Source organism: Rhodocytophaga aerolata (genome assembly GCF_030503435.1).
In the GTDB taxonomy this organism is placed as follows: Bacteria; Bacteroidota; Bacteroidia; order Cytophagales; family 172606-1; genus Rhodocytophaga; species Rhodocytophaga aerolata.
This window is the reverse complement of record NZ_JAUKPO010000004.1, coordinates 1-115343: the sequence shown is the minus strand read 5'-3', so window position 1 is coordinate 115343 and position 115343 is coordinate 1. Positions and strand designations below refer to the sequence as shown.

Below are 115343 nucleotides of genomic sequence, written 5' to 3'. Positions count from 1 at the left end.
TTTCATTCCACATGAATGTTGGCCAGACTATTGCCTTCGTAGGGCCATCCGGAGCCGGAAAAACAACTCTTGTAAAATTGCTTGTAGGCTTATATATGCCTCACACCGGGCAAATCTTATATAACAAAGTTCCCGGCAGCAGTATTGATCTGAACGGTTTACGGGAGCAAATTGGCTTTGTGACCCAGGATACACAGCTCTTTGCCGGCACCATCCGCGAAAACCTTAAATTTGCCGCCCCTAATGCTACCGATGAGCAATGTCTGGAGGTGCTTACCCGAGCGGCTGCCCATAACCTGCTGGCCCGCGCCGACAAAGGCTTGGATACGGTATTGGGAGAAGGGGGAGTAAAAGTATCAGGTGGGGAGAAGCAGCGCCTTTCCATTGCACGGGCCTTACTTCGCAAACCAACCTTGCTCGTGTTCGATGAAGCTACTTCCGCCCTGGATTCCCTCACAGAAGAAGAAATCAGTAAAACGGTACGTGATGTCTCGGAAAGCCACCACCACATGACTATTCTCATTGCTCACCGTCTCTCAACTGTACTTCATGCGGACTGTATTTTTGTGCTGGAAAAGGGCAAGATCGTAGAGGCCGGAAAGCATCAGGAATTGCTGGAGCAAAAAGGGTTATACTACGCCATGTGGCGTCAACAAGTCGGTGAGCGGACCCTTTCAGACACCGCAGCCTCCGTCTCTGTTCTATCGTAATACTCCTGGCAATACTGGCTTAACATGATTGTTGTTCAGTCAGTATTGCTAGTATCTAGCTTTATTGAATAAAGAAATTCTTTATAGGATAGTCGGGCATAGGAAATAAATGCTACATTGAGTAGTGAATATTATGATACGCAAAGCAGTTAATGTACCAATAACAATGGCCAATCTGTTATTAAGAGGTAGGCATAGACGTATGGCAGCCATACCAGTGAAACAGTTATTAGCTTAAGGAGCTAACAAATCTCTTATTGACCTAAGCAAAAAGCTATGAAAAAAGTAAGACAAGTGCTTATTGTGGATGATGATAAGGTTAGTAGAATAATCATGGAGGAGGCGGCTAAAGAACTCTTTGCCGATGCAACAATCATTTGCTGTTCTTCTGCTTTTGAAGCGTTAGGTTATATCAAAGAATACTGCATGCCTACGCTGGAGCATCCCCATAGGTATTGTCCTGAACTAATTCTCGTGGATATTACCATGCCTGTATTAGATGGGTATGAGTTTTTAACAGAGCTCTACCATATAGAAGGGCTGCGCCATAATTATACATCCGTTTTGCTGGTGAGCAGTCATAGCTATGATAAAGAGAAGGCCAAAGCCCAGTTATTCCCGATATTAGGATATGTAGAAAAACCTCTAACGGTTGAAAATTTACGCTATGCGTTAAAAAATATACTACCTATCAGATAATATAGCGTATATCGGTATTCAAAGAGTGCTTTGCATTTGCAGTTTATAAAACTACCGCTTTACTCTGTCTTCAACCTTACATTTTGGTACATGCTATGGATCAACAAATTATCTGCTTTGGTGAAATGCTTTGGGATAGGCTTCCTAGTGGCGATATGCCTGGCGGGGCACCAATGAATGTAGCCATCCATCTGACATACAATGGCATTTCACCCCTGTTTATTAGCCGGATAGGCAATGATGTTTTGGGAAAAAAGTTAGTGGAGGTATTGAAAGAAAAAGGGATTGCTACTAGTCATATTCAAGTGGATAATGCACACCCGACAAGTATAGTAAAAGCTAATATTGATAACAAAAGAGAGGTAAGCTACGAAATTCCACCGGCTGTATCCTGGGACTATATTGCTTACGATGAACAGGTAGCCAAGCAGATTGCGCAAAGTAAGTTGTTTATTTATGGCAGTCTTGCCTCCAGAAGCAAAGCTACCTATGATACCTTAACAAAATATATAGCCCTGGCTGAACTAAAAGTATACGATATTAATCTGCGTCCACCGCATTATTCACCCAAACTTATCGAGCAGCTGCTCAGCTATGCCGATATCGTGAAAATGAACCATTACGAATTGATTGAAATTATGAGCTGGTTTGGTAAAGTCATTTCCCAAACCGAGGCCATGGAATATATCAAGATGCGTTATAAGCTGGATAAAGTGCTGATCACCAGAGGAGAGAAGGGAGCTATTCTGTTAGATGAAAAAGGATTTGTAGAACACAGAGGCTATCGTGTGGAAGTAGCTGATACCATTGGTAGTGGAGATGCCTTCCTGGCCGCTTTTCTAAGTAAGATGCTCAAAGGGGAGGGTGTATCGCAGGCTTTAGCCTTTGCCGGTGCCACAGGTGCACTTGTCGCTACAAAAAGTGGTGCTATTCCACAATTTTCCGATAGTTACATCCTTAACTTTATTAAAAATTATTCCGGCTCTGAAAATATTTAATATCCGGTACGCTGCCTTTCGCAGAGGTAATGCTAGTTAAAGAGGTATTGCCTGCTTAAGGTATTAAATTGCTGATGCTGAATGTTTTACTACTTCTATATTTAACTTCATTCCATCTCAGAAAATAACCTGTCTAGCTAACAAATTAGTGTATATAATATTAAGTGAGGGTACAGAAAACCACATGTCATATATATTTTAGACCAGGGGAAGTAAAAAATCTAGTGTAGGTAATACCTACTATCAGGGTATATCTTCTGAGATTAATCAGCTAAATAGGCTCCTATTTCAATAATTGACTTGTTGAAAATACCTGATTTATGCCATAACAGCTAACATATAGTAGTATTCTTTGACGGGAGATCTATATCTATGAGTGGCTCTCAAATCTGAAATATGGTATGCCAACATAAATTTTATCATCTTTGAGATTCTATTACTGAGCTGTTTACTTTAACTGATGTACTGCATGAAAATCAACCATTCTTCTCCCATCCCGCTGCATAAACAAATCGAAGATCTGATCAGGGAACTGGTGGAACGTGGACAATACGACGGAGGAAAGTTGCTGCCAAAAGAAGAAGAACTGGCCAAACGTTTTGGTGTATCCAGGAATACAGTCAGGCAGGGGATTTATAAACTCGTTCTGGAAGGCTTACTTGTCCGGAAAAAAGGGGTAGGTACGCAGGTAGCTCCTAAAACCATCACTACCCATCTGGACGAATGGCATAGCTTTACGCAGGAAATGACCAGGCAAGGGGTATCGTTAAAAAACTATATGGTGAAAGTAACCACCGAACCAGCTGATACAATTCTGGCTGACACGTTTCAGATTGAAAAAGGTACTAAGCTGGTAAAGTTAGAAAGGCTCCGTGGCGATGATCAGGAACCTTTTGTGTATTTTATTTCGTGGTTTCATCCCAGGGTTGGACTTACCGGGCAAGAAAATTTTAAGCAACCTTTGTATCAACTTTTAGAACAACAATTATCCGTATTTCCCAGCCGTTCCAGCGAAGAACTAAAAGCTATTACAGCCGATGATGTCGTGGCAAAATACCTGAATATTCAGGCTGGTTCCCCTGTCTTATACCGCAAAAGACTGGTCTACGATGCCGGAAACCGGAGTATCGAATACAATATCGGATTCTACAGAGGGGATAAATTCACCTACTCGATTGATATAAAAAGAAATAGTTAATTTTTCATTTGCTATAGAATCAATTGCAATATTTCGTTACCTTTGTTCATATGTTTAAACATATGAACAAGTATTATGCTGGTTTGGATATTGGCGGTTCTCATATTTCAGCTGGGCTAATTGAGGTAAGTGATAAGCAGGTTGTATCTCAACTTTCTGTTCATACGCAGCTAATCAATAGTGGCGATAAAGCAGAGCTTATTTTGGAGGGCTGGCTAAAGAGTATAGAGGTGATCTGCCGGAACAACGATATACAATCGCTTGATGGAATAGGATTTGCCATGCCAGGACCTTTCCAGTATGAGAAGGGAATAGCTACTATTGAAAGCCTGCATAAGTACGATCATTTGTTTGGGATCAATTGCAGAGCCACCATAGCTGCGTATTTAAATAGCCAACTAGCTGTGCAAGCAAATCAAATAAACTTTGTAAATGATGCACATGGATTTTTGTTAGGCAGTGTTCAGGCAAATGGCTGGGAAAAAGAGAAAGTGCTAGCCATAACGATCGGTACCGGATTAGGGGGCGGTTTTTTTGCAGAAGGTCAGGTAGTAACGGAAGGCCAAGGAGTTCCAAAAGGTGGGTTTCTATATTATCTCCCGTTCAAAGAGGGCATTGCCGAAGACTATATTTCTACCCGCTGGCTACTCAACAGGTTCAATTCGCTTAAAGGGTCTACGCTGCAAAATGTGAAACAACTCGTAGACTACTATCCGTCCGATGCATTGACCTATCAGGTTTTTTATGAATTCGGCACTAACCTGGCCGAGTTTCTTATTCCCATTATAGATTCATTTGAGCCTACTCATATAATTTTTGGAGGAAATATAGTAAAAGCTTATGAGTATTTTAAGGAGCCTTTCCAGCAAACGTTAAAACAAACCACCTATACCTGCCAGATTCATATGACAGAACATACCAGTCAACTTGCCATCCTGGGAGCCGTGCAACCACTGATTCAGAAAGAGAGCAAACAGCTCAGGAACCCTCACTTCCGGGAAACCCTTCAGCCACTATTGCCCCTTGAAAAATCACCTGGTTCTCCTCAAGGCTATGACATCTATCCGACGTTTAAACTGGAACCAGGCTCTATTCACACAGGCTTCGAGAGTCTGGCTAATTGGATAATTACACAAGAGAAAGTGATTATAGATGGATATGGAGGAGTACTTTGGGAACAGTTTATAAACAACCTGAATAAGCAATTCTTCCACAAAGGAATCCGCGTGAACTGGCTATGTGTAGATGCTGCCTGGAAGGATGAAAAGGAGATCAGCCAATTCGTTGAACCGTATCTTGGTGCAGATGATCCTATTTTTGGAAAACTCTATCCAGGTGAATTAAGCATTTTTTTTGATCCAGAAAGGCTGAAAAAGCTCAAGCCGGAAATGGCTGGCATTAATATTTTATATGGTTGCGGTGCGGCTTTAGCCCGTTGGAAAGCCCCATTAATATATCTGGATGTACCTAAAAATGAGATTCAGTTCCGTTCCCGTGCGGGCAATGTCTGCAATATTGGGGCGCTGCAACCCATCAAACCAGGTGCCCAATACAAACGCTTTTACTTTGTTGACTGGGTTGTGTTAAATAAACATAAGCAGCAGATTCTTCCTTCCATAGATGTAGTAGTAGATGAGCAGCGGATAGAAGAGATTACCTGGATGAGGGGAGATGACTTCAGAAATGCCATGCAATCCATGACACACCATATGTTCCGGGTGCGGCCCTGGTTTGAGCCTGGCGTATGGGGAGGCAAGTGGATCAAAGACAGAATTGAAGGTCTTAGCAAAGACGTAGTGAATTATGCCTGGTCGTTTGAGCTGATTGTTCCGGAAAATGGAATTATTCTGGAAAGTGACCGCCGCTTGCTGGAAGTATCCTTCGACTTTCTGATGTATGCCGGGCATGATTCTGTGCTAGGAAAAGCAGCTAAGCGGTTTAACTATGAATTCCCCATCCGGTTCGATTTTCTGGATACCATAGATGGAGGAAATCTCTCCCTGCAATGCCATCCGACAACAAAGTTTATCAAAGAGCATTTTGGAGAGAACTTCACGCAGGATGAAACCTATTACATTCTCGATGCCGGGGAAGAGGCAAAGGTATACTTAGGTTTCCAGGAGAATATCGATCAAGTTGAGTTTAAAGCAAAGTTAGAAGATAGTTTCCAGAATAACACACCAGTGGAAGTGGAAAACTATGTACAGACGTTTCCAGCCCATAAACATGATCTGTTTCTTATTCCAAGCGGTACCGTGCACTGCTCCGGAAAGAATACAATGGTACTGGAAATTAGTGCCACGCCGTATATCTATACCTTTAAAATGTATGACTGGCTGCGTCTGGATCTGAAAGGGTTACCCCGTCCGCTGAACATTGATCGAGCTTTTCAAAACCTGAATTTTGAGCGGAAAGGAGAGAAGGTGCAGGAGGAATTACTTTCCAGACAAGAAGTAATCAAACAAGGAACAGACTGGCAACTACTATCCCTTTCGACACACCCGGAACATTTCTATGCCATACACCGCATCGAGTTTGATTCAACAGTTGAAATAGCCACAGAGGGGCACTGCCATATTTTAAGTCTGGTAGAAGGAAGCACTATTACCGTCCGGACCGGCACCTTGGAGCAGACCATTCATTATGCAGAAACCTTTGTGGTGCCAGCAGCAGCCGGAACGTATTTTCTCATCAATCAGGGAAATAGTCGGGCAAAAGTAGTGAAAGCATTTGTTAAGGATGATCATTGTTAAGATTCCCTATGCATACTATACGGATTTATTGATCATAATGGGGACGAAATCATCTACGTCAATTGCTTTTGGCGACAGGAGGAGCACAGCAATTGGACGAAAAATGAAATAGCTGTCTTAGATGGGGGAAGCTACTATTGGCAGATAAAGTTGAATTCAAAAACCATGAAGCTATTCGATTTAATGGTAAATGGGGTAGCTTAAATAGGAAATGAATAATTGAAACAATAATGTTCTATACTAATTCTACATGTTCTATTGTTAATAGGTGGCTATTAGCCATTCAGCAAGCTGTTGCATGGTTGACAATGATAGTGTTCTTGCTATTTTTCTTTCAAAACTCTGCAACTGCACAAACAGCTAAAACTGATTTTACTTCATTCGTTGATCCGTTAATTGGAACGGCACATTGCCGCTGGTTTCATTTTACGCCAGGATCTGTTCCTTTTGGTATGGCCAAAGCAGCCCCTTCTACCAACGGCCATTATGGAAATAAGTCGGGATGGGAAGCCATAGGATATGACTTCCGGCACGAATCCATTGAAGGCTTTGCAAATTTCCATGAATTTCAAATTGGAGGAGTAGTGTTTGCACCTATAACAGGCAAATTGCAAACGATTCCCGGCAAATTAGAAAATACACAAGAAGGTTACCGTTCACTATTCGACCGCAAAGACGAACAGGCAACATCCGGGTATTATTCTGTACTATTGAAAGAGTATGGAATAAAAGCAGAATTAACTGCTACTGAACGGGTGGCTTTTCACCGCTACACCTTTCCGGCAGGCAACGAATCACATATTCTGTTTGATATTGGCAATAGGCAGGGCGAAAGTGGCCGGGTAAAAGATGCGAAAGTATATATGACACCCGATGGCCGTATTGAAGGGTTTGTTACCACACTTCCGGAATATGTGCAGAAATATCAGGCAGGAGCAGAAGTGAGCATGTATTTTTCAGCTGTCCTGGATAAGAAACCAACCGCTTTTGGGGTATTTAAAGGAAACGAGCAGCAGGCAGGTAAAAAAGAACTATCCGGTGAAGGCGCAGGCATGTATCTGACGTTTGCTACCAAAGCCAACGAAGCCATTACCATCAAAGCCGGACTTTCTTATACGTCTATTGAAAATGCCCGCTTAAATCTTCAAGCGGAAGCAGCCAATCTAACTTTTGATCAGGCAAAAAATCAGGCATTATCTACCTGGAATACCTATCTGGGCCGCATTCAAGTGGAAACTCCCAACCGGTCAGACAAAGTAAAATTTTATACTGGCTTATATCATGCCTTACTAGGCCGTGGACTAGCCAGTGATGTAAACGGGGCCTATCCGAAAAATGATGGAACTGTTGGGCAAATACCCTTAGACAAAAATAAACGTCCGCAGCACCATCATTACAATTCCGATGCCATCTGGGGTGCTTTCTGGAACTTGACACAGCTCTGGGCATTAGCCTATCCGGAGTATTATTCTGAGTTTGTAAAAAGCCAGTTGCTGGTATACAAAGATGCCGGATGGCTGGGTGATGGCATTGCCAACAGCAAATATGTATCTGGCGTGGGTACCAACTTTGTCAGCCTAGTAATGGCCAGCGCCTACATGTGCGGCATCCGTGATTTTGATGTGAATCTGGCCTATGAGGCATCCTTAAAGAATGAAATAGACGGAAATAACCGTCCGAGAGGGGCAGGAAAGCTGGATGTAGACCGTTTTGTAAAATATGGCTTTGTCAATCATATAGATAAGTCGGATGCTTCGGATGAAATCTGGCGTTTTTCTGGCTCTCACACCCTCGAATATGCGTTTAGTTCTTTTGCGGTAGGTCAGTGGGCCAAATTATTAGGCAAGGAGAAAGATTATACAGAACTGATGCGTTTATCTAAAGCCTGGGAGCAGATCTACGACCCCAAGACACAGTTCCTGCGGCCAAAATATGCCAATGGAAAGTTCATAGACAACTTCAAGCCTACAGAAGTATGGCGAGGATTTCAGGAAGGCAATGCCTGGCAATATACCTTTTATGTGCCCCACGAACCAGAAAGTCTAGTAGCGAAAGTTGGCAAAGACCAATTCAATGCCCGGCTGGATAGTATTTTCACGGTTTCCCAAAAAGCGGTATTTGGGGGTGGAAAGAATATTGATGCCTTTGCCGGATTAGAAGGCTTGTATAATCATGGCAACCAACCCAATTTGCATATTTCCTGGCTGTTCAACCATTCCGGCAAGCCTTCTCTAACACAGAAATGGGCAAGAGCGATTTGTAATGAATTCTATGGCACAGAAGGCGTACACGGCTACGGTTATGGCCAGGATGAGGATCAGGGACAATTAGGAGCCTGGTATGTAATGGCCAGTATGGGTTTGTTTGATGTAAAAGCCCTTACGGAAACGCAGCCCAGTTTCGGCATAGGAAGTCCACTTTTCACCAAGATTACGATTGAGCTCAACCAGAAATACTATAAGGGAAAGCAGTTTGTGATAGAAGCCCGGAACAATAGTAAAGAAAACAGCTATGTGCAATCCTTTACACTGAATGGAAAAAAACTCAATCAACCTTTTGTTTCTTTTAAGACAGTAACTGATGGAGGTACCTTGATTCTGGAAATGGGCAACAAGCCGAAAGATGAGTATTAGTTAAAGAGAAAAATTGCATAATGAAACGATAACAGCCTTCACAAAAGCCGCCTTATACAATCTTTGGGTCAGCAGTGGCCCGGATTATATACAGCGAGGTTGAGAAGGCGAGGCCCGCCCGACCACGAGGGCAAAGCTGTCGGCGAAGTGCTCTCAAATTCTGCTAGCAAATTTTAATTTTATAAGCGTATACTATTATTTCTTTATCTTTTGGATGGTTCCTTCGTATGGAAAATAAACGTTCATCATACCTGGTATTTATCACCTTTGTAGCCACTTTAGGCGGCTTATTGTTTGGCTTTGATATGGCGGTAATTTCCGGCGTATTGCCCTTTGTGCAAAAGCAGTTTACACTTACTGCGGCAGAAGAAGGCTGGTTTGTATCATGTGCTATTGTAGGGTGTATAATTGGGGTATTGTTTTCCGGAGAGTTAAGCGACCGCTGGGGACGGAAAAAACTACTCATCATTGCAGCAATCCTGTTTTTGCTCTCTGCTTTAGGAACCGCTCTGGCCTCTTCTCTCACATTTCTGATTATTGCCCGGATGATTGGTGGAATGGGCGTAGGAGTTGCTTCTAATCTGGCACCTCTATACATTTCTGAGATCGCTCCGGCAGCTATCCGTGGACGGCTGGTCACGTTTTATCAACTAGCGGTAACTTTAGGAATTCTGGTTGCCTACCTGACTAATGCCGCTGTGCTTGCGTATTCACAGGAACATCAGGGACAATCGTTGGGAGGTCTATTGGATTATATTGTGTTGCAGGAAGTATGGAGAAGTATGTTTGCTATAGGAGTGATTCCATCTTTGTTATTTTTACTTGGATTGTTTTTCGTGCCTGATAGTCCTCGATGGTTGATACAGAAGGGTAGGGAAGAGGAAGGATTGACTATTTTAACCAAAATCAACGGACAAGCCGTAGCCCAACAGGACGTTGTCAACATCCGCCGCACCCTCCACCACGAAACAGGCTCGTATAAAGAACTATTTGCTCCAGGCATGCGCAAAGCCTTATGGATTGGGTTGCTATTGCCTTTATTTTCTCAATTCAGTGGAATCAATGCGGTTATTTATTATGGACCCCGTATCCTAAATGATGCAGGGATTAGTATCGATAATGCTTTATTAAGCCAGATTATCTTAGGTGCGGCAAACTTACTATTTACACTAATTGCTGTCTGGAAAGTAGACCAGATGGGCCGCCGGCCATTATATCTAGTGGGTGCTTTGGGAGCTACTATCAGTTTGTTTTTAACCGGGCTTTGTTTTTATACAGACAACACAGATAATTTATTTCTGCTCCTGAGTGTAATCGCCTTTCTTGCCTGTTTCGCCTTTTCTATTGGCCCACTAAAATTTGTGATTGCAGCCGAAATCTTTCCGAATAAAATACGGGGCCGAGCCTTAGCCATAAGCATCATGACAATGTGGATAGCCGATACAGTAGTTGGACAATTAACGCCAATTCTATTAGAATCAGTAGGTACAGCCATTACTTTCTGGGTATTTGCAGGCTGCTGCCTATTATCTTTCTGGGTAGTATACAAATTAGTACCTGAAACCAAAGGCAAAACGTTGGAAGAAATTGAAGATATGTACTTGGCTCCACATTAATGTAAATAAAGTATACAGACCTGATTTCCTCTGTTAGTACCTAATTAAGTAAACAAGGATAAATTCCTGGTATTTGATTGAATAAGCGCAGTTGAAATGCAAGACACAAATTTCCAGGATTTTAGGCGTAAGGTGTTCTGCGACTTCAACGCAGTATTCTAGCTCTCAACTAAACAAAAAGCCAGTCTGCACAGACTGGCTTTTTGTTTAGCGGCATGAGATAAGCTCCTAGTCTACTCCCTGTAGCCACTCAACAGCTTGGTCCATCTCGTGAAATATTTTCAAAATGATTCCTTGCTGGGCAAAATCTTTGATGAATCTGTTCATCGACATCTGGCCATAAAAATCTTTTGGCTCTAACACAGCCCAGTATTTCCACCCGGCTTTTTTTGTCTGTGGAAACCATACGTTGTTAATCCAATCTGAGTCTTCCTGCTTGTATACTTTTACATAACGGTTATCTGAAAGCCATTTTCGGCCTTTGTTTTTCTGCAGGCAAGCAAGACCTGCATTAAATGCAGCTTTCATTTCCTCGCCTATGATAAATCCGGTAAAGGTTTTGCGTACAATTTTTCCTTCTTCTATCCATTCAATTTTTGCTTTATCGGATTGATGGATAATTTTTGTTTGATAAGTAGTAATCATTTGAATGAATATTTTAATCTCTTTTTGCACTATATCTTGTGGGTATGTATAAAGTAAATCAGGTAAATGGAACACTACTAGTAAGATTTTAAGAGATTTAGCAGGCTTTGTTAGGTACACTCACTTGCTTGAAAACAATAACAGGAGTGGTTATGAGCAGCAATTGAAGTATAGTATAAAAAGTGAAGAGAAGCTATCATCTTTGCTACTAGTTACGAATCAGTGGTTTACTAATATAAGGATTTAAATTGAATAAACCGGCCTGAAACTCTACCCTGGAATATAGAGCATTGAGTAATAGGATGAATACCTGGTAAAGTTTTATAGGCAGTAATTGTATATTTTTAATAGTATTTTAATTTATCTGATTTGTATCTGTAAAAGACTTGGTCTAGTTTTGCCACAGATGATAAAGACCATAGTCATATATCTTCTTTCGCTATGTATTCTCCTGTTGAGCGGCTACAGTCAACTGCGCCCACATCGACACCAGGAGAGTGCTTTTCATTCTACAAAAAAACAACTTCGCAGCTCAGCACAAAATCTTTTTCGCAAGGCACCAACCAGCCAGGCTTTCATCAGTTCTACTTCTTCTTCGGGTACTGAAAAAAAACCTGTAATGAATTTTACAAGTATTGAGAAGGAAGAGAACGAACAGCTTTCCTCAAAAAAGTATATACGAAGTAATTGCTCATTTTCTTCTAGTTTCTATAGCCAGGTACTAGGCTTTTTGTTTGCCTTCGTTCCCAAAGGATATCCATTCAGTAAGCATTATTCGGCGATCTCAACCAACCGCAGGCATCTCATTATTCAGGTGTTCAGGATCTGATATAGAATATGCTCAGGCAACCTAGCTATGTCTGTCTGGCTTCCACTCTACTATTATTATTGTCTATTTTCTCTCTAGTAGGATTCGCCTGGAGGGGATATTAACTATGTTTTACGATTCATACTTCCTAAAAAATCAAACAATAGTTTATTAAGAATAAAATTTATGCTAAAGAAAATTCTCGTGCTGGTGGGCTTGTGTACCTTACTGTGCCAGACTAGTTGCCAGTTTGAACATGCAGAAGCGGAAGAAAAGGAGGAGGAAACTAAATTTCTGGTGACCAGTCCTTTGAAAAAAGACACCTTGATTACCAAGGAATATGTATGTCAAATCCGGTCGCAGCAACATATAGAACTACGGGCCCTGGAAAGAGGCTATTTAGAAAAAATTTTTGTAGATGAAGGGCAGCTGGTTAAAAAAGGGCAACTGATGTTTCAGATTATGCCTATGCTATATCAAGCAGAACTACAGAAAGCGCAGGCAGAAGTTGAATTTGCGGAAATCGAATACCGCAACACCAAATCCCTGGCCGATAGCAATGTAGTGGCCCCCAATGAACTGGCTATGTCAAAGGCTAAACTGGCCAAGGCGAAAGCGGAATTGGCCTTGGCTCAGGTTCACTTAGGCTTTACCCAAATAAAAGCTCCTTTCGATGGCATCATGGATCACTTCCAGGTGCGGCTGGGAAGCCTGGTGGATGAGGGGGATTTACTCACTACGTTGTCAGATAATAGCAAAATGTGGGTGTATTATAATGTTCCGGAAGCAGAATACCTGGAGTATAAAAGCAAAGTAAAAAAAGACAGTACCATGAAAGTAGACCTGTTGATGGCTAACAATAAGTTGTTTGAGCATTCTGGTATAGTGCAGACTATTGAAGCAGACTTTAACAATGAAACAGGAAATATAGCTTTCAGGGCCACCTTTCCAAATCCGGACGGGCTGTTACGGCATGGCGAAACTGGGAACATCATTATGACAGTGCCGCTTAAAAATGCTCTGATTATTCCACAGAAGGCTACTTTCGAAGTGCTGGAGAAGAAGTATGTTTTTGTGGTAGATAAAGACAACACAATCCGGTCCAGAGAGATAACAGTAGCCGCGGAAATGCCTCACATTTATGTAGTTCAAAACGGATTAGATACACAGGATAAGATTCTTCTGGAAGGCTTACGGCTGGTCCGGGAAAATGAGAAAATCCACTACAGCTTTGTGCAGCCCGTTTCTGCCCTGTCTCAGTTAGAGTTGTATGCTGAATAATCCACTATCCTAACAAGCAGAAAACATGTTTAATAAGTTTATACACCGGCCAGTATTTGCTATCGTCATATCGGTCATGATCGTTTTTATAGGTATACTGGCTATCAAGAAATTACCTATTTCGCAGTTTCCGGATATTGCCCCCACTACGGTTAATATATTTATTGCCTATCCGGGGTCCAGTGCCGATGTATTAGTTAAATCTACACTGATTACCCTGGAGCAGGCCATCAATGGCGTGCAGGATATGCGCTATATCGCTACCGATGCCACCAGTGCCGGGGAAGCTACCCTCCGGATTATTTTTGAGCCTGGCACCGATCCCAATGATGCCGTTATCCGGGTAAAAACCAGGGTGGACCAGGTAATGCCGCTTTTGCCTGAACTGGTACAGCGGGAAGGCGTGATTATTACCCCCATTCAACAGAGCATGTTGATGTATGTCAACCTCTATTCCAAGGAAAAGAGCATGGACGAAAAATTCCTGTTCAACTACGCCACCGTGAAGATGATTCCAGAAATACAACGGACCAGAGGGGTGGCCAGGGCACAAATACTAGGGAGCCGCAGGTACGCCATGCGGGTTTGGCTAAATCCTGACCGCATGCGGGCTTATAATATCTCGGTAGAGGAAGTAATGCAGGCGCTAGGCGAGCAAAGTATTATAGGCCGTCCGGGCAGGTTAGGTCAAAGTTCCGGTATTGCGGCCCAGTCGCTGGAATATGTGCTCACCTACAAAGGCAGGTATAACAAACCGGAAGAGTATGAAAGCATTATTATCCGGGCCAATGCAGAAGGCGAAAGCATTCACCTGAAAGATATAGCCACTGTTGAACTGGGAAGCGAGTTTTTTGATATTTATTCTAACCTGGATGGCCGTCCCTCGGCCGCCATTGTGTTGAAGCAAAATTATGGCAGTAATGCCAGCGAAGTGATTGAAGAAGTTAAAGCCAAGCTCGAAGAAATGAGGGGCTCCTTTCCTCCGGGAATGGATTACAAAATCAGCTACGATGTATCTCAATTCCTGGATGCTTCCATTGAGCAAGTTATACATACCTTACGGGATGCATTTATCCTGGTTGCCTTAGTAGTATTTATCTTCTTGGGCGACTGGCGGTCAACCCTAATTCCTATACTGGCTGTTCCGGTATCCTTAATAGGGGCATTTTTTGTCATTCAATTTTTTGGATTGTCCATTAATCTTGTTACCCTCTTTGCCCTGGTGCTGGCCATTGGTATAGTGGTGGATGATGCCATTGTGGTAGTGGAAGCCGTACACGCCAAAATGGAAGAAGAGCCGCATCTATCGCCTTACAATGCGGTCAAAAAAGTGTTGGGGGAGATCAGTGGCGCTATCATCGCTATAACGGCTGTAATGGTATCGGTATTCTTGCCTATTTCCTTTATGTCTGGTCCGGTAGGTACCTTTTACCGCCAGTTTTCCATTACCATGGCCAGTTCCATTGTTATTTCAGCACTCATAGCTCTTACACTAACACCGGTATTATGTGCCATGTTGTTAAAAAATCATCATGGGCATGCAAAGAAGAAAAACCTGTTAACCAGATCGCTCGACCGGTTTAATCGCGGATTTGACAAACTCACCGGAAAATATGTAAGCTTGTTGAAGGTGATAGTTAGCCGCAGAACGGTTACTTTCGGCGTATTACTCGCATTTGGCGCAGCCATATTCTTTGAGAGCAAAATTCTGCCGGCAGGCTTTATCCCCAACGAAGACCAGGGAACGATTTATGCTATTATCCAAACCCCTCCAGGTTCTACCCTGGAAAAAACCAACCAGGTTTCTCAACGGCTTCAGAAGATTTGCGAAGAAATTGATGGAGTAGAATCGGTATCTTCTCTGGCAGGTTATGAAATTATGACGGAAGGACGGGGTTCCAATGCCGGTACTTGTCTGATCAACCTGAAGCCCTGGTCGCAGCGCCACCACAATGTGAAGGAAATCATGGAAGAACTGGAAGAAAAATCGAAGGGCCTGGGAGCAATTGTTGAATTCTTTGAACCACCAGCCATTCCGGGCTTTGGTACTTCCGGCGGTTTTTCTATGCGCTTGCTGGATAAAACCACTGATACCGACTACCACGAGTTTGATAAAATCAATAATCAGTTCATGGATAATCTGCGCAAGCGGAAAGAACTCACTGGCCTGTTTACCTTTTTTGCAGCCAATTATCCGCAATACGAACTGGAAATAGACAATAATCTGGCCATGCAAAAAGGCGTGTCTATCGGAAAAGCGATGGATAACCTCAATATTATGATTGGCAGTACCTATGAACAAGGGTTTATTAAATATAATCAGTTTTTTAAAGTGTATGTTCAGTCCGATCCCAGTTTCCGCAGGTTACCCTCCGATCTGTTAAAGCTTTTTGTAAAAAATGAAGCCGGAGAAATGGTACCTTATTCATCCTTCATGAAACTTAAAAAAGGCCAGGGCCCTAATGAAATTACCAGGTTCAATTTATACAACTCAGCCGCCATTCAAGGCCTTCCGGCAAAAGGGTACACCACCGCAGATGCTATACAAGCTATCCGGGAAGTAGCCGCAACCACACTGCCCAGAGGATACGACATTGCTTTTGAAGGACTGTCCTATGACGAGTCGATCCGGGGCAATGAGGCGCTGTATGTGTTTTTGATTGTATTGATGTTTGTCTACTTTGTGTTGGCGGCACAATACGAAAGCTTTATTATCCCTCTGGCGGTAGTGTTTTCTCTGCCTGTCGGAGTATTCGGGTCGTTTATGGTGCTAAAGCTCATGGGGCTGGAAAACAACATCTATGCCCAGATCGGGCTTATCATGCTGGTAGGTCTGCTGGGAAAAAATGCCGTACTGATTGTAGAATTTGCTGTGCAGAAGCGGCAGCAGGGAGAAACTATATTGAATGCTGCTATCGAAGGAGCGAAAGTCCGGTTCCGGCCTATTTTAATGACATCCTTTGCCTTTATTGCAGGCCTGATCCCCTTGATTATTGCCACTGGTGCAGGAGCCATTGGTAATCGTACCATTGGCGCGTCTGCCCTGGGCGGTATGTTATTCGGTACCATTTTCGGGGTTATCATCATCCCTGGTTTGTACTATATATTTGCCCATCTGGCGGATGGCCGCCACCTGATTAAAGGGGAAGAGGATGATTCCTTAACCGAGAACCTGGTTCATTCCATAGACGCTTTTTCCATCATAGAAGAAAAAGACAATCATGTTTAAACGAATTATATCTAAATGCCTGGGCGTAGCCTGCTTATCCCTTGCTTTTGCGGCTTGTACAACGCCTAATATAGTTACACGGCAAGTGAATAAGTCAGTGCCTGTGAGCTATAACAATTCACAAGACACTACCAATATGGCCAAGGTAAGATGGAATCAATTCTTTACTGATCGCTACCTGAATGCCCTCATCGATACGGCGCTGAAAAACAATCAGGAATTAAATATTACGTTACAGGAAATTCAGATTGCCAGAAATGAAGTAAGAGCCAGAAAAGGAGAATATTTGCCATTTATTGGCATCAGAGGGGGCGCTGGCGTTGATAAAGTTGGCAGGTACACACAAATTGGTGCGAGTGAAGCAAACATCGACATAGCCCCGGAAAAAGAAACCCCTGAGCCTTTACAAGATTATATGGTAGGCGCTTTTGCTTCTTGGGAAGTGGATATCTGGCATAAACTGCGGAATGCAAAAAAAGCCGCAGCAAGCAGGTATCTGTCCAGTGTGGAAGGGCGAAACTTTACAGTTACCAACCTGGTTGCCGAAGTTGCCATTTCATATTACGAACTACTCGCCCTGGATAATCAATTAGAAATTGTAAAACAGAATATTGATATTCAAACCAATGCCCTGGAAATAGTACGGTTGCAGAAAGAAGCGACCCGGGTTACCGAGCTGGCAGTCCGTAGATTTGAAGCACAAGTGCTCAACACCAAAAGCATTCAATACAACATTGGGCAACGCATTGTAGAAACAGAGAACCGGATTAACTTTTTGGTAGGCCGCTATCCACAACCTATTCAACGGAACTCAGAGAATTTTACCAATTTAGTGCCTGCTACCCTATATGCTGGCATACCCGCTCAATTGTTAGAAAACCGTCCGGATGTACGGCAGGCAGAACTGGAGCTGGCAGCAGCCAAGTTGGATGTAAAGGTAGCGAAAGCCAATTTTTATCCATCTGTGGGCATTAGAGCAGGTATCGGTTTACAGGCCTTTGATCCAAGCTATCTGTTAAAAACACCCCAGTCGATGCTGTTTTCTCTGGCTGGCGATTTAGCGGCTCCCTTACTTAACAGGAATGCGATCAAGGCTATGTATTATAGTGCCAATGCCAGGCAATTACAGGCTGTTTATTCGTATGAACGTACGCTTTTAAATGCCTACATGGAGGTTGCCAATCAGCTATCGAATAGCAACAACCTGGCTGCCAGGTACGATCTGAAAGTACAAGAGGTAGAGGCGCTAACCCAGTCCATTACTATTTCCAATAAACTGTTCCGTTCAGCCAGAGCCGACTATATGGAAGTTTTGCTGACCCAACGGGATGCATTGGAATCCAGATTTGACCTGATTGAAACCAAAATGCAGCAAATGAATGCCATGGTCAATATTTACCGGGCATTAGGTGGCGGATGGTAGTCGTATATAAGAGGCAAACTAATTAAAAATTGCCGCAAGCCGCTATGTGGCCAGGGATTAGGTAAAGTAGTTTCTGAATAACTCTCAATTCTAAAACTGATTCAATCAACTTAAAGAATAGCTTTTTGAGACTTCTATGTTAATATGTTAGTGAAGGGACTTTTTTGGTATGCGGTTCTTATCTGAGTTTTCTTGTAAATGATAGTTTTTGCCTTTGTAATCCTACTATTTATTGCAGTATGTATTTCTACGTCTCATAGGCTTGTTTCTTTTCTTTATGTAAAGGGATTTGTTTTTGATATTATCAACCGCAATGAAGGGCATTATACACTAGGAGATGTCCGTTCATCAAAATAAAGTATTCTTTCGTAGGGTGAACAAGTATATTCACTGCATGCTCTAGTAACGAGCGTAAATAAACTATAAACCTATGAAAGCTATTACAAAAACAACGTACGGTGGACCGGAAATACTGAAATTGGAAGAGGTAGAAAAACCACAGTTGAAGGATGATCATCTTTTGGTGAGAGTGATGGCCAATTCTGCTAACCCGGCTGACTGGCATATTCTGCGGGGAAAACCTTTTTTTGCCCGCTTCACATTCGGATTATTTAGGCCAAAAGATAAAATTCTGGGAGCTGATTTTGCCGGTGTAGTGGAAAAAGTAGGAAGCCAAGTAGCGCAGTTTCAGGTGGGCGACCGCGTATTTGGAGAGTCCCTGCAAGGAGGCGCTTTTGCCGAATACATTTGTGCACCAGCAAGCGTTTGCGCCAAAATGCCGGAAGGCGTCGCTTTTCCTATCATGGCAAGTGTGCCCATAGCCGGGCTAACGGCCTTGCAAGCAGTAACCACCCATGGACAAGTAAAAGAGGGAGAATCGGTTTTAATAAACGGTTCTTCGGGAGGTGTGGGTCATTTTGCTGTTCAACTTGCCAAAGTATATGGCACAAAAGTAACGGCTGTCTGTTCGAGTAAAAACAGGGAGTTTGTAAAGGCATTAGGTGCCGATCATGTAATTGCCTACGATCAGGAAGATATTCATCAACATACCGGGAACTATGATCTCGTAATTGATACACATGGAAATCTATCGTTTGGTGACTATCAACGAATGGGGAAACGAGGGGTTATGGTAGGCTTCACAACAATGGGGCACATGAGTTCGGTACTCTTACAAAAAGCAGTTAGCCGATTTCCTTTGATTCAATTTACCGCCCAGGCCAACACAAAAGATCTGGAGACACTGGCTATCTACATTCAACAGGGAAAAATTAAGGTTCACCTTGAAAAGACCTATTCCTATAAAGAAATTCCACAAGCCATCCGTCACATTGAAGCCATGCATACCAGAGGAAAAGTGGCTATGGTGTGGAAAGATGTTGACGATAAACAAGACAGCAATAACGAAGAAGCGGTACAAAAGCTACCATCCAGAGCAACAATCTAGCAAACCAAAGCCACTAACTACTTTTGTATGCACCATACAGCAAGGCTTTTATAAGCCTTGCCTAACCGTGTTTTTGTGTGCATCTAGTGAATGGAGAAATACTTAGCAGTAATTCGGTTCATTAGCTTATTTGACATATTGGAGAACCCATGGCTTATAGAAACTGCTGACAGGAACAGATTTGGGGCATCTTCCCATATGATCTGATCTATTACAATAAGCTTCAAAATAAATGCTGTCAATCTATTGGTAGAAAACATACTAGTTGGTATGTTTACAAACATACCAACTAGTATGTTTATGTCTAAGGCTGCCATTACCCGCTTATCTATTCTTCAGAAAGCATTTGATCTCATTTATATGAAAGGGTATCAGGCTTGCAGTATTGATGATATTCTGGCTACTACTGAGCTAACGAAAGGCGCTTTTTTTTATCATTTTAAAACCAAAGATCAAATGGGACTGGCCATGGTTAATGAGGTAATGTATCCGGGTATGAAGAAAGCCTTAATTAACCCTTTGATAGCAGCACAAGATCCGGTAGAGGCACTTTATCATATGATGGAACATGTATTGCTGCATGCTCCATTCTTTCAGGTACAATATGGTTGCCCTGCTGTAAACCTGATAGAAGAAATGGCTCCATTACATGCGTCTTTTCACCAGGCTCTCTTACAACTTATTCTTCAATGGCAAGAAGCCATACGAACCTGTGTAAAGCAGGGAGTAGCGAGTGGTAAAATCAATCAGGATGTGAACCCTGATGGGGTGGCTGCATTTATTATAGCTGGCTACAGTGGTATCCGGAATATGGGAAAGCTGGTAGGCGTGAGCTGTTATCATACTTTCCTAAAGGAATTGAAAATGTATCTAAAAACCCTTAGCTAAATTTTTTTACCTAAAAACATACCAATTAGTATGTTTTGAATACTATTCTGATAGTATACAGATCAAGTTAACCCAGTATTTTCTTTTAATTCATCTCTATATATGTATTCAACCCTACTCTTCCTGCATTCTCTCCTGAGGTGGCTTGTCTTGATAAGCCTGACCTATGCTATCTTTAGAGCATATAAAGGCTATCGTTTTACGTTACCTTTTACTAAAAAGGATGATACTATCCGTCACTGGACTGCTACTATTAGTCACCTTCAACTTATGGTTGGTGTGGTGTTGTACTCGCAAAGTCCGGTAGTAAGCTATTTTTTTGGATCTTCCGATTATCCCAAGGAAAGTACAGAGCCTCTTTTTTTCGCCATCATCCATCTTGCCATGATGATCGTAGCCATTCTGGTTATTACTATTGGTTCAGCATTGGCGAAACGGAAAGAGACTGATAAAGAGAAATTCAGCACCATGTTCTACTTTTTTGCAACTGCCCTTGCACTCATACTTATAGCTATTCCCTGGCCTTTTTCGCCTTTTGCTCACAGACCTTATCTACGTTTTTGAGAATGACAAACTTCCTTACAACCCCGGTCGGACGGCTTCGCCTGTATGCTTTTCTGGAAGGTATTTCCCTGCTAGTACTTCTTTTGCTAGCCGTTCCCTATAAGTATTTTCTCCACGACCCATCTCTGGTAAAAATCATTGGTCCCATTCATGGAGCCTTGTTCCTGCTTTTTATTGTCAATGCATTGCGGATGGGTATAGAACAGCGATGGGCATTTAAAGACACCACTTGGAAAGTTATCGTTGCTTGCCTTATTCCATTAGGCACTTTTTATATAGATTATAAAATACTGCGTCACATACCTACCCATGAAAAATAACGAAAATGATTTATGTATATAAAACATCAGTGAAAACTAAAAAATCTATCAGACAGGTTGGTGTTTTTTTAGAGCAATATCTACCAGGCGTTACGTGGAATTTTGACCTTAAAGACTGTGACAGAATACTTCGTATAGAAAGCAAAACAGCTGTAACAGATGTGGTAGTAAAAGGCCTGAATGGATTGGGAATCGAGTGCCAGGAGTTACTGTAAAGAGACTCTTAAAATACAAACCATTTTATAGGAGAGAGATGATACTTTTCATCTCCATAAAGGCAGAGTCGGGTAGAAATTAAGCAAGGTTCTGAGCGGTTCAATGAAAATATGCAGGCGCTGCAACATGATTTTCTGCTGCGGCGGTACTTCCGGAAAAAGGCAAAGAAATAAGAATATTCATCTTCTGGGAAGCACAGCTGGAAAAAGGGAATCTTTATGACTATCTATGGTAAGAAGCATGGCCTATCCTGGCTGTATTCAGGAAATATCATTTTCATCTACTCAAGCTCTATCAGAAATTTATGTGGTTTTCCAATGATGGACAGTATAGTTTGTGGGTTAATGCCTTTGCCTTCTTAGGGATAAGTGGTAAAACTTCGTCCATTGGTTTAAATCCCTATTGTATACCCTTCCACATTTTCTTGCGAGATTTTCTCATTGTTTTTTGCAGCCTCATATTCCAGTTGCCGGGCATTGGTTACGGGATTTTTATAATGTGGCAGCACCTTCGTGAATTAATTCAAACAGCTAACCGCAAAGTGCCAGATAAAAAGTTACTAGAAGGCTGACTATGATTAGGTTACCGGATGATATTACTCATAGCAGCACGACTATATTTTAAACAAATTGGTTCAACTTAATACTTTTAAAATTTCCCATATGATATTAGCTGTATACATCAATCAAGCAGTGGCTCATGTTGGTATGGTTACCACAGAAGGTAAGATAAGCCATGAGAAAAAGTTCGATAGTAGGGACTGGGTGGCTTCTTTGGGTATTCCCCGGCATTTGCTCGCAGAACTGAAAAGATATTTACATCAGTTCCCGGAAATCAAACAGGTTGGCATCGGATTGCCGGGCATACTGTCTGCTGACAGGAAAACCCTGCTACATGTTCCTCATATAATAAGTTTGGATAACGTATCTATTGCAGACTTGTTATCTGATGAATTTCCAACTAAAAATTTTAAGTTGGCACGTGCCGGAGATTGCTTGGCTCTGGGAGAATGGGTATATGGCGCGTATGCATTCAACGATTTTTTGCTCATCAACCTGGATACCTATGTGGAAAGTGCGGCTATAGGAGAGGGGAAGCTATATAATGGATTTGATGGCAATGGCATACAGATAGCCAGTATGCTTTTGAACGGTGAGCAAACACTTGAAAAAGCACTCTGCTGGAACTCGTTAGAAGCATATATTTATGAACAGATAGATAATGAAGTCAATGAGCGAAGTGTACTGGCAGGCAAGGGGCTTTCTCCGGAAAGCGTATGCGAGGCTGCCCGAAAAGGCGATCGTGTAGCCAGGTCAGTAGTTGCGCATATGGGCAATATTTTGGGAAATGCCCTTGCATCAGTTATTCCTCTGCTGGATGTTTCCCATATTCTGTTAACAGGCCGCCTGGCTATAGCAACCGATCTTCTGCTGCCTTCGGTAACCCATCAACTAAAAATTCATCTGGCTTCTTATTACTCTCAGAAAGTATTTATTCAAAGAGGGGTAATAGGCGAAAAAGCAGGTTTGCTGGGAGCTGCTGCTTTGTTCAGGTAAAATATGCATTTGCTGGTATACCTTGTTTAGTATCAACGTTTGACGGAAGCCTTAACCCATGTTCAGGGCCTTTTTAACTTCTTATAGCCGCATGTTTAACAGTCTGAAAAGCTACGCGTGAAAAACCAGCAGAGGAATATGGGTATGATAAGCCATTTTTTTGGTAAAACTGTGACTCACCACCTGCTGATATAAATTTCTGTGCCGGGTAGTTGTAGCAACCAGGTCAATATTCATCGCTTGCATAACATTTTCTAACGTGTTAAGAATGTCCTTGCCTTCTAGTAGCTGGAAAGACAGATGAGGATAGGTAATCTCTTTTTTTACCTCTTCTGTCAGCGATTGCATATTCGCTGCCTCTTGTAGGCGGTTACTGTTTTCTTCAGCAATATGAACAATCGTAACAGAAGCATCAAACAGACTGGCAAGTTGGATTAATTTTCTAAGTGAGTTCATATCTGCCGCCTGATAATTGGTGGCATACAAGATATTTTGAATCTGATTACTCCTGGCAGATTCGGGAATTGCCATTACCGGACAAGGCACATGCTCAATAACGGAAGCAGTATTGCTACCTATAAACACCTGCGAAAGACCGCTAGCTCCTTTGGTGCCCATTACTACTAAGTCTACGTGTTCGTTGCGAATCAACGTTGCCAGTTGTTCTAGCAAGTGTCCTTTCCTAACTACTGATTCCAGAGAAAACAAATCATCTAATAAGTGACTCTTTACTTGTTTGATCAGCCTTGCCATGTCCCTTTCGGCATCCTGTTTAAGCATTGGTGAGATGTCCCGCATAAGTGTGGTATTACTTGAGGGCAGATGGTAGGCATGAAATACTATTATTTTGGCAGGCATTTTTCTGGCGATGGCTAAAGCATATTCCAGTGCATGATAGGCATTGGCAGAAAAGTCGGTAGGTACTACAAGTGTTTTCATGGGCAGAAGGGTAGAAGGTTAACTTGTTATGATCTTACGAACATACGAATGGAATTTTCCGCAAGGGCAAATGATGGCTCTATGGCCAATACTCAAAGTACTCGTTCGGAAAAGTTGAATAAGTCAGTTTTGTAGAACTTCATGGCATGGGCAAAGCTTTGTACCTGGCCTGCTAACTTTTGATGTGTTTCCCGGTAGGATTGATCATTTACCGTATCGTCTTTCTCCAGAAGACTTTTCAAATATACTTCATGCGCATGTACGCCGTGTTTCAGTTGGTCTAGTACCTCACCCTGATAATAGATAATCAGGTTTTGGAAATGACTAACCCTTTGTTTGTCTTCTATTGAGGTGGTTTTGATAGCTATTTTTTCTACCAATTTTTGAAAAAAAGACAATTCAACTCTCCAGAAATGAATATCAGACAGCCATGTAGCAACATCTTTATGTAAGTCTTCCATGCTTACTTCAAGCAGAAAATGATGATTGACAGGTGGTAAGGTTTTCATAGGGATAGAAATGATTACAGTTGGATTGAATCTAGCAATGACTTTAGCCTTAAGTTAGATTTGAAGTTGCTAAAAAAACATGAGCCAGGTTAGTGCGCATCCTGATGTATATCATGGAAAGTCAGATAGATATTTATAAATTATCTTCAGATAGAAATTACCTATTCATATAGGCACATCCGGACCAAGAGGCAAACGGTTATATGAGTAAGATAACACTATTACTTTGAATAGCAAGGTTTATATCCTGATATAAGGGTTTGCGTTGATTCCTTCAAGATGGTAGGCTTGAAAGCAATACTATCTGCCTGCTTACCTTGGACAAGAAAGTGTAATAAGAATCCACATGGCTTTTTTGCACAGCTTAGGATAAACATAAAGGCAATACCGTTTTGTATGCCCCTGCACTTCTGAAATGGGCTTTATATGAAATCCGGTTAGGCATTGGGGCCGTTCAGATAGGTAAGGCTTGAAACATGCGAGTGGTGGAAAAAAAAACCCTCAAATCGTAAAATTTGAGGGTTTTAAGCGGTCTGGACGGGACTCGAACCCGCGACCTCCGCCGTGACAGGGCGGCATTCTAACCAACTGAACTACCAGACCGTCTTTTATTAAGGTGATGCAAAGGTAAAAGAATATTTTTATACTACGCAATGCTTGCTGAATATTTTTTGTAATTTTTTTTATATTCCTTCTCTACTTTTCATGTAATATCTGATTTTTACGAATACTTTTGCAGCAAGCGTAACTTGTCAATTTTATGATTCAGATAATTCCGGCCATTGATATCATTGAGGGTAAATGTGTTAGGTTGACCCAGGGAGATTTTGCACAGAAAAAAGAATACAATGCACATCCTCTGGACATAGCCAAATCTTTTGAGGATGCAGGGCTAACCAGATTACATCTGGTAGACCTGGATGGCGCCCGGCAGAAAAAAGTTGTCAATTATAAAGTATTAGATGCCATTGCTTCTCACACCAAGTTACAGATCGATTTTGGCGGAGGTATACAGTCTGATGCAGATGTACAGGTGGCCTTTGATTATGGGGCGGCTCAAATAACCGGAGGAAGTGTGGCTGTAAATAATCCGGAATTGTTTGAAAGCTGGCTTAACCAGTATGGCGGAGATAAAATTATTCTGGGAGCAGATGCTAAAAAAGAGAAAATTGCCATTCATGGCTGGAAAGAAGTAACCGAAGTTTGGGTATACGATTTTATTGCAGACTACCTTCAGAAAGGTGTGAAGTATGTAATTAGTACAGATGTTGCCAAAGATGGCTTGTTGCAGGGTCCTTCTTTTGTATTGTATGGCAATATAGACTATAAATTCCCTGAAATAAAGCTGATTGCCAGTGGGGGTATTAGTTCGATGGCTGATATTGAACAGCTGCACGAAATGGGGATATACGGTGTTATCGTCGGTAAAGCAATTTATGAGGGCAGAATCAAATTACCAGAACTGACTAAATTTATGTTGTCGGTCCGCTGAACGGTATAAAAGTTTACTCATCTGTTGACTTCTCCATTACAGCCATAAAAAAGGGTATTTAACCTCTAGTTTTAATTAAATGTTAACAAAGCGAATCATTCCCTGTTTGGACATTAAAAACGGAAAAACAGTAAAAGGTGTCAATTTTGAAAACCTGCGCGATGCCGGAGACCCGGTGGAACTCGCCCAGCTGTATGCAGACCAGGGTGCTGATGAATTGGTTTTCCTGGACATTACAGCTACGGTAGAGGACCGCAAAACGTTAATTGAACTGGTGAGAAAGGTTGCCAGAGCATTGAATATCCCCTTTACGGTTGGTGGCGGAATTTCGTCTATCCAAGATGTCTCAGCTTTGTTGCATGCCGGGGCAGATAAAATTTCTGTTAATTCCTCAGCTGTCCGTAATCCTGAATTAGTGAATACCCTGGCTAATGAATTTGGTAGCCAATGTGTGGTGGTAGCCATTGATACCCGTTTTGTAAACAATGAGCATATAGTACATACACATGGCGGCCGTAAACCCACAGAGATCAAAACTATTGCCTGGGCAAAAGAAGTAGAAGAACGGGGCGCAGGCGAAATTCTGTTGACCTCTATGGATACTGACGGAACCAAAAATGGCTTCGCCCTGGACCTTACAGCGAAAATTTCTGATTTGCTTTCTATACCCGTAATTGCATCCGGAGGTGCCGGCAACCAGGAGCATTTTACTGAAGTTTTTACTACTGGAAAAGCTGATGCGGCTTTGGCTGCCAGTATTTTCCATTTTAAAGAGGTGATGATACCTGATTTGAAACTGTATCTGCAGAATCGGGGAATAGCCGTAAGAATGTAAAATTTGAAGTCGGTGGTAGTGAGTAAAGTTGGATAAGCAAGCTAAAACGTAAACACAAGTATGAACATTGATTTTGCAAAGAATGGAGGATTGGTACCTGCCGTAATACAAGACGCCGTAACGGAAAAGGTGTTGATGTTGGGATACATGAATGAGGAATCTTTATTGAAAACACAAGCGGAAGGAATCGTTACTTTTTACAGCCGATCAAAACAACGTTTATGGACAAAAGGTGAAACTTCTGGTAATTTTCTGAAAGTACAGCAAGTACTCCTGGATTGTGACGAAGATACATTATTAATTAAAGTAAATCCTGTAGGGCCTGTGTGTCATACTGGCGCTGACACGTGTTTTGATGAGAAGAATTCTGGCAAAGCGGCTTTTCTCAACTACCTCAAGCACGTAATCCGCAGCCGGCGCGAACAACCGGCTGAGAGCTCTTACACTGCCTCACTTTTCAAAAAAGGAATAAATAAAGTTGCCCAGAAAGTAGGAGAGGAGGCTGTAGAATTAGTGATTGAAGCCAAAGATAATAACTCAGAACTCTTTAAGGGAGAAGCCGCTGATCTGCTATTTCATTTTTTAGTCCTTCTGGAACAAAAGCAAATTGATCTGGACGAAGTAATTGATGTACTACAACAAAGGCATAGAAAATAAAAGAATAAAGATTTTACGAATCTAAAGCAGTAGTCTTCTTTGAATCACTCACGTTTGTAAATAATTGTACTTAGTATATCAATATACATGGCTATGCCTTTGTGTATTTCATCCAGATAAATAAACTCATTGGCAGTATGGGAACGGGCAGAATCTCCCGGGCCCATTTTTAACGAAGGCACACTCAGTAGAGCCTGATCTGAAGTGGTAGGCGACCCGTAGGTTGTGAGGCCAAAAGTTTTACCTGCCTGTACAATGGGATGCTCCGGAGATATACTGGAAGGTTTTAACCGTACAGATCTTGGGTTTACTTCAGATTGTAAATTCTGTTTTAACACATCAAGCACCTGCTCATTGGAATATTTTTCAGTGGTGCGGACATCAATAGTGAAAGTACATTGGTCTGGTACTACGTTGTGTTGCGTGCCTGCATGAATAATGGTTACCGACATTTTAATGGGCCCGAGGAATGGCGAAACTTCGGGAAAACGGTAACTGCTAATCCATTGTATATCCTGCATGGCTTTTAGTATGGCATTTTCGCCTTCTTCTCTGGCGGCATGCCCCGACTTTCCGTGTGCCGTACAATCAACTACCATCAAGCCTTTTTCAGCAATGGCCATATTCATTTGTGTGGGTTCGCCTACTATAGCAAAATTAATAGGCGGCAGCAGGGGTAATATCAGTTCAAGGCCGTCCCTGCCGGATATTTCTTCTTCAGCCGTTGCAGCCATTAACAAGTTATATGTTAGGTTTTCTTTGTCATAATAGTGACGGAAAGTAGCTATCAGAGAAACCAGACATCCACCTGCATCGTTGCTGCCTAAGCCAAATAGTTTGCCTTCAGCTACTAGGGGTTCAAAAGGGTTGAGTGTCCAGGAAGGGTTGGGCTTTACGGTGTCATGGTGCGAATTTAACAGGATGGTGGGCAGAGCAGGGTTAAAATGTTTATTTACTGCCCATATATTATTTTTTACCCGCTGGGTTGGTATTTCTATATGTTGAAAAAAGGCCTCCAGAATAGCAGCCGTCTGTTGTTCTTCTTTACTGAAGGAAGGAGTGGCAATGAGCTGTTTGAGCAGGTCTATGGCATCCGTTATAAGTATGGTATTCATTTGTAAATCAGAGGGATAAGGTAGTGCCAGATACAGTGGAGGTAGAAACGACTGTTTGCAGTTCGTCAGCATGGCAGATAATTATTCGCTGAACCCCTTTTCTGAGGGCAGTATAGGCATTGTCCAGTTTGGGAATCATGCCTTTAGAAATAATGCCCTGCTGTTTTAACTGTTCGTACATAGGCAAAGTAAGGGCAGGAATAACAGAATTATCGTTATCCGGATCGGAAAGTACCCCTTTTTTTTCAAAGCAATAGATCAGATGAACGTTATACCTGGAGGCCAGTGACCAGGCAATGGTAGCCGCCATGGTATCTGCATTGGTATTAAGCATACTACCAGTAGTATCATAGGTAAGTGGGGCAAAAACAGGCGTAAGTTGTTGCTCCAGCAAGGAGGAAATCTGTTGAGCATTAACGGCTACAATATCGCCTGCAAATCCATAATCAATGGTGGCTACTTCTCTTTTTTGGGCCAGTACACTATTGCCATCGGCTCCGGTTAATCCAATGGCATTGCATCCCTTCGCCTGCAGACCCGCTACTAGTTGTTTGTTAACCAAGCCACCATATACCATGGTTACAACTTCGAGCATCGACTGGTCTGTAATTCTGCGCCCGTCCACCATCTGCGCTTTCAGGCCCAGGCGTTCGGCAATTTGGGTAGCTATTTTGCCTCCGCCATGGATTAATAGTTTGTAGCCCGGAACCTGTGAAAATTTAAGAAGAAAACGAGTGGTAGCTTCTTTATCGTCGATAATATTTCCTCCTATTTTAATAATAGATACATGCTGCATAGGTGTGTATTCCAAAGTTTTTGTAATACTACAGATGTGTGAGGAAAATAAAAAAGTAAATGAACTATTTTTGGCTGTTGTAAGCAGCGGTTAATCCATACTTTCCAGTTCCGGCAATTTCTGGTCCCAGAGAATGTAGTAGATTAATTCCTGCTAACCGGAATAGGTCGATTACTTTTTGCTTACTTGATCTTCTTGAAACTGAAGAGCAGCTGAATTGATGCAATACCGTAATCCGGTGGGTTCCGGACCATCTTCAAACACATGGCCAAGGTGTCCATCACATTTGCTGCACTGCACTTCCACACGTTCCATTCCATAGCTTTTATCTACAAGCTCCGTTACATTTTTCTTAGTGACTGGCTGATAAAAACTTGGCCATCCGGTGCCTGAATCGAATTTGGTTTTAGAGGAAAATAACGGATTGCCACAACCGGCGCATACATAAGTTCCTTTTCCTTTAAAATCATGGTATTTTCCTGTAAAAGCTCTTTCTGTGCCATGTTTTCGGAGCACCTGGTAGGCATTAGCCGTCAGTTGTGCTTTCCACTCTTTATCTGACTTTCGCACTTTGTTTGTGGTATCAGCTGGTAAAAGAACTTCCTTATCCTTCCCCTGTGCATAGGAGTGCTGGTAGGTAATAAACAAGGAGAAAAACAGTGCAAGAAATAGGTTCATTTTCATGGGTATGCGATTTTAAATAAAACAGTTAAATTCCTTCATTTGTTCAACAGTAAAACCTACGGCAACAGAGGAATTATGGATTTACGGCATACATATTTGTGAATTTACTTAGTATCTTTGCCAATTCAATTAACCCATATTCTAAAGATAACACTTAGTTTGAAGCTAAGCATTCGTTTATCCCTATGAAAAATTACCGTATTTTACTGTATTACTGTTATACACACATTCAAGACCCGGAGCAGTTCCGGGAGGAACACCACCGCTATTGCCTGGAAAATGGTATTCTAGGACGTATCATTGTAGCTCAGGAAGGATTGAACGGCACTGTATCTGGCTTGAAGGAGGATTGTGAAAAATATATGCACGACCTGAAAGCTGATCCTAGATTTTCTAATACCGACTTTAAAATAGAAGCCTACGAAAAACATGCGTTTCAAAAACTGCATGTACGCGTAAAACCAGAGATTGTCCATTCTGGCCTGCAGCATATAAATCCTATCAAGAAAACAGGCGTTCATCTAGAACCAGAGGAATTTAAAAAGCTGAAAAATCAGCAAGACGTGGTGTTGCTGGATGTACGTTCGAACTATGAGCATAACGTAGGGAAGTTTAAAAATGCCTTAACACTAGATATTGAAAACTTCCGGGATTTTCCAGAAAAAATTCAGGAACTGGAACATCTGAAAGATAAAAAGATCATTACCTATTGTACTGGAGGAATAAAGTGCGAAAAAGCTAGTGCCTATCTGCTCGAGCAAGGGTTTGAGAATGTATATCAACTGCATGGAGGCATCATAAAATATGGGTTAGAAGCGGGTGGCGAAGATTTTGAAGGCAAATGCTATGTATTTGATAACCGGATTGTAGTTGACATAAATAAAGTAAACCCGGTAACCGTTTCGCGTTGCTTTATCTGCGATACCGAGTGCGACCGCATGGTAAACTGTGCTAATCCTATATGCAATAACCATGTGCCCATATGCGAAAAATGTGGATGGGAAATGGAGGGTGCCTGCACACCTGCCTGTAAAGAACATCCGGAAAAGCGTCCCTATGATGGCACCGGGTATTATCAGAAACAAATGAATGGTTATAATCCGTATAAAGGATTAATCCGCAAGGTATAATTACATCTGCTTACATTCAGGCAAGCTGTAGGATGAGCTTAAGAAGTCTTGATTCTTACAGGTTGCCTGTATTTATTTATCCACAAGGCTTTATCCGATTTATACGTTCAATCCAATTTCATGAAATTATTTTCCGGTACTTCTAAAGATATTTATTCCATTCCAGAATCAGAGCTCATCCTCAATAAAGATGGCAGTATCTATCATCTGAACCTGTTGCCGGAGCATATAGCAGATACAATTATTACTGTTGGCGATCCGGGCCGTGTCCATAAGATCAGTCAGTATTTTGATACGATTGATTTTGAGATGAATAAGCGGGAATTTATTACCCACACTGGTACGTACAATAAAAAGCGGCTAACTGTTATTTCTTCTGGTATGGGTACCGATAATGTGGAAATTCTACTGACTGAATTAGATGCCTTGGCGAATATCGATTTAAAAAAGAGGCAGATCAAAGAAAAACACACCCGGCTGAATATCATACGCATCGGTACCTCAGGCAGCTTGCACGCCGACATTCCAGTCGATAGTTTATTGGCTTCTCAGGCTGCCATTGGTCTTGATACACTCATGTGTTTTTATCAACTGCCACAATCGGATCTGGAAAATGATATTACCAGGCAATTGCAAGAAAAGTTAAATCTGCCGTTTCAACCCTATTGTGTGAGTGGTTCGGAAGCCTTAAGAGAACGGCTCGCGCACGATATGATTGGGGGGAACACCGTTACCTGCCCCGGTTTTTATGCTCCACAAGGGCGCCGGCTGAGACTAGGTATGAGATTGCCTACCTTGATTAATGAACTGGCCTATTTCCATCCGCACGATTTCTGGATCACCAATTTTGAGATGGAAACAGCTGGCTATTATGCATTAGGCCGACTACTAGACCATCAGGTGCTTTCCCTTAATGCTATTGTAGCCAACCGGATTACCAACCAGTTTTCCAAAGATGCGGATAAAACCATTGATACGCTGGTTAAAAAAGTGTTGGAACGAATATAAGCCAGATGTGTTTTCCAACGTACAATTTGTTTGGTTTAACGGCTGTCAACTAACAAGTAAGCTATGGTAGAAAGAAAAGCATATGTGGTGCAAAAGACTGGTTCGCTGAACAATCTGCACCTAACAGATAGTACACTGGCTGAACCCAAGCCAGGAGAGGTCACCGTGGCTGTAAAAACAATTGGGCTTAATTATGCCGATATTTTTGCTGTGATGGGCTTATACAGTGCTACGCCAGAGGAGCCTTTTATTCCAGGTCTGGAATACGCCGGTGATATTTTAGCAGTAGGGGAAGGGGTTACTCAATGGAAGGTAGGTGACAAAGTAATGGGTGTTACCAGATTTGGTGCCTATACTACTCATTTACACATAGATGCCAGGTATGTGTTTGCCTTGCCTCAACAATGGAGCTACGCAGAAGGTGCAGCATTTCTTGTTCAGGTACTTACTGCCTATTATGCGTTGGTGCCGTTAGGAAATCTCCTAAAAGGACAAACGGTGCTCATTCAAAGCGCGGCTGGGGGAGTAGGCATTCAGGCAAATCGCATAGCCCAGCGCCTGGGAGCCTATACGGTTGGCGTAGTTGGAAATGAGGCTAAATACAAGTTATTGAAAAAAGAAGGCTATCAAGGGGCAGTTGTCAGAACCGAGAATTTTCGCAATGATGTAAGGCAAGCCTTACAAGGGAGAGAATTAAATCTGGTACTGGAGGCTGCAGGCGGAAAGTACTTTACCTGGAGTTACCAGTTACTGGCTCCGCAAGGACGTTTGGTTACTTATGGCTCTGCTGGGTTTTCTCCTAAATCTGATAAGCCGTTTTATCCTAAATTAATCTGGCAATACCTGATGCGGCCAAAAGTAGATCCATTAACCATGACCAGAGAAAATAAATCAGTGATGGGTTTTAATCTGATATGGATATATGATAAAACAGAGTTAATGCATCAGCTTATGAGAGAGATAGAGGCCCTGCAATTACCGGCTCCTTATATTGGCCATGAATTTAGCTTTAAGGAACTTCCGCAAGCTTTAACACTTTTCTTAACTGGCAATACCACAGGCAAATTAATTGTTCATACAGATTGATTGGCTGGGTAAAGCGTGCCTTCTTAAACTAAGGCAAAATGCCTACTTTTGGTCTTTAAACCAGAGAACTACACTAATGAGTGGACTATGTTTATTCAAAAAAACTTTCATTGATAGTATCGTAATGGCAGTTTTGCAACAAGATAAATTTTGATTTTGCATGAAAAAAGTTGCTTTTTATACATTAGGTTGTAAACTAAATTTTTCAGAAACCTCTACTATATCCCGCATGTTTGAACAGAAAGGATATCAAAAAGTGGAGTTTACAGAGAAACCAGATATTTTTATTATCAACACTTGCTCTGTGACTGAAAATGCCGATAAAAAGTGCAGGAAAATTGTTAAAGAAGCACTTAAAATATCACCAGATGCATTTATTACCATTATTGGATGCTATGCTCAGTTGAAGCCCAAAGAGATTGCCGAAATACCCGGAGTAGATGCAGTTTTGGGAGCAGCCGAGAAGTTCCGTTTACTTGATTTGCTGGATACCTTTGAGAAAAAACCGGCTCCTCAAGTGTTAGCTACTCCAATTAATCAGGCTATCCATTTTAACAACGCCTATTCGCTCAATGACCGGACCCGTACCTTTTTAAAAGTACAAGATGGCTGCAATTATTCCTGTGCCTTTTGTACTATTCCACTTGCCCGTGGCGAAAGCCGGAGCGACCTGATTGCCAACATTGTAAAGTCAGCGGAGGAAATTGCCCGGACAAATGTTAAGGAAGTTGTACTAACCGGTGTAAATATCGGCGATTTCGGGTTGCAGGAGGGTGTCCGCAAAGAACGTTTCATAGACTTGGTAAAAGCATTGGATAAAGTAGAGGGGATTAACCGATTCCGGATTTCCTCCATAGAACCAAACTTGCTGACACAAGAGATAATTGAATTTGTGGCAAGTTCAGCTAAGTTTGTTCCGCATTTTCATATCCCCTTACAATCTGGAAGTAACAAGGTGTTGAAGTTAATGCGCAGGCGGTATATGCGGGAATTATATGCTGAGCGGGTGGCTTCCATAAAAAAAATGATGCCCCATTGTTGTATTGGCGTTGATGTAATTGTAGGTTTTCCCGGAGAAACGGAGGAAGACTTTCTAGATACATATCGGTTTCTCAATGAACTGGATATTTCCTATCTGCATGTTTTTACGTACTCTGAACGGGACAATACAGCTGCGTTAAAGATGGAGGGCGTAGTCCCAATGCAAGAGCGCAGCAGACGCTCCAAAATGCTGCATAGTTTATCGGATAAAAAGCGCCGGTACTTTTATGAACAGCAAATAGGTAGTGTGCAAACGGTATTATTTGAAGAGGATATAGAAGACGGAAATATGCATGGGTTTACCCAAAATTATATACGCGTAGCTGCCAAATATGATCCTTTATTGATTAATGAGTTAAAAGAAGTGAAATTAACTCAACTAACAAGCCAAGGGCTGATGGAAGTAGAAGAAGCAGCGCCTGAAGTAGTAACCCATTAAAACGAAGAAACCCGCTTCGGCGGGTTTCTTTTTTTATTTCTTGAAGAACTTCTCAGTCTTTTGATTGATATCCAGGTAATATACGCCGGTTTTAAGTTCGGCTAATGGTATTTCTGTTCCTTTACCCTCTTTTATAACTTCTCCTTTTGCACTTAAAACTTTATACTGTGCTTCGCGTGACAAAGTGATTTTATTGATTACACTCTTGGGATAAAAGGTGATAGGTTCCTGGCCTAAGCTGAAATCAATAGCTTTACTATAATAAATCTGATGATTGTCCTGATTTTGTGCTTTTACTCTGTATTTGTTGGTTTTAAACCGGTGATTGATAGCAAGGTTATATACGCCCCCTCCATTTTCGCCTTTGGCATTTACTGATTTTACCACCAGCCAGTTATTATTAACAAATTGTTCGAGGTAGTAGACAAATTCTTTTTTTTCACCAGAAGTTGACCAGTTTACTTCAGAATCAGCAACATTAAAGGCAACAAACTGGAAAGTGCTGCTCGGACGCAATACATAGGAATTTAATACTTTTGGCATGCACTCGTCTTTGTAAACAATCTTTATCGTAACGGGATCATTCATTGAAAGATAAGACAGGTCTATTTCAAAAGCACTGCTCTTGATGTTTTCCATTTTCTTTACATCATTCACAAATACCTCATCTGTACAAAAGTTCTTTTTATCGGAAGAAAAAGGATTCTGCACGTAAATATTTTTACCCTGGTACACTCCTGAAATCACAATTTCACCTGCAAAAACTGAAAAATGCAAAAGAGTAAGAGCTACAATAAAAAGCTGTTTTAACTTCATATAACAACACTTGTTATAATAAATGTATGGATCATCTGAAAAAAGTCAAAGATAGTGCCATACAAAGTTGGTAATATTTATAGTAAATACCGAAAATTTGTAACCTACTTACTGCGGTATGTACCTAATATTACGTTATTCAAAGCGCAGAGATTCGATGGGATCTAATTTGGATGCTTTATAAGCAGGATAGTAACCGGAAATCAATCCAACGGCTACACAAATAATTAAACCTACCATAATCCAGAGCCAGGGTATAATGAATCCGCCAGAACTGATCAGCATAGAAATTCCATTACCTATGGCAATGCCCAGTATAACTCCCACCACTCCGCCTAACTGGCAAATAACGATGGCTTCTATGAGAAATTGTTGCCGGATGCGTTGCGGAGTTGCGCCAAGGGCTTTTCGAATGCCTATTTCCCTGGTCCGTTCGGTTACAGAAACCATCATAATGTTCATCAGGCCAATAGCAGCTCCCAAAAGCGTGATAAAGCCAATTACAAAACCTCCTATTTTAAGGTATCCGGTAATATCATCCAGCCTGGAGGCTAGCGACTCACTTTTTGTAATTTCAAATGAATCTGGTCTACCCAGCTGATCATGGCGGATAGAACGCATTAGCACTGTAGCTTCACCCATAGCCATGTCAAAATCTTCTGGATTGGTAACGCCCACTTTTAAATCGTAGCTGAGTTCTGCATTGGTAGGTATCCGGCTAGCCGTACTGACTGGAATTAAGATCATACGGTCGGCACCACCGCCACCCATGATAGAACCTATTTTATTCAATACACCAATTACTTTATATTTATTTCCCAGAACATTTACATACTTGTTTATAGGATCAGTTTTTTCGTAAAGAGTGGATTTAATTTCCTGCCCGATAATAGCCACATTCGCTGCATTTTCTACTTCAATATTGGAAAAGCCCCGGCCACTTTCCAGTTCATAGCCATTGATTGTCAGGTAGTTTTCAGTGCCGCCTACTACCCGCACGTTCGGATTGGTTTTCTGTGATTGAAATTTAGCTTCTGCATTTCCGGTAACCCCTACTTCCATATTTATTTCAGAAGAATAGGCAAATAATTTCGAAAAGTCTCTCGCTTCTTTATAGCGGATGGGAGGATATATTTTTTCATTGCTCCCTTCATTTCTCCGCCGCCAGGGCTTTGTTCCCTCAATATCAAAGGAATTAGCCCCCAGCTGAGAGAAATTACTTTCTACCGATGCCCGGATACTTTCGATAGCTGTAAGAATGCCAACTAGAGAAGTAATACCAATGGCGATAATTAAGGCAGTTAGTACCGTACGAAGAATATTCGACTGGATGGAACGGAGCCCCTCTTTTAGGTTTTCAACAAAATTCATAAGTAAGCAATTTGCATGTATGATTTCATACGAGTTTACATATTTTTTATGTAAATTGAATTAAAAATAATTTGTAAGGAAATTATATAGATTGAATGGTAAACCCAGCGCCTAATTTCTACTTTTAGTGAGGTGGCGTGTTTCTTTCATTTACCCACAATATAATGAATCAGCCAGAGTTTTAGAGAGTACTAGGCCAGAGGTAAAACCGAAGCATAGAATCTCTGTTGCTGCTGGTAATACCTTCTAATTCTTTGTATTCTCCGTAACAGGAGTGCTGTATATAAGAACAGGTAAGGTAGTAAAAATGAATGTATTTCCCAATCTAAACCTGGCGTTTGCCGTATAGGTTTAAAACCATAAAACAATTTACTGAATATGATGCGACGCGTGATTATGGTAGCCTTGCTACTGGCTTTTCTGGGTAACCAAGCCAAAGCTTCCTCTATCCTGTTGCCAATGGATGAGACCCAAACCAATCATTTAAAGGCTTATGGAATTGCTTATTGGATTTTACAGCACGAGGTAGAGGTGAGCTGGTTGCTGAATTACAAGGGGGGCAGTTTTATGTTCAAGTATGGACAAGATTTTGAAAAAGAGCTGGTGGTACGTGGAGTCAGTTACCAGGTGGTGTCTGATGCGCAGGCTGCTCAAATTGTAGATGAAATTTCGCAGCCAGATGTAAATATGGATATTATGAAATTAGATAAACCTCCCAAGGTTGCCGTGTATTCACCTAAATCTAAACAACCCTGGGATGATGCCGTAACGCTGGTGCTAACCTATGCAGAGATTCCGTATGAAGTAGTATTCGATAATGAAGTAATGGATGGTAAACTTCCGCAATACGACTGGTTACACTTGCACCACGAAGATTTTACCGGGCAATACGGAAAGTTTTACCGGTATTACCGGAATTACCCCTGGTATCAGGAAATGGTACGGGAGTTTGAAACTACTGCCAAAAAATACGGATATGCCAAAGTATCTCAATTAAAGTTAGCCGTAGTAAAAAAGATAAAAGACTTTTGTGCAGGAGGCGGCTTTTTGTTTGCTATGTGTTCGGCAGCCGATACCTATGATATTGCTTTAGCAGCCGATGGAGTAGATATCGCCGAATCTATGTACGATGGCGACCCGGCAGATCCAATGGCTCCCAAAAAGATGACATATAGCAATACCTTTGCCTTCAAAGATTTTACCATTAGTATGGACCCCTATGACCCGGAGTATTCAAATATTGATAATCAGCCTTATGAAAGAGGGTTAAGTGAGAGCAATGATTATTTTACCTTATTCCAGTTTTCTGCCAAGTGGGACCCCATACCAACGATGCTCACTCAAAATCATCAGACAGTAATAAAAGGATTTCTGGGCCAGACTACCGGATTTAAAAGAGGCCTGGTTAAACCAGATGTACTTACCTTAGGAGAAACACGTTCAGCCAATGAACTTAAATATATCCATGGCACCTTTGCTAAAGGAACCTGGACCTTTTATGGCGGCCACGACCCGGAAGATTATCAGCATACTGTAGGCGAAGAGCCAACTGATTTGTCGTTGCATCCCAACTCAGCAGGTTACCGCCTAATATTGAATAATATATTGTTCCCGGCTGCCAAGAAGAAAAAGCAAAAAACCTAACAACTAGTCGAATAAATAAAGGATACCTAAAAGACCGGTTAGAGTTTATCTCTAACCGGTTTTTTAATTTAACACCACCTATGTAGGATGAAAATTAAACAAAATCTGTCAACTGCTGAATGCATAGGTAACCAGTAAATTTCTCCAGGATTGCTGCGTATTACCGTAACCAAATTACTTTGCCAAATAATTACTTGTAAAGCTTAACAAAACTTTATATTTGCACTCCGGAAAAGATCATACTTTAGAGTAGCGATGCATTATGGAGGCATATGAAGAAAAAGCAAGGCAGGAGTTGAGGAACTGGCAAATTAAAATGGCCAGGAAACCAACTTTTTCCAATCGCATGGCAAAAAACATCCAGTATAAAATCAATGATTTAATTCCGGAAAAAGTGCACGCAGTTATTACGGCTGCCATTAAAAATATGGTTAAAGCTGTACTGACCGGGTCAGAATTTATCTCTGATGTGCCCCTGGCTGTAGGGAACCTGGAGCAAAGAGAAGATATGGTAAGGCAACGGATTAAAACCTACAAACAGGTTGCGGCCGCCAGTGGATTTGGTATTGGTGCCGGAGGTTTCTTGCTTTCTCTGGCAGATTTACCAGTATTATTGAGCATTAAAATGAAATTACTTTTTGACATTGCCGGCTTATATGGCTATGATGTGGCCGATTATCAGGAACGATTGTATATTTTATGTATTTTTCAAGTAGCATTTTCCAGTCCCGAACAGCGTATACAAAATTACCAGTATCTGGTAAACTGGGAATTGCACAAGCAGCAACTGCCTGCTCACATAAACGATTTTGACTGGCGGACCTTTCAGCAGGAATACCGTGACTACATAGATCTAGCAAAGCTACTGCAATTAGTACCAGGTATTGGGGCCGTAGTGGGAGCCTATGCCAATCATCAGTTAGTTGATAAATTGGGAGAAACAGGCATGAATGCTTACCGGATGCGGCTTTTTTATTCAAAAATTGATAAATAACTAATTTGGATCAAGCGGACTATAAGGTATTTATAACAGATTAATTTAAGAAATAAAACTACATACGAATGATTATTCAAACAGCCAAAAGGCTAGGACAGGTGCAGGAATATTATTTTTCTGTGAAGCTTCAGGAAGTACGCAAATTACAGGAATCCGGTAAAGATGTGATAAACCTGGGAGTTGGCAGTCCTGATCTTTTTCCTTCTGATGAAACGGTACAAGCACTTATTCATTCTGCTTCTCAAAAAGGAAATCATGGGTATCAACCCTACAAGGGTATTGCGCCATTCCGTAAAGCTATTTCTTCCTGGTATTCCCAAACGTATGGAGTTACTTTAAATCCGGATACGGAAGTACTACCCCTGATAGGGTCTAAAGAAGGTATTACACATATATCTCTGGCTTTTCTGGATGAAGGCGATGAAGTATTAATTCCAGAACTTGGCTATCCAACCTATAAATCAGTCAGTGATATGGTTGGGGCAAAAGCAATTCCATATCCGTTGGTGGAAGCAAACAATTATGAGCCAGACTGGGATTTTCTCGAGAAAGGGGACTGGCGTAAGGTGAAACTTATGTGGGTAAATTATCCGCATATGCCGACTGGTGCGCCTGCCAACCAACAACTTTTTGAAAAACTGGTTGCCTTCGGAAAGTCTAAAAAAGTACTGATCTGCCACGACAATCCGTATAGCCTGGTACTCAACGAGGAAAAGCCCTTAAGTTTATTGTCGGTAGAAGGAAGCAAAGAAGTATGTCTGGAAATGAACTCCATGAGTAAATCCTTCAACATGGCTGGGTGGCGTATAGGATGGGTTAGTGGAGCCAGGGAGTATCTGGATGCCATCATTAAAATTAAAACCAATATAGATTCTGGCATGTTTCTTCCGATTCAGGAGGCTGCCATTGCTGCCCTGCAAAACTCAGCGCAGTGGCATGCTGAACGGAATGCTATTTACCGGAACAGAAAACAACTAGTCTATCAGATCCTGAATTTATTGAATTGCACCTACCGCACAGATCAGCAAGGTATGTTTGTATGGGCTAAAGTGCCCTCTCAGATACAGTCAGTAGAAAAGTTTGTAGATTATCTGCTTAATGAACACTATGTGTTTATCACCCCAGGGTTCATTTTCGGTGAAAAAGGAAATAGATTTATCAGGCTTTCTTTATGTACCACCGAAGAAAGGCTACAGCAAGTTATTGACCGGTTAAAGAACATACACATACCATCCTTGTAAATCTTAAAAAAGGTATGCGAGCTTACCTGAATGACAATCATTTGGTTGCCGTATCCTTCATGTAAATGAGCAACATCACTAATTAACTTAGATTAAAATAATGAAGATAACTGTTGTCGGGGTTGGATTGCTGGGTGGATCACTGGCCTTACTTGCCAAAGAAAAAGGAATAGCCAGTAAAATTATTGGGGTAGATATAAACCCGCTTCATGCTGAGAGAGCACTGGCCTTAGGTATTGCCGACGAAATGCTACCCTTAGAACAGGCCGTGAAAAACACGGATCTGGTGGTGCTGGCAACTTCAGTAAACATACTTGTAAAACAACTACCGCAAGTGCTCGACCTGATTGGTGATCATACCATCGTAATGGATCTGGGTTCAACAAAAGAACTTATCTGCCAAGTTGCCGATAGTCATCCAAAAAGAAATCAATATGTTGCTTCACACCCGATTGCTGGTACTGAGAATTCCGGACCCGATGCAGCTTTCCCCGGTTTGCTGAAAAAAAAGATTATGATTATTTGCGATAAAGAAAAAAGCAGCAAACATGCTCTGGAAACCGTAGTTTCCTTAAGCAAACAGTTTGAAATGCGCTTGAGTTTTATGCATGCTGCTGAACACGACCGGCATTTGGCCTATGTATCTCACTTAAGTCATATCAGCTCTTTTGCCTTAGGAATTACAGTATTGGATAAAGAGAAAGACGAAAAAAGTATTTTTGAGATGGCAGGCAGTGGTTTTTCTTCTACTGTGCGTCTCGCCAAAAGTTCTCCGGAAATGTGGGCCCCAATTTTTACACAGAACAAAGAAAATATCTCTACCGCATTAGGCGCATACATCCGGCGCCTTCAAGCCTTTAAAGACATTATTGATTCTAACGATGAAACGAGGTCTAAAGAACTCATGCATCATGCCAATGAGATAAGACGCGTTTTACTAGGTATCGAAAATCCATCACAAAGCAGCTAGTTAGAGATAGTATAAGGGTACATACCACCTGTTATAAATAAGTTATAGCGCAAGAAAAGCACACTTTGGCAAAAAATTAGCCAAGCTGCACATTTGAAACAACAAGCAATTGGTTGTAAAGTAGCATATAAGTTTCGCTTTTTAGAAGAATAAATTAGTAAACCTCAAATTCTATGTTAAATAAATATAGAATTTGAGGTTTACTTTTTGCATTTTTTTTCATTAAGACCATATTCTCTCTTAAGTAAAAATCTTTGTTTAAGCCATCTATATGCTTTACAGTCAACAAGGGTTTAGTTGGAAAAATTAGTTAAGTGAAAAGGATTACAGAATATGCAGTAAGAAAGGGAGTAGCAAAATTCACTATTCAAGCATAAGCGGATACCTAATAATTAGCATATTGAACGAACAAACCAATCATTCTTTCTCATACCTAATCTCTAATTTATGTCCAACAAATCGACTCTTTTTTCACATGTCTGGCTCCTCTGTGCAATAGGAGCATTTTTTTTAATAAGTCCCATTAAAACAAAAGCTGCCGTTATTTATGTAAACGGCGCTGCTGCCGGTGCAAATACCGGTACAAGCTGGATAAATGCTTTCACCAGTTTACAGTCAGCACTGGCTGCATCCGAAGCAGGCGATCAGATTTGGGTAGCCAAAGGAGTTTACAAACCTTCACTAGCTGTAGATATTGATGGAAACGGTTTATCAGAAGAGCGAGAAGCAACTTTTCAAATCAAGAGTGGAGTAAAAGTGTATGGTGGATTTGCCGGCGGAGAAGCAACTCTGACTAAACGGAATTGGATAGTGAATCCCACCATCCTAAGCGGCGATATAGATAATAATGATGCAAATGCGGATGCCAATTTTATAGCCGAAACCACCGATCAACTGATGGGCAATAATGCCTATCATGTGATCTATACAGTGAATGTGGATAAGAGCACCGTACTTGATGGATTCACAATCACAGCAGGTAAAGCATATGCCATTGGCTTGCCGGTTGAATCTTTACATATTAGAGGGGGAGGATGGTTTAATAAGATGGCAGCTCCTTTAAACTCAAGCAGCCCATCTATTGCTAACTGTGTTTTTCAAGGCAATTATGCTGAAAGAGAGGGAGGGGCCTGGTATACTTCTGGAACAGCTGGTGTCAAAAGTGAAGCAATATTTAAGGATAGCAAATTCATTCAAAATAAATCAAATAGATCTGGAGGAGCTATCTATATAGGTTCTTTTACTAAGGGAAGCTATAAACCACAAATCATAAATTGTCAGTTTGTAGGTAACCGGACTTTAAAAACCGGAGGTGCTATATTTATCTTGGGAGATACGGCTAGAATAGATAGTTCTTCATTCATAAATAATGCTGTGACAATTATCACAAATGTATCTGACAATGGTTCTGGGGGGGCAGTGTATATGTTTAACTCAAAAGCTAGTTTCTACAGAACTATGTTTAGTAACAATAAAGCAACTGGTAATGCTAATGGGCCTTACGAGAACGGCGGTGGGGGAGCTGTGTACATGTATAGTACTAAATCAGGTACAGAAGCCTTGGGTGAGGCCAATATAAAATTTGTGAGTTGTGGGTTTTATAACAACATTACTAGTGATAATCCGGGAGCCTGGGGTGGAGCCGGCTTGCATATAAATGATGAAGGAAAAATGAATGTTTCTTATAAAAATTGTGTATTTAGCGGCAATCATGCGCAAACAGACGGAGGAGCCGTAGCAAATTATGCCCGTCAAATGAATAATGGCCTCCCATTTACACCTTTCTTACGCACTAACTTTACAAACTGCACATTTAGCAATAACACAGCCGGTAAAAATGGTGGAGCCTTATATTATGATCGGATCGATTTGAACGCTCATGAACATACGTCTCTGATTGAAAATTCTATTTTGTATGGAAATACAGCCGGGACTTCTGGCCCTCAAGTTAAATTTTCAGGGGGCGGCTTTTTTGGGCCAACGATTGCTTATTCATTGATAGAAGGCGGCTATAATGCTACGGTAGGTATTAATGGAGGAAATAATATTAGTGGAGATCCTCAATTTATTAATGCAGCCGACGTTGATGGTGGGGATGATATAGCTGGTAACTCAGATGATGGTTTACGGGTAAGCAATACATCACCTGTAATTAATGCTGGAAATTCAGCTGCAGATAGCATAGTGGGTATAACGAAAGATTTTGCCGGGGAGGCACGTGTACAAGGAAGCAATATAGACATGGGTGCCTATGAACGCGCCTCTGGCTTTATACCGCCAAGTGTTAAATACTTCAAACTAAAAGAATGGAAGAGACCCAGGCCAGGTTGCTTGAGTTGTCCTTGGGCAATCCGTTTGCAGGATAAAGCCATAATTTTTGCTCACCCCAAACAAGCTAAAGGATTTTTACAGAACTTTGAATGGAAATCAGACGCCCTGCTCGCCGTATATGCTGACTCAGCGATTGTTAGAGGCCGCATTGCTAGTCAGGCAAACCCATCTATTCAATTTGAAGTGTACCTAAAGCTTGTAAAGCCGAGTAACTGGGCTGCCTGGGCTGCACAAAACCGGACCTATAGTGCACTTACACCCGAAGCCAAAAAGGTGGCTGCCCAGAACTACCAGCAATGGACTTATTGGGAACTTTCAAGCCAGAGCCGGCTTATTGGCAGGGCAGCGATTGAAGGCACCTTGAAACTTAGCCATGCCCCAATTACTAAAACAACCGGATTTCAACTTGGACTTGGAGCAAACGACCAGGATGGTGATTTTGGGTTAAACGGTGAATTTGTATATGCCGGAGTATTATCCTATCGAAAAAACAAGCAGAAGGTAAATGGAATCGGTAGCCTAAATGCAGATGCCTTTGTTTGTAAGGAGGATTGTGAATTTGAGATTGACAGTAAAGCCATTGCCAAGTATGACTTTTCTGATTCAGAAAGCAAACAGCCTTACCAGGTTTATCCCAATCCTGTGCACGATAAACTAACTGTTGAAATGGAGGATACGCAAGAAGGCATGTATACATTTACCTTGTATGATTTAAAAGGCCAACGGGTGCAACAAGTAAATGCTCAACTTCGGAAAAATTATGTAAGCATAAGCACACAGTCAATTTCTCCAGGAATTTACCGGTTAGAAATACGTAGCCCGGATGGCAGTCTACAGTATAGCAAGATTGCCAGGTATTGAAATAACGTTGTATTGAAAAAAAGACACCAGATTGTATAAATCTGGTGTCTTGTTGTTTTGCCGGAAAAGCTGTCTAATAGTTACTTCTTGAAGTTAACTTTTCTAACCTTTAACTGGTTTTCTTTTAATAATGCCAGTTCCTGGCCTGTAGAAGATTTTATCGTGTACCGGTATTCATTTTCACTGGTAGACTTAAAAACTTTAACAACCGTGCTTTCTGCAAACCCATAGCCTGCATATTCCGGGGGAATATTTTTTAAAACAACCTTATCATTTACAGCAAATTTTGCTGATGCTTTTTCGGGTTCAGCTGTTTTCTTTTTCCGTTCAGTACTTACCTTTTCTTGCACATCATCCGAATCATTACTGGCACTTACTTTTTTTACTCTTTTTGCAGGAATTAACTTAATGGTTTTGCCATTGTGTTCGTACTTTTTACCTTCCTCTTTTTTCATATTGTTTATAGTAGCCAAGTGAGAATATTTATATCGGGTTTTCTAAAAAAAATAAGCTTTACGCCAGTATACAGAATTAATTATTACAGATAGACAAATGTAGGAAGGTTATGTAAATATCTTAACATTGCAGGGCAGAATCTCTGGTTGTTGTAATAATTTGATATAGATTTTATGACATTGGTATTTTGTAACTTACTGCCTACAGTGTATCTAACGGGTTATTAGCTCAAAGTTAGCACAATTTCATAATTCTGCGTGAAAATTTTCAAGTTAGCTTAGGGAATCTGAAACAATCATATAAAAACAGAGATAAATCTATGTAAGATATCCAGGTTTTGTGCTATACAGAAAGCGACATACCTTATTAAGTTTCAAAAAGAGAATTTAGCTGTTTTATGAATGTGATGCTTGAATCATAGCAATAGCTGGTTCGTTACCTTGCTGAATAGCTAGATCCAGTGCTGTAAGGCCACGGCTCTCCCGGATAGTGGTATCGGCTCCATGCTTCAATAATACTTTTACTAATTCATTTCTGCCAAATATAGCGGCAAACATCAAGGCTGTTCCTCCATTGCCATGTTGAATATTTAAGTCGGCCCCGTTTGCAATGAGTAATTCCGCAATGTCGGCATACCCCTTGAAGCTAACACCCATCAGCGCAGTATTGCCACCATAGTCCTGTGCATTAATATCGGCCTGCGCTTCCATTAACATGCGGGCTGCCTCCAATTGACCATTGTAGCAAGCCACAATTAAAGGGGTATAGCCCCGGTTGTCTTGTATATTTACCTCTGCATTTTCGGCGAGCAACTCTTGAAGTAGAGCTGTGTCACCTGTGCGGGAAGCATGAAAAAGAGCATCTTGTTTAGTCATAGTCCGGTTATTTAATACTGCTACTGTTTTGAAGATTAATGAAGTTTACGTAAAAGTAGCCGGATGGATGAGCAAATGGTGAATTTACTACGGCGCATTCAGGTGTATGCGCCGTAGTAAGCTTAATTTTTCTCAAATTGTTGGGCTATGCGTTGTCCGATTTGCATTAAAGTATCAATTTCTTCCTGGGTAAATTCGTAGGGTACTGGTTTTGCTACGCCGAGTGTGCCATAAAGTTTGTCGTTCAACAACATAGGTGCTGCCATTGATCCTTCTACTTTGGTTTCTTTGGCTGAAGGCCGCGCAACACCAGATTCATCTGTTTGCAAGTTACACATTTGTACTACTTCTCTGCGTTGGGCTGCAATACCTGCCATTCCTTTGCCAACAGGAATTACAGACATTTTAGGAAGTAAAAACTCAGGTATTCCTTTGTATGCTTTTAAATGCAAAATATCCTGTTCAGGGGTACTTAGGTGAATAGTACCGGTTGTGCAATCATATACCTGAAGCATCTCGGTAAGCAAGGCATTCCAGTCTGGTTCGGGTTTTCCCTTTTCAATGATCTGATAAATGGTGTTGGTTTGTATAGCCATAGTTGTATAAAATAGTAGAATGCTAACTAAAAAACAGTTGTAGCTGGCAGAATAAGTATCAAAGTCAATCAAGTAAAGTACAAAAGATTAGGCGACAGCCCATGCTTTTCTTAAAAAACGAAGCCAGTTATTATGCATAATGTTTTCTATATCTGTTGATGTATAGCCCCGTTTGCCAAGCAAAGCGGGAAGTGTTTGCAGATCGGCAATCGTATCCAGGTCATAAGGACTTTGCTCTTTTCCAAAAGCGCCATCCAGATCAGAACCTATGCCAACGTGCAAGGCATTTCCAGCTAGCTGGCATATATGATCCAGATGATCAATTATTTTCTCCAGATTACAATTCATACCTTCAGGAGTGGATTCTTTTCTTACCCAGCCAGGCACCATCATCCAGGTATCCAGTACACCTCCTATAATTGCCCCTCTGCCAATAAGTTCTTTAATCTGTTGGTCATCAAACTGGCGGTTATGGTTTACCAATGCCCTGCAATTATTATGACTGGCCCAGACATGGCCATGAAAATGATCCATAGCTTCCCAGAAACTGTCGTCACTTAAATGTGTAGCATCCAGGATGATATTCAGCCTTTCCATTTCTTTTAGCAGGTCGCGGCCTCTTTGCCCAATACCTCCAGTGGCATTCGTTCCCTGGGCATATCTACCTGGGCCATAATGGCCAGGCCCTACTGCCCGTAAACCATAAGCATACGCCTTTTCCAGATGGTTGAGTGTAACAAGCGAGTCTGCGCCTTCCAGGCTGAGGATATAACCAATCGGTTTGTTCAAAAAAGGCAATTCATCGCGCCAGACAGATAAATGTTTTTCCAGGGATGCCAGGTCGGTAACGGGCGTAAGTTCTCTGGCTTCTTCCATGGCTTTGTACCAAGCTAATTGCCCTTGTGTTTGGGCCCATGCCTGTTCGGGAGAATGCCAACCAGGGAGTGAATTGTCAGGGGCTACATATCTAGCAATTTGCGTGGCTACTACTAAGCCTATGTTACCTTTCCGAAGTTCAGGAAAAGCAACTGTGCCTTTTCCCCGGTCAGGTTTGTCGGTTTGGCCTTGTTCCCGGTTCCGGATCTCCTGTACTGTTTTCCGGAGATCCCGGTTCCATTCCATGGCATTCATGCTTAAATCCAGGTGTGCATCTACTATAAACATATACTTTACTACGAACGAAAAGGTGAACTACTTAGATATGGATGGCTCTGTTCCGGGCAATTACTGCCCATTTATCAACAATGGTATGATCGTTTGCTACGTATACAGAATCGTATAAGGCACACGTTGGGCAAATATGAACAGGAACCCCATACCACACATCGCCAACTTTGTGAGAACGGCTGTCTTGTACGCTTACTACCATGTGTTCTTCACTTTGTGAAAGTGGCTGTGCGCCGGTAACATTTAGAAACGTTACCCTGGGCAAAGGGTTTTCTGCAGCTACGGATTTGTGCCCCAAATCCAGGCAAAGGGTATTCGCATCAATAATTGAAATAACCCTGGTGACAAGAAGAGCCGCAAATAGAAAGGGTTGTTCAGGAAGCTGGGTATGATAGCCCCAGTCCCAAAAAATGAACGTGCCAGGGCTGCACTCAATTCCATTGCGTTGAGCATGAATAGGAAAAGTGGGGGAACCTCCGGCAACAAGTATCGGATAGGCATAGCCTTTATCAGCTAGTTGTGCAGCTAAGTCCAATACAGGTTTAAAAGCCTCATCTGCCTTTTGTTTGCGTAGAGTAAAATCAGCATCTCTCAAATGCCCGTCATAGGCATGCAACCCCACAGGCGTAATTCCACTCATTTGTGCAGCAGACAAGTATAATTCTAAGGCTGCATGGTCAGGAGAAATGCCTGTGCGGTTAATCCCTACATTTAGGTCAATGAACACAGAAATAGTTTTGCCAGCCGCAGAGAAAATTTTTGCTATGGCTTCAGCAGCTGGAATAGAGTCAATAAGACAGGAAAAAGTTGTAGTAGGGTAGGTGCTGACTAGTTCAAGTAACCGGTTAATTTTCGGGCCAACGGGCTGATAGGCAAGCAACACATCTTTTGCGCCTGCCATGGCTAACATTTCTGCTTCAGCAATAGTCGCACATTTAAATTTATACACCCCTTCAGCTATCAGCATCTGGCTTACCTCAGCTATTTTATGCGTTTTAACATGCGGCCTCAGCCAGTCTACTCCCTGACTCATCGTTTTCAGTAGACGGATGTTTTCCCGTATCCTGTCAGGAAAAACAAGCAGGGCAGGGGAATCCACGGTGTCAATATTTTGTACCCTATACCAAGAATGATCCATAATGAATTTGCTATTCGTAGCGTAAATTGTAGAACCGGAACTCAATCGGCCAGTTCAAATAATGCTTCAATTTCTACTGGGATATTATCTGGCAGAGACCCCATACCCACGGCACTTCTCACCCCAATACCGTTCTCTTCTCCCCAGACGGCGGCAAATAATTCGCTGCAACCATTTATGATAAAGGGATGCTTTTCAAAATCAGGTACACAATTAACCATGCCTAACACTTTAATTACCCGTTTCACTTTGTTAAGTGACCCAAGATTTGTTTTCAAAGTGGATAAAATGGCTAACCCTACTTGCCGGGCTGCCAGCTTTCCTTCTTCGGGAGTTAAGTCTTTGCCTATCCGGCCAATAATCAAACTCTTATCGGGTTTTACTGTACCGTGGCCCGATACATAACAATGTTTACCATCTATCAATAGAGGTTTGTATACACCAAGGGGTGTAGGAGCAGGCGGTAATTCTAATCCAAGCTGGGCAAAACGTTCTTCTGGTGTCATAGAGTTTTAAGTGAAATCCGGCAGTAAGTTTAAAAAGATAAATGATTCAAACCAATGAGAAAGATCAATAATTTGTAATCAGTAGAATAGCATAGATTTGCGATCTTTTTGTATAATTTTTTGGATAGCCTTATCAGTTTAGCAATATGATTAGTATCTTTCACGGAATTGTACACTATTTTTATTCTTATTTTTTAAATCTATGCGTAAACCCTGGAAAATTACTTTTCTGCTGTGCGTAATTGTAGCAAGTATTTGCTCTGTTGCCAGTATTGCACCTTCTATTAACCCTTCCCCTGCAGCCGATAACAAGTATTATGAGATGCGGGTATATTATGCCGCCCCCGGAAAGCTGGAAGATTTGAATACCCGTTTCCGCAACCATACCACCAAACTTTTTGAAAAACATGGCATGACCAATATCGGCTACTGGGAACCTCTGGACAATCCGGAGAATAAACTTATTTATGTGCTGTCCTACAAAGATAAAGAGGCCAGAGAGAAAGCCTGGAAAGATTTTTCAGCCGATCCCGACTGGCAGAAAGTTCAGAAAGCTTCCGAGGCGAATGGCAAGATTGTAACAAAAGTAGATTCCTATTTTATGAATGCTACGGATTATTCGCCGAACATAAAGCCGTCTAAAGGAAAAAATGGGCGGACGTTTGAATTGCGTACCTATACGGCAGCTCCCGGTAAACTGAAAGATTTACATGCCCGTTTCCGCAACCACACCACCAAGCTTTTTGAAAAACATGGCATGACCAATATCGGCTACTGGGAAGTTATTCCCAAAGATGGAGGGGAGCCCAATACACTCATTTACATTCTGGCGCATAACAGCAAAGAAGCTGGCGAAAAGTCGTTTAAAGAATTTAGGGAAAATCCAAAATGGATAGAAGTAAAAAAAGCCTCAGAAGTAAACGGTTCTCTTACAGAAAAAGTAGAATCAGTGTATATGAAACCAACCGATTACTCGACTATCAAATAGAAGCATTCTAGAAGTCAATTTACTTACGTAAAAAACAGCAGGGTTCTTAAATGAGCTCTGCTGTTTTCTTTTCCAGGCAATAAATGTAATTTCGTGCGTTGATCAATGAAACACGTACCTGCTTTTTGAAGTATAGTACATACGACTAATAAGAAAACCAGTGATTTTTAGCCACATCAAAACAAGTTTTATTAAACGTAGCAAACCCGGGAATGTGAATCTGTTCACAAGATGGGCTGTTTATGGCTGCTTGCTTTGTATGTTGAACACCCTGTTTTTTGCACCCATCGAAACAACGTGGGTAAACAAGCAATCAGTTGCTTTACAAGCACAGGAGGACCCGGACAACTCTTTGCTTGAAATACTTTTAGAAGATTACCTGGATGCCTCAGACTGTAACACCGACCCACAAGACGATACAGATGATGTGCTAAAGAAAATGGAATATGTTACCCTGAAAACTAGTATTTTCAGAAATATGCCTGTCAGCAATTTACAGGCAAAGAAAATAGCTTCTGCCTCGTTTTTTGTAAATCCATTTCTGGAAACACTTACTCCGCCTCCCCAATACCTCTTTTGCGTGTAAATTTCCTGCTACTACCTGCTATTTTGTACCTTCTTGCAATTAGTGAAGGATGGATCGAATTTCCTTTTGAGCTGGCTTCACTGCATGAACTACCATAAGTGTACACAGCAGATCAGGCAGGTGTATGTGTAAATACAACCAAATTACTCACGCAGCAACAAATCTTTGAATCCTTCTCAGTTACAGCAACTATTTACCTGGTACAGGGTATAATGTTGCTTTTCAATAAATTACATTATATTAATAATTATAATATGTCTTTTTATAAAATTTGCTTGCTTGCCAGTTATATGATTGGTTATCCACTTACGATGTATGCACAAACATTCGAGGAATCAGATAAAGATACCCACCAAGTACCTCTTAAAATTATGCATGCAGAACCCTTGTATATTGATTTGATCCGGGACCTGGGGGCCAGAAAAGGCGAGCGGGAGTGGAATATAGGCATGGGCATGACGGATAAACTCACCTATGATTCTTATCAGGTGTTAGTAGAGTATGAATTTGCCCCAATAAACAGGGTAGGTATGGAGGTGGAAGTACCCCTGACATTTTATACACCCAACAGCCGCACAGAATTTAGGCCGGCTAACCGGATTGAATCATTGAAAACAGCAGTGCAATATACTTTTTTAGTTCATCAGCGGGCCAGGCTATCGGCTGCCATTGGTTACTTGAATGAGTTGGAGGTAGCAAGTTTTGATAAACTAACTACCCGCCATATGTTTACAGGATATCTGGTAAATCCGTTCCTGGTAGTGGCGAAAAGAATCGGAGCCAACTTTCATTCATTGATTTATACAGGGCCACAACTACGTTATCATTTCTCGGGTAGCTTTTGGGAGAAGTCGTATGAGCTACATACCAACTTTCATTATATGATTCCAGATACCAGAAATTTTATTGGAATGGAAATAAATAAACATTTTGCGCAGGGAGACTTCAACTTGGTTATTCGTCCGCAAATGCGGCTGAGTATCGCAGAGAATTTACTGGTGGGTATTGTCCCCGGTGTGCCCATATCGAAAGACCAGGAACGGTTAAGTTTTTTTATGCGCTTGATTTATGAACCAAAGCACAAGAAACACTAACTCTTTTATTGCCAAAAAACTGACACTTCTAGCGAGCGTTTGATAGATATTGCTGGCATTCCTGTCGTTGCGTTTCTAGTATGGCATGGTTGAACAACCTGTTTTTTGATAAGATTTCGTAAGAGAGGGAAGGAGAAAACTCCCTAAACAACCGCATACCTTCCTGCAAAGTAACTTCTATGGGATTCACAAAATCTGGGGTTGTGTTTTTAGTAAAAAGGCGCTTGAAAAAAGCTACTAACGATAAACCAGGTTTGTCTTGAGTAGCTGTTGCCGGATGATACGACCGGGTTAGATGATGCAAGGGGCAGGTAAACGTTTGTACGCTGGTATGTTGCCTGTATTGATCTCGTAATTCGGTAATATTGATAGAAAGGGGGTATTGTTCCAGCAATGAAGGTAACAAGTATTTCCCACTCTTACTCTGCACAGTTGAAAAGAATGTATGGGTAAAAGCCAGAAAAAATTCATCTGGCTTCTGCGTATCAAAACTCCGGAATAAGACCATGATATTGGGCTCCTGGATAAAAAAGTAGGTATTCCGCTGCTTTTTAAAACCAGCAGGCAATAATTTTTCCAATGCTTCTGATTGAAAATTATATGTCACAGGATACCAGTTAGTCGTAGGTTGTTTCAGTCAGTAGAATCATTTCTGGTGTTCAGTAGCCCGGGCGGAACGGAAAGTTCTCCGGAATGAGGATCTAGCAAACCATTGCGTTCATCTTCTATATTGGTTGCCTGCGTATAAATATCTCCGGCAATTGGATGTTTTCTGAGCTCCCGTTTAAATTGCCTGATTTTCTCAGTCCGGTCTTCAGAATCGCTTGGTCCGCCATAATCGGCAAAGCCAAAACCTCCCCATTCGCTTACCAGTAAAGGAACTTGTTTGCGGTAGAAAAAAGGATCGCCAATAACCAGGGGTAAAACGGCCACGCCTTCCATGTGCCCTTCTGCCAAACGGCCTAGCAGTTCACGCCAGCGGTCAAAGTCTGGCGTGTAGATATGTGCAGTCAATAAATCAGATTTTAGTTTTCCTTCCAGCGATATGTGTTGCCAGCCATCGTTATCAACCACTAAAAATTGCGGATGGTTAATATGCATATAATGGTATGTATCGATAATATATTGCCTGGTATCTGGATTGGTGGCAATATCTTGAATTCCCCAGTCTTCGTTGTAGAGGCTCCAGATAATTACGGAGGGATGAGTCTCCATTAAGGCAAGCATCCGCTGTAGTTCAGCCCAGTGGTTCTGCCGGCTAATTTTTGTGGAGCTATGTGGACTAGGAACTTCCACCCATAGCAGCATACCTATCTCGTCGGCCAGGTTATAGATGCGTGGATCAACCCCGGCAATATGGACACGCACCAGGTTACAGCCAAGTTCCTTCATAGCATACATATGCTTTTTCATTTCTTCATACGTTGCCGTACCAGGCTGATACAATATACCATCCAAGTATATTTTGCTGTTATTCAGGTATACAAAGCGGCCCCGGGCTTCAATTTTCCGTAGGCCAAAATGTGCTTCAATCTGCGATATGTGGCCATCACTGGCAATTAATCCTGCTTCCAGCCGGTATAAGTTGGGTTCCTCGGGCGACCATAATTTTGCTCCGGGTACTTCCACCACCACCCGCTGATTTTTTTGCCCTGCCTCCAGGAGCAATTGATAATCGGAGGTAGCAACCGGCATACCCGTTTCCTGCCCCCGCTCATATACAGACAAGCGCAAGGTATAGTGGCCAGGGTCATGTATCCTGGTAGTCAGATGGAACCGGACAAGTTGATCTTCTACAATACTCACCACTCCAAAACGGGAACGAAGCCGGTTACGCTCTACTGTTTCCAGCCATACACTTCGTACTGCTCCAGAATAGGTCTGGTACCAGATACCGCCCCGTTTGTACACATGCGATTCCTGCTTGCCACGGGGTATGTCTGCATCCATGGTGTCTGCAATGCGTACGGTCAGGCGGTTTACCGGACTGAGCATATCTTCTTGCAGCTCATAGCTAAAAGAGGTGTATTCTCCGTAGTGTACTTCTTCACCCTCAATAGTTTTTAGTAAATGTCCGTTTAGCCAGACGGTTGTTTCGTACCCACAGGCGCCAAACGTAAGCTGAAACAAACAGCAATACAAGGGTTCTTCCCGTTTTGGCAGAACGAATTCCCGTTCATACCATACTACTACTTTGTCGTTCCAGGTCTGTGTATTCGGCTGAAGACCTTTGGCCTCTATTAAATGATTTTCTACTGATCCGGGCCATTGAGCCTTATGATCGTACGTATGTCCCAGGTACCATCTATCGCGTAGCCCTCTGTCTTCCGGATCATGTGAAAAATTCCATTCTCCATCCAGAAGTACGTACGTATTAGGCCGACTTACTGCTCTGGGCAATTCATTCAGGAATCCATTTTTTTTTGTCTTTTCTTCAGTAGTTTCTTTAAAGTCAGATTCAGGGTGGTACAGGTTCATAGGTATATGGGTGAAAGGCTATAGTTTATGCAAGTCCAGCAGCTTTACAGCAGAAAAGATTCAAGTTTTCTTACCTTACGGTTTTACTGAAAAAAAGTGACAAGCAGAAGAGCATTGATCCTATATTTTTTATAAAACAACAACCCCCGATCATTCACCATCAGGGGTTGTTGCATATTCACCAAGCTGTTGACGGACTATTTAATCAACATAACCTTCTTATAATAAACGTTTCCCGGTGTTACCAACCGGATCATGTATAAGCCATCTGGCAAGGTTTGGGAATGAAAAGCTACTTCATTCAATTGCCCAGCCTCCGCTCTTCCTTCATACAGCGTTTTTGCCAGCGTTCCTGTAGGGTGATAGAGTTCTACTTTTACATCATCAGAGTTTTGTAGCTGAAAACGAATGGTAAGCGAATGAGAAAATGGATTCGGAAAAACCTCTACCAGGGCTGATTCCGCCTCTGCGGCTATCCGTTGTGCAGAACTAGTAACTTTCCATAGTTCAATACCCGATAAGTTAGCTGCACCCCCGCTCGCTACCAGGTTCAAGGTTCCATCTGTTATCGTGGTCCGGAACGGGCCCAGCTTGGCCCAGCTGCCTCCTGCACCGCTTGTATAGCTGCTGACAATGCTTTGGCCTTCCAGACTCAGGTTGTAGCGTTCGGCTGTGTTGTCTTCCCATACATACACATACAACTCATAACTACCTGCCGGCAGGGCTCCCACAGCAATACTAGCCTGGCTGCTCGCAGTTGCAAAGATGGAAGAGCGGATCATGGTGCTGCGGCTGGCATCTGTGGATGGTGTTAAGCTGATGGTTTGATTGGCGAATGTACGGCCGCTAAAGCTAAAGTTAGCTGCTGTTGCCGAAGCTTCGTAGGCTCTGCCGTCAATACTCAACGCAGCTCCATTTAGGTTTATTGCCCGGTAAAAGTTCAAGCCTGTAACACTCACTTGTACACTACCCGATGTTTTAGTAGCTCCGGAATTATCGGTAGCCTTTGCGGTAAGCAGGTAACTGCCTGCGGCTACATTGCTCCACGTAAAGCTATAAGGGCTGCTGCTATCTTCGCCCAGTTTAGTATTTCCTTGAAAGAACTCTACCTTGCTGATACTACCATCAGTATCGGCCGCATTAGCATTGATGGTAATAGTGGCTGGGGCTGAAAAAGTAGCATTGGCAGCAGGAGAGGAGATAGAAATGGTTGGAGATTGATTTGAAGTAGTGCTACTTACCTTCCATAATTCAATACCCGATAAGTTAGCTGCACCCCCGCTTGCTACCAGGTTCAAGGTTCCATCTTTTATCGTGGTCCGGAACGGGCCCAGCTTGGCCCAACTGCCTCCTGCACCGCTTGTATAGCTGCTGACAATGCTTTGGCCTTCCAGACTCAGGTTGTAGCGTTCGGCTGTGTTGTCTTCCCATACATACACATACAACTCATAACTACCTGCCGGCAGGGCTCCCACAGCAATACTAGCCTGGCTGCTCGCAGTTGCAAAGATGGAAGAGCGGATCATGGTGCTGCGGCTGGCATCTGTGGATGGTGTTAAGCTGATGGTTTGATTGGCGAATGTACGGCCGCTAAAGCTGAAGTTAGCCGCTGTTGCCGAAGCTTCGTAGGCTCTGCCGTCAATGCTCAACGCAGCTCCATTCAGGTTAATCGCCCGGTAAAAGCTAGGAGAAGCCGTAGAACCACTATAAGGTGAGAGCCGTGAACCCGGTATTGGCCGCTCTTGTGTTTGGTCAGGTAAATCCCATCCTACGGAAACATGGTCGCCTACTACACCTTCTTTATGCAATACTTCCAGATAATACTTCTTTCCTGCCTGCAAGGCAATAGACACTGACTTTTGTGTGGTAAACTTGTTCCATTGACGGGGAGACGTATAGCCTGAGATATAAGCTATTTTCTTTTTAGTGGCAGGGCTTTCATTCGTACTTAACCAAAGTTCACTGTTGTCATCGGAGGCGATATAAAATGTATAGTTGCCGCTTACCGGAGGATGAACAAAAGCCCTGATCCGGCTCCCATAATTCTCAGCCTCATTTGTTGGTCCTTCCAGCAGCGTAAGCTGGGAAGTAGATGTAGGGGGGGTGTTTACCGGAATGGCGGATACACTTGTGCCGGAAATATTTGCCCAAAATTCGCGAATGATCGGGGGATTAGACGTAGTCCCACAGTTGGGATATAATTTAATTTCATCGCTGGAAGCTAATCCACCGGCATCAGTAACGATAAGTGATATGGTATAAAAATAGGTATCTCCGTCACAACCTGCCGGGTCTAGCGTAGTAGTGGCTTCTTTACGCGTGTCTATCGGCTCCGGGTGAGTATGATCGTCGTGATGAAGCGTGGTTTGCCATTGGTAGGCTAATTGGGTGCTACCGTGCTCCGTATCCGTTACACTTGCTTTTAGTGTATAAGTTGACTGGCTGGTTATGAGATACAGAGAATTATTTGCCGGAGAAACAATAGAGACTCTTGGAGGTGTGTTATTTGGAGAAATAACTAAACTCGTCTGGCTGGTGAGTCCTTTGTCATCTTTCACTTTTAAGATTACTGTATATTTTGCCGGTACGCCAGTAGTTGCATTAAAGCTATGGCTCGGATTAGCAGATGTGCTGGAAGAACCATCGCCAAAATTCCACTCATAACTCAAGGGAGCGCCTTCCGGATCTGAGGAGTTGCTTCCGGTAAACTGGACACTTAAAGGAGAAGGACCATAGGTTTTTGAAGCAGAGGCTACGGCTACCGGCTGCCGGTTAGCCGAATAAACTACTTTTCTTATTTCACTTCCAAAGTTTACATAATATAAATTCCCATCAGCCGGGTTTACGGCCATTGATACCACTACGGCACCACTGTCAATAAAACTTCTGACAGCGGTAGGCTTGTATGTATTATCCAGGGCTATATTTTTGATCCAGCCTTTTCCATAATCTCCATGGAAATAGGTATTATGGTAGGCTGCTGGGTATGCATCGGCTGTGTAAAAGACCCCGGCTGTAGAAGAAGTGCCTCCGAACTGTTTACCGGCTATTGGCGATCCTGACGTGCCAATGCCTACTTCCGCTGCTCTGCCCCCACTAAACGTACCGGTTCTAGCAGGCCCGCCTTGCAAGTGATTCCAGTCCAGGATTGGTCTGGCGTGCACAAACGTTTTAATAGATGACGGTATCGGCTGTGTTGCATTACATGGATTGGTGAAACTAGCCGTACCAGTGGGTGTTGCCTGTTTTAATAAATCTTGAAAGTAGAAGTAGGGTTGGGTACAACCATTAATTCCATTTAGTGGGTTGGGTGCATAAAAGTTGCTTATTTTGGTACCATTGTAAGAGGTATTGTAGGTTAAACCTTCAAAAATCGGCCACCCAAAATTCAAACCTGGTTTGTCTACAATGTTAATTTCCTCCCATACAAACCACCCTACATCCCCAACATAGAGAATACCGGGTTTTCCTTCCTCGGCTAAATGGCTTCCAGTGCCAGGCGCTATAGCCATCCGGAACGGATTGCGTAAGCCCATAGCCCATATTTTAGATTTAATTGAACCAGGGTTGGAGGGTTCGTAAAACGGATTGCTTGGAATGCCCCGCCCGGTTTCTGGGTCAATGCGAAGTATTTTCCCATTCATAGATTCCAAAATCTGTGCACGGAAAGCCCCTACATCTTCTTTGGAGGTGATTATCCCATCGGCAATGGCTTGTGCAGCGTAACTATTGGGACTTATGCCACCAACGTCCAGGGCAGAGGAGGTGGAACCATCGCCAGTGGCCACCAATAAGGTTCCATCGGTGCCAAATACCAGTGATCCGGTTACATGGCTCCGGCTCAACGAAGGGATGCCTGTAGATTTGGTTTCACCTATGATAATTTTGCGTCCAGAAGACTGGTAGCCACTTGTAGTTTTGGTAGCAGTGTAGCGGGTTACTCTGGCAATGGTTGCACTAAAGTAACTATTACTGTTGGGGTTATAGGAGCCAGTACCAAAATTCATCAAATAATGACGATCTACCAGATAGAAAAGATAAAAATATCCATTCTGATCGAATTGGGGGTGCAGCGTAAAACCTAATAATCCGTGGTCATGCCAGCCGCCCACTTCTTGAGAAATATCAAGCAGCAATTGCTTTTGTTCCTTCTCAACCACCCAGACTTTGCCTGTTCTTTCCCAGACAAACATTTTCTGCCCACTGGTATTGAACGTAATACCTACTGCTTCATTCCATTGTGACGAAACAAGTACGGAAGAAAAACCGGTAGGTGGGGTCTGTGCATGTACTTGCGGCGCCTGGGAAAGTAAACCCATCAGACAAACAATAAGTAGATGTTTGGCAGTAAAATGTCCCAGGCTTAAATAATTTAGTTTGTTGTAAACCAGATTTGTAGTTTTTACAATCAAATAACCGTACGCGTGGCAATACAGCTTGCTGAGCTGTTTACAGAAGTAAAATTGAAACATGGCAATGGTTTGTTAAAATAAAGTTTGAAAAACTGTTTGAGAAAAATTGTTTGGTTGAACCTCATTTAATCAGGCAAAAAGTAAAAACAAGTAGCTGGGAAATGGATTGGAATCCAATTAAATTATCCTGATCATGAAAACTGAATAGAGCACCAGGCTGAAATTTTAATTTCAGTAAAAACACCAAAAGATATTTTAAAGTAACAGGACTTTATAAGATTAACAGATGAGCAGGAGAAGGTTTTGTTAGTTACAAGAATACAAAAAGTGTTGATTGGTGAGTGATTCTTCTTATTTTATGAACTATTCAGGCAGTATCTATCCAGGAATTCAGACAAATATCATGTGTTGGGCTTAACATGGTTTAGCAAATTTCAGGCCTTTATGTCTGCTTTTTACATTAAAAAAACATTAAAAAATAGTTAAAGCAGTAACAGGTTAAAAAGTAGGAGCTTACCTAATGATTAAGCAAAACAGTAAATTAAATATACGTTTTTTATACCCATTTACCTTAAATTGCCAATAGAAAAAAAGAAAGCCCTAGAAAAAAAAGCTATGCATCATGCATCGGATTAGTCCTGATAAGATGGTAGCTAAATTCCATGTAACCCCAACCATTCTTACCCAGGCATATACAAAGTTGCTAAATTCCTTCAGGTGATATTACGCGTGTAAACAGATGGCTAAAAACCCAAATATCCTCTTACTAAGGTGTTGTATATTTAGGAAAACAATAAACGCTATGCAATACTTTAAATTAAACAACATTACAGTGGAGTATGTAGAAGAGCTTTCTCTGGCTATCCTTACATATGATTGTAAATTCGTCAAGCATGAAGAGTTTAAAAAAGTAAATGAAAATTTAATGCGCTTGCTACTAGAAAAAAAATGTACCAATTGCATGTATGACCTTACTAATATGGGCGTGATTCCTGCAGAAAGTATGCAGTGGTCCGTTCAGGAAAACATTCCTAAGCTCAACAAAACCCATATACGGTTAATGGCTACAATCTATTCCAGAGATATATTTAACAAAGTAGCCGTGAATAATATATCCAACAAATTGAATGAAACCCCTTATACATCAAAGGTGTTTGCCGATAGAAAAGAAGCCATGGGATGGCTGAAGAAACAACACGAGCAGCTTGTTTGATAAGGTTTGTATCTCCGATTTTTAGCTATTCCGTTTGCAGTTCTTATCATAAGAAGGCAAACGGAATCTTTTTACCTGCTAGTCTACAAGTGTATATCCCGGATGGATTGGTTATCTGGGTTAATAATTAATTCTTCCTTCCGCTCACCAATTTGCTGCCGCCACATGGCATAATACAGCCCTTTTAAAGTTACTAATTGTTCATGATTGCCTTTTTCTACAATTTTGCCACGTTCCAGTACATAAATAATATCTGCATGTTTAATAGTAGAAAGGCGGTGGGCTATTAATATGGTAATCTGCTCCCGCAAGGCAGAAATTTCACGTACAGTAGTTGTGACTTCCTCTTCGGTTAAAGAATCGAGTGCTGAGGTTGCCTCATCGAAAATCAGCAGGCGTGGTTTCCGGATCAGGGCACGGGCAATGGATAGCCGCTGCTTTTCTCCACCAGACATTTTGAGCCCTCCCTCACCAATTTGAGTATTAATCCCATTTTCTGATCTTGCTAAAAGATTGGTACAGGAGGCTTTCTGCATCGCTACATATATTTCGTCATCTGTTGCATCGGGCTTCACGAACTGGAGGTTCTCTTTGATAGTACCTGAAAATAAGTTGGTTTCTTGTGTTACAAATCCAAGCTGGCGACGTGCTTCATTCAGCCATATTTCTTTCACCGGGATGTTATTAAAATAAACTGTACCGTTTACAGGCGTATACAAGCCTGCCAGTAATTTCACTAACGTAGATTTACCTGAACCCGAAGGGCCAACAAAAGCAAGCGTGTCACCACTGGCCGCCTCAAAGGAGATACCATCCAGGGCATTTTCTTTGGCTTCCTGATGGCGGAATACTACGTCTTCAAAACGCAGCTGCTGAAGGGGCCCAATATCAATAGCTCCTTCCGGTTTTTTCTCGATGGGCTTTTGTAAAAGCTCATTAAAATTGAACAAAGCCGCTTCTGCTTCCCGGTAAGCCAGAATAACCGTACCTAAATCTTGTAATGGGCCAAAAATGGCTACCGAGATAAATTGCATAGAAATCAGCTCGCCGGTAGTCAGTATATCCCGGAAGATCAGCCACAGCAGCGTAAACAGGATAGATTGCTTTAACAGGTTTAGTGCGGTTCCCTGCAGAAAAGACAAGGTACGGACCTGCTTCACTTTCTCCATCTCCAAATTAAATATATGTTCGGTATGTTGCCTAAGCCGCCGTATTTCCTGAAAAGTAAGCCCCAGACTTTTAACCAATTCTATATTACGCAGCGATTCGGTTATAATGCCGGACATTTTATTGGTTGCCCGGTTAATGGACCGTTGCAGCGTTTTTATTTTGGCGCTAAGCATGCTAGTCAAACCACCCAGCACACCAATACCCAGAATAAAAACTGGCACCAGTGCCCAGTGCTTGGTTATGGCATACCAAACCAGAAAACCAATACCTACTAACGAAGAAAAAAGTATATTAATGAAGGCTGTAATAAACCGTTCTGTGTCACGCCTTACCCGCTGCAAAATAGATAAGGTTTCGCCACTGTTTTTGTTGGCATATTCCTCAAAAGAAAGCCTAAGGGTTTGTTTCAGGCCATCATTAAAAATCTGAACCCCAAATTTCTGTACCACCAGATTGGTTAGGTATTCCTGAAAGGCTTTTGACAGCCGTGAAAGCATGGCCACGAGCACCGCCAACAACATCAGCCATAGGGCTCCTTTTACTCGTTCTTCACTTGTCAGGGTAAATGGGGGAGTGGCATACTCGTCAATTATCTTCCCAAATATCACTGGGTCGATCAGGGCAAGTACCTGGCTAATACCAGCCAGGAGTAAAGAAAGAATAACCAGCTTTTTGTGTGGGAGTAAGTAGCGCAGAAGTATTCGCATGTAGGCTTTTTATTTATAAGCTATTCATACGTGCAATCAGCCATAGAGGTGTATGGGAGAGTAAGCGAATACATTGTTCTACATTAGAAAGGCGATCTGTGTGAAAACAAAAAATCCCTGAAGTAGCTTCAGGGATTTTATATAAGGTGTGACCAGAAATGAGTATTACATCATACCGCCCATACCGCCGCCACCCATTGGTGGACCTGCAGGAGCATTTTCTTCTGGTTCGTCTGCTACTACGCATTCTGTAGTTAATAACAGAGCAGCAATAGAAGCAGCATTTTCAAGGGCCAGACGGGTAACTTTAGTTGGATCAATTACACCGGCAGCAAACATGTTTTCATATTTATCGTCACGGGCATTGTAACCAAAGTCGTCTTTTCCTTCTTTTACTTTATTTACCACAACAGAAGACTCTCCACCAGCATTATAAACAATTGTTCTTAGAGGAGATTCCAAAGCAATTCTGATGATGTTTACACCAGTTGCTTCATCTTCATTGTGTGTCTGAACATCTTTTAAAGATTCGATAGCTCTCAAGAAAGCAACACCACCACCGGCAACCACACCTTCTTGTACGGCAGCTCTGGTAGCATGCAGGGCATCATCTACACGGTCTTTCTTCTCTTTCATCTCAACCTCAGTAGCTGCACCGATATACAGAATAGCTACACCGCCAGATAATTTAGCTAAACGCTCTTGTAATTTTTCTTTGTCATAGTCAGAAGTAGTGTTCTCCATTTGAGATTTAATCTGACTTACACGGGCCTGAATGTTTTCAGAAGTACCGCTACCGTTGATAATAGTTGTATTATCTTTATCGATAGTGATTTTTTCAGCTGTACCCAGGTAATCTAAGGTAGCATTTTCCAGTTTGAAACCTCTTTCTTCAGAAATAACTGTACCGCCAGTTAAGATAGCAATATCTTCCAACATCGCTTTTCTTCTGTCGCCGAAGCCAGGAGCTTTTACAGCAGCTATTTTCAACACGCCGCGGATTTTGTTCACTACCAGGGTAGCTAAGGCTTCACCATCAACATCTTCAGCAATGATCAGCAACGGACGGCCAGTCTGTGCAGAAGCTTCCAGCACAGGCATCAGTTCTTTCATAGAAGAAATTTTCTTCTCAGTAATCAGGATGTAAGGACGCTCCAGTTCAGCTTCCATCTTCTCTGTGTTAGTCACAAAGTAAGGAGAAAGATAGCCTCTGTCGAATTGCATACCTTCTACTGTTTTTACTTCTGTTTCTGTACCACGGGCTTCTTCTACAGTGATTACACCATCTTTACCAACTTTGTCCATGGCATTGGCAATCATTTTACCAATTTCAGTGTCGTTGTTAGCAGAAATGGTAGCAACCTGAGCTATTTCATTAGAGCTGTTGATTGGGCGGGATTGTGCTTGAAGGCTTTTTACGACAGCAGTTACAGCTTTGTCGATACCACGTTTCAAATCCATTGGGTTAGCACCGGCTGCTACGTTTTTAATACCCGCAGAGAAAATAGCCTGAGCTAATACTGTGGCTGTTGTAGTACCGTCACCGGCAGTGTCAGCGGTTTTAGAAGCAACTTCTTTAACCAGCTGTGCACCCATATTTTCGATAGGTTCTTTAATTTCAATGTCTTTGGCTACTGTAACACCATCTTTTGTGATGGTAGGAGCACCGAATTTTTTATCTAATATAACGTTTCTGCCTTTAGGACCTAATGTCACTTTTACTGCATCTGCCAGAGTGTCAACGCCTTTTTTCAGCTTCTCTCTTGCATCTGTATTGAAAAACAATTTCTTAGCCATAATTTGATGATATTTAGGATGTTAAGATTAAAATTTAAAAACTTGAGATGAAATTTTAAGAATGTAAAAAATAAATCAGAAAGTTTCTGATCTCAGAATTTTTAATGTACTAAAGCACTGCAAAGATATCAGATTCACGCATGATCAGGTATTCTTTACCTTCCACAGTGATTTCTGTTCCGGCATACTTGCCATATAATACTGTGTCGCCTACTTTAACAGTCAGAGGCTCATCTTTTTTTCCGCTGCCTACAGCTACAATTTGTCCTTTTTGAGGTTTTTCTTTAGCTGTATCAGGGATGATGATACCAAAAGCTGTTTTTTCTTCAGCGGCAGCAGGTTCTACCAGAACTCTGTCTGCAAGTGGTTTAATGTTTACGCTTGGCATATTCGTTATAGAGGTTAATGTGATAAGTGATAATATTATCCGGTTTGCTTCTGATCACTTCTTGTGCCAAAGGTAAGATTTATCCTCTTTTTAACCAAAATCTGACAATAGTTATCGAATTTACTGCCTAATTTGTCGTACTTTTTGTCAGTGTCATCTTTTCTGCCAGCATCTCTATTGATTCCTATCCGTATAATTAGTACATTTTAGATAGTAAAACGCCATTTTTTTTTGCCTGTACTATGTCTGCATGCACGCGCTGCATTAAATAAAATACAACTCTGGACATACCATCTGGCTATAACCAATAAATATTCATCTATGAAGACACTGGACAAAAACTGGCTCACAGAAGGGCTTATTGATTTTGAGTACAAAAAATACCTTGTTCTCGCCTACCTACAAGAGGTAAAAAATCATTTTAATCAAAAAAAATTATATCCCTACTTATCTGATCTGGTTTTTCATTACCAAAATCTGCTTTCCATCAAAGAAAACAAAAAGCTGATCTACGAAAATTTCCCGAAAAGAATATCCAAAGCAGATTTTGAAAAGCTGACGTTGTCTTATACTAAACTCATCGAAGACGATAATTTTATGTCGGATCTGGAAGAAATTATCGGGTATTCCATACCCAAATTCAAGGAAATGCTGCAGGAAGGAAAAGATATTTATGAGTGGATAGAGGAACACATTAATATTACACCTATTGGCCTTTCACCCTTATATCCGATTGAAGGCTATTTATTCCTGAGTGAAACAAATACCACTGAAACCCGCATATACCAGTATCAGATTTCCATATTTGAAAATGCCCACGAAAAATACAGAGGTGTACACACGTATTTTTTAGAGTCGATCCGCAGGGGGATAGGCATCACCTTTGAAAATATTAAAATAGATTTAATCAAGCGGCATAAGCAGTTCCCCAATCCGGCTACTTATCTGGTAGAGTCTAAAATTGAATGCCCGCTGGATGAAACCCTGCTGCCAATTGCCAAACGGTTGCTGGTAAAACATATATCAGTCTCGTAGAACCTAGAAATGCTAAAATCAAAAAGGGATGAAATTCAGATTTCATCCCTTTTTGATTGAGTAAAAACTTCTTACTTATTGCCCGGCTGAATCAGCAGGAGCAGCAGGTGTGGTTGTGGCTGGTGTTTGAGTGCCAGAAGGAACAGGAGCCGTGGGAAGTGTTCCTTGTGGGGCAGCTGCTCTTTCGCGTGCACGTTCCACATTAATACTATTAGGAACTTGTCCGCCGCTGCTGGTATCTAGCAAAAAGGTGGTAGACAAGCATAAGATGATCAGGGAAATAGCCAGGCCCCAGGTAATTTGTTCCAGCAGGTCGTTGGTACGTTTTACACCCATTAATTGGTTAGAACTAGTGCCAGTGAACTGGCTGGATAAACCGCCACCTTTGGAATTCTGTGCAAGCACGGCCAACACTAACAATGCACAAACGAATATTATCAGGCCTACTACAATGTACATAAAGAATTAGAAAATTGAATGAGTAAAATTTATAAAACGGTAACTAGTTGTTTTTCAGGATTTCTATTTTTTCTGCAAAATACGATTTTTTTTCGGGATATTTCACTATCAGTTTCTCATAAATTTCTATGGCCTTGTCAGTTTTTCCCTGTTTGAGCATGATATTGGCCAGGTTTTCACTCACTAATCCGGCAGGTGCCTTGCTGCTTCCCTCCGATAAATCTTTAGCAAGGGCTTCTTTAGCCAGGTTAGCTAGGGAGGAAATTCTGGGCTCTGTTTTAATGAAATTGTCAATAATTTCATTTTGCTTGGTCTTTTTTATCTTTTCAGTCAGTGCAGTAAAGTTCGTTTCTGCAAGTGGAGACCCTTGGTTTGCTATCTCCTCTGTGGCAGGGGTAGTTTCAATCAGCGGAAACGTGGTTTCTGATGGTACAGGCTGCGGAATAAGCTCATCGATGGGAGAGCTAATTAAGGGACTGATCACTTCTGCCAGATTGGTTGGGCCCACATCAAGCGTTTGGTCGGAAACAGCCTCTCCGGCAATCTCCAGAAATTTTTTAAGCTTGTAGCGGCTGGTAGCAAAGACAGCAGCCCGCTGTACTCTCTTTTCTGCCTGTACAGTTAAAAGGTCATAGTGGGGTTTAGCAACAAAAAAATGAGCCAGCTGGCAATAAGGGAATTGTTCAGCAAAAGTCTCCAGAGCAGGAATGTCTTGTGCACTGATTTTGGCAGGACTAGCGATAAATTTACTGAATAGATCTCTGTTCAATGTTTTGCTAAGCTATAGGGTTTGAAAAGTGTGAATATACAAAAAAAATATGCTACCAGTTGGCAACCGATTTGTTAAATATATCCAGTACAATCTGATCAAATATCACGGTGAGCAATTCATTCTCTACAGATGTAAGGGTGCGAGATTGGTCAAAATCAGCATAGAAAGAAAAGGGAGAGTCAAAATTCTGTGTTTCGTCTTTTGTATTGGTAAACTTCACTTGTACACGCACCGTAAGCCGGTTAAGGGCAGCAAACTGTCCTTCAGTCGGGGCTATCGGCGTAACGTCGTAGCCAGTAATAGCGCCCTCCAACAGCAAATCTGCTGTACCGTCGGGCTGGTAGATTTTTAAAGTAGAGTTTTGCTGAAAGTATTCCTTTACGCGTTCTGTAAAATTCTGGGTAATGTTTGCCGGGCCACCTCCTGAATTATTAATAAAATTAGAAACGGAAATTGTCTGAACATCTGGGCTGAGTGACACCCCGGTAAATGAATAATTTACAAACTTGCATCCATTACAGGATAGTATAATAAAAAAAAAGGCAAGTATAGTTTTATAGAAAAATGGAAGAGGCATTTTATGCATAGAAAAGGCAAGCTAAGGAGAAGTTATTCTATTTCGTACTGTTTTATTTTCCGGTACAAGGTACGTTCAGAAATGCCCAAATCCTGTGCCGCATACTTCCGTTTATTCCGGTTTTTTCGCAATGCCCGCAAGATCATTTCTTTTTCCTTCTTTTCCAGAGATAACGAATCTTCCTCTGTTTCATGTATAATGTCTTCTACCTTATCGAGTTCTATGGTATTGCTTTTGTTTTTCCCGTTTTCGAGTAATAGGTGCGGATTTACAATTGGCTCCTGGCGTTTTTCCTGCGATACGCCACTGAACAGATCCTGATGGTCTTTTAGCAACTCATCTCCATTCGTATAACTATCGCCCTGCAAAAGTTCATAGACCAGTTTTTTTAATTCCGTCATGTCTTTTTTCATGTCAAACAGGACCTTGTAGAGAATATCCCGCTCAGAAAAACTAGTGTCCCGGTGCTCAGCATCCCGGAGTAAAGCAGGCATCTGGCTACTTTGGTGGGCAGGCAAATATTTCTGTAACGTTTCGCGGCTGACCTCTCTCTCAAATTCAAGAACCGACATTTGCTCAACGATATTTTTCAACTGGCGAATATTTCCCGGAAAGCGGAATTGCACTAAAAGGGCAGAGGCCTCCTCAGTTAAGTAGATGGGCTTTACCCGGTATTTTTCAGAAAAATCAGTAGCAAACTTCCTGAAAAGCAGCAATATATCATTTCCGCGTTCACGTAACGGTGGAACATAAATCGGAACTGTACTTAAGCGGTAATACAAGTCTTCGCGGAATTTTCCTTTGTCTACTGCTTGCATGAGGTTTACATTCGTTGCTGCCACCACGCGCACATCCGTTTTTTGAATTTTAGAAGAACCTACACGGATAAACTCCCCATTTTCAAGCACACGCAATAAGCGAGCCTGTGTGCCCAAAGGCATTTCTCCGATCTCGTCCAGAAAAATAGTGCCGCCATCGGTTACTTCAAAGTAGCCTTTGCGGGCTTCATGTGCCCCGGTAAATGAGCCTTTTTCATGGCCAAATAATTCTGAATCGATGGTTCCTTCCGGAATAGCTCCGCAGTTGATGGCAATAAACTGGCCATGCTTGCGCTTGCTGAGCTGGTGAATAATCTTAGAAAAAGATTCTTTTCCGCTGCCGCTTTCACCAGTAATTAACACAGTCATATCTGTGCCTGCTACCTGGGCAGCAACCTCAATAGCATGGTTGAGTAAAGGTGAATTTCCTATGATACCAAACCGTTGTTTGATACTTAATACATCTATAGCGTTCAAAAGAATAATAAATTTTAGATAGTGTGTATAGCTGATCGATTTCGTAATGAATTATCTGTCAGGTAATTAGCTTATGTAGTTGCAAGTAGTAGATTAAATTGAGTCTACTGCTTCACCCAGTAAGGTAGCGGCTGTACATTCATTTACCAGCACCTGTACATACTGCCCTTTCTGGTAATTTTTCTTTGGGAAAACTACCACCTTATTAGCCGTATTTCTGCCATACAGAAAATCCGTTGACTTTTTAGAAAAGCCTTCTACCAACACTTTGTGTACTTTGTGCAGATCTTGTTTATTCCGCTCTAGTGATAGTCGTTGTTGCAAAGAAATTATTTCACTCAGCCGCCGCTTTTTTACCAGCTCAGCAATATCGTCTTTTAGTTTTTTGGCAGCTGGTGTATTTGGCCGTTCTGAATAAGCAAACATGTAGGCAAAATCATAGTGTACCATCTCCATTAAAGAAAGGGTATCCTGATGCTCATCTTCTGTTTCGGTACAAAAGCCAGCAATCATATCGGTAGATATACCACACTCATCACCTAGAATAGCCCGGATGGCAGCAACTCTATCCAGATACCATTCCCGGGAGTAGGTCCGGTTCATCAGATTCAGTATCCGGGAATTTCCACTTTGCGCCGGAAGGTGAATGTACTTGCAAATATTTTCATACTTTGCCATGGTGTACAATACCTCATCTGTAATATCCTTGGGGTGTGAGGTAGAAAAACGAACCCGGAGATCGGGATGCACCAACGCTACTTTCTCTAATAACTGAGCAAAATTTACTTTTTCGCTGCCATCTTCTGACACCCAGTTGTATGAATCTACATTCTGACCAAGCAGCGTTACTTCCCGGTATCCTTTTGCAAACAGATCCTGGGCTTCCAGTACAATGGATTGATAGCCTCGGCTGCGTTCGCGGCCACGGGTAAAAGGAACCACACAGAATGAACACATATTATTGCACCCCCGCATAATAGAGATAAAAGCGGTAACACCGTTGGTATTCAGGCGTACTGGGGTTATATCGGCATAGGTTTCTTCCCGGGAAAGAAACACATTTACACCTTTTTGCCCAGCATCAGCTTCGGCAATTAAATTAGGCAGGTCGCGGTAGGCATCTGGGCCAACTACCAGGTCTACTATTTTTTCTTCTTCCAAAAGCTGGGCCTTTAGGCGCTCTGCCATGCAACCTAATACACCGATAACGGTTTGGGGGTTGTTGTGCTTGACAGCCACCAGGTGTTTAAGGCGGTTTCTTACTTTCTGTTCAGCATTATCCCGGATGGCGCAGGTATTAAGTAAGATGACATCCGCTTTGGTGTGATCAGACGTGGTATCAAATCCTTGTTCTTGTAAAATAGAGGTAACTATTTCACTGTCAGAAAAATTCATCTGACAGCCGTAGCTTTCTATGTATAATTTCCGGGAGCTTCCTTTCTTTCCTTCTTCCGTCACACGCATAACTTCACAGGCTTCCTTGTCTGCATCGGTGAGAATTTCCAGGTTTTTAACTAATCTGCTCATAAATATCGACTCTTGAGAATTAAGGTAACGATGGCTGATAGGCAATTTATACTACACGCCACCCAATAGGCTATTAAACAGCACAACCATTATTTAAAGCTGTAAATAATGGTTGTGCTGCAAAGATAGGAAAAACCCTGAAATATGACAGAATGGCAGAGGAAATATAATACAGTATTTCTGTTAGAATGGATAACCTATACCCACATTAAATACGGCCTGTTGCTTGGCAAAAAAGGGCCACCTGCTGGATACTTGATTAATCATCCACCGTTGCCCTTCCGGTTTGCCAGGGTCATAGGCTTTTACACCCATATCTAGCCTGACTATTAAGAAAGAGAAATCCATCCGAAGACCTACACCTGGACCTATAGCTATCTGTTTATAAAATTGGTTAAAGCGGAAACGGGCTTCCGGTGAACTAATCTGTGATTTCCAGGTCCACACATTTCCTGCATCAACAAATACAGCTCCTTCAATAAAACTGATAATATCAAAGCGGTATTCAGCACTCGCCTCTAATAAAATATCACCTGGCTGTTCAAAACTGTAGTTATTTGCGTAATCAATTTCACCTGTGGTCGTTAATGAATCAGCATCTCCACCCGGGCCTAAACGCCGCGACGGCCATGCCCGTATGCTATTGCTTCCACCCACAAAGAAATATCGTTCATAAGGCATTACTTTGGAACTTCCATACGGGCTGGCAATACCAACGTTCAATCTAAAAGCCCAATTGCTTTTTCTGCCTGCAGGTAAATAGTATCTGAAATCATGACTTAATTTAAAGAACCTGGAAAGTTGTATTCCTTCTAAGCTATCGTTGCGGATATTGTCGGCTATGAGAGTTAATAAGTTTAAGGTTGTACCACCCGATTCAGCGAATAGGCGGTGGTATCTGGCTTCTTTTACGATGCCAGTCGGATTATCATTATACGTATAGGTAGCGTTAATACTGGAATAAAATGTTCGCTGAAAACTCCTAAAAAGATTACTGCCAGCTGATTCTAAAGAATCAAGGGTCCTCCGAAAAGGATCTGACAAGTAAGGTGTATATACTAGATTTGCATCAACCGGAGCTATTATAAATGTATGCTTCAAATCTTTCTGGAAGGTGTAGTTCATGGCACCCCGGAAGGTGGCCCTCCTGTATTCGGGGCGGTTCGTAAAATTAAAACCTCCTATTAATCTGGTCCTAGGATTATATCTGTTGAAAGAATTTTTAAGTCGCCCAGGAAATAAGAGCTGTGGAAAGGCCAACGAGGCATTGACATTAAATTCCTGGCTGGCATAGACCTGATCCACGTTTCCGAAACCAGATTGTCCTTCTATAGCTGCCCGGATGCTGGTTTCAAACACCTCAAGCCCACCAAATACATTCCGCATCTTAAAAGTCAGGTTTACAAACGGGCCAGGCAACTGCTGCGTAACGGTTACGCCCCATTCATCGCTGACGGTATATTTTTCCAGCGGACTGGCGCTGATTCTGGAAATAAACTTATTGCCGGTGGTGTCATAATAAATATTAGCAAACTTAAATATATCCAGGCTGGTGAGCAGGCGTTGAGTTTCTATCGTATTCTGGAAGCTATATAAATCCCCCGGCCTAACCATCAGTTTGGTATCCAGTATCTTTTTAGAAAATACATTGGTATTGTAAGAGACATATTTAATATTCTGGTAGACTGCTGTATCTCTTCTCCTGCGGGTAGGATTCAGTATATTGGCATCTATCGTAAAAAAGACATCATCTACGCGGAATAATTTGTGAGTAGGTCTGTCTGGTGGTTTGTTAATAACTGTTTCGATGTCTATCAGGTTATCTGTTTCTACAGGTCTATCTTTATACGTAGAATCGGTAAATACTCTGTATTCCACATATTGGCGGTTAAAGTTATAATACCCATTGTTTTTCAAAAGCCTGTCTATCCTTTCCCGTTCCTGGTTCAACAGATCTTCATCGTAAATATCGCCTGGCTTAATAAGACTAAACCGCCTGTTAGCCCGGAGTAAACTATCAATATGCACATTGTCTACCGACCGTAAGGTGTCTTTAATCCGGTTCGCTTCATTTTCTGTTATCTGATAGGTTACTTTGGCTGTTCTACGCTTTTCATCCAGGTCAAAGCTGTAGCTGGTTTCAGCATTAAAGTATCCCTTAGAATTGAGAAAAAATTTCATTTGTTCGGCCGTTTCCTTGGAAAGCAGCGAATCGAAAACAACTGGTGGTTCTCCAATACGCATCAGCCAGTTCCCTTCGTCCAGTTGTTTCTGGTATTTCTCAAGCTTGCGGTCGCGCCTCCTTCTAAGGCGTTGGTAGCGGCCAGAATTTACATCGGCTGCGGCAATGCGGCTGTCGTACCGGTCTCTGATGCGCTCAATATTTTGTTCTGCTTTCTCAGGCTTGTAGAATTTCTGCCCCTGCGAATATAACCACAACAGGTGCATGATAGGTAGACCGAATAAACGTGTGTTAGCCTCTTGCCGATAGAAAGGTTCCAGATCACTGGTGGGCATTTTTTTATTGCCTTTAATAGTCTGGCTATACAAGAGGTATTCTTCTTTTTTAAGCAATTTCGATTTGTTCAGGCAACCTGAAAGAGAAATTATTGTAATAACGTATAGAATAATGTAAACTCGCTTTCTCAATGTTTTAGGTTATGATGTCAAAGAAATGGGTAAAACTGATTACTTCGTTGCAACACAAAAAGTACAGAAAACAACACCAAGCTTTTCTGGTGGAGGGGGCAAAGAGCGTGCTAGAGCTATTTTCATCAGATTATCAGATTCAGATTCTTTTTGTTACAGAGGAATTTCATCAGCAACATATACGGCTGCTCCAGAAACAAAGTTTACCCTACGAAATAGTCAGCCAGCAGGAACTGGAAAAGACCGGAGTCTACCAGACCAACAATGCCTGCCTGGCTGTGGTAACTGCCAAACCCAATCAGCCTATTGGTATTTCAGGCAATGAGTATATGCTCATGCTGGACGATGTAAAAGACCCAGGCAACTTAGGAACCATTATCCGCATTGCCGATTGGTATGGCATCCGTAAACTGGTATGTTCGGAAAACACGACTGATTTCTATAATCCGAAAGTAATAGCGGCCAGTATGGGCTCCTTTACCAGAGTACAACCCTACTACGTCGATCTGGCGCAATATCTGAAAAAAATAAATGGAAGCCTACCGGTTTACGGGGCTTTTCTGGAAGGAGAGGATGTGCATAAGGTGCCGTTTGCGAAAGCAGGTATTCTGATTATGGGGAACGAATCGCAGGGAATTAACCCTGAGCTGGCCCCATGGGTAAGCAGCAAAATCCATATTCCCAGATACGGAGCGGCAGAATCGCTGAATGTAGGCATTGCCACAGCCGTGATATGCGATAATATCCGCAGAAGTGTAGACTGATTATTTAAGAGAGCTGCCTTTTTCTGCTTCCTGCAATAGTTGATCGCTTTGTCTTTTTCCCAGGTACGAATCTATCCAGTAATGCGCCAGATACAGCAGTGGGGTTAGTACAATGGCTACTACAAATTTATATATATAATTATTAATCCCGACTTTAATTATATCCGATAAGGTCCAGGGCCCGAATACATAAAAAGCAATATAGAGCACAACAAAGCTATCTACAAACTGGGAAATAAGTGTGGAACCGGTGGCCCTGAGCCATATTTTCCGGCTGCCAGTTATCCGGCGTATGTAATGAAATACATAGGCATCCAGTAGTTGCCCGATTAAAAAAGCGGTAAGCGACCCAAGGATGATCCCTAACCCTTGCCTGAAAATTTTGCTGAAGGCGGTGTTGATATTAAAATCTTTGCCTACATCTGGCGTCTGGTTTACCTGAATCCAGAAATCTGCCGGCGGAAGGGTTGTTACCAGGTAGATGATAATAAACGCATAGGCGATAAATATAGATGTCAGCACACTTATCCGTTTCACCCCGGCAGGTCCGAAATATTCATTAATAATATCCGAAGTAATAAATACTACTGGCCAGATCACTACCCCGGCAGTATAGGTAAAGCTTAAGGCAAAACCCGGAAACAACGGAATCTGCGCAGGAGGAAGGCCAAATATCATCTCAGCTGAGAATAATTTTACACCAATGATTTCAGCAATCAGGGCATTGGTTAGAAATATACCAGTAAGGACAAGTAAGAGCCGGCTACGTTTTTTGGACAGCGTAGATGTAATGTCTGGAGCAGTGGAAAGCATACACATGAGCTAAACCTACAAGATATCAATTTGTAGGGAATGTTTATGAAAATAGGGTTGGATAAATAAGCTTTCTATAGTTAAAGTAAAATAATTTCTTTCTATATTCATATGCCCTATAGACTCATAAACCATTTATTTGCCTAAAATCCTATAGTTTATGAACCACTACCTACCCTCTGCAGGCAGTTTGCAAAAATTGCTTATCCGTTTCTTGATCCTGCTCTTATGGTTGCTGACTACTTTTGCTCATAGAGGAAATAGTCAGGTGCCTTCTATTGTCTGGGATAAAACCATTGGCGGCAGCCAGGCTGACAGGTTAGGATCTGTCCAACAAACTAATGATGGCGGCTATATTCTGGGAGGATATTCTGAATCTGATGCAGGTTTTGATAAAAGTCAAAATCAGAAAGGAGATGGGGATTACTGGATTGTGAAACTAAATGCTTCCGGAAATAAACAGTGGGATAGAACTATCGGTGCAAAGGGTGAAATTATACAGGATGTGGTTGTACAACAAACTTCCGATGGGGGATATATCGTAGGGGGGACGGCTAATGCTGATGCTGGCTTCGATAAAAGTGAAGACCGGAAAGGGGGGGAGGCAGATTACTGGGTCGTGAAGCTGGATGCATCGGGCAATAAACAGTGGGATAAGACTATTGGCGGGAATGATAATGATTTTTTTAGTATTGTTCGTCAAACAGCCGATGGGGGATATATTTTAGGTGGATTTTCTCTTTCTGGAGCGGGCTTCGATAAAAGTGAAAACCCAAAAAGTTTCTCCGACTACTGGATCGTGAAGCTGGATGCAGCAGGTAACAAAAAGTGGGATAAAACCATTGGCGGAAGTGGCGGTGGGAGTAGTATGGCAGATATATGGCAGACAAGCGACGGCGGGTATATCCTGGGAGGGAGTTCTACTTCTAATGCAGGAGGAGATAAAAGTGAAAATTTGCGAGGTGGTTTGAGTGACGGAGGTGACTTTTGGGTAGTAAAGCTGGATGCTTCCGCAAAAAAACAGTGGGATAAAACCATTGGCGGGAATGATTTTGAGAATTTACGTTCTATCCAGCAGACGGCCAATGGAGGCTATATTCTGGGAGGATTTTCTACTTCAAAAACTGGCTTTGATAAAAGTGAAAATTCGAAAGGTGGTCACGATTACTGGATTGTGAAACTGAATGCCAACGGGAGTAAAGCCTGGGATAAAACCATTGGTGGAAGCAAGAATGATCAGCTGTCCTCTCTTCAACAGACAGCCGATGGAGGGTATATTCTTCAGGGAGCTTCTGATTCTCCATCAGGTATGGACAAAACCGACAATCCGAAAGGAGGCTTAGGTAGACCCGACTATTGGGTAGTGAAGTTGGATCCATCCGGAAAAAAGCAATGGGATAAAACCATTGGCGGAAACGATTCTGAATTTGTGAGTCTTGCCCAGCAGTCCATCCAGCAAACAGCTGATGGGGGATATATTTTAGGTGGATCTTCTTTCTCAGGAGCAGGCTTTGACAAAACTGAGTCTGCGAGAGGATTCAGTGATTATTGGGTGGTTAAATTATCACCGGAAAAACTAGAGGCAAATGCCCGGATCACCAGCTTTACTTTAGTAAATGCGGATACGGAAGCCTATGTAGGCGAACTTAAAACAGGCGACAAACTCAGTCTGGCTGCCCTGGGAAATCCTTTGTTAACTGTACAGGCTAATACAGTCCCAAATGCAATAGATAAAGTTGTATTTGAGCTTAGCCGCCCTGCCATGCCTACATTGCTACGTACTGAACGTACCTTACCTTACACCTTGTACGGAGATGGCCTAAAAGCGGGTATTACCGATTATTGGGGAGAATACGCGAAACCTGGGCAGTATACGCTGAAAGCAACTCCCTACTGGCGGAGAAAGCCCGGAAATTCCTATAGTGTTACCTTCCAGGTGATAGGAGATTTACCCCCTGCTTTACGTGTTAACTTTGGCAAAAGTAATACACCTACTCCTGAAGGATGGTCTAAAGATTATGGCCTGCCATTTGGAGTAAAAGGCAACTATACTTATGGCTGGAAAAGAAGGGACAATGGCTCTCCGGTTGATCTTTCAGTAAAAGGAACCCTTCCCGGAAATGGACGCTGGCGGCCACTTCCTTCCGATTTATTGCTTGCCACTTTACTGCATATGCAAGGGAATGATGTACGCAATTTTAACGGTACACCTGTTGAAAGCTTCTGGGAAGTAGCCGTGGAGAATGGAGAGTATCAGGTAACAGTATCTGTAGGAGATGGATCAATATGGACTACCCTAGAAGCTCACTCCATTAATGTTGAAGGCAAATCGGCCATCCACCGGTTTTTTCCACAAGGAGCGGAGGGAAGTATCAGCCGGTTTAAGCAGGCTACTGTACGTGTTAAGGTAACAGATGGCTATCTGACCTTAGATGCAGATGGGGGTACCAATACGAAAATAAACTATGTCATTGTTCAGCCACTCTTCTCTACCAATGGCATAGCAAATGATAATGAACGTGCATCATTGCAACAGATAACCGCTAGCCCTAATCCATTTTCTCAAGCACTTACCTTACAAGTGGACGGGATGCAAGGACAGGTGACGGTTGTTATGCACGATGTGAGAGGAAATATTGTATACCAGGCTAGCCAGGAAATCTCCCAAAATGGAACAGATGCAGGCATAGGATTGCTCAATCTGGATGTATCTGCCATGAGTTTGCAGTCAGGCCTATACACGATCAGGCTTACCTCTCAAGATGGCAACAGTGCTTGGTTGAAAGTAATCAAGTATTAAAAGCACTAATATGGTTTTGCATATAACAAGGAACTGAGCATGCGTTGCTGGTTTCTTGCTATTCATCTATGGTAAACTCTTCTCCTTCTATAGCTAAATAGGACTCCTGAAAATGCTGGCGGGCTTCCTCCAGAAAAGGAGATAAATCTTTATATCTGGAAGAAAAATGGCCGAGCAGTAATTTCTGTACCCCTGCCTGATGGGCTATACTGGCGGCCTGGGCAGCCGTTGAATGAAAAGTTTCAGCTGCTCTTTCTGCTTCTTTCTCCAGAAAGGTAGATTCATGATACAATAAATCTACGTCCTGAAGCTGGGGAATCAGGCATTCCTGGTATTTTGTATCTGAACAATAGGCATAACTGCGGCTTTTTTTCGGAGGCAAGGTCAGGTCTTCGTTTTTAAACAAACGTTCTCCTTGGCGGTTGTAAAGGTCTTCTCCTTTTTTTAAAGCTATAATTTGTTGTAAAGACAGATTATCCGGCAATACGTCTTTATTGATTCTGCGTTTTTTGGGTTTTTCTCTGAATAAAAATCCGGTACACTGTATGCGGTGGTTTAACGGAATAGTTTCCACAGTTGTGTTATCATTCTGGTAAATGAGTTCCCGCTGCTGACTTAACTCCCGGAAGCGAATCCGGTAATTCAACCGGGTATCGGAATACTTAAATTGCAGACTCAGAATATCTACTAGTCCGCCTGGCCCATATAAAAAAAGATCATCTGTCCGTTTATTGAGGTGCATGGTAGACAACAAACCCACCAGACCCAGGTAATGGTCGCCATGCAGGTGACTGATAAAAATATGGTTAATTTTCGTGAACCGGATTTTGTAGCGGTTCAATTGCATTTGAGTAGCTTCCCCACAATCAATCAAAAAATACTCTTGTTGTATGTGTAGCAGCTGCGAGGTAGGATGCCTGTTATAAGCTGGCGCAGCTGAATTTGAACCAAGTATTGTTAGTGTAAACGTCAACGGAAGAAAAAGTAGGACAGAATGAGGGATACATATATAAGGCAAAACGTAGATATATGCCAGGGACCGCAACTAAACGATGGGTAATTCCATAAAGCAGCCTGAGCCGCTTTACGGAAATCGAAGCATACTACATAATTAACCCGAATTGTGCGTAGAATTTATGTAGTACACCCTGACAAAATATGGTTATTTGCCTGATTAACGGTTTTCTTGATCCAGGTCGTTGCCCAATTCGTTTAGGTATACAGCGTCTACGGCTTCCTGCACGGTGGGCATAATATCCAGTACACTATCCAGCTGGGAGATTTTGATCAGTTTCATCACATGGTCTGTAATACCTGTCAGGATAAATACGCCATCCGAATCGTTAGCCATGCGGTTGCCCACTAATATGGCGCTCAATCCGGAAGAATCAATGTACTTCACCTGCGACATATCCAGAATGATATTCTTATTTCCTTCAGCATTCAGGGTAACAAAGTCAGATTTTAGTTGCGGAGATACGGTAGAATCTACTTTCGTTTCATTCAGCTGGATCAGTAAATATTTATCCTGCTTATCAACAGAGTATTTCATAGAAGTAGTAGTTTAGTGATTAGAAGAGGTTATTTATTTATTAAACTTGTGTAACATTCAAGGATTGCAAACAGCTGTTGATATTGGTTTCTATACGGGTCAGGATATCTTCTTCGGCATGCCGTACAAAAGGTTCGCCAGTCATTTTCTCATATAACTCAATATATCTTTCAGAAATCCCTTTGACAATCTCATCGGTCATATGGGGTATTTTCTGCCCATCTTTGCCCTGGAAGCCATTTGCCATCAGCCATTCCCGGACAAACTCCTTCGAAAGTTGTTTTTGTGGCTCTCCTTTTTGCTGCCTGTCCTCGTATCCTTCCGCATAAAAATACCTGGAGGAGTCAGGCGTATGAATTTCATCTATCAGATAAATCTGATTGTCAGCTTTGCCAAACTCATATTTGGTATCTACCAGAATTAAGCCTCTTTCTTTAGCAATGGCTGTACCTCTAGCAAAGAGTTCAAGACTGTAGCGTTCAATAATAGCATATTCTTTTGCATTGATCAAATTATTGCTGATGATTTCCTGCTTGGATATATCTTCATCGTGCCCTTTTTTAGCCTTGGTTGTAGGGGTAATAATAGGCCGTGGCAAGGGATCATTTTCTTTCAATCCATCGGGTAGTTGTTCGCCACATAGCTTGCGAAAACCAGCTTTGTATTGCCGCCAGGCATGCCCGCTCAAATACCCTCTGACCACCATCTCTACCGGAAAAGGTTCACACTTAAGTCCAATGCTTACGTTTGGGTCTGGTACCTGTAGCAGCCAGTTAGGAACAATATCGGCAGTAGCCTGCAAAAAGCGGGCAGCCACCTGATTAAGCACCTGACCTTTATAAGGAATTGCCCGTGGTAAGATCACATCAAACGCAGAAATTCTGTCGGAGGCGACCATAGCCATTTTATCTTTAAAGAAGTACACATCTCTAACTTTACCTCTATAAAATCCTGTCTGGTCTTTGAACTGAAAATGTGTTTCTTTTAAGGCATTCATATGTAATAGGTTATGGTTTCAGATCAGGCATGAAACCCTACTATTATCTCTCTCTTGCTGACAACTTACAGGCAGAGTCAAGAGGTATATGAGGGTTTCATACGTAAAATACAAAGAAAAATGTTCAGGCAACAGGCTGTAAAATTAAAGAAATTATAGAAATAACCGCCTGGCGGCCTCTATTTATCTTCCTATAGTTTTTCCAGAACAATCGCAGAAGCCCCGCCACCTCCATTGCATATACCAGCAACCCCAATGTGCCCTTTTTGCTGATGTAGCACATTGGTTAGCGTAGTAACGATACGGGCACCGGAGCAACCCAGCGGATGGCCTAAGGCAACTGCTCCGCCAAACACATTCACCTGGCTATGATCCAGACCCAGTTTTTCCATATTGGCCAGGGCTACCACAGAAAAGGCTTCGTTTATTTCATAATAATCTACTTCTTTAGGAGATACCCGGGCGTTTTTCAAGGCTTTGGGAATAGCAAGCGCAGGGGAAGTAGTAAACCATTCGGGCGACTGTTCAGCATCGGCAAAGCCTAAAATACGGGCAAGCGGTTTTATTCCCAGGGCATCTGCCTTTTCTTTGCTCATCAGTATTACAGCCGAGGCACCGTCATTGATGGTAGAGGCATTGGCAGCTGTAACAGTTCCGTCTTTAGAGAACACAGGTTTCAGGCTTGGAATTTTTTCGAAAAATACATTTTTGTATTCTTCATCTTCGTCAATCAACAGCGGTTCCTTGTTACGCTGGGGTACTTCAACCGGTACAATCTCTTCTTTAAACAGACCGCTTTGGGTAGCTTTAGCCGCTCTTTTATAAGATTCAACCGCATAGGCATCTTGTGCTTCCCTGGAGATATTCAATTCTTTGGCGGTAAGGTCGGCAGCATTGCCCATGGCGTAGTTATGATACACTTCCCACAAGCCATCTTTCTGTAAGCCGTCTATCAGTTTACCATCGCCGTACTTGTAGCCGAACCGGGCTTTTTCTATATAATAGGGGACATTGGTCATACTCTCCATTCCGCCTGCCACCACTACATCGGTTAAACCCAACATTATGCTTTGAGCCCCAAACATAATGGCCTTCGTACCGGAGGCACATACTTTATTAACGGTAGTACATACCACATTCTGAGGCAGCCCGGCATAAATAGCTGCCTGCCTGGCCGGTGCCTGGCCCAGGTTGGCTGACACGACGTTCCCCATAAATACTTCCTGTACATCTTCAGGTTTAATGCCGGCTTTTTGTAAAGCTCCCTTAATGGCAATGGCTCCTAGTTGAGTAGCTGACTGGCTGGCTAATATTCCGCCGAAACTTCCTATGGGGGTCCGGACGGCAGAAACAATATACACTTCTTTCATAGCAAATTAGAGTTATGGATGAATATACGGATTTATTTAGCAGAGTTATTCCCTTGGGTTTCTATCAGATGGTACGAACAAAAATTGTTCACTGTTTTTTGCAAAGGGTATGTTTTGTAAATGCGCTATACAAATTTAAGTACCTTATCAGCTAAAAAGTTCTTACCAATCAGGCTGATTTTTGGATGCTTCCTTGGATGCTTGTTTTTTTTGTTGTTGAATATACTGAATTTCACTGTTCTTCATGGCATCCAAAAGCATTTTAGCTTTCTCTTCGCTCAGGTTTATCCGCCTGAGTTTACGTTTTATCTCCTGTTGCTGTTGAGTTTCCGATTCTTTTTCGTCAGGCCCATCGTCTGCCTGCGTTTCTGATTGCCGAATTTTATTCTCGTTGTCGGGTGGTGGAGGAGCCTGTTCTGCTTCAGACTGCTTATCCTGTTTCTTTTCTTCATCAGCTGCCTCCGTTGCTGGCAACATTCTGGCAACCAGCTCAAAATTGTAGCGGCTATGTTCGTTGCCAGGGTCTACCGCCAGCGATTGCCTGAAATAGTCCAAGGAATTTTTATATTCTTTATTCTCCAAAGCAATAACCCCTAGTTGCTGAAAGGCAACACTGCTGATGGTGGTGCTGGAAGAATTTCGTACTTGTTCGTAGTACTTCTGCGCCTGGTAATGGTCATTATTTAAAAAATAGCAGTGGGCCAGATTCAACAGGATACGGCTATCGCGGATTTGCATAGAGTTGGTAAGATACCGGTATTTCACCAGGGCAAGCACATATTGGCCGCTGGTATAAGATTGCTCAGCTTCCATAATCAACCGGTTAGTTCTGGCAATTTTAGTTACTTCAATTTTTGAAGAAAAAAGCAACCATACATACATCAGGTAATAAAGCGGCATGGGAAAAATAACAAAGTAAAACTAACACAGGTATCTGGCAATATTCTACAACTGAATGGTTTTTACAGTTATCAGCACATCTAGCGACAGTAATAGAAGAGCCGCTATCAAAAAGTAGTCATACTTATTGGCGGTAGCATCGGTTTTCCGCTGATCAATGAAGCGGCCTTCTATCGAATCTATTGCCTGGATTAACCTGTAAATTTCATTCTGACTATCATTTATAACGAAATACCGGTCACTTAATTGGCTGACAGTGGTAAAGAGTGTTTCATCAGCTAGTCTGGTTACAATTTCACCGCCGGATTTATCTTTTTTATACCCTCTGCCCGACGGGATTTTTCCGCCTTCGGCTGTTCCTACACCTAGCGCAAAAAGCCTGATGCCACTTTTGTCTATTTCCCGGCTGATACGGCTGAGGTTTTCACCATGATGTTCGCCATCGCTCACCAGCACAATAATTTTGGCATTGTTCTCAGAGGTAACATTGCTTGTGTGTTTCTCCATGGCCATTCGCAGAGCCGGTTCCAGGTTGGTACCTCCCGACGGAACAATAGTTGTGCTAAGGGTTTCAATAAACAGTTTAAGGGTATTTTTGTCAAAAGTCAAGGGGCATTGCACAAAAGCTTCGGTTGAGAAAATAATTAATCCGATCCTGTCGGTCTGCAAGTTGTCTACCAGTTTGTTCAATTCAAGTTTAACGCGGTCGAGGCGGGATGGCACAAGATCATCCGCATTCATAGACTCAGATAAATCTACCAGCAGATAAATATCTTTACCAATGGCTTTCACTTCTTTTTGTACACTGCCATATGAAGGCCCCATAAGTGCTATAATCAGTAAGCCAAAATATAGGCTACGCAGAAGGAACTTGCCAAAAATAGCTCTGGCATGGTTTTGAAATTTACGGGCGGCAATGGTGATTTTTACAGCATAAGCCAGGTAAAGTACCCCAAACAAGCTTATAAATACATATTCCCAAATGCTTAAAGCGTAATACCAGTTCATCTAACAAAGATAGTGACTATTACCCAATGCTGAATAACTTCGCCACCTGCCAGATGAGTATCGCTTGTAGTCTAAAATACTTGCCTTTTGTAAATACTGGCAGATGAACTACTTGCAAATAAAATGAAAAACTGGCCTAAAAATTTATATGTTTTTATTAATAATTATTTGGGGGTGTAAGATTGTTTTGTATATATTTGCAACACTTTTTTGAAAGGAGAGATGCCTGAGAGGCCGAAAGGAACGGTTTGCTAAACCGTCGTACTTAGTAATAGGTACCGAGGGTTCGAATCCCTCTCTCTCCGCAGCATGAAAAGTTCACGGGGTGTAGCGTAGTCCGGTCATCGCGCCTGGTTTGGGACCAGGAGGTCGCAGGTTCGAATCCTGCCACCCCGACCAAAAAACCGCCTAATTCAACGAATTAGGCGGTTTTTTCGCTTTTAGCTTCAAATTGTGCCAAAATTGTGCCAAATAAAAGTAAAAAACGATGACAAAAAAGTATGATTTTTCTGGGCCACGGATATTTCTTGAATCTTTCCAGCAATTAGAGAGTATGATGCCATCTTATATTTTCTAAAAGGCAATAAATACCTATTGAGGATATTAAGCTTTTTGTTATTGTTTTTACCCGATGAGTAATTTTTGCTCTAAATACCACCTGTTAGCCGGTTACTTAGATTAAAAAAAAACGCATAAAGAAGATATTCTATCAAGAGCGAACCAACTATAGTCAACCTGCCATAAAGAGGAACAACATCCCTTATAAAATAACATTATCAATTTTCATACAGACTTGTGCGGTCTCAAGATATGCTCAAACTTTTTACGTCACTAGTTACTCTTTTGCTTTTTCTCTTAACGCCGATAAACTTAATGGCGCAAGAGTTTGAGTGGGTCAAGCGCATTACACGAGAGGTTAATGTAAGTTATCACAGATTAACAACTGATAGTGAAGGAAACGTTTTTGTGATGGGGACTTTTCGAGGTATGCTCACTATAGGCGATTCTACTTTCAATATTAACTCCGCATCTGGCCATGAAGATAATTTTCTAGCTAAATATAGTCCAGCAGGGCAAGTTCTATGGGCACAGCATTTTGGAGGTTACGGAAGTTATCCCATGGTTGGTGAAGACTTTATGGGAAGTATAACTACTGATACTGAAGGAAATTGTTATGTCAGTGGCTCATACAATGGATTATTCAAACTAAATAATATTATCTACAACAACAAAGATATCCATTATGATAATCAGGATAGCTACCTGATTAAATTTGACAAAAATGGTAAAACAGCATGGATAAAGTTTTTAGAAGGTAAAAACTATGTATCACTAAAAGGATTATCAGTAGATGGATCAGGCAATATTATCATGGGAGGTAATTTATACTTAGGAAATACTTTAACTATTGAGGGGACTAGTATCTCTCCGCTACCAAACCAGGAATCCTATCTGGTTAAATTTACAAGGGATGGTAACCTCATCTGGCTGAAGAATGTAGGAGGAATGAATAACTTAATAATTACAGACAAAGCGGGTTCAATTTATCTTACAGGCCACTTAGGGGCTAAAGCAATCTTTGGAAATATTATATTAAATGAAACTCCTCCCGATGGAAATATTGCTCCCACTTCATTCATTGCTAAATTTGATCCAAATAGTAATGCATTATGGGCAAAGCCTTTACATGGTATAAGTAGCTTTATCAGCAGCCGGTCTATTAATGTTGATGCTTCTGGAAATATTTATTTGATGGGCCAATATAATAGTAATATCATACTGGGAAAGGATACCCTGCGCAATATAGATAATACTCCATACTCAAATAATTCTGATAATGTATTTTTAGCCCGGTTTAGCCAGCAGGGTAATCCATTATGGGCTATAAGAATGGTCAGCACTTATAGTGTAGACGGTGGCGATATTTTAACAAGTAATACAGGAGGTATTTACTTTTCTGGTAATATGTCTAACCGAGGATTGATAGGTGATACTGTCTTTGGAGAAGATAACAAGGGAGGAATGATTCTTGGTAAAATAGATGGATCCGGTAAAGTGCAGTGGGTTGAACAGATAACTGGCAGTATTCTTGGTACTTATGGTTTTACGATGGGTACAAACGGAAAAGGTCATCTTTTTCTGGCTGGGCTAGGTGGAGAAAAGTTTGGAGCCATTACCGATATTGGAACATGGCAGTCTCTCTTTTTTACAAAGGTGCGGGACACCACTTTTGTTATCCCAAATAAGATAAGAGGCAAGGTATATCATGATGTAAACAAAAACTGCCTGCAGGACTCAGGTGAAGAGCCATTAGCCTATCACCTGTTAAAAGCAGAACCAGGACCTTATTATGCTTCCACTGATCAGGATGGCAACTACTTGATGGAGCTACCAAAAGGAATATTTAGCATTAGCCAAATTAACGATAGGGAGGGACTAATTGTAGGGCAGCATTGTCCCATCAATAATGGTGCTTATTCTATTAGTTTTCTTTCTCAAAGCAAAGACACCTCCGGATTTGACTTTGGTAATAAAGTTACACGCCTGCCGCTTCTAAAGGTAAATGTAGCTGCAGACCGGCTCAGACGCTGCTTCCGCAGTAGCACCACCGTGCGATATAGTAACACCGGCTATGCGTCTGCCCACAACGTAGAGGTAAAGGTGTACTATCCTTCGTATGTAGTGCCCATAAGTGCTACTATGGCCTATAGCCAGAAAGATTCGCTGCTTACTTTCACCATTGGCACCTTGCAGCCTGGGCAATCAGGCAGTATCACCATTGCTGACTCTGTGATCTGCGGCAATGAATCGATCAGAGGTTTAACACAGTGCGTTAAAGCAGTCATCACCCCTTATAATAGCAAACCGGTAGATAGCCGCTGGGACGGCTCAGATGTAGAACTCAAAGCGGTATGTAAAGAAAATGGATTAGTCCGCCTTTCCATTTATAATAGTGGTAGGGGGAATATGGCCGATAGTGCCGCCTACCGCATATTTCTTGACGCAGTAAATGTATTTAAAGCAAACTATATGCTCCAAAAGGGAGACAGCCTCACATTGCAGGTGCCAGTTAATGGCTGCACACTAAGATTAGAGGCAGACTTACGGCCGTATCATCCTGAAAAGGAGAGAAAGCCAAGTATTACGCTGGAAGGATGTGGGGGAGGGAAAGGAGTGACAGTAAGTAAAGGTTTTATGAATATGATGCCGGCAGATGATTCTATGGAGGAAATATCTCTCTCCTGCCTACCCATACTCGATAGTTATGATCCCAATGACAAGGCCGTGACCCCTGAAGGTGTAGGACCTGAGAAGATTGTACGCAAAGAAACTCCCCTTGAGTACCTGATCCGCTTTCAGAACACAGGTACAGATATAGCATATAAAGTGGTAGTAGTGGATACCCTGGATGCAACACTTGATATAGCAAGTCTTGACATTGGCGCGTCTTCACATCCCTTTACCTATAGCATAACTGGCATGGGTGCACCTGTGCTCACCTGGACGTTTAACAATATCAACCTGCCTGATAGCACCAGTAACGAACCCGCTAGCCATGGCTATCTACGATTCCGCATCAGGCCAAAGAAAGACACTCCGGATGGAGTAAAGATTACAAATAGTGCTGCTATCTACTTTGACTACAACAGCCCTGTGATTACAAATACGGTGCTCAGTACTACCGGACAGTTGCCGGTAGATATCCATAGAGCTTTGGCAGTCGAGCCTTGTAAAGACAATTCCCCCTCAATGGCCCTGGCAGGAGAAGATAGAGTAATTCATGAGAGCTCTCTCATTACTCTACAAGCTAACAGGCCTGCTAAAGGCTATGGTTACTGGAAACTGATCAGTGGAAAAGGCACTATCGTAACTCCGTGGGATCCCCAAACAGAGATAAGGGAATTAGGTCCCGGAAAGAACCTGTTCGAGTGGAGCGTTACCCTCTGTGATAGTGTCAGCCGAAGCAGGCTCACAGTGGAGCAAGTGGTGATTCCGCCATTGCCAGATGTATCAGTACCTTCTCCTTTTTGCAATAGTGAAAAAAAACAGCAGCTACATGCAAAGGGTAGTAACATTGCTTGGTATGTGGATGCCTCTATGCAGAACAAAGTAGCCGATGGGGAAAGCTACCAGGCAAGTTTTGAAAAATCAGATACTATCTATGTAACCCAGACAATAGATGGTTACCAAAGTTTACCTGCACTGTTGCCTGTAGTGATCAAGCCTTTGGTAGGTGTGCCAGTTGTTGATGGCGCAGGGTATCTTTGTAATGGAATGCTGCTTAATTCACTTAAAGCAAGTGGAGAGGGTATCCGCTGGTATAGTGATGAGAAACTGACAACAGTTTTGCAGGAAGGAAATGTGTTCGACAAAACTGATTTGCTTCTAAAGCAGTTATTTGTCACAGGGACTATTAATGGCTGCACCAGTGAGGCAAGGCAAGTAGAACTACTGTCAGGTGCAGTAGATCTGAAAGAAAGAGTCAAGATTCCTAATGTGATCACACCTAATGGAGACGGGGCCAATGATGCTTTCCTTCTTCCTAAGTTTGAGGAAAACACCTGTATTGGCAGGTTCCTTTCTATTCGCATCTACAACCGGTGGGGTAAAGTAATCTTCACAAGCACGGACCCTGCTTTTTCCTGGGATGCAAAAGACCAATCAGCAGGCATATATTTTTATGAGATCCGCTACACAAACTTTTCTGCAGGCGGTGGACTGTCTGTGCTTTATTAACCTTGTACTAAACGTTATAGATTTAGTATTCTGCTTAAATGAGTATTGTGATCCGGCTTACAGTTTTAAGCATTTTTTGCTATCTTAAGGAAAGAATACTTTGAGCTAATTAACTGTACTTTCCTTGAGCTCTCTTGTTATGCCAACTGTTGCTGATTATTCATCTTTACGTATAGGTAACTTGATCATCTACCGATCCAGGGTAGAAGATTTGCCCGATCAGCTCAGATACGTCACACCAGAAGTATATACAGAGTTGATGCTCAATGAGGCAATTGCTATATCTGTTGAGCTTGATAGGGAGTGGCTGGAAGTTTTTGGTTTTAGAGAGAGAGGAGAATTTTTGGAGCTTACAATAAAGAATCAAACCCATGAATTGCAGCTAAAATACCGGTGGCCACAACAGGATCATTTCCATCTCAATATGGAGGTATATGATAGAGAAAACGAGCAAAGCAGAGAGTTGATCTGCTATACTGTACATAAACTGCAGAACCTGATAGAGGGAATTACCGGAAAAGCTATTAATATCAGTCAGTACCCCTTACTACTAAGCATAGATACACCTCTAAATAAATTTGAATAGGAGGGCGCAGCAAACCTTGTGCTTTGTCTTTCCATCAATCATCTTTTTTTAGTAAAATATAATTTGGAAAGAGCAAAGACAAATGCGTAAATACGAAAAATGGCATTTTCAATAAACACACGCTAGAAAGATGATACCTGCCAACATATTGAAAATTGATACACTTGATGAGGGATGGACCGATAAAGACCTAGTAATGCTGCATGCCTGTTTCCAGCTGTTTATGGACTGTATTGAAAAAGAGGAGCTACATGCAGATAGGGATTGGAACCAAAGTGATAGACATAGAGAAGCTAAAAAAGAAATAGATATTTTAGAAAGTTGGTGGAAGCAAAGAATCGCAGACGATCAGCAAGGCAAGCTTAATCCCATCATGAAAAAAGATCAATATGAGCAGGATACGCAGATGCTCATCCGGCTAATATTGATCAGAGAATTTTTCTGGACATAACCCATATTGTTGAGCTATAATCATACCCTTCGGTTCACATAGCCGTCAATCGATTAAAGTTTTGGTAATTGTAGGGAAGTTAAACTCATGTATACAGTATTAAAACTGTACCTTGTACATTCTGCACTCCTCCGACAAATTCTGAAAATCATAAAAACTACAAGCTATGAAACACTACAGGCAAACTCATTCTGACTTTTACCGGCATTCCCTCTGTTTTGCCCGGTATCCACATTCCTGATGTTAGCTTAATTACCCGTATCACTTCTTCATCACAGCCGTAACCAAGTCCTTTCAGGATTTCAACTTCTTCCAATTCGCCAGTTTTGTTTACCACAAATTGTACGAATACCTTACCCTTAACACCTGCCTTTCTGGCCTCTTTAGGCGTCTTCAGATTATTAGCTATAAAGTGAACAAAAGACCCCATGCCACCTGTAAACTCAGGTTGCTGATCCACTTTACGGAATATTTGGGCTTTTGCATCATAGTCTATAGTCTGAATAAAATGAGTAGGTATTAAATGCTCTCCCTGCCTGGCTGGAATCCATCTGGGGCTGGAATCAAACATGGCTTTCAATACCTGCGCATCGGGTTCACTTGTATTCATCACTGAATCTACCAATAGAATTCCTTCAGTATTTACGGAGAAATGAATGATTGTACTCAAGTTCGTTTTCAGAGAGTCTGATTTTTTAAAGAATTGTCCGATTAGATAGTTTTTAAAGGCGGAAAATCCTCCGGGAAACATGCAGGGAAGTTCATTGATCACATTCCCAGTTTTTGTATCTTGACTTCTCCTTTGCTGCATCTGTGTGTTGTATTCTTCTTCCGCATATTTATATCCATCAAAAGAAAGCTGGTCTTTAATTAGTAGAGTAGGAAGAGAGTACAGAATAGGCAGCACGGCTATTTTGATAGTTGTTTGATCCCTATTTAACTGTACTATTGATTTTTGGTAGCCAACGTGCGAAACAATGAGTTTGGCAGGCATCTTCGCTGTTAATTCGAAATATCCCAATACATTCGTAACTGTTTCACTGTTTGAAAGATCTATGGATACATTCGCATCTTTTACAGGTTTGTTCGTTCGGGCATCTACAATTTTACCCAGAACCTTTAATTCCTGAGAATATGTAATACCGGATATATAAAACAAGAGCAGCGTAAAAAAGAATTTCATAAGAGAAGTGTTGCACAAGAGAATCTACAATTGGGTATAGACTTTCAAGTTTTTTTTGATTAATAAGATTATCAGTTAGGGGGGTAACCCAATACAGATTCTAATAGGAAGATGATTTGTCGGTAGAAATTTTTTCCGGAAAAGGTAGTAGCATAACTAAATCTTGCTTATTTTGCAGTAAAGAGCATTTTTTGAACGAAATTAATTTTCTCAGAATCGCTTTTTTGTGCCAAATTTGTGCCAAAAAGTGAAATTTTTCAGTGAGAAAATCACGAGAATGCCCCTTTCCGTTGAATTTAAGGCCATTTTATTTTTGAACGGGGGTTCGAATCCTGCCACCCCGACACTAAAAAGCCTGTCTAAGTAATTAGACAGGCTTTTTTTATAACTTTGATCTTCAATAAACTCGGTTTATAAAATTTTGTACTTCCATATGAGCAATACATACTGAAAACAAGCTATTCAATTTATTGTTTTCACTAATGAATAAAAGAGCAATTACGTATTGATTGTTCATTCTAAAGAGTTAACACAAAAAATGCAGCCCATGAGGGATAATAGAAATATCCATTCTAATCGGAGCTTTGGCTTCTTTGGCTGTATCATCAATATGGTAGTGAATGCTGTTCCATTCAATGGAAATATGTTTGGCCCGTTTTACGGGTAAACCTTCGTATTGCACGAGTCCTTGCAGGCTGTTTTCCAGAAACTGGGCAAATTTTATCCGGTCTTTTTCCTCTACTAGTACAATATCCAAAACGCCATCGGCTGTTTCGGTATGTGGCGATAGTTCCATATTGGGTCCGGCAAAACGGATATTCATTACTTCTAATAGCAGATAATTCCCGGAAATTTCTTTTTCATCCAGGCGTATTTTGCAAAAATGAGGGTTGTACACGCCTACAATCTCTTTCTGATGTTCCAGGGCATCTTTAAGTTCTGCTTCGCGGCTAGGATGGTCCTTATCGTCTTGTTCGCGTTGCCGGATCAGGCGGGGAAACATGCCGAACCCTACGGATTCTATAAAATACTGATCTCCATCTTTTCCTTTCATCAGGCCTACATCAAAGGGCTTCAACCTCGATAAATTCCATCCCTCAATAATATCTTTCGGTTCGCCTTTAATTCCCAGGGAAGTGGCAATATTGTTTGCTGTACCCAGCGGTAACAAGCCAATAGGTATATTCCTGCCTACCAGGTGCTTAGCTACTTTTCCTACTGTACCATCTCCGCCACCAATAACTACCATTTCTCCGGGTTCTTTCAACGTCTGGGCTAACTCTTCATTTTCAGCTGGTATTTTTACAGTAAAACCGGCTTTTTGCAGATAACCCTGGAGTTCTTCCGAAGAAAATTTTTCAAATCCTGCACCAGGATTGTGTAATAAAGTAACAACCTTGCCCATATTTCAGTATCATATAGAAATTCGGTTTGAACTAACGAGAAAGAATAAAAATTAGTTATCAGGATCTTTCAACCATATTACAAAACAAGTATGCGTATATTAATTGCCAATGACGATGGAATATATAGCCCAGGTATATTAGCCCTGGCTGAAGTGGCTTCTAACTTCGGAGAAGTACGGATCGTAGCGCCAGATGTAGAACAATCCTCCATGGGGCATGCCATTACAGCCTCCCGTCCGCTGATGTACCGGCCAACGCCGATAAAAAACTTTGAAGCCTACCGGGTTAATGGTACCCCGGCGGATTGTGTGGCCCTGGGTATATTTCACTGGGGAGATGTAGATGTCGTATTATCCGGGGTAAACTTAGGCACCAACCTGGGCAATTCTGCCTGGCATTCCGGTACGCTGGCGGCTGCCAAGCAGGCCGTCCTTTTTGGATTGCGGGGTATTGCCTTTAGTACGCCTGTGCTCAACGATGAGCCGGATTTCGATGCCATAAAAACCCATATCCAGGAAACGCTTGAGTTATTGCTACCTCAAAAAGACCTGACCCTACTCAATGTGAACATCCCTGAACAAGCCAAAGGCATCCGCTGGACACGGCAATCGGTCAGGCATTATGACGGCAAAGTAGTACCGGCCAAAGACCCTATGGGCAGGGAGCATTACTGGTTTACGGTAGTGCCAGTACAAGAAACCCAGGAAGATACAGACCGGTGGGCTATGGAACATGGCTATGTATCCATTACTCCCTTGCGCTTAGACCTGACCAATGAAGAAGAATTAGCAAAAGCAGTTAGCAGAGTCCCTAAAGCAAAAGGAGGGTGATTAGCTGAGAATATGTTTTAGCCTCCTACGATCACTGGTCATGGGTAGCTGCTATCGAAAAGAAATGGCCAGTGATTCGCTAACCTTACAAATTTTTCATGTTCAAAAATCTCTTTAAATTATTTCTTCTCAATAAACTGCTCGGTAACGGAGGGGGAAGACGCAGAGGCGGCATTGGTTGCCTGGGGGTTGTGCTTATTCTGGCTATCCTCTATTTTATTTATTGGTTTATTAGCGGATAGCCATTCTATAAACCAGCCGCTTTACCGGAATCATTCAGACTTTCTTACTTTGTAGCGGAAGCGGCTACTTAGTGGAAATGGTGGAACGTATGTCTGCCATGGACGGTAGGTAGCCGGGTTTTTAGTATAACTAAGTTCTCACCTGTTAACCGTTCCACAGTTTTTGCCCCATTTATATTACATACTTTAGGCTACGCTGGAATCACCTATGTTCGCTGGAATGACTTTTATCATCTTCTTCCGGGGCCAAAACAGCCGTTAGTTCCAAGGGAATAATAATGCAGCTGCAGGAAGATCAAACGGACCTGGACTATGAGCGGTATTAGTCTGCACCATGACTAATGTCATAGGATAAGCGAGCTTCCGGGGCTACTTTCGTAGCATAAGAAGATATTGCTATGAAAACGATACTTGTGCCAACTGATTTTTCTGCCAATGCCAGAAATGCAACCTTATATGCAGCCGCTTTAGCCAGGAAGATGGAATCGAAAATAATCCTGCTGCATACTTTTCAGACGCCGGTTTTAACTTCTCAAACCTTGGTTGCTAAATACATGGAAGAGAAGGCTGCCAGGGAGTATACGCGTAAAATGGACTTTATAGCCGATGAGCTTACGTATGAGTATGGCCTTACTGTAGAGAAGCTGATACAGCCGGGAAACCTGCCTGATGTGTTGCCCAGGCTGGTCGAAGAAAAAGCAGTGGAACTGGTGGTGCTAGGTATACAAGAGACAAGCCCGGTTGAACGCTTACTGGTGGGTAGCATGACCGCCTCCATAGTAAAACAAGCTACTTTCCCGGTATTGATTATTCCTTTTACAGCAACATTTGCTCCTATTAAACGCATCGTGTTTGCCTGCCAGTACGAATACTTATCCGGCCAGAATATGGTTCCGCAATTGAAGGAAATAGCTAGGGCTTATCATGCAGAAATAGAAATCTTGCAGATCGACGGTAATGAAGCAGAAGAAGTAAATATCCGTGAGCGGGTAGAAACAGGCCACTACCTGGAACGGATGTTTAAAGGAGTCCCGCATTCTTACCGGTTCATAGATAACCGGCATGTTGTAGAAGGTATTGAAACCGAAGTGCAGGAAAGCCAGGCCGATTTGCTGGTGATGGTACCCCGCAAACATACATTCTGGGACTATCTGCTGAATAAAAGTACGACACAACAAATGTTATTTCACACGAATGTACCCTTGCTGGCTTTACCAAATCCAAACTAAAAGGTATATTTGTGGGTAGAGTACTTGCAACGCGCATGCAGGTATGGCTCAACAAGTAAGTGTGGCGAAAAGGGTAGACGCAACGAGGCTATTATAGTGGGATAAGCCATACTAGTAAGAACGGCGCGGTCTGAACGGGCAGCTTATTTCCAGTATCTTAGCTAACAGTATTCCAAGCATCGGTTTAGCAACCGAAGGAGCTTAACGCTAGGCGTAATGTACAGGTTCGAATCCTGTCGCTTACTTAGGTAAACATTGTGGAGCAAACGTAAGGTGAAGTACAAACCGGAAACGGACTGTAATGTTTTTTCATATAGTCATTGTGACTATAGTATGTAGTATAAGAACCTCGGTTTGTAGCTGAGGTTCTTTTTTTATACCCCATTTAGTCAACCTTTGTGCACTATGCACAATGTATTGCGGCTAGTTGCCATATATTATTGGCCTGGCTGATGTAACAAAAATACATGGCAATAGGAAATTCATACCAAAATTTTATAACTTTAGAAAAGCCAGGCAGATACAAACAACCGGCGTCTGACCATACGATGTTCACCCCGAAAGAACTTTCTCAGATATTGTTCATAGATATAGAAACAGCGGCTAGTGTAGCGAACTATGAAGATTTGCCGGAAAGGATGCAGCAAGCATGGGTACATGAATGCCGGAAAATAAGAGAAGAAGATTATCCGGGTGCCACGCCGGAAGAAAAATTTTACAGGAATGCTTCTTTTTATGCCGAATTTGGGCGTATTGTTTGTATCAGTGCCGCATTCTTAACCTTTCTGCCAGGAAAAGAACCAGAACTAATTGTTAAATCGTATTGCAGCAGCGATGAAAAATGGTTGCTGAATGCCTTTGCCCAGATGCTCAACAAACAGAAAAAATGTACGCATCTGTGTGCCCATAACGGCCGGGAGTTTGATTATCCATTTCTGGGTAAGCGGTATCTGATTCAAGGCTTGCCACTGCCCGCCTGTTTGTCGCTCCGGGATAAGGCCGGATGGGAAACCAGACATTTAATGGACACCATGGCCTTGTGGAGATTTTCTGCCTGGAAAGAATACCGCCGCCTGGAACTGATCTGTGCCGTGCTGGATATACCTAGCTCAAAAGATGATATGGATGGCAGCATGGTGAGTCAGGTGTTCTGGCAAACGCGTGATCTGGACCGGATTGCCCGGTATTGCCAGAAAGATGTTGTTGCCCTGGCCCAGCTTGTGCTCCGCTTAAGTACACTCCCATTGGTTAGTGAAGAAAATATTGTTTTTCGTGAAAATGCCTTTACCCAGCTGAAAAAGCAAGTATACTGAATCTGGTTCTCAACTCGTTTGTCAAACAAATCGGTGCCCTGTTTTGGTCCGGAAACAGACTACCGGCTGGTATGAAAGAAAATAATATGCTGCAGCAACCGTTAGAATCTAAACAGATTATGCGTGTTTACAGTATACCAGTTAGCTGAGCCTATGTTAGGGTGCAGATAATGAGGGAGGCTCTAGACTTATTTGCAAAGAATAAACGTATATCTTTGTAGCAACTAATTTATCAACCATTTTAACCTACTATACACATGGAAAGGATTATCCGGGGAATTCATCAATTTCAAAAAGACATTTTTGGTTCTGAGAAAGAGTTATTTGAACGGCTGGCATCGGGACAGTCGCCAGAAGCATTATTTATCACCTGTTCGGATTCACGCATTAATCCCAATCTGGTAACGCAAACTAAACCTGGCGATTTGTTTATTATGCGCAATGCCGGAAATATTATACCACCTTATGGCGCAGCCAATGGGGGAGAAGGGGCCACTATCGAGTATGCCGTGTCGGCTTTAGGTATTAAAGATATTATTGTGTGCGGCCATACCCATTGTGGGGCGATGAGTGGCTTATTAAATCTACACAAGTTAACCAGTATGCCTTCAGTTGTTAGCTGGCTGCAGCATGCAGAAGCTACCCGCCGCATTATTGAAGAAAAATACCAGGATGATACCGGCGATGATCTTCTCACCGATACTATTAAAGAGAACGTACTGGTGCAACTGAAAAACCTGGAAACTCATCCGGTGGTAGCTGCAGGTATGGCTACTGGCCGCCTGACGTTGCATGGGTGGGTATATGAGTTTGAAACAGGCAAAATTTATAGTTACGATCCTTCGCAAGGTAAATTTGTTAGCCTGACAAATGCATTGAAAGAACTAGCTCCAAAGGAACAAGTAAAAGGGGCATAAGGTAGATCGGAAAAAAGGGTGTAAAAATCCAGGTATCTACCTTTGTAACGCAGGGAGCGTACTTGGTAAACAAGATAGCTGATCATTTAGCTACAGAAATCCATTTAGGTTCATTAGTAGTATAAATTTCAATCTACCCCTTGCCGTTTCATAAAAAACAGCCTTGAACCATTAAAAACTGTTCAAGGCTGTTTCAATTACCAGATCTTTTCCTGAATCTGTAGCTTCTTTTGTATTCCTCACTACTTTTTGCGGAGCAATCCCGATACCTTCATAACTTTTACCGTCGGCAGCCCGGAAGTCGCCCACACTAATGGTGTAGATCCATCCGTTGGGAAGTTCACGGCGAGGGTTTTCCGAAAATATTCCATTGGTTGTATCTCCCAAATGCTGTACCTGAGCAATTTTCCGCATGGCTAAGGTGAACGTTTCACCTGCACTGCCAGTAGTACGGCTGGTTAATAAAATAACCGGATGGGTATAAGAATATTTCTCACTTGGATTTATATACCACTCAATAGGTGCTGTAAAATCGGTATGTTTAGGGCCACTGCGGAAACGGGAAGTCATGTATGCGGTTCTTTCCGTAGCAAATATGCTGGCTACCAGTTGAGCCGAACGGTCATCGCCGCCTTCCAGGCTCCTGGCATCTACAATCAGTGCTTTTGTATCGGAAAGATAGGAAATTACCTGTTTCATTTCTTTGTCGTAAAAGGAAGGCGACTGCCCCAGATCTTCAAAATACACATAGCCAATATTCCCCGGGAAGCGGCCATATACTATCGCAATGCCTTCTTTCGAGTGTATTTCGTTTGCCACTTCCAGGTAGTTTTTAGCAACATCCAGGCTGAAATTATCTTGCGGATAGGCTTTTCCGCTGTCGAAGCGCCGGTAGTTAGGTCCGGGTTTTAACAACCAGACGTGGCCATCGTTTAGCTGCCCCAGCATCTGTGAAAGAATGTCAAATAACTCATCATCGCTTGTGCTGGAATTGACCAGAGGCCGGTAATGGTTGTAGACTTCCCGCCAGTTAATTTGTTTCACTTCAAATAATCCATAAAGCTGGTCGAACTCTTGCCACATTAGCTCAAAGTTTTTTTCAGGAGTATTAGCTGGCTCTGGCCCAAGAGTAAGATCATTGCAGGCTGCCAAAAACATTGCTATGAGTAAAAATATGGTTGGGATACACTTACACATGATGTGGGTCCTTATTGATGGGTAAAATGATATTGATAAATGAAAGACAGACTGCCTGCATGGGAAGCTAACCTGATCAGGCGGGGTTCCGGGTAATGTAGCCACTGATAGCTGTAGGATGCCTGCACAGCTAACCGTTGACTTATCGAAAAGCGATACTTAAAAGATAACTCTGGGTTGAGGTACTTAGTAAGGCTTGCCAAAGATGTGTTCTTAAGAAAAGCACTCGCATTGGATGTTTCTGGCCGGGAGATAGCATTACTGTAAGGTAGCCGGCTTACCGCTGTTAATACGGGCAATGAGGCTTCTGCCACAATCCGGTTGCTGGCATTTAGCTGGAGTTGCGTCTGATAAGTAAAGTCCAAGGCAAGCGTATTTACGACCCAGGTAGTGAGGGCTAGGCCATCGGCATAGTTGAAGCTTTCCCGGACTTGTAGACCTGCCCAGCTGGTCTGGATACCTTTGTTAGCTAATTTCCTACGGTAAGTCAGTGAAAGTTCCCCTCTGTATAAGGTAGGAACTAAATACAAGGGCTCTGCCTGATCCTCGGAGAACTTGAATTGACGTATTCCCAGACTTGGGGCTATTAAAGGGCCGGTACCTGCACTAATGCTTGCCAGCCATTGATTTTTTGCTGTGATCCGTCCGTACCCGATTTTTATTGCATTTAAATTAGTTACATAAAGCATGGGCGATACTTGTTTATCCCGGAACTTTATATAATCCCGGACGTAGCCCAGTTGTATCTCTTCTCCTGCAACAGTCTGCGCTTTCAGGGGAGATATGGCAAGCAGATGCCAGGCCAACAGCAAAGCTGCGGTAATAATTGTTTTCATAAATGATAGGTAATGGAGGTTACTTACTTGGAACCGGCCCGGACGATGGAGCCGCAAACGTAGATTTGCTTTGGATAAGCTGCCGGGTAAACGTTAGTATGGGATCTTTTTTTGTTAGTATGTCTTCAATTGTTGGAACTATGGTATGATTCGGTTCAATACCCTGTCCGTGCCGGATATAGTCTGGAACGTTTGCCATATGAAAACCAAACATGGGTATACCCAGATCTATTTTGGAATGAGGTAATTGCAGAATAGTGAACATACCACTGCTGTTCGTTCGGTACCCGCCGCCGGTTTCCTGCCCAACAAAAGTTGCCCTTCCATCCGCATGAACTCTGGCCGAAAATTCAGTCGTTACCGAAAAACTATTTCCATTGATCAGCACATACACATCGCCTCCAAAGGCATTGCGTTTGGGCTTACTGGTTTTTAAACCTTTAGGAAAAGTAAAGACGTAGCCGTCATCAGTTTTCTTGAGCATATACTTGCGGATCACCTTTGTGTAAATTTTTGGGACCCAGGCATGAAAGGAGTACTTTTCTTTGCGGGCAACTTTTATGTGATCGTAGTAGCGGAAAGGTTGCTTTGCCAGGTAGGAGTAGAGCCATACACCGAAGGGTTCATTGCCGCCTTCATTGTTGCGCACATCTAGGATCAGGTGTTGTATGTTTTCCTTTTTTAGTTGGCGGAAAGCATCCTTGATAAAAGGCTTGTATTTTTGTTCCTTTTTATCATCCCAGAACCGTTCAATGGTGAGTACAGCCGTTTTAGTTTCATCTATGGCCAGGCGGAGAGGAAGCTGTGAGGCAGGTTTATGCGCTTGCACATAGTCTTTAATTTGTTGCTCGGTAACTGCTGGAATAGTTGCCTTTTTTTCCTCCCCATTCAAAGTATATACAATGTCAAACGTTGCATAGGCCCCATAATGAGTAGCATAGTAGCCTGAGAAAAAATGATTGAGGTCTTCGTATTTTCCCTGAACAGTGTACCCATCGGAAAAGGTCATATTCGGAAACAATGTCTGCTTGATGGAATTTATAGACTGGCCATTGATGGAAACAAGTTCAGCCCCTTCAGGTATCTGGCTATCTCCATAGTTTGCAGCTACCCAGGCTTTCTCTCCCACAAAATAGAGTTTGAGCGGAAACAACGAATCTGTAAAAAATGGATAATGTTCATCTTTGCCAGAAACAATCCATTTGATATGACCATCGCGTAAGGATACAAGCAGGGGCAACATAGTTTTATAAAATTCGTGTTGCGTCATCGGTCGGTTTAGGCAGGCTTGTGTGGCTGCAAACAGGGAGTCGAATTGTTGCTTGGATGTGTAGCGGTACATTTGTGGGTGTACTTCCTGTAAGACTTTCCGGAAAAGGGCAAAGTCTGCCTGCAACTGATCCGGGGAAAGAGTCTGGGCAAAAAGCTGTAGATTCAGGCTAAGCAAAATCAGCAGCAATAGGTTTCTTGTTTTCATAAGAGAAATAGGTAAATGCTGAATCAAAATTCTGCGTATTTACTGAAGCGTTCAACAAGTAAGCCACCGGGAAGTCTGAAAACGGTACCGAAGCAACACTTTTGAGGACTTAACAGACCGCATGTGAAGCCGAAAAATTACTCGCCCAGCCATACTTTAAACTCAGCAGCTCTTTCGCGGCTAACAATCACTTCATCTTCAAAGGCAGGTTGCAGGTTGAGTTTGAGCTTATTGTTAAAATACAGATTTACTTTGTCAATCGACTGCAACCCGGCGATAATCTGCCGGTTTAGGCGGAAAAACTTGCGGCGGTCCAGCATTTTATCTAGTTCATCCATCGTGTAATCCAGCATCAGTTCCCGTTTATCAAAGGTTTTAATAAACGAAATTTTATTCCGGGAGAAAAAATAGGCAATCTCTTCGATGGGCACACTAAATAAGCGTTGTCCTTGCTTAATCATAAAGCGGTCGCGTATTACCGGAGGAGCAGCAAGTGCAGGCTGGGTCATTTGCTGAAGAAGTTGGGATAAAGATGTTTGCAAGGCATCTGGTGTTACCTGCCATATCCTTTTCAACTCGTCTATTTTTCCTAAGGCCTTTCGTAAGTCTTCTTCTTTTACTGGTTTTAGCAGATAATCTATACTATTTACTTTAAAGGCTTTAATGGCAAACTCATTGTAGGCAGTTGTGAAAATAACCGGACAAGCCACTTTTACCTGTGTAAAAATATCGAAACTCTGCCCATCGGCCAGTTCAATATCCATAAAGGCAATGTCTGGTGCCGGGTGGGTCTGCAGCCATTGCACTGACTCTTCTATACTTTGTAAGGTTGCCACAATCGTGCATCCAGGTACCAACTCACTCAGCATCCTGGCAAGTTTACGGGCTGTCAGTTCTTCGTCTTCAATGAGTAAGAAATTCATAGGCAGCGGATTTAAGTAAGGGAATCATCACCTGAAAACAGTCATCGGTTTGTTTTACAATGACCTCCGGCTGGCGGAGCAAGCGGAATTTTTCGCGGATATTACGTAAGCCAGTGCCATCCGAAACTACCGGCATGGTTTTCTTCCGGATGGTATTCAATACATACAGGTTGTTTACTTCATCTGTATGGATGCGAATAATCAACGGTTTGCTTGCCGAGACCGCATTGTGTTTTACGGCGTTTTCCACGAGTAACTGCAAGGTTAGGGGAGGCAGCAAATACGCATAATAGCTTTCGTCTACCTGTATTTCAAGCTCAATTCCTTTTCCAAAACGGGTTTGCAGCAAGTGGAAATACGCCTGGATAAAGTTGAGTTCATTTTCTAAAGTAGTAAGGGGTTGCTCATTGTTCTGGAGCAGGTACCGGTATACAGATGCCAGTTCCTCAATAAACCATTCTGCCCGTTTGGGGTCTTCACTTACCAAGGAGGAAAGTGTGCTCAGGCTGTTGAATAAAAAGTGCGGGCTTATCTGTGCTTTCAACGAATCCAGCTGGCTTTGCAGATTTTCTTTCTTCAGCCGTTCAGCCTCATAATAGGTCAGCCACCATTGCCTGTATAAATAAATACCTTCATAAATGGCAGCAATAGGAATAATAAACAGAAAGGCTACGACCACACTCAGCCAGTATGAGCGAAACGAAATGGAATGCCCCCAGAAATTAACCAGATCATAAACGTATAAGGTGCTTACCCGCAGCAAAACGATGGCTACACTAAACCATACAATCTGATAGATAATTCGCGGACGGGTTTGTTTAAGCAAGGGATATAACTTGCGGGCCCTCAAGATGCCAAGCCGCACCAGTTCCCACATAGAAACACATTCCAGCAAACTCATCAGCATGGCTTTTAATTGGCTGATTCCTTGCAGGTCGTTATCCGGCTGGTAAAAGATAATATTCCCCAGGATGGCAACTAAAGGTATCCCCAATAGCCGTAGCCATTTATCTTCCAGGCTAACGACCGGACTATGCATTACTTTTTTCATAGGGATAGATTTAAACAAAAGTACAGCAAATTTTATAAACACAATTGCAGGTTCTACCCAGGTGTCAAAATAGCATGCTTAACCGAAAGTTTTGTGCCCTAAACAGTTCTTTGCTTATATACTTGGTAGTTAAGCCAGGGAAGGCTATTCATCGGGATTATTCGGCATCTCAATTGGTGTGACGAAGAAGCGTACAAACACCAATAATTCACCTATATTTACCTTCAACTTTTGCATTTATGAAGAACGATATGCTTTTTTCACAGGTCTTCGGGAATTTTGTTCAGCAAAGTCCCCTGGCTTATTTTATATTCCATCCTGCCAAGCGTCAGTTTATTTTTCTCAATCAGGCATTCAGCCAGATAGGGGAATTATCCGGTGATAAAATTGCAAACAATCCTATCCTGCTGCTAGAGATGCTACATGCGGAAGATAGCAAACATGTTCAGGAAAATTATCAGCAACTACTGGCCGGAGAAGATAAAACGGATATTGAATTCAGAATTATAATACCTGAAGGTACTGAAAAATGGATACGTGTTAGTGCCGGAAGGTTTACAACGATGGAAGGCGAACAGGTTTTAGCAGGAACAGCCGAAGATATCACCAAAGACAAAACCTATGTGAACAATCTGCATAAGTTTGCCGCCAAGAAAAACTCCATCCTGGAAATACTTTCACACGACCTGGCCGGGCCGTTAAGTGTGCTACAAAACATGGCTGGTATTCTTGCCCGCAAGATGAAGCCGTATGAAAACCAGGAGATAGATGAACTGATAGGGATGATGGCCGAAGCCTGCCAGCGCAATGTAAAGCTGATCCGCGATTTTGTTGCCAATGAATTTCTGGAATCCAGTGCCGTAGTGCTCAATAAACAGCGGATCAACATCGTGGAAAGGCTAAAACAGGTTATGGAAGAATATAAAAATTCAGAGCATGCCATTGCTAAAAACTTTGAGTTCGTCTACTCAAATGACCCGATGCTAATTTGTATTGATGATACAAAGTTTATGCAGGTAATTAATAATTTGTTCTCCAATGCCATAAAGTTTACACCTGATCATGGCACTATCACCTTAGCTGTGGAAGAGAAAGAACATACTGTACTGTTTGTTGTAAAAGATACAGGCATAGGAATACCGGCAGCGTGGCAGCCAGTATTATTCGACAAATTCAGCATTGCCCGGCGGCCGGGTTTACGTGGGGAAGAATCTACCGGTTTAGGTATGTCTATTATTAAAACCCTGGTAAACTGGCATGGGGGCACCATTTGGTTTGAAAGTGAAGAAAGTAAAGGGACTGTCTTCTATATTGAGATTCCAAAGGAATAGCCTGTCCAATTCCTTTACCGGTAGGTGTAAAAGATTCTATGAAGTTTCTTTCAACCGGATATTAAATACATCCTTTAAGGCCCGTTTAGCTGCATGATAGCCACACATGCCATGCACACCACCGCCCGGAGGCGTAGACGAAGAACAGATGTATAAACCCTTGGCGGAAGTCCGGTAAGGAGAAAGTTTCAGTACTGGCCTTGTAAAAAGCTGGGTAATATCTTGCCGGCCACCGTTAATATCACCTCCGATGTAGTTGCTGTTGTAGCTTTCAAAATCAGCCGTGTTCATCACATGTTTGCCAATAATGCGGTCTTTAAACCCGGGAGCAAAGCGTTCTATCTGGTTTTCAATGATGCTGGTCATATCTTTGGTGGAGCCATTGGGTACGTGGCAATATGCCCATAAGGTATGTTTTCCCTGTGGTGCCCGTGTCGGATCAAATAAGCTTTGCTGGGCTAACAATACATAGGGTTTTTCCGGATGTTTTCCATGGAATATGGCCTGTTCCCCGGCAGCAATCTCTTCCAGGGTATTTCCCAGATGCACTGTGCCGGCTTGCAAACATTCGGCGGCAGTAAAAGGTACGGGGCCATCCAGTGCAAAATCTACTTTGAATACACCCATTCCATACTTGAACCTCTTTAATTGCCTGGTATAGTGCCCGGAAAATTTATGTCCGGCAATCTGCAACAGTTGTTTGGGAGAAATATCAAAGAGCACCGTGTGTGCCGAAGGAAGTTGCTCTAGCCGCTGGACTGGGAAGTTTGTAACAATTTTACCACCAATGGAAGTGAAATAAGAACCCAGGGCATTCGCAATATGTTGCGTTCCACCCTTAGGCAGGGGCCATCCCTTAATATGTCCCATTAACATTAGTACTAAGCCTAAGGCAGAGGTAGCTGTATAGGACAATGGCAAAATGGCATGGGCAGCCATTCCGGCAAACAAACCCTTGGCCAGTTTATGGGAAAATTTCCATTTAGCCAGCAGGGTAGAAGGTAAGATGCCGTACATTCCAAACTGAGCCATCATCAGTGGATTGGAAGGAAAACGCAAAGGGCCAAGCAAGGCAGGAGCCAGGGTAGGCCATATATTGGTCAGTGGCTGCATCAGCTTACGGTAGGCAGCTGCATCTGCTCCCAATGTTCGGGCTGTTGCTTCTACTGATTGGTAAAGCAAAGCTGCCTGCCCGTCATCAAAAGGGTGTGCAGCGGCTACAGGCGGATAAATATATTCCAGGCCATGTTTTTCTAAAGGCAAGGTTTTAAAAAAAGGGGAATCTGCTCCCAGTGGATGTATGGCCGAACAAATATCATGTTTGAAACCTGGCAAGGTCAGTTCGGCTGTGCGCATTCCACCGCCAATGGTTTCCTTAGCCTCAAACAAAATTACCGAAAGGCCGGCTTGCTGTAAGGTAATAGCTGCTGCCAGGCCATTTGGTCCTGAACCTACAACTACGGCATCATACTCGCGTTTCTCTAACAATGGGTTGTAAAATTATGAATGGTGATAAGGAAAAAATACAAGACTGTTCTACTGATGCTAGTTTTAAAGATTACCCTGCTACCGATACTAACCTTTATATGCTCCTAAAAGTTTTGATCAGGCGAAAGTAGCTATTCTTCAGCAAACTAAGAAAGTAATCTTATAACCATTCTGTTACTACTGCGTACTACTCTGTACCGTTACGTTAGTCAAGTAGGATATGCACACTTTTTCTTATCCCTATGCCCTGTATTACCCTCCCGGATTTTCTGATCAGCTCCAGCGAAAATGGCCGTTGATTCTGTTTTTGCATGGTGCCGGAGAAAGAGGCCATGATATGGAAAAAGTAAAAGCCCAAGGATTGCCAGCGTATCTTCAACACAAAGATATACCTTTTCTGGTAGCTTATCCGCAATGCCCCGCCGGGCAATACTGGTCAGTAGAGAAACTAAGCAACTGGCTACAGGAAGTCCTGGAAAAGTTAGATGAGCGGGTAGATGAAAAAAGAATTTACCTCACCGGCATCAGCATGGGCGGATACGGTACCTGGCGTTGGGCCGCAGCTGCCCCTGACAAGTTTGCTGCTATTGCACCTATTTGTGGAGGCGGCGACCCGGCATTAGCCGTTCAAATAAAAGATGTACCGATTTGGGCTTTTCATGGTGAGAAAGATTATATTGTCCCTCTTTCAGAGACTGCAAAAATGGTAGAAGCGGTAGAAAAGCTAGGTGGCCATGTTACCTTCACCAGATATCCGGATGCGGCACACGATTCGTGGACAGAAACGTATCATAATCCTTTGCTTTACGATTGGTTTTTAACTTTCAGCCGGTCATACAACAGAAATTAGTAGTCAACGTGTACCTTAACCAAATATCTATGAATATACCACCCAAAGCGAATCCAGAAAGCGAATCTATTAAGAGAGCTTTTATTACTACAAGTATAGCCCTTTATTTACAGGCATGCCATTTACAACATGAAGAAACAGATAATACCCTTCTTTCTTATCTCATGGCTGCTTCAGATGCCGGATCTACAGGCAGTTCTTCCGGCAATCAGTCAGCAGGAAAAAGTAGCGGCCAGGGAAATGCAGGCAATAGCGGAAAAGACAATGATGATTCTGATGAAGAAACTAACCTGGGAAGCAGTCTTGTAAACAATACTGGCCAAACGGTAGCTGATGGGGAAATTAATGAGGCTGGAAATTCAGCAACGCCCCGCAAAGAAGAGTCTGCTAAACAGGCTGATGAAGAAGTGGCCACTACTTCACCGGGTGGCGCCGGCGATAGCCGGATAATTGGTGGGATAAACCCAGAGGAGGATGAAATAGACTGGGACAATGCCATAGATGAAGGTACCAAAGATGCCGATGCAGCCACCGGATAACAGCGGTTGTAGCTAACAAAAAGCCCAGACAAACCAGTCTGGGCTTTTTGTTAGTGATTCGTATTGCTACACCATATAAACCTTATGAGATAAATGTTTGTAACAACCGGATGCCATTGGTAGCACGTATTTTCTTCAAGGCTCCTTCTTTAATCTGCCTTACCCGTTCTTCGGTCAATTGCAGGGTATCGGCTATGTCTTCCATCGTTTGCGGATAGTCGTATCCAATGCCAAATAATCTCAGCAGAATTTCACGTTCACGGCTGCTTAAGGTAGCTAATACTCTATCCAGTTCAATCCGTAAAGAATCTGTTATGGCCAGTGCAGCATCCGCTGGGGCAGCATCCGGATTATTCATCACATCCAGTAGCGTATTGCCATCTTCCTCTTCAAAGGGAGCATTCAGCGACGATTGTTTAACTACAGCTGTGCTGGCACTTTTTATATCAGATATGTTTACTCCCAGAAATTCAGCCAGTTCTTCATGGGTAGGTTCCCGCTCAAACTTTTGCTCCATTTTTACCAAAGCCTGCTTCAACTTAGACTGATCTTCAAGCCGGTGAGAAGGTATCCGCACAATTCTGGAATGATCGTCTAAAGCCTGCATAATTGACTGGCGAATCCACCACACAGCATAGGAAATAAATTTATAGCCTTTGGTTTCATCAAACAGTTTGGCTGCTTTAATTAAACCCAGATTCCCTTCATTGATTAGATCATTGAGAGGCATTTGCCCCGTGTGGTACTGTTTTGCTACCGATACCACAAAACGCAGGTTGGCTTTTACTAATTTTTCCAGGGCACGTTCATCACCTTGCTTAATCCGCCGTGCCAGGTCGTTTTCCTGTTCACGGGTCAGCAAGCTCATTTTTGCAATTTCATTAAAATATTTTTCAACAGTTGAGCTGTCCCTGTTTGTTATGGATTTTGATATATGTAAATTTTTCATCTTCGTATTTCTAACTAGTTAACACTTAACTTATTCTGTTTGGCTGTTTTACCGGACAACAAACCACTGCCGCTAACTTAATAGAGTCAGCAGTTTTTAGGATTCATCTCCATCTGAGAGAATCGGTTAATTATTTGTACAGCCGGGGATTACTGCTATTCAAGCAGTTAACAGAAGGGAGCCAGCGCAGCTTTTAAAAAATACAATTGCTGATGACTTTCACAGATTATTACAATTTTCTGTGGAAAATAGTTTGCAATACTATTAAAAATATTGGACATCCACAATTGTTTTTTATTCTTACAAACAATAATGACTTCTTTTTTTTATTCGTGCTTTTGATTGTTTGTGCCAGGTCAATTATATGGGAACTTTAACTAGTAAAATCTTTCTTTAAAAAGTACAATAAGTGCTGGAGCAAACTTACCCATATACGAAATACATCTAAGTAAGCCGTAATTCGTATATGGTACACATGAAAAAGAAAACAACTAAACACTGGTGGCAAACTGGCATAATCTATCAGATTTACATACGTTCTTTTAAAGATTCCAACGAAGATGGCATAGGCGACATCAGGGGAGTTATTCAACAACTGGATTATCTTACCTGGCTGGGCATTGATGCCATATGGCTTACGCCATTTTACCCTTCTCCCATGAAAGATTTCGGATATGATATTTCCGATTACAAAGGTATTCATCCGCTATTTGGTGAAATGGGTGATTTTGAGGACCTGGTAAAAGAAGTGCATAAAAGGGACCTGAAATTAATTGTTGATTTTGTGCCCAACCATACTTCGGATGAGCATCCCTGGTTTAAAGAATCCAGGTCTTCCCGCAGCAGTCCTAAGCGCGACTGGTACTATTGGTGCGATGCCAATGAAAAAGGCGGGCCACCCAACAATTGGAAAAGTGTATTTGGAGGCAGCGCCTGGGAGTGGGATTCAACAACCAAGCAATATTATTACCATGCTTTTTTAAAAGAGCAACCAGACTGTAACTGGCGCAACCCGGAGGTACAAAAAGAGATGCAGAAAATTATGCGGTTCTGGATGGATAAAGGGGTAGATGGTTTCCGGGTAGATGTTATGTGGCACATGATGAAAGATGCCCGGTGGCGGAATAATCCACCTAATCCGGATTATAAAAAAGGCATGCCAGAGTTTGATCAGGTGTTACCGCTGTATTCAACCGATCAGCCGGAAGTACATGAAGTTGTGGGCATTATGCGCCGGACCATTGATGAGTATAAAGACAAAGTACTGATCGGCGAAATGTACTTGCCGGTAGAAAATGTGGTAGATTACTATGGGGAAGATAACCAGGGTGCGCATCTGCCAGGTAATTTTCAACTATTGCTTCTACCCTGGGATGCCCGGACGATAGCCCTGGAAATAGATAAATATGAATCATCGCTGCCGCCGGAAGCCTGGCCCAACTGGGTGCTCAGCAACCACGACCGGCCCAGGCTCTACAATAGAATAGGCAAAGAGCAGATTCGCGTTGCAGCTTTGCTGCTGCTTACCTTGCGGGGTACGCCTACCTTATACTATGGAGATGAAATCGGCATGCATAATGTAGAGATTCCTAAAAATGACATACAAGACCCGCAGGGTAAAATGAGTGGCGGACAAAGCCGTGATCCTCAACGTACCCCTATGCAATGGGACAGTTCAGCGAATGCCGGATTCAGTAAAGCCGAGCCCTGGTTACCTATAGCAGATGATTATGCCCAAGTAAATGTAGAAAAACAAAAAGAAGCTACGGAATCGTTGCTACAGTTTTACAAAAAACTACTTGCTCTCCGGAAAAAAGAGCCTGCTTTAAATCAGGGGTTGTATGCACCGGTCCATGCACACGGAAATTTGCTTGCGTATGTCCGCGAGACAGAGAGCCGCCGCTTACTGGTGGTGTTAAATTTGGGTAACAAAAATGCCAGATTTACCCCACAAACTATTGCTGTAAAAGGGGAGGTGCTGCTGAGTACAAATCCGGGCGATGAAGGAAAGAAGATAAAAAACTCAATTTCAATAAAGAAAAACGAAGGGATGATTATCCGGCTGGAGAGCTGAAACTGAAACAAGCCATCATCAATTTGGGCAAAAAATAGACAGATTAACTCAGCCCATCTTTTCCGGATGGGCTGAGTAACAGCAAACAACTACGCTTTGTTTTCAGCCGCCTCCAGGGTATGGGTAATCACCGATTGGATATTTACCACCAGGTCTTGGAGCTGGGTGGAAGGTTGGCTTTTGTTGAGTGCTCTGTTATAGTTCTCTACTAAAATTCCATGTATATATTTGAGGTCAGACAAGGATAATGTGAGTTCAACTGCTTTATCATCATCCAGGGGACCAATAAAAAATGATTCTGCTTTCATAGTCGAAAAGGGTTAGGTTTAAAAGTGTTAAACGGATTTTCCAAAGGTAATCTTTTCATTATGAGAAGTTTTTATTGTACTTATTTACAAATTTTTAGAAGGCTTACCTACATATATACATAACAGACAAACAGATCTTTTTACTATTCAATGCCATAAGTTTATTTACTCACCGACTATACGCTATGAAAAAATATTTGAAAGTTTTCGATTTTATTGGGGCTCCGCTGCTTGCCTGTCTGGCTATTGGCCTTCTGATGGCAGAAACCAGAAAAGAACTCCGTATCCGCAAGGATGACAAAGGAAGGCGTTTACGGGTGAATGCAGGAGTAGCTACCGTTGGCCTCGCGGGCTTACGTCTGGCCTTGGTTCCTGCTATGCTGGCTGCCGGCCGATGGACTGGAAAAAACCGCATTGGCCTAAGTCAGTGGTTACCCTTACCCAGACCACTGAAAGGACTTTTAGCCTTTTTGCTACTCGACTATACCAATTATCTTTGGCATACCCTTAACCACCGGATTCCCTGGCTTTGGCGCTTCCATACTGTACACCACACAGATCTGGATATGGATGTCTCTACTGCCTGGCGGTTTCATGTAGGGGAGGTGTTGCTATCTGTTTTTTTTCGGGGCAGTATGGTTGCCGTGGCAGGAGCCCGAGCACCTATCGTGTTACTCTATGAAGTCCTGTATGAAGGCGCTACTGCTTTCCATCACAGCAACTGGCAATTGCCGGTTGATCTGGAACGGAAGTTAAATAAACTCATTGTAACGCCTCGTATGCATGGCATCCATCACTCCATTGTGCGCAACGAAACAGATAGCAACTATGCCGTAATTTTCACCTTCTGGGACCGGCTGCATCAAACCATCCGCCTGAATGTTCCACAAGCGGAAGTAGATATTGGCGTACCGTCCTACCGGAATCCTGCCGAACAAACCCCAGGTTTTCTTTTGGCATTACCCTTCCGGAAGCAGCGGGATTGGGCCTTGCCTGATGGAACAAAGCCCGAAAGACACCTACTATCCGGAGACAAAACACACCTTGCCGAGTAAAAGCTAACCGTTAAGCATCCTCTTTTTTTCCGAACCACCCTTTAATTTTCTTCAGGGGAGAAGAGCCGGAAGATTCTTCATTCATGCCAACCAGATACCCATACGGGTGAAGAGAAGGAACATGATCAAAGATGATTTTTGCAATTCCCAGAAAAGGGATAAACAATATCATGCCAGGTATGCCCCACAACAGACCGCCAATTACTAAGGCAACAATGACAGCTAATGGACTTAACGCAACATTCCCTCCGACAATATAGGGCTCTATCAGGTATTCGTCCAGCATCTGAATTAAGGCAAGTATTCCAATCAGCGTTAAGGCTGAACTGGCAGACTGCGTAATAAGCACGGTACCAGCTGCAAAAGCACCACCTACCAGGGTGCCAACGTAGGGGACAAAGGTGAACAATGCGGTTAAAATACCTAAGAGAATGGCATTTTTGGCCCCGACAATTAATAAGCCCACCGAGTTGAGTGTGGCCAGAATCAAAATGGCCAGAAACCGTCCGCCTATATATTTGACGGCCACTTTCTGTATCTTGCCCATTACTTCTTTCACTTCTGGCGTATGGTTTTCCCCTCTGATCTTTAAAAAAAATACTTCATACTTCTCCCGGTAATACAGAAAGAAGAAAAAATAGGCAAGGATGAGTACCAGTGTAGTAAGGCCACCTATAGTACCCGATAAAATACTTTTGGCTATGCCCCCTGCGCCGCCACCTTTTCCGGAAGATAAATTCTCTTTAAGCATCGTTTCCTGCTCCTGTGGGGGTATTTTCAGTTGCTGCTGTACCCATTGCTGAAATTTGTCCAGCTGGGTTTGCACCTCCGTCTGAATTTTAGGCAAGTCTTCCTGCAAACCAGCAAACTGCCCGGCAATAATACCAAACATACCTGCAATAAACAGCAGAATGAGCAGGATACAAAGCACAATTGCCAAACCTCTGGGCAAATGCCACTGCTCCAGCTTCTGGCAGACAGGCAACATAAGCATAGCTAAGATAATGGCTAAAGAGAAAGGGACAAGAAATGAACGGGCAAAATAGAGGGCGGTGAAAATAAGGAAACCAAAAAATAACAAACTGTTGATTCTACCTACAGAAACTGCTTTCATGAAAAAATAAGGTAATGGGTTTAGTGCCCTGTACGTATTTTACTGAAATAAGTCTGGATCTGTGAGTTATTCTGAACCATTTGGACAAAGCAGTAGGTAGAAGTAGCCCTTTTGTAGCAGATATGCCTACTTGATATGGACATGATGAAGGCTGAACATACCCGCTGCATAGTTATCAGCAATTTGGTTGGCGTCATCGCCCGGTTGCATTACTGCATTCAAATTATTCAAGTCTATCGTGTATTGCGTATCAAACAAGCGGTTAACATCCGCGCCAATGCCCAGTTCTGTTAATTGATTGCCATTCACCCGGATTTCTCCTGCGGGAGCAGATAAACTAACCCTGCGTAGTGAACTGTTGCCGCCAACATGATAAACAATGGCTCCGGTGGCCTGTGTTGGGGTAGTGAATTTTCCTTCCAGCATAAAAAATTTGTAGCCAGATACCCAGTTCCAGGCCATGTCATTATTTGGATTAAGGTCACCCACCATTTCCGTAGAAAAATTTCGGGCACTGTCCACACCAATAGCAAAAGAAAGGGAAGAATAGGTTGCCGATGGAATATTGGGTAGAGAGATACTCAGACGGGAGTCCAGGCCGGTTTGCTCAATCAGAAAATATCCATCCTCTATTTTTACAGCCGATCCATCCGTTTTAGTTAATTCGATATTGCTTACATAATACTTCAGTTTTTCAACCCGGTATACATTGCCTGCGGCATTGGTAAATGCTTGTTCATTTAACACGAGAGGTTGCCCATTTACTTCATGCAAAAAGGTGAGTACTAATTCGCCAGTGGCAGGTGAGCTATCATCTTTGGAACAAGACGACAAAAATACTAACAGGCCAATGAAGAGAGTAGAAGATAGTTTCTGCAGCAAATTCATATATTTCAGGTAAGAAGTTTAATTAAATTAAAAGTCCAAAATGACACTAACGAAGGTAATTAGAGCGCCTAAAAATAGGCGATATACTTATTTCTGGTTCAGAAAAGGATCAGAAAAACGGGGATCAGAAATAAATGTGCTATCTGTCAGCATATGCAAGAAGGTTATAATATCTTTTTTCTCCTGCTCAGATAAATGAAGTTTTACTGGTTCTCCCGGAACTACCTGCTCATTACTTGCTTCCAGAATAAGCGGATCGATCGTTTCACTGACTTGTATATGGTCGTTGTAGTGATCCAGTACCTCTTCCAGGGTTTGAAACCGGCCATCATGCATATAGGGGGCTGTCAGAGCAATATTGCGTAAAGACGGTGCCCTGAATTTTCCCCGATCAGCTGTTTTGCCGGTAACACCTTCCAGGCCATTATCCTTAACTTGGGTATCAAGACCATTATTATGAAAATTACCCAACGTAGTCAGAAAACCTCCGTGGCAATCGCCGCAGTTACCGCCTCTGATTTTTCCAGCCTGCGGATGGGTCATAAACAAAGTTTCGCCATTGAGTTCCTGGGCAGTTGGCTGATATTGTTTGCTGAGGTATTGATCATATCTGGAGTTGGAGGAAACAAGCGTACGTTCAAACTGGGCTAATGCCTTTGCAATATTCTGGGCTGAAACAATTTCTGATCCGAAAACCTGCTTAAACCTGGCGGGATATACTGGGGAATTCTGCAATTTTGCCACAGCCGCATCCAGCGTCTGATGCATTTCCAAGGGGTCTTGTATTGGCACGAGGGCTTGTTCTTCTAAACTAGTGGCCCGCCCATCCCAGAAAAAGCGTTTGTTCCACACCAAATTTACCAGCGACATGGTGCTTCTTTTTCCAAGAAGTCCTTCCGCTCCCTTACTAAAAGCCTGTCCGTCTGTAAAAGCTTTGCTTTGTTGATGACAGCTGGCACACGAAAGGGTATTATTGGTAGAGAGCATTTTTTCATAGAACAACATTCTGCCCAAGGCTACCCCTTCTTTCGTAAGCGAATTATCAGCTGGCAACTGATAATCGCCAAAATATCTGGGGGTTATTAATTGCAAGGGCCCGGTTTCTTCTGGCTGAATCGTGCTGGGTGTATCATCTTTTGCACACGATAGTAATCCCAGACTTAAAATACATACAAAGAATAGATTGCGGATAATGTTCATTGGGATAAAATACCTGAATGAAAGTTACGGATTTTTCAGGTGAATTTACTAATGAACTTGTGCGGCAAGGTATGTTTGTGCCTGTTTCTTAGATAGAAAGGAGATTTGGCCTAAGTTTAGTAATTTTTAATTAGAAAATTGTTGCGCTATTCGCTACAAAATTATTTATATTTGCAACGCCTTTTTAGACACCCAGCAAGGATGCTCTATAAGCAACTTCCTATATTAGGTTCCGTAGCTCAGCTGGATAGAGCAACTGCCTTCTAAGCAGTAGGTCTTTGGTTCGAATCCAAACGGAATCACGACTAAAACCGCTTAATTTCGCAAATTAGGCGGTTTTCTGTTTTCTAAATTTTGCTGTATCCAATAAACTGAGATTTTTTGGAGATGATTTTTTTAATCTAAAAGGGGTGTTTTTGAGCGTTTCGCTATTAACTTTTAAAAACGGTCATTTTTTCTCCATAAGCATTATCAAACAACTTAGCTTTCTAAAGTTCCTATCCTTTCAATCTCTTGTTGATTTACCATTAACAACTTTTTAGTATTAGTAGTGTTGTGCAACCAGCACACTAACTATTTCGTTCAGCGGGACGCTACAGCGCAAGGCTGATGCTTCGAGCCTCGCCGCCGTATAGTCATGTTCATTAGGCGCAACCGAGAACAAAATATGAAAAATGAATTCGAAATAGTTGTAACAGAACCTTGTTCCCTTAAATGGGAAAATTTGACACCACAAAATGAAGGTAGATTTTGTGGTGCCTGTGATAAGATTGTAATAGACTTCACTAAGATGTCAGATAGGGAACTGTATAACTATTTCAAACGACAACCGGAAAAAGTTTGTGGCAACTTCAATGCAAATCAAACAAACAGAGTAATAACTTCTCATAAAAAGCTAAGTAATAGATTTTGGATATCCGGTATAGCAGCTAGCATGATAGGTTTTTTGATGAGTTTCAGTAGCAAAGCCCAGACAGTAGATACACTAAAAATCAAGCAGAAAATAGAGATAACTCCCATAACGCCTAAATCTATTGTGCTACCGACACCTACTGAAATCACAAAACCTGTTCATACTGATGACTTGATTGGAAATCCACTGCAAGGAAAGCTAGGTGGTGTATGCATCAGAGCGGTAGTAATTGAAGAAAATAAATCGTGGAAAGATTATTTCTATAATCGGATAGAAGATATTTTAAGACACTTTTAGATAAAAACAAAAAACAAAAGAAGGAAGGGTATGCGCCCAACACCGTTCAGCCGGCCGCCGGGCCGCCAACCCGCAATGCAAACGCATGAGGCCACGGTTGGACGGCTGCACTTGATACGTTAGTGACCATAGGAACATGAAAAACAGATTAAGCATCTTGCTTGCTATTCTATTGGGAGCAACTGCCTGTAACCAAAGGAGTCGAGATCACAAGCAAAGCATAGAAGTGATAACTGACCCAAAGAAAGCAATGTTGACACCAGTAGAGTTTAGAAAACAATGGTTGATTGAGCCCAAGGACAGTTTAGTGTCCTATACTGCAGAAGAATTGCAGGCTTCTTTCTTCGGCTTGCCAACCAAGCAGTTTTTGAAGGAAGCAGGCTTACCTGCTTCGGCCCCACCGTTTCTTAGCTTTAATGAAAAATTATACAGCCCGGTACTGCAGAACGTAAAACAGTACTATAAACTGCAAGGAGAGGACTTTGCATCTTACTACGTGATTGGGAGCGAAGGGGGAGGAGATGTGATCTGTATTGATACCAAGAATCAAGACCAGGTTATAATCCTAAGCAGTGATCATATTCACACAGTAGATAACGAAGAGGAGCAGGACTACCATCCCCAATTCGTTCCTGTCATGTTTATGAACTCGAGTATTCACCAGTTAGCCCAGTGCCTGCTCGTGTACCGAAACTTTGTGAGCAGAATCAGAGCTGAGCACAATGGAGAGTCTTTTGTAGAAATCACCCCGTCAGCAGACGCCTTAGCCAAGCTTGCAGAAGAATTAGCGGCAGTAGACCTACAAAGTATTAAAGAAAAAAGCTTTTGGTGGTATCAAATACAGGAACACAAATAGAAAGTACGGTCACTAATCGAGTAGCGAAAGGTAGGGAAAATCCCTACCTCAGCGCTCTCACACCACCC

General features: G+C 42.2%; 97 protein-coding genes and 4 tRNA genes (1 of these 101 running past the window's edge). 54 read left to right on the top strand and 47 right to left on the bottom strand.

Annotated elements, in window-relative coordinates:
- The 7 genes from Q0590_RS09285 to Q0590_RS09255 form a co-directional block, all read left to right on the top strand.
- Positions 1-710 carry the 3' portion of an ABC transporter ATP-binding protein gene (locus tag Q0590_RS09285; protein WP_302037244.1) on the top strand. 1084 nt of this gene lie to the left of the window's left edge, so only the last 710 of its 1794 coding nucleotides appear in the window; the start codon falls outside the window, past its left edge; the stop codon is at positions 708-710.
- Between the two features lie 276 nt (positions 711-986).
- The gene (locus Q0590_RS09280) at positions 987-1409 is read left to right on the top strand and encodes a response regulator (protein ID WP_302037243.1); all 423 of its coding nucleotides are present in this window, start codon (positions 987-989) and stop codon (positions 1407-1409) included.
- A 95-nt stretch (positions 1410-1504) separates the two neighbouring features.
- Positions 1505-2407, top strand: a complete 903-nt coding sequence (locus tag Q0590_RS09275) for a carbohydrate kinase family protein (RefSeq protein ID WP_302037242.1) — start codon at positions 1505-1507, stop codon at positions 2405-2407.
- A 469-nt stretch (positions 2408-2876) separates the two neighbouring features.
- Entirely contained in the window at positions 2877-3605 is a 729-nt protein-coding gene (locus tag Q0590_RS09270; RefSeq protein ID WP_302037241.1) for a GntR family transcriptional regulator, read from the top strand.
- Positions 3606-3667: 62 nt separating this feature from the next.
- Entirely contained in the window at positions 3668-6358 is a 2691-nt protein-coding gene (locus Q0590_RS09265) for an ROK family protein (protein WP_302037240.1), read from the top strand.
- A gap of 308 nt (positions 6359-6666) precedes the next feature.
- Positions 6667-8991: a GH92 family glycosyl hydrolase gene (locus Q0590_RS09260; RefSeq protein WP_302037239.1), complete on the top strand. Its 2325-nt coding sequence runs from the start codon at positions 6667-6669 to the stop codon at positions 8989-8991.
- 227 nt (positions 8992-9218) lie between these two features.
- On the top strand, positions 9219-10607 hold the full coding sequence (locus tag Q0590_RS09255) for a sugar porter family MFS transporter (RefSeq protein WP_302037238.1): 1389 nt from the start codon (positions 9219-9221) through the stop codon (positions 10605-10607).
- A gap of 228 nt (positions 10608-10835) precedes the next feature.
- Here Q0590_RS09255 and Q0590_RS09250 read toward each other — a convergent pair whose 3' ends face one another.
- A complete protein-coding gene (locus Q0590_RS09250) occupies positions 10836-11252 on the bottom strand; it encodes a hypothetical protein (protein ID WP_302037237.1) in 417 nt (138 codons plus the stop codon).
- A 406-nt stretch (positions 11253-11658) separates the two neighbouring features.
- Here Q0590_RS09250 and Q0590_RS09245 point away from each other — a divergent pair, with 406 nt between their 5' ends.
- From Q0590_RS09245 to Q0590_RS09200, 10 genes are all read left to right on the top strand, one after another.
- Positions 11659-12081, top strand: coding sequence for a hypothetical protein (locus tag Q0590_RS09245; protein WP_302037236.1), 423 nt, complete (start codon positions 11659-11661; stop codon positions 12079-12081).
- A 165-nt stretch (positions 12082-12246) separates the two neighbouring features.
- Complete coding sequence (locus Q0590_RS09240; protein WP_302037235.1) at positions 12247-13341, top strand: efflux RND transporter periplasmic adaptor subunit; 1095 nt, start codon at positions 12247-12249, stop codon at positions 13339-13341.
- Positions 13342-13366: 25 nt separating this feature from the next.
- Complete coding sequence (locus Q0590_RS09235) at positions 13367-16570, top strand: efflux RND transporter permease subunit (RefSeq protein WP_302037234.1); 3204 nt, start codon at positions 13367-13369, stop codon at positions 16568-16570.
- Positions 16563-17993: a TolC family protein gene (locus Q0590_RS09230; protein ID WP_302037233.1), complete on the top strand. Its 1431-nt coding sequence runs from the start codon at positions 16563-16565 to the stop codon at positions 17991-17993. Before Q0590_RS09235 ends, Q0590_RS09230 begins: the two co-directional genes overlap by 8 nt.
- Positions 17994-18423: 430 nt before the next feature.
- Positions 18424-19440: an NAD(P)-dependent alcohol dehydrogenase gene (locus Q0590_RS09225; RefSeq protein ID WP_302037232.1), complete on the top strand. Its 1017-nt coding sequence runs from the start codon at positions 18424-18426 to the stop codon at positions 19438-19440.
- 270 nt (positions 19441-19710) lie between these two features.
- Entirely contained in the window at positions 19711-20328 is a 618-nt protein-coding gene (locus tag Q0590_RS09220; protein ID WP_302037231.1) for a TetR/AcrR family transcriptional regulator, read from the top strand.
- A gap of 102 nt (positions 20329-20430) precedes the next feature.
- Positions 20431-20892 carry a hypothetical protein gene (locus Q0590_RS09215; protein ID WP_302037230.1) on the top strand — a complete coding sequence of 154 codons (462 nt, stop codon included), beginning with the start codon at positions 20431-20433 and terminating at the stop codon, positions 20890-20892.
- A gap of 2 nt (positions 20893-20894) precedes the next feature.
- Entirely contained in the window at positions 20895-21212 is a 318-nt protein-coding gene (locus tag Q0590_RS09210) for a DUF3817 domain-containing protein (RefSeq protein WP_302037229.1), read from the top strand.
- 29 nt (positions 21213-21241) lie between these two features.
- Positions 21242-21427 (top strand): hypothetical protein, encoded by a 186-nt coding sequence (locus Q0590_RS09205; protein ID WP_302037228.1) that lies wholly within the window; start codon positions 21242-21244, stop codon positions 21425-21427.
- Positions 21428-22090: 663 nt separating this feature from the next.
- On the top strand, positions 22091-22984 hold the full coding sequence (locus Q0590_RS09200; RefSeq protein WP_302037227.1) for an ROK family protein: 894 nt from the start codon (positions 22091-22093) through the stop codon (positions 22982-22984).
- Positions 22985-23095: 111 nt separating this feature from the next.
- On the opposite strand, the gene Q0590_RS09195 is transcribed toward Q0590_RS09200, so the two are convergent.
- The 3 genes from Q0590_RS09195 to Q0590_RS09185 all read right to left on the bottom strand — a co-directional run bounded on the left by Q0590_RS09195 (position 23096) and on the right by Q0590_RS09185 (position 25035).
- Positions 23096-23923 carry a universal stress protein gene (locus Q0590_RS09195; RefSeq protein ID WP_302037226.1) on the bottom strand — a complete coding sequence of 276 codons (828 nt, stop codon included), beginning with the start codon at positions 23921-23923 and terminating at the stop codon, positions 23096-23098.
- Between the two features lie 92 nt (positions 23924-24015).
- Positions 24016-24432: a hypothetical protein gene (locus tag Q0590_RS09190; RefSeq protein WP_302037225.1), complete on the bottom strand. Its 417-nt coding sequence runs from the start codon at positions 24430-24432 to the stop codon at positions 24016-24018.
- Positions 24433-24961: 529 nt separating this feature from the next.
- Positions 24962-25035: transfer RNA gene (locus tag Q0590_RS09185), tRNA-Asp, on the bottom strand.
- A 157-nt stretch (positions 25036-25192) separates the two neighbouring features.
- On the opposite strand from Q0590_RS09185, the gene hisA reads away from it, so the two are divergent.
- From hisA to hisIE, 3 genes are all read left to right on the top strand, one after another.
- Positions 25193-25924, top strand: coding sequence for a 1-(5-phosphoribosyl)-5-[(5-phosphoribosylamino)methylideneamino]imidazole-4-carboxamide isomerase (hisA, locus tag Q0590_RS09180; RefSeq protein ID WP_302037224.1), 732 nt, complete (start codon positions 25193-25195; stop codon positions 25922-25924).
- 79 nt (positions 25925-26003) lie between these two features.
- A complete protein-coding gene (gene hisF / locus Q0590_RS09175) occupies positions 26004-26759 on the top strand; it encodes an imidazole glycerol phosphate synthase subunit HisF (protein WP_302037223.1) in 756 nt (251 codons plus the stop codon).
- A gap of 60 nt (positions 26760-26819) precedes the next feature.
- Positions 26820-27416, top strand: a complete 597-nt coding sequence (gene hisIE, locus Q0590_RS09170) for a bifunctional phosphoribosyl-AMP cyclohydrolase/phosphoribosyl-ATP diphosphatase HisIE (protein ID WP_302037222.1) — start codon at positions 26820-26822, stop codon at positions 27414-27416.
- A gap of 44 nt (positions 27417-27460) precedes the next feature.
- Here hisIE and Q0590_RS09165 read toward each other — a convergent pair whose 3' ends face one another.
- The 3 genes from Q0590_RS09165 to msrB form a co-directional block, all read right to left on the bottom strand.
- Positions 27461-28531 carry a M20 family metallo-hydrolase gene (locus tag Q0590_RS09165; protein WP_302037221.1) on the bottom strand — a complete coding sequence of 357 codons (1071 nt, stop codon included), beginning with the start codon at positions 28529-28531 and terminating at the stop codon, positions 27461-27463.
- Between the two features lie 7 nt (positions 28532-28538).
- Positions 28539-29327: an acetylglutamate kinase gene (gene argB, locus Q0590_RS09160; RefSeq protein WP_302037498.1), complete on the bottom strand. Its 789-nt coding sequence runs from the start codon at positions 29325-29327 to the stop codon at positions 28539-28541.
- 171 nt (positions 29328-29498) lie between these two features.
- Positions 29499-30011 carry a peptide-methionine (R)-S-oxide reductase MsrB gene (gene msrB / locus Q0590_RS09155; protein WP_302037220.1) on the bottom strand — a complete coding sequence of 171 codons (513 nt, stop codon included), beginning with the start codon at positions 30009-30011 and terminating at the stop codon, positions 29499-29501.
- 185 nt (positions 30012-30196) lie between these two features.
- Here msrB and trhO point away from each other — a divergent pair, with 185 nt between their 5' ends.
- The 4 genes from trhO (at position 30197) to mtaB (ending at position 34715) form a co-directional block, all read left to right on the top strand.
- Positions 30197-31141 (top strand): oxygen-dependent tRNA uridine(34) hydroxylase TrhO, encoded by a 945-nt coding sequence (trhO, locus tag Q0590_RS09150; protein ID WP_302037219.1) that lies wholly within the window; start codon positions 30197-30199, stop codon positions 31139-31141.
- Positions 31142-31261: 120 nt separating this feature from the next.
- On the top strand, positions 31262-32149 hold the full coding sequence (locus tag Q0590_RS09145; protein ID WP_302037218.1) for a nucleoside phosphorylase: 888 nt from the start codon (positions 31262-31264) through the stop codon (positions 32147-32149).
- 63 nt (positions 32150-32212) lie between these two features.
- Entirely contained in the window at positions 32213-33235 is a 1023-nt protein-coding gene (locus Q0590_RS09140; protein WP_302037217.1) for an alcohol dehydrogenase catalytic domain-containing protein, read from the top strand.
- Between the two features lie 160 nt (positions 33236-33395).
- Positions 33396-34715, top strand: a complete 1320-nt coding sequence (gene mtaB, locus Q0590_RS09135) for a tRNA (N(6)-L-threonylcarbamoyladenosine(37)-C(2))-methylthiotransferase MtaB (protein WP_302037216.1) — start codon at positions 33396-33398, stop codon at positions 34713-34715.
- Between the two features lie 33 nt (positions 34716-34748).
- On the opposite strand, the gene Q0590_RS09130 is transcribed toward mtaB, so the two are convergent.
- Together Q0590_RS09130 and Q0590_RS09125 are read right to left on the bottom strand one after the other, a co-directional pair.
- Positions 34749-35531 (bottom strand): T9SS type A sorting domain-containing protein, encoded by a 783-nt coding sequence (locus tag Q0590_RS09130; protein ID WP_302037215.1) that lies wholly within the window; start codon positions 35529-35531, stop codon positions 34749-34751.
- Between the two features lie 135 nt (positions 35532-35666).
- Positions 35667-36902: an ABC transporter permease gene (locus Q0590_RS09125; protein WP_302037214.1), complete on the bottom strand. Its 1236-nt coding sequence runs from the start codon at positions 36900-36902 to the stop codon at positions 35667-35669.
- 378 nt (positions 36903-37280) lie between these two features.
- On the opposite strand from Q0590_RS09125, the gene Q0590_RS09120 reads away from it, so the two are divergent.
- The 5 genes from Q0590_RS09120 to Q0590_RS09100 all read left to right on the top strand — a co-directional run bounded on the left by Q0590_RS09120 (position 37281) and on the right by Q0590_RS09100 (position 44946).
- Positions 37281-38546: an asparagine synthetase B gene (locus Q0590_RS09120; RefSeq protein WP_302037213.1), complete on the top strand. Its 1266-nt coding sequence runs from the start codon at positions 37281-37283 to the stop codon at positions 38544-38546.
- A 262-nt stretch (positions 38547-38808) separates the two neighbouring features.
- Positions 38809-39540, top strand: a complete 732-nt coding sequence (locus Q0590_RS09115; protein WP_302037212.1) for an EcsC family protein — start codon at positions 38809-38811, stop codon at positions 39538-39540.
- A 68-nt stretch (positions 39541-39608) separates the two neighbouring features.
- Positions 39609-40784, top strand: coding sequence for a pyridoxal phosphate-dependent aminotransferase (locus tag Q0590_RS09110; protein ID WP_302037211.1), 1176 nt, complete (start codon positions 39609-39611; stop codon positions 40782-40784).
- Between the two features lie 100 nt (positions 40785-40884).
- Positions 40885-41754 (top strand): prephenate dehydrogenase, encoded by an 870-nt coding sequence (locus tag Q0590_RS09105; protein ID WP_302037210.1) that lies wholly within the window; start codon positions 40885-40887, stop codon positions 41752-41754.
- Positions 41755-42201: 447 nt separating this feature from the next.
- Positions 42202-44946 carry a T9SS type A sorting domain-containing protein gene (locus Q0590_RS09100; protein WP_302037209.1) on the top strand — a complete coding sequence of 915 codons (2745 nt, stop codon included), beginning with the start codon at positions 42202-42204 and terminating at the stop codon, positions 44944-44946.
- 80 nt (positions 44947-45026) lie between these two features.
- Here the strand turns inward: Q0590_RS09100 and Q0590_RS09095 are convergent, their stop codons facing one another.
- The 6 genes from Q0590_RS09095 to Q0590_RS09070 all read right to left on the bottom strand — a co-directional run bounded on the left by Q0590_RS09095 (position 45027) and on the right by Q0590_RS09070 (position 49684).
- On the bottom strand, positions 45027-45401 hold the full coding sequence (locus Q0590_RS09095; protein ID WP_302037208.1) for a hypothetical protein: 375 nt from the start codon (positions 45399-45401) through the stop codon (positions 45027-45029).
- Positions 45402-45797: 396 nt separating this feature from the next.
- Positions 45798-46277: an ankyrin repeat domain-containing protein gene (locus tag Q0590_RS09090; protein WP_302037207.1), complete on the bottom strand. Its 480-nt coding sequence runs from the start codon at positions 46275-46277 to the stop codon at positions 45798-45800.
- 122 nt (positions 46278-46399) lie between these two features.
- Positions 46400-46873 carry a GAF domain-containing protein gene (locus tag Q0590_RS09085; RefSeq protein WP_302037206.1) on the bottom strand — a complete coding sequence of 158 codons (474 nt, stop codon included), beginning with the start codon at positions 46871-46873 and terminating at the stop codon, positions 46400-46402.
- An 87-nt stretch (positions 46874-46960) separates the two neighbouring features.
- A complete protein-coding gene (locus Q0590_RS09080; RefSeq protein WP_302037205.1) occupies positions 46961-48037 on the bottom strand; it encodes a dipeptidase in 1077 nt (358 codons plus the stop codon).
- A 31-nt stretch (positions 48038-48068) separates the two neighbouring features.
- Entirely contained in the window at positions 48069-49178 is a 1110-nt protein-coding gene (locus Q0590_RS09075; protein ID WP_302037204.1) for a D-TA family PLP-dependent enzyme, read from the bottom strand.
- Positions 49179-49219: 41 nt separating this feature from the next.
- Positions 49220-49684 carry a RidA family protein gene (locus Q0590_RS09070; RefSeq protein ID WP_302037203.1) on the bottom strand — a complete coding sequence of 155 codons (465 nt, stop codon included), beginning with the start codon at positions 49682-49684 and terminating at the stop codon, positions 49220-49222.
- A gap of 202 nt (positions 49685-49886) precedes the next feature.
- Here Q0590_RS09070 and Q0590_RS09065 point away from each other — a divergent pair, with 202 nt between their 5' ends.
- The 3 genes from Q0590_RS09065 to Q0590_RS09055 all read left to right on the top strand — a co-directional run bounded on the left by Q0590_RS09065 (position 49887) and on the right by Q0590_RS09055 (position 52352).
- Positions 49887-50672, top strand: a complete 786-nt coding sequence (locus Q0590_RS09065; RefSeq protein WP_302037202.1) for an NIPSNAP family protein — start codon at positions 49887-49889, stop codon at positions 50670-50672.
- 214 nt (positions 50673-50886) lie between these two features.
- Complete coding sequence (locus Q0590_RS09060; RefSeq protein ID WP_302037201.1) at positions 50887-51258, top strand: hypothetical protein; 372 nt, start codon at positions 50887-50889, stop codon at positions 51256-51258.
- A gap of 254 nt (positions 51259-51512) precedes the next feature.
- Positions 51513-52352 carry an HAEPLYID family protein gene (locus tag Q0590_RS09055; protein ID WP_302037200.1) on the top strand — a complete coding sequence of 280 codons (840 nt, stop codon included), beginning with the start codon at positions 51513-51515 and terminating at the stop codon, positions 52350-52352.
- A gap of 28 nt (positions 52353-52380) precedes the next feature.
- On the opposite strand, the gene Q0590_RS09050 is transcribed toward Q0590_RS09055, so the two are convergent.
- The 3 genes from Q0590_RS09050 to Q0590_RS09040 form a co-directional block, all read right to left on the bottom strand.
- Positions 52381-52959 carry a hypothetical protein gene (locus tag Q0590_RS09050; protein WP_302037199.1) on the bottom strand — a complete coding sequence of 193 codons (579 nt, stop codon included), beginning with the start codon at positions 52957-52959 and terminating at the stop codon, positions 52381-52383.
- A gap of 26 nt (positions 52960-52985) precedes the next feature.
- Positions 52986-54830 (bottom strand): glycoside hydrolase family 2 protein, encoded by a 1845-nt coding sequence (locus Q0590_RS09045; protein ID WP_302037198.1) that lies wholly within the window; start codon positions 54828-54830, stop codon positions 52986-52988.
- Positions 54831-55027: 197 nt separating this feature from the next.
- Entirely contained in the window at positions 55028-59302 is a 4275-nt protein-coding gene (locus Q0590_RS09040) for a PQQ-dependent sugar dehydrogenase (RefSeq protein WP_302037197.1), read from the bottom strand.
- A gap of 742 nt (positions 59303-60044) precedes the next feature.
- On the opposite strand from Q0590_RS09040, the gene Q0590_RS09035 reads away from it, so the two are divergent.
- Positions 60045-60455: a hypothetical protein gene (locus Q0590_RS09035; RefSeq protein WP_302037196.1), complete on the top strand. Its 411-nt coding sequence runs from the start codon at positions 60045-60047 to the stop codon at positions 60453-60455.
- 83 nt (positions 60456-60538) lie between these two features.
- Here Q0590_RS09035 and Q0590_RS09030 read toward each other — a convergent pair whose 3' ends face one another.
- The 3 genes from Q0590_RS09030 to Q0590_RS09020 form a co-directional block, all read right to left on the bottom strand.
- Positions 60539-62332, bottom strand: a complete 1794-nt coding sequence (locus tag Q0590_RS09030) for an ABC transporter ATP-binding protein (protein WP_302037195.1) — start codon at positions 62330-62332, stop codon at positions 60539-60541.
- 165 nt (positions 62333-62497) lie between these two features.
- Complete coding sequence (gene groL / locus Q0590_RS09025) at positions 62498-64129, bottom strand: chaperonin GroEL (RefSeq protein WP_302037194.1); 1632 nt, start codon at positions 64127-64129, stop codon at positions 62498-62500.
- 109 nt (positions 64130-64238) lie between these two features.
- Positions 64239-64517: a co-chaperone GroES gene (locus Q0590_RS09020; protein WP_302037193.1), complete on the bottom strand. Its 279-nt coding sequence runs from the start codon at positions 64515-64517 to the stop codon at positions 64239-64241.
- Between the two features lie 321 nt (positions 64518-64838).
- Between Q0590_RS09020 and Q0590_RS09015 the strand changes: the two genes are divergently transcribed.
- Positions 64839-65552 (top strand): hypothetical protein, encoded by a 714-nt coding sequence (locus Q0590_RS09015; RefSeq protein ID WP_302037192.1) that lies wholly within the window; start codon positions 64839-64841, stop codon positions 65550-65552.
- A 75-nt stretch (positions 65553-65627) separates the two neighbouring features.
- Here Q0590_RS09015 and secG read toward each other — a convergent pair whose 3' ends face one another.
- From secG to tamL, 6 genes are all read right to left on the bottom strand, one after another.
- Complete coding sequence (gene secG / locus Q0590_RS09010) at positions 65628-66011, bottom strand: preprotein translocase subunit SecG (protein WP_302037191.1); 384 nt, start codon at positions 66009-66011, stop codon at positions 65628-65630.
- A 43-nt stretch (positions 66012-66054) separates the two neighbouring features.
- Positions 66055-66780 (bottom strand): tetratricopeptide repeat protein, encoded by a 726-nt coding sequence (locus Q0590_RS09005; protein ID WP_302037190.1) that lies wholly within the window; start codon positions 66778-66780, stop codon positions 66055-66057.
- Between the two features lie 52 nt (positions 66781-66832).
- Positions 66833-67369 (bottom strand): LptE family protein, encoded by a 537-nt coding sequence (locus Q0590_RS09000; RefSeq protein ID WP_302037189.1) that lies wholly within the window; start codon positions 67367-67369, stop codon positions 66833-66835.
- 23 nt (positions 67370-67392) lie between these two features.
- Positions 67393-68664, bottom strand: coding sequence for a sigma-54 interaction domain-containing protein (locus Q0590_RS08995; protein ID WP_378410132.1), 1272 nt, complete (start codon positions 68662-68664; stop codon positions 67393-67395).
- A gap of 84 nt (positions 68665-68748) precedes the next feature.
- Complete coding sequence (miaB, locus tag Q0590_RS08990; protein ID WP_302037187.1) at positions 68749-70182, bottom strand: tRNA (N6-isopentenyl adenosine(37)-C2)-methylthiotransferase MiaB; 1434 nt, start codon at positions 70180-70182, stop codon at positions 68749-68751.
- A 183-nt stretch (positions 70183-70365) separates the two neighbouring features.
- The gene (gene tamL, locus Q0590_RS08985) at positions 70366-72831 is read right to left on the bottom strand and encodes a translocation and assembly module lipoprotein TamL (RefSeq protein WP_378410095.1); all 2466 of its coding nucleotides are present in this window, start codon (positions 72829-72831) and stop codon (positions 70366-70368) included.
- Between the two features lie 11 nt (positions 72832-72842).
- On the opposite strand from tamL, the gene Q0590_RS08980 reads away from it, so the two are divergent.
- Positions 72843-73595: an RNA methyltransferase gene (locus Q0590_RS08980; protein ID WP_302037185.1), complete on the top strand. Its 753-nt coding sequence runs from the start codon at positions 72843-72845 to the stop codon at positions 73593-73595.
- Here the strand turns inward: Q0590_RS08980 and Q0590_RS08975 are convergent, their stop codons facing one another.
- Entirely contained in the window at positions 73596-74408 is an 813-nt protein-coding gene (locus Q0590_RS08975) for a queuosine precursor transporter (protein WP_302037184.1), read from the bottom strand.
- 160 nt (positions 74409-74568) lie between these two features.
- On the opposite strand from Q0590_RS08975, the gene Q0590_RS08970 reads away from it, so the two are divergent.
- Positions 74569-77208, top strand: a complete 2640-nt coding sequence (locus Q0590_RS08970) for a T9SS type A sorting domain-containing protein (RefSeq protein WP_302037183.1) — start codon at positions 74569-74571, stop codon at positions 77206-77208.
- 58 nt (positions 77209-77266) lie between these two features.
- Here Q0590_RS08970 and Q0590_RS08965 read toward each other — a convergent pair whose 3' ends face one another.
- The 6 genes from Q0590_RS08965 to Q0590_RS08940 form a co-directional block, all read right to left on the bottom strand.
- Positions 77267-78181: a ribonuclease Z gene (locus Q0590_RS08965; protein WP_302037182.1), complete on the bottom strand. Its 915-nt coding sequence runs from the start codon at positions 78179-78181 to the stop codon at positions 77267-77269.
- 201 nt (positions 78182-78382) lie between these two features.
- Positions 78383-78760 carry an STAS domain-containing protein gene (locus Q0590_RS08960; RefSeq protein WP_302037181.1) on the bottom strand — a complete coding sequence of 126 codons (378 nt, stop codon included), beginning with the start codon at positions 78758-78760 and terminating at the stop codon, positions 78383-78385.
- Positions 78761-78800: 40 nt separating this feature from the next.
- Positions 78801-79757, bottom strand: coding sequence for a phosphoribosylaminoimidazolesuccinocarboxamide synthase (locus Q0590_RS08955; protein ID WP_302037180.1), 957 nt, complete (start codon positions 79755-79757; stop codon positions 78801-78803).
- A gap of 191 nt (positions 79758-79948) precedes the next feature.
- The gene (locus tag Q0590_RS08950) at positions 79949-81127 is read right to left on the bottom strand and encodes an acetyl-CoA C-acyltransferase (RefSeq protein ID WP_302037179.1); all 1179 of its coding nucleotides are present in this window, start codon (positions 81125-81127) and stop codon (positions 79949-79951) included.
- A gap of 162 nt (positions 81128-81289) precedes the next feature.
- Positions 81290-82027, bottom strand: a complete 738-nt coding sequence (locus tag Q0590_RS08945; protein ID WP_302037178.1) for a tetratricopeptide repeat protein — start codon at positions 82025-82027, stop codon at positions 81290-81292.
- 45 nt (positions 82028-82072) lie between these two features.
- On the bottom strand, positions 82073-83035 hold the full coding sequence (locus Q0590_RS08940) for a vWA domain-containing protein (protein WP_302037177.1): 963 nt from the start codon (positions 83033-83035) through the stop codon (positions 82073-82075).
- Between the two features lie 216 nt (positions 83036-83251).
- Between Q0590_RS08940 and Q0590_RS08935 the strand changes: the two genes are divergently transcribed.
- The 5 genes from Q0590_RS08935 to Q0590_RS08915 all read left to right on the top strand — a co-directional run bounded on the left by Q0590_RS08935 (position 83252) and on the right by Q0590_RS08915 (position 88809).
- Positions 83252-83340 (top strand) — tRNA-Ser (locus Q0590_RS08935).
- A 16-nt stretch (positions 83341-83356) separates the two neighbouring features.
- A tRNA-Pro gene (locus tag Q0590_RS08930) sits at positions 83357-83434 on the top strand.
- Positions 83435-83845: 411 nt separating this feature from the next.
- The gene (locus tag Q0590_RS08925) at positions 83846-87772 is read left to right on the top strand and encodes a DUF7619 domain-containing protein (protein WP_302037176.1); all 3927 of its coding nucleotides are present in this window, start codon (positions 83846-83848) and stop codon (positions 87770-87772) included.
- A 139-nt stretch (positions 87773-87911) separates the two neighbouring features.
- Positions 87912-88358 carry a hypothetical protein gene (locus tag Q0590_RS08920; RefSeq protein WP_302037175.1) on the top strand — a complete coding sequence of 149 codons (447 nt, stop codon included), beginning with the start codon at positions 87912-87914 and terminating at the stop codon, positions 88356-88358.
- Positions 88359-88488: 130 nt separating this feature from the next.
- A complete protein-coding gene (locus tag Q0590_RS08915; RefSeq protein ID WP_302037174.1) occupies positions 88489-88809 on the top strand; it encodes a hypothetical protein in 321 nt (106 codons plus the stop codon).
- Positions 88810-88966: 157 nt separating this feature from the next.
- Here the strand turns inward: Q0590_RS08915 and Q0590_RS08910 are convergent, their stop codons facing one another.
- Positions 88967-89992, bottom strand: a complete 1026-nt coding sequence (locus Q0590_RS08910; protein ID WP_302037173.1) for a TonB family protein — start codon at positions 89990-89992, stop codon at positions 88967-88969.
- A gap of 526 nt (positions 89993-90518) precedes the next feature.
- Positions 90519-91397, bottom strand: coding sequence for a diacylglycerol/lipid kinase family protein (locus Q0590_RS08905; RefSeq protein WP_302037172.1), 879 nt, complete (start codon positions 91395-91397; stop codon positions 90519-90521).
- Positions 91398-91487: 90 nt separating this feature from the next.
- On the opposite strand from Q0590_RS08905, the gene surE reads away from it, so the two are divergent.
- The 5 genes from surE (at position 91488) to Q0590_RS08880 (ending at position 95929) form a co-directional block, all read left to right on the top strand.
- On the top strand, positions 91488-92228 hold the full coding sequence (surE, locus tag Q0590_RS08900; RefSeq protein WP_302037171.1) for a 5'/3'-nucleotidase SurE: 741 nt from the start codon (positions 91488-91490) through the stop codon (positions 92226-92228).
- Positions 92229-92326: 98 nt separating this feature from the next.
- Positions 92327-92470, top strand: coding sequence for a hypothetical protein (locus Q0590_RS08895; RefSeq protein ID WP_302037170.1), 144 nt, complete (start codon positions 92327-92329; stop codon positions 92468-92470).
- Between the two features lie 398 nt (positions 92471-92868).
- On the top strand, positions 92869-93699 hold the full coding sequence (locus Q0590_RS08890) for a universal stress protein (protein ID WP_302037169.1): 831 nt from the start codon (positions 92869-92871) through the stop codon (positions 93697-93699).
- A 467-nt stretch (positions 93700-94166) separates the two neighbouring features.
- Positions 94167-95012: a ribonuclease H-like domain-containing protein gene (locus Q0590_RS08885; RefSeq protein WP_302037168.1), complete on the top strand. Its 846-nt coding sequence runs from the start codon at positions 94167-94169 to the stop codon at positions 95010-95012.
- Between the two features lie 257 nt (positions 95013-95269).
- Entirely contained in the window at positions 95270-95929 is a 660-nt protein-coding gene (locus tag Q0590_RS08880) for a carbonic anhydrase (protein WP_302037167.1), read from the top strand.
- A 171-nt stretch (positions 95930-96100) separates the two neighbouring features.
- Here Q0590_RS08880 and Q0590_RS08875 read toward each other — a convergent pair whose 3' ends face one another.
- From Q0590_RS08875 to Q0590_RS08855, 5 genes are all read right to left on the bottom strand, one after another.
- The gene (locus tag Q0590_RS08875) at positions 96101-97087 is read right to left on the bottom strand and encodes a S41 family peptidase (protein ID WP_302037166.1); all 987 of its coding nucleotides are present in this window, start codon (positions 97085-97087) and stop codon (positions 96101-96103) included.
- A gap of 50 nt (positions 97088-97137) precedes the next feature.
- Positions 97138-97962 carry a hypothetical protein gene (locus tag Q0590_RS08870; protein WP_302037165.1) on the bottom strand — a complete coding sequence of 275 codons (825 nt, stop codon included), beginning with the start codon at positions 97960-97962 and terminating at the stop codon, positions 97138-97140.
- Between the two features lie 19 nt (positions 97963-97981).
- Complete coding sequence (locus tag Q0590_RS08865; RefSeq protein WP_302037164.1) at positions 97982-99439, bottom strand: S41 family peptidase; 1458 nt, start codon at positions 99437-99439, stop codon at positions 97982-97984.
- A 137-nt stretch (positions 99440-99576) separates the two neighbouring features.
- Positions 99577-100362, bottom strand: coding sequence for a LytR/AlgR family response regulator transcription factor (locus tag Q0590_RS08860; protein WP_302037163.1), 786 nt, complete (start codon positions 100360-100362; stop codon positions 99577-99579).
- Positions 100343-101413, bottom strand: a complete 1071-nt coding sequence (locus Q0590_RS08855) for a sensor histidine kinase (protein ID WP_302037162.1) — start codon at positions 101411-101413, stop codon at positions 100343-100345. The genes Q0590_RS08860 and Q0590_RS08855 overlap by 20 nt, the downstream gene beginning before the upstream one ends.
- A gap of 239 nt (positions 101414-101652) precedes the next feature.
- Here Q0590_RS08855 and Q0590_RS08850 point away from each other — a divergent pair, with 239 nt between their 5' ends.
- Positions 101653-102744: a sensor histidine kinase gene (locus tag Q0590_RS08850; protein ID WP_302037161.1), complete on the top strand. Its 1092-nt coding sequence runs from the start codon at positions 101653-101655 to the stop codon at positions 102742-102744.
- 36 nt (positions 102745-102780) lie between these two features.
- Here the strand turns inward: Q0590_RS08850 and Q0590_RS08845 are convergent, their stop codons facing one another.
- Positions 102781-104232, bottom strand: a complete 1452-nt coding sequence (locus tag Q0590_RS08845; protein ID WP_302037160.1) for a phytoene desaturase family protein — start codon at positions 104230-104232, stop codon at positions 102781-102783.
- 220 nt (positions 104233-104452) lie between these two features.
- Between Q0590_RS08845 and Q0590_RS08840 the strand changes: the two genes are divergently transcribed.
- Complete coding sequence (locus Q0590_RS08840; RefSeq protein WP_302037159.1) at positions 104453-105082, top strand: carboxylesterase family protein; 630 nt, start codon at positions 104453-104455, stop codon at positions 105080-105082.
- 29 nt (positions 105083-105111) lie between these two features.
- Entirely contained in the window at positions 105112-105621 is a 510-nt protein-coding gene (locus Q0590_RS08835) for a hypothetical protein (protein WP_302037158.1), read from the top strand.
- Between the two features lie 82 nt (positions 105622-105703).
- Here the strand turns inward: Q0590_RS08835 and Q0590_RS08830 are convergent, their stop codons facing one another.
- Positions 105704-106570: a sigma-70 family RNA polymerase sigma factor gene (locus Q0590_RS08830; RefSeq protein WP_302037157.1), complete on the bottom strand. Its 867-nt coding sequence runs from the start codon at positions 106568-106570 to the stop codon at positions 105704-105706.
- Between the two features lie 475 nt (positions 106571-107045).
- Between Q0590_RS08830 and Q0590_RS08825 the strand changes: the two genes are divergently transcribed.
- Positions 107046-108644, top strand: coding sequence for an alpha-amylase family glycosyl hydrolase (locus tag Q0590_RS08825; protein ID WP_302037156.1), 1599 nt, complete (start codon positions 107046-107048; stop codon positions 108642-108644).
- 89 nt (positions 108645-108733) lie between these two features.
- Here the strand turns inward: Q0590_RS08825 and Q0590_RS08820 are convergent, their stop codons facing one another.
- A complete protein-coding gene (locus Q0590_RS08820) occupies positions 108734-108952 on the bottom strand; it encodes a hypothetical protein (RefSeq protein WP_302037155.1) in 219 nt (72 codons plus the stop codon).
- 185 nt (positions 108953-109137) lie between these two features.
- On the opposite strand from Q0590_RS08820, the gene Q0590_RS08815 reads away from it, so the two are divergent.
- Positions 109138-110007 (top strand): sterol desaturase family protein, encoded by an 870-nt coding sequence (locus Q0590_RS08815; RefSeq protein WP_302037154.1) that lies wholly within the window; start codon positions 109138-109140, stop codon positions 110005-110007.
- Between the two features lie 10 nt (positions 110008-110017).
- Here the strand turns inward: Q0590_RS08815 and Q0590_RS08810 are convergent, their stop codons facing one another.
- From Q0590_RS08810 to Q0590_RS08800, 3 genes are all read right to left on the bottom strand, one after another.
- Positions 110018-111121 (bottom strand): AI-2E family transporter, encoded by a 1104-nt coding sequence (locus Q0590_RS08810; RefSeq protein WP_302037153.1) that lies wholly within the window; start codon positions 111119-111121, stop codon positions 110018-110020.
- A 126-nt stretch (positions 111122-111247) separates the two neighbouring features.
- Entirely contained in the window at positions 111248-112009 is a 762-nt protein-coding gene (locus Q0590_RS08805) for an MbnP family protein (RefSeq protein ID WP_302037152.1), read from the bottom strand.
- 87 nt (positions 112010-112096) lie between these two features.
- Entirely contained in the window at positions 112097-113209 is a 1113-nt protein-coding gene (locus Q0590_RS08800) for a cytochrome-c peroxidase (RefSeq protein WP_302037151.1), read from the bottom strand.
- Between the two features lie 228 nt (positions 113210-113437).
- Here Q0590_RS08800 and Q0590_RS08795 point away from each other — a divergent pair.
- The 3 genes from Q0590_RS08795 to Q0590_RS08785 all read left to right on the top strand — a co-directional run bounded on the left by Q0590_RS08795 (position 113438) and on the right by Q0590_RS08785 (position 115275).
- Positions 113438-113511, top strand: a tRNA-Arg gene (locus tag Q0590_RS08795).
- Positions 113512-113876: 365 nt separating this feature from the next.
- Positions 113877-114419 carry a hypothetical protein gene (locus tag Q0590_RS08790; protein WP_302037150.1) on the top strand — a complete coding sequence of 181 codons (543 nt, stop codon included), beginning with the start codon at positions 113877-113879 and terminating at the stop codon, positions 114417-114419.
- A 136-nt stretch (positions 114420-114555) separates the two neighbouring features.
- A complete protein-coding gene (locus Q0590_RS08785) occupies positions 114556-115275 on the top strand; it encodes an SUKH-4 family immunity protein (RefSeq protein ID WP_302037149.1) in 720 nt (239 codons plus the stop codon).
- The last annotated feature ends 68 nt before the right edge of the window (positions 115276-115343 follow it).

Coding starts and splice junctions, on each gene's coding strand:
- Q0590_RS09280 (WP_302037243.1), top strand. CDS start 987: ATGAAAAAAGTAAGACAAGTGCTTATTGTGGATGATGATAAGGTTAGT.
- Q0590_RS09275 (WP_302037242.1), top strand. CDS start 1,505: ATGGATCAACAAATTATCTGCTTTGGTGAAATGCTTTGGGATAGGCTT.
- Q0590_RS09270 (WP_302037241.1), top strand. CDS start 2,877: ATGAAAATCAACCATTCTTCTCCCATCCCGCTGCATAAACAAATCGAA.
- Q0590_RS09265 (WP_302037240.1), top strand. CDS start 3,668: ATGAACAAGTATTATGCTGGTTTGGATATTGGCGGTTCTCATATTTCA.
- Q0590_RS09260 (WP_302037239.1), top strand. CDS start 6,667: ATGATAGTGTTCTTGCTATTTTTCTTTCAAAACTCTGCAACTGCACAA.
- Q0590_RS09255 (WP_302037238.1), top strand. CDS start 9,219: ATGGAAAATAAACGTTCATCATACCTGGTATTTATCACCTTTGTAGCC.
- Q0590_RS09250 (WP_302037237.1), bottom strand. CDS start 11,252: ATGATTACTACTTATCAAACAAAAATTATCCATCAATCCGATAAAGCA.
- Q0590_RS09245 (WP_302037236.1), top strand. CDS start 11,659: ATGATAAAGACCATAGTCATATATCTTCTTTCGCTATGTATTCTCCTG.
- Q0590_RS09240 (WP_302037235.1), top strand. CDS start 12,247: ATGCTAAAGAAAATTCTCGTGCTGGTGGGCTTGTGTACCTTACTGTGC.
- Q0590_RS09235 (WP_302037234.1), top strand. CDS start 13,367: ATGTTTAATAAGTTTATACACCGGCCAGTATTTGCTATCGTCATATCG.
- Q0590_RS09230 (WP_302037233.1), top strand. CDS start 16,563: ATGTTTAAACGAATTATATCTAAATGCCTGGGCGTAGCCTGCTTATCC.
- Q0590_RS09225 (WP_302037232.1), top strand. CDS start 18,424: ATGAAAGCTATTACAAAAACAACGTACGGTGGACCGGAAATACTGAAA.
- Q0590_RS09220 (WP_302037231.1), top strand. CDS start 19,711: ATGTTTACAAACATACCAACTAGTATGTTTATGTCTAAGGCTGCCATT.
- Q0590_RS09215 (WP_302037230.1), top strand. CDS start 20,431: ATGTATTCAACCCTACTCTTCCTGCATTCTCTCCTGAGGTGGCTTGTC.
- Q0590_RS09210 (WP_302037229.1), top strand. CDS start 20,895: ATGACAAACTTCCTTACAACCCCGGTCGGACGGCTTCGCCTGTATGCT.
- Q0590_RS09200 (WP_302037227.1), top strand. CDS start 22,091: ATGATATTAGCTGTATACATCAATCAAGCAGTGGCTCATGTTGGTATG.
- Q0590_RS09195 (WP_302037226.1), bottom strand. CDS start 23,923: ATGAAAACACTTGTAGTACCTACCGACTTTTCTGCCAATGCCTATCAT.
- Q0590_RS09190 (WP_302037225.1), bottom strand. CDS start 24,432: ATGAAAACCTTACCACCTGTCAATCATCATTTTCTGCTTGAAGTAAGC.
- hisA (WP_302037224.1), top strand. CDS start 25,193: ATGATTCAGATAATTCCGGCCATTGATATCATTGAGGGTAAATGTGTT.
- hisF (WP_302037223.1), top strand. CDS start 26,004: ATGTTAACAAAGCGAATCATTCCCTGTTTGGACATTAAAAACGGAAAA.
- hisIE (WP_302037222.1), top strand. CDS start 26,820: ATGAACATTGATTTTGCAAAGAATGGAGGATTGGTACCTGCCGTAATA.
- Q0590_RS09165 (WP_302037221.1), bottom strand. CDS start 28,531: ATGAATACCATACTTATAACGGATGCCATAGACCTGCTCAAACAGCTC.
- argB (WP_302037498.1), bottom strand. CDS start 29,327: ATGCAGCATGTATCTATTATTAAAATAGGAGGAAATATTATCGACGAT.
- msrB (WP_302037220.1), bottom strand. CDS start 30,011: ATGAAAATGAACCTATTTCTTGCACTGTTTTTCTCCTTGTTTATTACC.
- trhO (WP_302037219.1), top strand. CDS start 30,197: ATGAAAAATTACCGTATTTTACTGTATTACTGTTATACACACATTCAA.
- Q0590_RS09145 (WP_302037218.1), top strand. CDS start 31,262: ATGAAATTATTTTCCGGTACTTCTAAAGATATTTATTCCATTCCAGAA.
- Q0590_RS09140 (WP_302037217.1), top strand. CDS start 32,213: ATGGTAGAAAGAAAAGCATATGTGGTGCAAAAGACTGGTTCGCTGAAC.
- mtaB (WP_302037216.1), top strand. CDS start 33,396: ATGAAAAAAGTTGCTTTTTATACATTAGGTTGTAAACTAAATTTTTCA.
- Q0590_RS09130 (WP_302037215.1), bottom strand. CDS start 35,531: ATGAAGTTAAAACAGCTTTTTATTGTAGCTCTTACTCTTTTGCATTTT.
- Q0590_RS09125 (WP_302037214.1), bottom strand. CDS start 36,902: ATGAATTTTGTTGAAAACCTAAAAGAGGGGCTCCGTTCCATCCAGTCG.
- Q0590_RS09120 (WP_302037213.1), top strand. CDS start 37,281: ATGATGCGACGCGTGATTATGGTAGCCTTGCTACTGGCTTTTCTGGGT.
- Q0590_RS09115 (WP_302037212.1), top strand. CDS start 38,809: ATGGAGGCATATGAAGAAAAAGCAAGGCAGGAGTTGAGGAACTGGCAA.
- Q0590_RS09110 (WP_302037211.1), top strand. CDS start 39,609: ATGATTATTCAAACAGCCAAAAGGCTAGGACAGGTGCAGGAATATTAT.
- Q0590_RS09105 (WP_302037210.1), top strand. CDS start 40,885: ATGAAGATAACTGTTGTCGGGGTTGGATTGCTGGGTGGATCACTGGCC.
- Q0590_RS09100 (WP_302037209.1), top strand. CDS start 42,202: ATGTCCAACAAATCGACTCTTTTTTCACATGTCTGGCTCCTCTGTGCA.
- Q0590_RS09095 (WP_302037208.1), bottom strand. CDS start 45,401: ATGAAAAAAGAGGAAGGTAAAAAGTACGAACACAATGGCAAAACCATT.
- Q0590_RS09090 (WP_302037207.1), bottom strand. CDS start 46,277: ATGACTAAACAAGATGCTCTTTTTCATGCTTCCCGCACAGGTGACACA.
- Q0590_RS09085 (WP_302037206.1), bottom strand. CDS start 46,873: ATGGCTATACAAACCAACACCATTTATCAGATCATTGAAAAGGGAAAA.
- Q0590_RS09080 (WP_302037205.1), bottom strand. CDS start 48,037: ATGTTTATAGTAGATGCACACCTGGATTTAAGCATGAATGCCATGGAA.
- Q0590_RS09075 (WP_302037204.1), bottom strand. CDS start 49,178: ATGGATCATTCTTGGTATAGGGTACAAAATATTGACACCGTGGATTCC.
- Q0590_RS09070 (WP_302037203.1), bottom strand. CDS start 49,684: ATGACACCAGAAGAACGTTTTGCCCAGCTTGGATTAGAATTACCGCCT.
- Q0590_RS09065 (WP_302037202.1), top strand. CDS start 49,887: ATGCGTAAACCCTGGAAAATTACTTTTCTGCTGTGCGTAATTGTAGCA.
- Q0590_RS09055 (WP_302037200.1), top strand. CDS start 51,513: ATGTCTTTTTATAAAATTTGCTTGCTTGCCAGTTATATGATTGGTTAT.
- Q0590_RS09045 (WP_302037198.1), bottom strand. CDS start 54,830: ATGAACCTGTACCACCCTGAATCTGACTTTAAAGAAACTACTGAAGAA.
- Q0590_RS09040 (WP_302037197.1), bottom strand. CDS start 59,302: ATGTTTCAATTTTACTTCTGTAAACAGCTCAGCAAGCTGTATTGCCAC.
- Q0590_RS09035 (WP_302037196.1), top strand. CDS start 60,045: ATGCAATACTTTAAATTAAACAACATTACAGTGGAGTATGTAGAAGAG.
- Q0590_RS09030 (WP_302037195.1), bottom strand. CDS start 62,332: ATGCGAATACTTCTGCGCTACTTACTCCCACACAAAAAGCTGGTTATT.
- groL (WP_302037194.1), bottom strand. CDS start 64,129: ATGGCTAAGAAATTGTTTTTCAATACAGATGCAAGAGAGAAGCTGAAA.
- Q0590_RS09020 (WP_302037193.1), bottom strand. CDS start 64,517: ATGCCAAGCGTAAACATTAAACCACTTGCAGACAGAGTTCTGGTAGAA.
- Q0590_RS09015 (WP_302037192.1), top strand. CDS start 64,839: ATGAAGACACTGGACAAAAACTGGCTCACAGAAGGGCTTATTGATTTT.
- secG (WP_302037191.1), bottom strand. CDS start 66,011: ATGTACATTGTAGTAGGCCTGATAATATTCGTTTGTGCATTGTTAGTG.
- Q0590_RS09000 (WP_302037189.1), bottom strand. CDS start 67,369: ATGCATAAAATGCCTCTTCCATTTTTCTATAAAACTATACTTGCCTTT.
- miaB (WP_302037187.1), bottom strand. CDS start 70,182: ATGAGCAGATTAGTTAAAAACCTGGAAATTCTCACCGATGCAGACAAG.
- Q0590_RS08980 (WP_302037185.1), top strand. CDS start 72,843: ATGATGTCAAAGAAATGGGTAAAACTGATTACTTCGTTGCAACACAAA.
- Q0590_RS08975 (WP_302037184.1), bottom strand. CDS start 74,408: ATGCTTTCCACTGCTCCAGACATTACATCTACGCTGTCCAAAAAACGT.
- Q0590_RS08970 (WP_302037183.1), top strand. CDS start 74,569: ATGAACCACTACCTACCCTCTGCAGGCAGTTTGCAAAAATTGCTTATC.
- Q0590_RS08960 (WP_302037181.1), bottom strand. CDS start 78,760: ATGAAATACTCTGTTGATAAGCAGGATAAATATTTACTGATCCAGCTG.
- Q0590_RS08955 (WP_302037180.1), bottom strand. CDS start 79,757: ATGAATGCCTTAAAAGAAACACATTTTCAGTTCAAAGACCAGACAGGA.
- Q0590_RS08950 (WP_302037179.1), bottom strand. CDS start 81,127: ATGAAAGAAGTGTATATTGTTTCTGCCGTCCGGACCCCCATAGGAAGT.
- Q0590_RS08945 (WP_302037178.1), bottom strand. CDS start 82,027: ATGCCGCTTTATTACCTGATGTATGTATGGTTGCTTTTTTCTTCAAAA.
- Q0590_RS08940 (WP_302037177.1), bottom strand. CDS start 83,035: ATGAACTGGTATTACGCTTTAAGCATTTGGGAATATGTATTTATAAGC.
- Q0590_RS08925 (WP_302037176.1), top strand. CDS start 83,846: ATGCTCAAACTTTTTACGTCACTAGTTACTCTTTTGCTTTTTCTCTTA.
- Q0590_RS08920 (WP_302037175.1), top strand. CDS start 87,912: ATGCCAACTGTTGCTGATTATTCATCTTTACGTATAGGTAACTTGATC.
- Q0590_RS08915 (WP_302037174.1), top strand. CDS start 88,489: ATGATACCTGCCAACATATTGAAAATTGATACACTTGATGAGGGATGG.
- Q0590_RS08910 (WP_302037173.1), bottom strand. CDS start 89,992: ATGAAATTCTTTTTTACGCTGCTCTTGTTTTATATATCCGGTATTACA.
- Q0590_RS08905 (WP_302037172.1), bottom strand. CDS start 91,397: ATGGGCAAGGTTGTTACTTTATTACACAATCCTGGTGCAGGATTTGAA.
- surE (WP_302037171.1), top strand. CDS start 91,488: ATGCGTATATTAATTGCCAATGACGATGGAATATATAGCCCAGGTATA.
- Q0590_RS08895 (WP_302037170.1), top strand. CDS start 92,327: ATGTTCAAAAATCTCTTTAAATTATTTCTTCTCAATAAACTGCTCGGT.
- Q0590_RS08890 (WP_302037169.1), top strand. CDS start 92,869: ATGAAAACGATACTTGTGCCAACTGATTTTTCTGCCAATGCCAGAAAT.
- Q0590_RS08885 (WP_302037168.1), top strand. CDS start 94,167: ATGGCAATAGGAAATTCATACCAAAATTTTATAACTTTAGAAAAGCCA.
- Q0590_RS08880 (WP_302037167.1), top strand. CDS start 95,270: ATGGAAAGGATTATCCGGGGAATTCATCAATTTCAAAAAGACATTTTT.
- Q0590_RS08875 (WP_302037166.1), bottom strand. CDS start 97,087: ATGTTTTTGGCAGCCTGCAATGATCTTACTCTTGGGCCAGAGCCAGCT.
- Q0590_RS08870 (WP_302037165.1), bottom strand. CDS start 97,962: ATGAAAACAATTATTACCGCAGCTTTGCTGTTGGCCTGGCATCTGCTT.
- Q0590_RS08865 (WP_302037164.1), bottom strand. CDS start 99,439: ATGAAAACAAGAAACCTATTGCTGCTGATTTTGCTTAGCCTGAATCTA.
- Q0590_RS08860 (WP_302037163.1), bottom strand. CDS start 100,362: ATGAATTTCTTACTCATTGAAGACGAAGAACTGACAGCCCGTAAACTT.
- Q0590_RS08855 (WP_302037162.1), bottom strand. CDS start 101,413: ATGAAAAAAGTAATGCATAGTCCGGTCGTTAGCCTGGAAGATAAATGG.
- Q0590_RS08850 (WP_302037161.1), top strand. CDS start 101,653: ATGAAGAACGATATGCTTTTTTCACAGGTCTTCGGGAATTTTGTTCAG.
- Q0590_RS08840 (WP_302037159.1), top strand. CDS start 104,453: ATGCACACTTTTTCTTATCCCTATGCCCTGTATTACCCTCCCGGATTT.
- Q0590_RS08835 (WP_302037158.1), top strand. CDS start 105,112: ATGAATATACCACCCAAAGCGAATCCAGAAAGCGAATCTATTAAGAGA.
- Q0590_RS08830 (WP_302037157.1), bottom strand. CDS start 106,570: ATGAAAAATTTACATATATCAAAATCCATAACAAACAGGGACAGCTCA.
- Q0590_RS08825 (WP_302037156.1), top strand. CDS start 107,046: ATGAAAAAGAAAACAACTAAACACTGGTGGCAAACTGGCATAATCTAT.
- Q0590_RS08820 (WP_302037155.1), bottom strand. CDS start 108,952: ATGAAAGCAGAATCATTTTTTATTGGTCCCCTGGATGATGATAAAGCA.
- Q0590_RS08815 (WP_302037154.1), top strand. CDS start 109,138: ATGAAAAAATATTTGAAAGTTTTCGATTTTATTGGGGCTCCGCTGCTT.
- Q0590_RS08810 (WP_302037153.1), bottom strand. CDS start 111,121: ATGAAAGCAGTTTCTGTAGGTAGAATCAACAGTTTGTTATTTTTTGGT.
- Q0590_RS08805 (WP_302037152.1), bottom strand. CDS start 112,009: ATGAATTTGCTGCAGAAACTATCTTCTACTCTCTTCATTGGCCTGTTA.
- Q0590_RS08800 (WP_302037151.1), bottom strand. CDS start 113,209: ATGAACATTATCCGCAATCTATTCTTTGTATGTATTTTAAGTCTGGGA.
- Q0590_RS08790 (WP_302037150.1), top strand. CDS start 113,877: ATGAAAAATGAATTCGAAATAGTTGTAACAGAACCTTGTTCCCTTAAA.
- Q0590_RS08785 (WP_302037149.1), top strand. CDS start 114,556: ATGAAAAACAGATTAAGCATCTTGCTTGCTATTCTATTGGGAGCAACT.